The organism is Novosphingobium sp. AAP83, assembly GCF_001295795.1.
Lineage (GTDB): Bacteria > Pseudomonadota > Alphaproteobacteria > Sphingomonadales > Sphingomonadaceae > Novosphingobium.
In genome coordinates, this window is record NZ_LJHY01000023.1 from 1 (window position 1) to 115,343 (window position 115,343).

Here is a 115,343-nt window from a genome sequence, read left to right on the forward strand (position 1 = left end):
TAGCGCATCCTTCCATTCCTGCATGGATAATGCACCATCAATCCCCGGGACCGAACTTCGAAGAATGTTTGAACTACCTCAAACATTCCGGTTATGTTTCAGATTAATGGCACGATGCTTTAAACGAGTTGATCGCGCCACCGGGCAAGGCGGGTGACGGCATCGGCCAGCATTGCTTCGGGTTTGCAATGGCACAGGCGTACGATGCCGCCGGGCATGCCGTGGCCTTCCCACAGAGCCGATAGCGGAATCGAGGCGACGCCTGCTTCGTGGACGGCGCGTTCGCTGAAGGTGCGATCATCCAGCGCGATGCCCGATGCGGCAAGATCAATGCAGGTGAACCATGTGGCGGCGGTTGGCACCATGGCGAAGCCTTCGCGGGCAAGGCCATCGAGCAGGACGGTGCGGGTTTGGGCCCAGCGGGCGGTGCAGGCTTCGGTCACGCCGGGGGTTTCGAACCCTGCGGCCACGGCCCATTGCAGCATCGGCGGCGTGGTGAAGGTGAGGAACTGGTGCGCGCGGCCCAGCACGGCGGCCATCGCGGGCGCAGCGATCAGCCAGCCCACTTTCCACCCCGTTGCGCCGAAAATCTTGCCCGCTGAGCCGATCTTCACCGTGCGTTCGGCCATTCCGGGCATGGCGAGCAGCGATTTATGCGCCTGGCCATCGAAGCGCACGTTTTCCCACACCTCGTCGCAGATCGCGATCAGATCGTGGGCGATGCAGACCTCGGCCAGCATCGCCAGTTCTGCGGCGCTGGCCACGGTGCCGGTGGGGTTGAGCGGATCGTTGACGATGATGGCGCGGGTGCGGTTTGTGATCGCGGCTTCGATGGCTGTGCGATCATAGCGCCAATGCGGCGGGCGCAGCGGCACGAATACCGGCACTCCGCCTGCACGGCGGATCATCGGGGCATAGGCATCATAAGCGGGCGCAAACAGCACCACTTCATCGCCCGGCGCGACAACGGCAAGGATCGCCGCCGCCACCGCCTCGGTCGCGCCCGAGGTGATGATCACGGCTTCGGGGGGGAGATCGAGGCCTTGGCTGCGTGCGTAAAAACCGGCCACCGCGCTGCGCAGTTCGGGCAGGCCTGCCATCGGCGGATAGTGGTGTGACTTTTCCGCGCTCGCCTTTGCCAAAGCCTCCAGCAGCACAGGCGGCGGAGGTTCATCGGGGAAGCCCTGCCCCAGATTGATCGCGCCGGTGGCGCGGGCAAGGCCGGACATATGCTCGAAAATGGTGAGGGGCATGTCCCGGTATACGGGAGAGAGGCGCTGTGCCGGGTCTTTCATCGGCTTTGGACTGTAACGGCACGATGCCCGCCTTTGCAATGGCGGGTGCGGATCGTTTTGGAATGGAAGGGTCTGGCCTGGACTGGTGTGCCGCCCCATCTGCGGCTGGGCGAGCAGTATGCGCCGGACTATCTGGCGTTGAACCTGCAAGGGTCTGTCCCGGCGCTGGAAATGGGCGGCGATGTGTTGACGCAGAGTCTGGCGATTTGCGAGTTTCTTGATGAAACACATGCGCAAGCGCCCTTATTGCCTAAAGATACTTTGGCGCGGGCCAAGGTGCGGGCGGCGGCGCAAGTGATCGCTTGCGACATCCACCCGACATAGAAGCTTAAAGTATTGAAAATGATTAAAAAATGTGGGATGGATCAGGCTGCAACTGATGGTTGGGCGGCGGAGATTATCGAGGCGGGGCTAGAGGCCTTTGCCAGCCTGATTGCCGGCAATGCGGGGCCTTACTGCTTTGGCACGGATGTGACGCTGGCCGACGTGCTGATGGTGCCGCAATTGGGCAATACGCGGCGGTTTGGCGCGCGGTTCGATTTCTGGCGCATTGCCGATGTGGAGGCCGCTTGCATGCCGCTGCCCGCGTTCATCGCCGCCGCACCCGAAAACCAGCCAGACGCCGAATAGTCAGACCACTTCATCAATGATCGGGTTGGTGAGTGTGCCGACTTTTCCGATGCTGATTTCGCACACATCGCCGCCCTTCATATAAAGCGGGGTAGTGCGCTTGTCGCCTACGCCGCCCGGTGTGCCGGTGGCGATCACATCACCCGCAGAGAGCGGCGCGAACGTGGAGCAATAGGCGATGACCGTGGCGATATCGAAGATCAGATCGGAGATCGGTTGATCCTGCACCAGTTCACCGTTGAGGCGGGTTTGCACGCGCTGGTCAGCAAGGTCCGGCAATTCATCGGGCGTGACGAGCGCGGGGCCAAATCCGGCGGTGGCAGGAAAGGTCTTGCCCGGCGTGAACTGGATATTATGGCGCTGCCAATCACGCACCGAACCATCATGGAACACGGCATAGCCCGCAACGTGATCGAGCGCGGTTTCGCGCGGGATGCGGCGGCCGCCTTTGCCAATGATAATCGCCAATTCACCCTCATAATCAAAACGCGTGGTTTCAGGCGGGCGCACCATGGGTTCGCCGTGAGCGACAAGGCTATCGGCCCAGCGCGTGAAGATTGCGGGATAGTCCTTCTGGTCGTGTCCGGTTTCGGCCACGTGGGTGGCATAATTGAGGCCGACGCACATGATCTTGGACGGATTGGGCACGACCGGCAGGAGTTGAACAGCGGCCAAGGCATATGTGGCAGTTGTGGGCAGTGCCGCCAGATCACCGCCGAGCGCGTCTTTCAGCCATGCGGTTGTGCCCTGCGTGCCCAGATCGGCCACGCTATCACCGTCAAGACGGCCAAAGCTGGCGGTGCCATCGGGGCGGCAGAAGCTGATATAACGGGCCATGGCGTTACCTCCTAGAAGCGTTTGGTTCGGCCTGCCCTGTTGCGTTTGTGAGCGCAAGAGGCGTTGAACGGCGACATCCCCGGCCTGGATTGCGGCCATGAGGGTGGTTGCCCAAGTGGTTTGCGTCTGCAATCAGGGCGTTAACGATGGAGAGAGCGATGGCGGGCATGGTGCGGTTCGATTGGGAAGATGCGCTGGGGCTGGACGGGCAGCTTAGCGATGACGAGCGGATGATCCGCGATGCTGCGCGCGCCTTTGCGCAGGACCGTTTGCAGCCGCGCGTGATCGAGGCCTTCGCGACCGAGACGACCGATCCTGAAATCTTCCGCGAAATGGGTGCGCAAGGGTTGCTTGGCCTCACACTGCCTACCGATTATGGCTGCGCTGGCGCGTCGTATGTGGCCTATGGGCTGGTTTCGCGCGAAGTGGAGCGGGTTGATTCAGGCTATCGTTCGATGATGAGCGTGCAATCGAGCCTCGTGATGTTCCCGATCTATGAATATGGATCGCAAGAGCAGCGCCGCAGATATCTGCCCAAGCTGGCGAGCGGTGAATTCATCGGCTGCTTTGGCCTGACCGAGCCTGATGCAGGTTCCGACCCCGGCGGGATGCGCACGCGCGCGGTGAAAGTGGACGGCGGCTATGTGATCAATGGTGCCAAGACATGGATTTCCAACGCGCCGATTGCCGATGTGTTCGTGATCTGGGCCAAAAGCGAGGCGCATGGCGATGCGATCCGGGGCTTTGTGCTGGAAAAGGGCATGAAGGGGCTTTCTGCGCCCAAAATCGAGAACAAGGTTTCCTTGCGCGCTTCGATCACCGGCATGGTTGTGATGGAAGATGTGTTCATCCCCGATGATGCGCTTTTGCCCAATGTCGAGGGTTTGAAAGGCCCGTTCGGCTGCCTTAACCGCGCGCGCTATGGCATATCGTGGGGGGCATTGGGTGCGGCAGAATTCTGCTTTTCCGCCGCGCGCCAATACGGGCTGGACCGGCACCAATTCGGCAGGCCCTTGGCGGCTACGCAGCTTTATCAAAAGAAGCTGGCCGATATGCTGACCGACATCACGCTGGGCTTGCACGCCAGTTTGCGCATCGGGCGGCTGATGGACGAACATGCCTTTGCGCCCGAGATGATTTCCATCGTGAAGCGCAACAATGTGGGCAAGGCATTGGATATTGCCCGCATGGCGCGTGATATGCACGGCGGCAACGGCATTTCGGGTGAATATCAGGTGATCCGGCACATGGTGAACCTTGAAACGGTGAACACTTATGAAGGCACGCATGATGTCCATGCGCTGATTCTGGGCCGTGCGATTACGGGCATCGCTGCGTTCTGATATGACGTTTTGTGTCTGGGCTTTGGTCATCAAGCCCACCCCCAACCCCTCCCGTAAATGGAAGGGGGCAACAAGAAGTGCGCCTTTCGTAAGCGGCTTTGGATATCATCGCCTTTGCCATGCGCTGATGCCGTAATAATCAGAATAATGATTCAGATGTTTCGGGGCTGATTGTCGCAGTGCGGGACCTTTACCCACTGTGACAAAGAGCGCAGCATCGGCATTATTGATCATGCGGTGATCATAGCGGAGCGAGAGCGGCAGCATCCGGCGCGGGGCAAAGGCAGCGCCATCCCATACCGGAATGGTGCGGATGCCGGTTGCGCCAAGGATCGCAACTTCGGGTGCGTTGATGATCGGGGTGAAGAACTGTCCGCCAATTCGGCCCAATGGGTCATCCACCGCAATGCCGATGTGGAGATAATGTTTCAACACCAGCACTTCGCCATCTGCCGAAAGCGAGGTATTGAAGTGCGGATAGGCCTTTGGTGCATCGACCACCGTTGTGATCAGGAAGATCAGCGATGAAACCTTCTGGTCAGTCTGATGGTGCACGATGCCAAGGCTCGTGCAAGGTTGGCGGCAGGCTGATACGGCAAAAGGGGACGGGACCCATGCCCCGTCCCCGCATAATCAACGCGGCGCCATGCGGATCGCGCCGTCAAGGCGCACATCTTCGCCGTTGAAATAGGAATTGCGGCACATTTCCACCGCAAGCGCGGCATATTCTTCAGGCATGCCCAAACGCTTGGGGAACGGCACCGATGCGGCCAGCGCGTCCTTCACGGCCTCGCTGGCTCCGTTCATCAACGGGGTGTTGAAAATGCCCGGCAGGATGGTGTTCACACGGATGCCTTCTGACGACAAATCGCGTGCGATCGGCAAAGTCATGCCCACAACGCCACCCTTCGATGCCGAATAGGCCGCCTGGCCGATCTGGCCATCTTCGGCAGCAACGCTGGCGGTGTTCACAATCGCGCCACGCTCGCCAAAGTCGCCACGCGGCTCCAGCGTCAGCATGCCCGCCGCCGATTTGGCGATGCAGCGGAAGGTGCCGATCAGGTTGATCTGGATGATGCGTTCAAAGTCGGCCAGCGGGAAGTGCTTGGGCTCACCCGTGGCGCGGTCACGGCTGGCGGTCTTGATCGCGTTGCCGGTGCCTGCACAGTTGATCAGAATGCGCTCTTGCCCATGCGCTTCGCGCGCCTTGGCAAAACCTGCATCAACCGATGCCTCGTCTGTCACGTTGACCGGACAGAACACGCCGCCGATTTCGGCTGCGATGGCAGCACCTGCCGCCTCGTTCATATCGAAAATGGCAACTTTGACACCCGCTGCGGCCAAAGCCTTTGCCGTGGCCGCGCCGAGGCCCGAAGCGCCACCTGTAACAACAGCGGCAGTACCATTCAAATCCATCGCATTCTCCTTTGCCTATTTAGCTATTCGATTAAATATGAGCTTTTATCGCATAATCCGGCCCGTATCGACAAGCGCTGATCCGCCGGATGCCGCATGCAAACGGATTATCCGCAAGGCAAATGTCCTGACACCACAAAACCGCCGCTAGGTGCATTGCAGCATCTGCGCCGCGCTGGCATTGGTACAGGCATTGGCGTTGGCATAATGCCTGTTCCTGATGCCGTTGCATTCCCCAAGGAGGTTCCACATTGCCAAACGTCGAGCCCGCCTCATCCATCGCTGCACTCGGCATAGACTTTGGCACCACCAATTCGGTGGTCGCGCGCAGTCTGGGCGAAGCGTCGGCGGAAATGGTGTCGTTCGCCGCGCCTGATGCTGTCACCAGCGTGTTCCGCTCTGCCTTATGTTTCTGGCAGGATGGCGATATGCGCGGCGGATTGGCGCATGAAGCAGGGCCTTGGGCCATCGCGGAATTCCTCGATTTCCCGCAAGGATCACGCTTCATCCAGTCGTTCAAATCGGTCGCGGCCAGCAGCACGTTCGAACACGCCAACCTGTTTGAAAAGCGGTTGCGGTTTGAGGACCTCGGGCAAACCTTCCTGCGCCACCTGATCGATCACGCAGGCCCTGCCCTTGCCAACTTGCCCGAACGCGTGATCGTGGGGCGGCCCGTGCGCTATGTCGGCTCGCGCCCCGATGCGGCGCTGGCGCGCACGCGCTATGATGCGATGTTCGCGCTGCTCGGCCGCCCGGTGCATTACGTCTACGAACCCCTTGGCGCGGCCTACAGCTTTGCCACGCGGTTGACCGAGCCTGCCACGCTGCTGGTGGCCGATTTCGGCGGCGGCACCAGCGATTTTTCGATCGTGCGGATCGAAGCCCCCGGCGCTGCCAAACGCTGCCTGCCCTTGGGGTCTGCCGGTATCGGCATTGCCGGAGACCGCTTCGATTTCCGCATCATGGATCACCTGATCCTGCCGCTGCTGGGCAAAGGCGGCACGTATAAATCGTTCGACAAAGTGCTGGAGATTCCCGCCGGCCACTTCATCGATTTCGGCGATTGGTCGCGCCTTGCCCTGATGCGCAACCGCCGCACGCTCGAAGGCCTTGCCAAGCTGAAGCGCGCCGCCACCGATCCTGCCGCGATTGGGCGGATGATTGCGGTGATCGAACACGAGCTGGGCCATGGCCTTTACGAAGCGGTGGGGAAGCTCAAGCGCACTTTATCTTCGCAAGAACACGCCGAATTCCGGTTTGAGAGCGATGACCTGACCATCGCCGCCGATGTCACCCGTGCCCAGTTCGAAAACTGGATCGCGCCCGATCTGGCGCGCATTGCCGAAACGGTGGACGGCGCGCTGGCGTCTGCCGGCCTCGCGCCAGACCAGATCGACCACGTCTTCCTCACCGGCGGATCATCGCTGATCCCGGCGGTGCGCGATCTGTTCGAACAGCGCTTTGGCACGGGGCGCATTGCTTGCGGCGATGAACTCACCTCCATCGCCCACGGCCTCGCGCTGATTGGCCAGACGCCTGACCTCGGCGATTGGTTGGCCCCGGCAGATGCCCCCCTGTGATGGCGCGTGATTGTTGATGCGTGCTTGCAACGCACCTTGCGCCGTGAAATAGGCGCAGCGGTATTTCTTCGGCATTACGCCGGACATCCAAGGACCCAATATCATGGCAAAGTTCCTGATCGTTGAAGCGCGCTTCTATGACCACCTCAACGATATGCTCGTCGCTGGCGCAAAGGCCGCGATCGAAGCGGCAGGCCACGAAGCCGAAGTGATCACTGTGCCCGGCGCGCTGGAAATTCCGGGTGCCATCGCATTGGCCGATGAATCGGGTGATTTCGATGGCTTCGTTGCCATCGGCGTGGTGATCCGGGGTGAAACCTATCACTTTGAAATCGTAGCAGGTGAAAGCGCGCGCGGGATCATGGCGCTGACGATGGACGGCACCCCCATCGGCAACGGCATCCTCACGGTTGAAAACGAAGAACAGGCGCTCGTCCGCGCCGATCCTGCGCAAAAGGACAAGGGTGGTGAAGCCGCCAAGGCTGCCATCGCGCTGCTCGCCCTGCGTGAACGCTTCGCCTGATCGTTAAGGCCTGATCGGCATTTGCCCGAAATGGCAGGTCTGCGCTTGGCTCCATCACGCCCATAGGGGCGTGATGGAATCATCAGGCCTTACTATCACGTCACGGGTCACCGTCTGGTATGATGGCGCATGCCCGCTTTGCACGCGCGAAATCGCGCTGATGCAGCGGTTGGACAAAGCGGGGCGCCTCGATTTCATCGATGCCGATGATCCGGGCGCAGCTTGCCCCGTAGATCGCAATCTGGCGCTCGCCCGCCTACACGCGAGCGAAAATGGCAGACTGCTGTCGGGCGCGGCGGCCTTTGCCGCGATGTGGCGAGTGATCCCGCAATTGCGCTGGTTGGGGCTGGCCGCGCAAATTCCGCCGGTTGGCTGGGCCCTCGAAGGGTTCTATCGCGTTTTCCTCGTGATCCGCCCCGCGGTCCAAAAACTGTTTAAGGTTCTGGCACGATGAGCGCCAAGAAATGAGCGCCAAAAAATGAGCGACAACCGCTACCGCAAAGTGCCTTCACGGCGCCTCTCGCGCCTCGCCTCGTTCGGCCAGATTGCCACCGGTGTGGCGGGCGGCATGCTGGCCGAGGGCGCGCGGCGTCTGGCGCGCGGAGAAGCGCCGCGCTTGTCCGATCTGCTGCTTACCCCCGCCAATGCCACGCGCGTGGCGGATCAATTGTCGCGGTTGCGCGGTGCGGCGATGAAGCTGGGGCAGATGATTTCGCTCGATGCGGGCGATGTGCTGCCGCGTGAATTGACCGAGATCCTCTCGCGCCTGCGGGAATCGGCGCATTTCATGCCGCCTGCGCAATTGGAACGCGTGCTCACCGCCGAATGGGGCGCAGGCTGGCGCAGCAAGTTCAAGACCTTCGAGCCGCGCCCGATTGCAGCGGCGTCCATCGGCCAAGTCCACCGCGCCACCCTGCCCGATGGCCGCGTGCTGGCGATCAAAGTGCAATACCCCGGCATTGCAAACAGCATTGATGCCGATGTCGATAATGTCGCCACCTTGCTGCGCATGTCGAGCCTGCTGCCCGCCACGCTGAACATCGCGCCGCTGCTGGCCGAGGCCAAGCGCCAATTGCACGAAGAGGCCGATTACGTGCGCGAGGCAGAAATGATGCTTCGCTATGCCGAATTGCTGGCCGATGATCCGGCGTTTCTGGTGCCCCGCCCTTATGAACTGCTGTGCGGGCGCAATGTGCTGGCGATGGATTTCATCGACGCGCGTCCGATTGAAACGCTGTCAGTCGCGTCGCCAGAGGTGCGCAACCGCGTGCTGGGCACGATGATGGGTCTGGTCCTGCGCGAATTGTTTGAATTCGGCTTCATGCAGACCGATCCCAACTTCGCCAATTTCCGCTGGCAGCCTGCCAAAGACGGGGCCGATAACGAACGCGTCGTCCTGCTCGATTTCGGGGCTGCGCGCGCGATTGATCCGGCCACCACCGCATCATACCGCCGCATGATGCTGGCTGGCCTTGCGGCAGACCGTGATGCCTTGCGCGAATCGCTGCTCGATATCGGCTTCATCGCCGCGCCCGTGCTGGCCCGCCACGGCGCGGCGTTTGATCGCATGATCAATGTGCTGCTCGATCACTTGGGCAAGCCCGGCCTGTTCGAATTTGCCGACCGCTCGTTCGTTGAACGCATCCGGGGGGAGGCCGAGACGATTTTCGCCGACCGTTCCGCCTGGCACATCCCGCCTGCCGAAGCGCTGTTTGTGCAGCGCAAAATCAGCGGCTCGGCCTTGCTGGCGGTAAAGCTCAAAGGCAGCCTGCCCTTGCGCGATATGGTGGAACGCGCGGTGAGCGGGACGGCACCGGCCTTGCTTATCGGCGCTATGCGGGACTCGCAATGACGAATGTAGGGGACAAAAAAGGGGGCCGGCTTGCGCTGGCCCCCGTGAAAAGTTTGGGAGAGGATGCCTGAAAGGCAATTTTGGTATCGATTAAAACCAATTTTGCTGCAAGTGCGAAATGTACGTACATGAGTGCAGTTTATGCAATTGATGATCGCTTGGCCGCCAACACCGTATTGCTCAGCAAACAGGCGATGGTCATTGGCCCGACGCCGCCGGGCACGGGCGTTACGGCTTTGGCGTGATCCAGTTCGTGCGTTGCACAATCGCCGATCAGCCGCGTCTTGCCATCGTGGTCGGTCACGCGGTTGATTCCCACATCGATCACCACCGCGCCCGGTTTCACCCAATAGCCGCGCACCAGATGCGGCGCACCTGCTGCAGCCACGATGATATCGGCCTTGCGCGCCACATCGGGCAAGTCGCGCGTTTCGATATGCGTCACGGTCACCGTCGCCTCGCGCTCCAGCAGCAGCATTGAAACCGGCTTGCCCACGATGTTCGATTTGCCGATCACCACCACGTTCAACCCGCGATAATCATCAATCACGCTGTCGAGCAACAGCATCACCCCCAGCGGCGTGCAGGGCACCAGCCCGCCCGTTCCGGTGGACAAACGCCCGACATTCACCGGATGGAACCCGTCCACATCCTTGCCCGGATCAATCCGGTCGAGTACCAGCGCAGCATCAATGTGCTTGGGCAGCGGCAATTGCACCAGAATGCCGTGGACCGCAGGATCGGCATTGAACCGGTCAATCAGTGCCAGCACATCGCTTTGCGGCGTGTCGGCGGGCAGGCGATGCTCCAGCGATATGATCCCCGCCTTGCGGCACTGCGCAATCTTGCGGCCGACATAGACCTCGCTGGCCGGATCATTGCCCACCAAAATCACTGCAAGGCCCGGCGCTGTTCCCCCGCTGGCGACGATCTCCGCCACGTCCTGTGCGGTGCGCTCCAGCACTTGCGCTGCCAGCGCTTTGCCATCGATAACTTGTGCCATTGTGCCTTCAATCCCCCGCGCCGTGCGGCATCAGGGCCGCATTGCTTACATGCTATATTGTATGTGTTGCATACAAATTTATCAACCGGCCTTTTGCAACTCCGGGATCACAACCGTCAACACATGCGCCAGCGCCTTGCTGTTCAAGGCCCGCGCGCGCGCTTCAGTCTCGGCTTCGGAATAGCAGCGCAGTTCGGGCGCATTGCCTGATGGGCGGAAATGCAGGATCGCCCCACTGGCAAAGCTCATGCGGTAGCCGTCGGTCGTATCAATCGCGATTGGCAGTCCCGCGATGTCGCCAAACACGCGTGCGATCCGCGCCAATTGCGCACCCTCATCGCCGGTTGAAAGGAACGCGATCAACGCTGCGCTATCGGCCTGCGGGAAATTTGCCACGCGGTCGCTATAGGTAAAGCGCGGCGGCAATTGCGCCACTGTTTGTGCAACCGGTGTGGTCTTTGCAGCTGAAACAATCGCCAGAATCGGCAGCAGCGCATCGCGCGTTGGCAGTGCAGAAAGATCGCCTACCGCCGTGCCCAGCAGCACCCCGCCATTGGCCTCATAGCCCACAACGCAGGCCGCCGGATCGGCCTTGGTCGCCGCCATCATCGCTGCAATCACATAGGGCGATCCGATGCGGGTGCGCAAAACCCTGGGCACCGCGCCGCTCAGTTCTGCCACCGTATTGCTGCTGACGGGCGTGACGATCACATCGGCCCCCACCGCGCGCGCGCAGAGCAGGCCCACGATATCGCCGCGCAGCCACGTGCCGCTGGCATCTGCCACCAGAGGCCGGTCCGAATCGCCATCGGTGGAAATGATCGCATCGACCTTGTTTTTCGCGGCCCACTGGCTGGCCAGCGCAATATCCTCCTCGCGAATGGCTTCGGTATCCACCGGCACAAACTGTTCAGACCGCCCGAACGGCACCGCCGTCCCGCCCAAAGCCTCAACCGCACGCACCAGCACATCGCGCCCGACGGCAGAATGCTGATAAACGCCCACCGTCAGCCCCGCCAAAGCATCAACCCCGAAATGGCGGACATAGCGCGCAATGTAAGCGGCCTCGACATCGACCACGGCGGGCAACGCTACCGGATCAAGCAACCCGTCATCCGCGCCGTACCGCGCCGGATCAATGCCAATGCTTTGCCCGACGATTCCGGCCTCATCGCTTTTCAGCACTTCGCCGTGCGGGCGGTAAAACTTGATGCCGTTGCGGTCTGCCGGGATGTGGCTGCCGGTGACCATGATCGAGGCCATGCCAATGCCCATCGCATAAAATGCCAGCGCGGGCGTGGGCGTAAAGCCGCAAAACACCACCTCGCCGCCACAATCGCGCACCGCCGTAGCGCAAGCCGCCACGATTCGCGGCGTGCTATCGCGCAAGTCTCCGGCCAGCGCGACACGGTCACCGGCGGCAAATTCGCCAATGTTTTGCAAGTATTGCAAAAAAGCTGTGGCATAAGCGTGGCACAAACGGTCGGTCATCGCATCAGCCAATCCGCGCACGCCGCTGGTGCCAAAAGGCACGCCGCTTGTTGCCATAAGATCCGCGACAGTCACCTTGTGAACTCGGCTCAACTCATTCATTTGAAAAGAAATTCCTATTTTTCCAAACGCACAGATACCCCGTTCAGGGTGGGTATAGCCTTACCTGGTACGAAAACGCAAAAGATGCCGGAACCTACCCAAAGCAATGCGCATTATCTGATACAGTTCCAAAACTACGTGCAGTGCAGCAATAATTGTTTACGATAGATTGCTACAAAAACAACAATACGTGCCCATTTATGCTGCACTTGCGAAAAAATGGAAACCCATACTCCGATGGCCGACACCTCTGCCGACCACCATGTTCCGACATTCCGGGATTTTGCCAAATGGACCGGCAAAGTCCTTGGCCCTGATGCCGGGTTCATCCGGCTGGCGCTGCTTTATGGGGCGGCGATCTCGTTGCTGTCTTTGGCAACGCCGATCTCGGTGCAATTGCTGATCAATTCGGTGGCCAACACCGCGCTGCCCGCACCCTTGCTGACCCTGGCGGCGATCCTGTTCATATTGCTGGTTATTTCCGGCGTTCTTAGCGCGTTCCGGGTGCATTTGCTCGCGATGTTCGAGCGCCGCTTTTTCGCGCGCCTTGTCGCCGAAATCACCTTGCGTGCGGTCCATGCGCAAAACCCGTTTTTCGTCGATTCGCGGCGCGGCGATCTGTTCAATCGCTTTTTCGATATGGGCGTGGTGCAAAAATCGCTGACCAGCCTGCTGATCGGCGGTTTTACCATCGTTCTGCAAAGCCTGGTCGGCTTGATCGTCACCAGTTTTTACCACCCGTTCTTTCTGGCGTTTAACCTGGTGCTGGTGCTGCTGGTCGTCATCATCTGGCGCGTCTGGGCCAGTGCCAGTTTGCGCACCGCGGTTATCAAAAGCCACGCCAAGCATGCCAACGCCCATTGGCTGGAAAGTGTTGGCGGATCGAACGGCATTTACAAATCAAGCCGCCACATGATGTTCGCGATCGGCAGGTCCGAAGAACTGACCGCGCGCTACGTCGAGAGCCATCGCCGTCACTTCCGTCACACCTTCAGCCAGACAGTGGCGCTTTTGCTGCTTTATGCTTTGGCCAGTGCAGGTCTGCTGGCACTGGGTGGCTGGCTGATTTTGCAGGGCGAGCTTTCGATTGGCCAGTTGGTCGCGGCCGAACTGATTCTCTCGGGCGTATTCTATGGCATCGCCCAGCTTGGCACCTATCTGGAAACATTCTACGATATGGCCGCAAGCCTTGAAGAATTGCACTTGTTTTGGGAAGTGCCGCAGGAAGCTGCCCCCGATGGCGATCAGCCATCGCCGCCCGATGGCGCAATCCGCCTGCGCGATGTGCGCCACGGCGGCTTCATCTTTGATTTTGCGCTGGATGGCGGCGCGCAAGTCGGGGTTATGGCTGCCCCCGGCGTCGAGCGCTGCCTGGCAGCACTGCTTAAACGTCTCGAAGTGCCGCATAACGGTTTTGTCAGCGTGGGTGGCGCGGATCTCGGCACCTTCGATATGTACCGCCTGCGCTCCGATGTGATCGTGCTCGATCGTCCTACCATCGTCGAGATGACCGTGCGCGAATACCTTGGCCTCAGCGTTTCGGGACGTCCCGAAGCGATGCTGGAAGCACTCGAACTTGTTGGCCTTGCAAACCGGATCGGCGAATTGCCCGGCGGCCTTGATGCACGGCTATCATCGTCTGGTTGGCCGCTTTCGGTGGGCGAGATGATGGCGCTCAAGCTGGCGGGCGCATTGCTGGCCCGTCCGCGCGTGCTGATGCTCTCGCCGATCTACGATATGCTGCCGCCACACCGTCTGAACGCGGTTCTGGCAGCGCTGCGCCCCTATGGCACAACCGTTCTGCAATTCACCGAACGGCCAGAAGGGCTGCTACGCGATTCCTGGCTGTGGATCGGCAAAAACCAACAGCGCAAGGCGGGCGATCCGGCAGAGATTCTGCCGCTGATCTCTGGCGAGGGGGAGCGCTGAGCCATGGCTACGGTCCCTCGCAATGTTGCTGCGTTCACCACTTTGTCCGGCTTGCGCGTACCCCGCGCCACGCGGGCGCTGGGCTGGATGCTGGGCATCAGCTTCCCGCTGATCATCGTGTTTCTGTTCCTGGTCCAATGGGTGCAAACCGCGCCCGGACGCGGCGAAGTGATCGCGGTGAACCCCGAAGATCGCGTCCAGCAGGTGACCGCGCTGGTCCCCGGCCGCGTCGAAAAATGGTACGTGGTGGATGGCCAGTCGGTGAAAAAAGGCGATCCGATTGCCCGGATCATCGACAATGACCCATCGCTGCTCACCAGCCTCGCTGCCGAACGGGCGCAAGTGCTCGCACAGATCGCCGCCGCCGAACAGGCGATGACCGTGGCCCGGATCGATGTCGGGCGTTCGGGCGAATTGCTGTCCGAAGGCCTTGCTGCACGGCGGGACCTGGAAAACGCCCAGATCAAGGTATCCGATCACGCCGCCAAATTGGCTGAGGCGCGCGCGAAACTGAGCAAAGTGGATATCGCGCTGGGCCGTCAATCGGCGCAGCTTGTTCGCGCGCCTCACGATGGCCGCATCCAGTCCTTGAACACCGCCGCCGGGGCCACATTGGTCAGCGCTGGTGATTGGCTGGCAACGCTTGCGCCCGATAATGCGCAACGCGTGGTCGAACTGCTGGTCGATGGCCGCGATGTTGCGCTGGTGCGGCGCGGACAACCGGTGCGCCTGCACTTTGAAGGCTGGCCCGCGATCCAGTTCAGCGGCTGGCCTTCGGTTGCCCAAGGCATGTTCGATGGCCGCGTGCGATCGGTTGATCCGTCCGCGCAGACCAATGGCCTGTTCCGCGTGCTGGTCGAACCGATGCCCGGTATGCCCAAATGGCCGGAAGACAATTACGTGCTGCTCGGATCAAAGGTACGCGGCTGGATCCAGATGGAAACCGTCACCATCGGTTACGAGCTATGGCGCCAGTTGAACGACTTTCCGCTCGAATTTCCGCAACCGGTCGATACCGGTCCGCGCAAGGGCACGGCGGCCAAAGCGATGTATGACAAGGAATCCACCAAAGCGAAGGCCGATAGCGACGACGGTGAGGACGAGAAATGATCCGCCGATTGGGGATGGCGCTGGCCCTGATGCTGGCCCTGCTGCTTGCGCCTACGGCCCGGGCCGCAGAACTGACGCTGGCGGAAGTCCTGCGGTCATCCTCCACCCACGCGCCGCAAATTCTTGAGGCCATGGCGCGGCAGCGGCAGGCCGATGCACGGGCGCTCACGGCACAGGGCCAGTTCGATCTGGTATTCGATGCCGAAGCGCAGGCCCGCCCGCTGGGTTTTTATGATGGCGTGCTGACCGAGGTGCGCGCCACGCGTCCGCTCGAAACCAATGGTGGCAGTATCTATGGCGGCTATCGTTTATCGTCCGGCAACTTCGCCGGTTATGATGGCAAATCGGTAACCAACCAGTTGGGCGAAGTCCGCGTCGGCGCGGTGTTCTCGCTATTGCGCGACCGGATGATCGATGAACGGCGCGGGCGGCGGGAACTGGCCGAAGCGGATATCGATCTGGCCGCGCTGGACCGTGATCTGATCGCCATCGGCGTACAGCGCCGCGCGATTGAAGCCTACCAGCTTTGGGTCGCAGCAGGCTTGCGCGTCGCCACATTGCGCGAACTGTTCGATCTGGCACAAGAGCGGCAGGCCTCGATTGACCGGCAGATCGAACTGGGCGCACGGCCCGCTATCCTCAGCGTGGAAAACCGCCAGAATATCGTGCGCCGCCAAGCCTTGCTGGTGCGCGCCGAACAGGACCTGACGCTGTTTGCCAACGCGCTGTCGCTGTTCCTGCGCGATGATCTGGGCCAACCCGTCGTGCCCGATGCCAAACGCCTGCCGCAGCACATGCCCGAAGGCGTCAAACCCCGGCTGGTGGACCGGCAGGAAGCCATGTCGGGCCGCCCCGATATTCAGGCCCTGATTGCGCGGATCGATCAGAACACCATTCGCGCAAGGATGGCCGAAAACGAATTGCGCCCGCGCCTCGATTTGCGCGCCGAAGCATCGCAAGACATCGGCAGCGGATCACCCACCCGCTCGCCCGGAGAGGCTCTGTTCGGCCTGCGCTTTTCGCTGCCGCTGGAGCAGCGCGCTGCCAAGGGCCGCATCGCCGAAGTGGCGGCAGAGCAAGACGCGCTATCGATCCGCCTGCGCTTTCTCGAAGAGCAGGTCGGCGTGGAAATCGCCAACTTGCGCACACAAATGGACGGGGCAGAACGGCTGGCCGCCCTTGCCACCGACGAAGCCGCGCTTGCCCGCCGTATGGCTGCAGCCGAGCGCCGCCGCTATACTTTGGGGGCGAGCGATTTCCTGATCGTCAACTTGCGCGAAGAAGCTTTGGCCGATGCTACAATTCGCGAAATTGACGCTATCTACCGCAGCGCTGCGGCCCGTGCCGAACTGGTTGCTGCCATGGCAGATCGCAGCCAATTGGGCATTTAAGCCCATTAAGTGATAAACGCCTTGTCAGATTTACAGCTTGGCAAGTCCGGGTATCTATAGCCAACTCTTCCCTTATCCCGGAGTCTTCATGTTCGCCAGTTTCAAGGCCCTGCGCACTTGCGCGGCCATCAGCGCCAGCGCCATCGCATTTGCGCCGGGCTTGGCCTTGGCCCAAGCGCCTGACGGGGCCGAACAGCCGGCGGGCGAAATCGTCGTCACCGCGCAAAAACGGGCCGAACGCGCAGCCGATGTGCCGCTCTCTCTGTCGGTGCTGGGCGGTGAAGCGCTTGATGCCGCGCGGCTGACGCAGGCCGATGATCTGGCCATGCGCATCCCCAACTTACGCTTCAGCGCCACGGTGGGTGAAAACACGCCGATCTTTGCTTTGCGCGGCGTTTCGATGTCAGACTTCAGCCTCAATCAGGCAGGCCCCGTGGCGGTCTATTATGACGAGGTTTACAAAGGCAATTTCGCCTTCCTCGGCCTTGCGCTCTATGATCTCCAACGCATCGAAGTGCTGCGCGGACCCCAAGGCACGCTCTACGGCAAAAACACCACGGGCGGCGCGATCAATTACCTTGCAGCGCGGCCGGAGTTTGAAAATTCGGGTTATATCAAGGCAGGCATCGGCAATTTTGGCCGGGTTGAAGCCAATGGCGCTGCCAACGTGGTGATCAGCCCCACGTTGGCCGCGCGCGTGGCCTTCACGGCGGCGCGGGCTGACGGCTGGTTCCGCAACCGCCTGCCCGGTAGTCCGAACCTTTCGGGCACGCGCGAATACGGGGTGCGCGGCTCGCTGTTGTGGCAACCGTCCGACAGCGCCGAACTGGTGCTGCGCCTGTCCACCAGCCTGCAAAACCCCACCAATTACGGCAACTATTCCAAACCGCGCGAAGATGGCGTCGGCGCGGGCGTTTACGAAGCGTTTGGCGCGGGGCAAAGCTATTTCCGCCAAGGCCTTGGCATCCGCGAGATTGAATCCAATTACACCCCTCGCCGCCATGCCCGCACATGGTCGGCGGCGCTGACCGGCACGTTCAAACTCGGCGATGCGCTCACCCTCACCACGGTCACCGGCTGGGACAAGGGCAGCCTGTTCGTGCCCGAAGACACCGACGGCAGCCCCAGGCGCACGCTTGAAATCCCCTATACCGATCGCGGTACGCAATTCGGCCAAGAAGTGCGGCTGACTTATGACAATGGCGGAGCGCTATCGCTGATCCTTGGCGGCCATTATCACCGCGAAGACCTGTTCAACGCTACCGACCTCAACTTCTGGACCGACCTTGACGTGGACGGCAATGGCCGCGTCGATGTGGATGATTGCACCGCAAATGACAGCCTGCTCGCCTGCGTCATTTCCAACCGGTTCGATCAGGACAAGCGCAGCTATGCACTGTTCGGCGATGCGCGCTGGAAGCTTTCCGATGCTACCACCTTGCGCGGGGGGTTGCGCTTTACCCGCGATACCGGCGCGCAACTGGGCCTGACGTCATCCATTCGCGGGGTTGATGGCCAGTTCGTCACCACCCTGATCGCGCCAACCGACCGCCGCTTTGCCGCCAGCAACCTGTCGGGCAAGTTGGGCATTGATCACCGTCTGGCAGGGGGCGCATTGCTGTTTGCCAGTTACAGCCGAGGCTATCGCGCCAGCGGATTTAACGCGCAGGCCTTTTTCGACGCATCCGAAGCAGGCGTGGCCAAGCCCGAAACCATCGATTCATTTGAAGCAGGGGCCAAGCTGGGCGGACGCGCCCTGTCGCTGTCGCTGACAGGATTCCACTACCTCTATCGCAACCAGCAGTTCCTCTCGGTCAACGCCGCAGACGCCACACAAACGCTGGTCAATCTCGACAAGTCGCGCATTTACGGGGCCGAAGCCGAAGTGGAGGCGCGGCCCGATGACCGGCTCTCGCTGCAACTGGGCCTGGGCCTGCTCCACGCCCGCGCCACACAGGGCACGATCAGCGGGTTGGATGTGGCGGGCAATACCTTGTCCAACGCGCCATCGCTCACCGCTAATGCCGGGATCAGCTATGCCGTCTGGGCCGATGATACCGGCAGTGTCACCCTGCGTGCGGATGCCGCCTATACCTCGGCGCAGTTCTTCGAAATCGTCAATATCCCCCGCCTGCGCCAGCCCGGTTATGCGCTGCTGGGTGCCGGGATGGATTGGGTGCGCGGCGATTGGACGCTATCGCTCTGGGGCCGCAACCTGACCGACCAGACCTACTTCACCTCGCGCATCGACTTGTCGGGCTTTGGCTTTGATTACAACCACGTCGGCACCCCGCGCACCTTCGGTGCCAGCATCCGGCGGGGATTTTAAGGGACTATGGCGTTGGAATGCCCACCCCGCTGCGACTAAACTCGCCTTTGGCTCGTCAAGTCTCGCTCCCCTCCCGCTCATCCTTAGCTTGTTGAAGGGGGGATGGGCTTAGCCCGACCTTATCTGATCGGAAAAACCAGCGTAAAGGTCGATCCTTCGCCTTCAACACTGCGCACGGCCACTTTTCCGCCGTGCAGGCCCATATAGAATTTCACTGCGTTCAGCCCGATGCCGGTGCCTTTGGTGCCTTTGGTATTGGCCGACCGGAAGAACCGCGTAAACAGGCGGCGCATGTCTGCTGCGGGCACGCCGATGCCGTGATCGGTCACCGAAAGCTCCACCCGCTTGCCCCGCCGGATGCAGCGCACATCCACGCTGGCGCCTTGCGGCGAATACTTCAACGCATTGGAAAGCAGATTGTCGAGCGAGCGTTCGACCAGCCCTGCATCCAGCAGCAGTGATGGCACATCGCCCAGTTCTATCACAAAAGCCCTGTCAGGATGCAGCGTGCGCTGGCTGGCCACGGCCTTTTCCAGCAGCGGACCAATGTCCAGCAGCTCGGGGTGGAAGGCCACTTTGCCCTCGGCAATAGACGACCAGCCCAGCGTGCGGTCGACCGCTTGCGCCATACGTGTGGCGGTGGCGCGGATCGCATCGGCGCGCGCGGCAATCGCGCTATCGCTGCCCGCCATGCGCCCGATCCGCCGCGCTGCGCCATCAATGATCGTCAATGGCGTGCGGAAATCGTGGCTCGTGATCGACAGGAACAGGCGCTGCGTTTCCACCATCGCCTTTTCGCGCACGAGCGCCTTTTTCAAACGTCGCTCAAGCCGTTGGGCGCGGGTCACATCCTGTTGTGAAAGCAGTAGCGAAAGCCTGCCGGTCACCGGATCATTCAGACGTCGCAAGGTGATCTGGTGCAAACGCAAGGTATTCCCGGCCATCTGCTGGATGCCGTGCGCCGAACCTTTCTGGAGGGCCTTGCTGCGCAACGCCGCAGCCTCGGCCGGATGGGCAAACATCGCCAGAAAGTTATCGAAACCGGGCAGATTGATAAGGCTCAAGCGGTTCACCAGCGCTTCGGCAGCCGGGTTGTGCATCAACCACTGGCCCTCGTGGGTGCATAGCGAAATCATCAGCGGGGATTGGCGCACGGCGGCAATGGCTCGCAGTTCATAGGTAAAATCGGGCGGCAGCGCGCTTCTTTCAAAAGTGCCTGTTCCGGCATCAACCAGCATCGCCAACCGCCCGTCTTCCAGACTGACAGCGGAAATGCGGCATTCGCGTGAACAGGGCTCTCCTCCGGGAAAATAGGTCCAGTTTTCATGACGCGTGCCGCCACCTGCACCCAAAGCGACGCGCAAGTTCCCGAGCCGTTCGGCTGTGCCCTGACCCACCGGATTGAAATCGCGGGCGGCCAGTTCGGCAACGCTGTGCGCCTGCCAGAAGGCCAGGCCTTGCGCATTGGCCCATACGATCCGGGTTTTATCGAAATCGTAAATCCACAGCGCCCGGTCAATCAGCCCCAGCAACGCCAATGCCTCGCCATGGCCGGGCGGCAGTGGCGCAACAGGGGTATAACAAGGCTGCTGCGCTCGGTTCATGGTGTTATTCGCTACGCCCCCACAACACTAACTTAGCAATTTCCGGCGATATCCGGATGCAAGTTGAAAGTCGGTGTGCAGGTGCTCGCAATATCCTCTCGTTCCAGCCAGTTGAAGCAGGTGCCCTTGGCGCGCTGGCTGGGCGCGTCTTATCTTCGCACTGCCGTCATTCCGCTTTGCCTAATCGAACTGGGCTTTTTGGCGAGTTACTGGGCAACGGGTAACTTCACGTATGAACGCAACGTGGAAACCGTCAGCCGTCTTTCGGAAAACTACCTTGCCGATATTGCCGCGCGCGAAGCGGCCAATATTGAAGCTACGCTATCCAGCGTCGAGGGCCTCGCCAAAGTGTTTGCCGCTGAAACCGGCGAGGCACTCAAACGGCCTGCCAGCGCATCACCTGCCGAACAGGCCCGCCATCGCATGTCAGCAGATGGGGTGTTTTACACATCGCGTGGCGGCGCAGATGATACCGCCAGCTTCTACAGCGGTGTCTACCCGATTGGTGCGGAGCAGAAAGACAAAGTATGGCGCACCGCCCGGCTTGATCACACGATGCGCCATCTCAAATCGGCATCGCCATTAATCCAGCAAGTCTATTTGAACACGTGGGACAGCTATAATCGGATCTATCCCTATATTGATGTGACCAAACAATATGCGCCGGGCATGAGCATCCCGTCGTACAATTTCTATTACGAGGCCGACGCCAAGCATAACCCGCAGCGTAAAGTGGTGTGGACCGATGCGTACATTGATCCAGCAGGCTCGGGCTGGATGGTATCGGCCATTGCGCCGGTTTATGCAGGCGATAAGCTGGAAGCCGTCATCGGTCTGGACCTGACGGTTGATACGATCATCGACCGTATTCTGGCGTTGAACCTGCCGTGGCAAGGCTATGCGATGCTCGTTGGGCGCGATGGCACTATCTTGGCATTACCCCCGACAGGCGAAAAGGATTTGGGCCTTACCGAGCTTAAAAAGCATAGTTATGAGCAAATCATCGCCTCCGACACGTTCAAGCCCGAACAATTCAACATCGCCCGCCACCCCCGCCTGAAGGGTCTGGCCGATGCCGTGGCCAAGGGCAGGCAGGGAATCAGCCGGGTCAGCTTCAATGGCCGCGAAATGCTGGCTGCCAATGCCAAAGTGACCGGTCCGGGTTGGACACTGGTCGTCGTCGCGCCTGCCTCTGCCATCTTTGCCGATGCCAACATGTTACACGATCAGCTCATCAAGGTGGGTTTCATCATGCTGGTGATCCTGCTGCTGTTCTATGTAGCATTCTTTGCCTTCCTGCTGTGGCGCGCACAGGTGATGGGCGAACGCGTGGCCCGGCCTTTGCTGGCGGTGGAAACCGTGATGAACCGCATCGGCGCAGGCGAATATGATCACGCAGCGCCGCAATGCGGTGTCAACGAAATCGATAGCCTTGCCGACCGGCTCGTGGCGATGGGGCAAAGTCTGGGCGCTGCACACCGCAAGATCGTCGATCAGGAAGACCTGATGCGCAGCGCGCTGGATAGCGAGCGCCGCGTCACCACCGGACAGCGCCGCTTCATCAATATCCTCAGCCACGAATTCCGCACGCCGCTGACGGTGATCGATAGCTCGGGCCAGATCCTCAAACGACGCGCCGCGCGGCTGACCGAGGAAACCGTGATCGAACGCTCCGACATGATCCGCCGCGCGGCGGCCCGGATCGGCGATGTTATGCAAAGCGCGATGCAACTGGTGCGGATGGAAGACGGCGAAACCACCTGCAAACCCGCCTCCGTCGCCTTCGGGCCGCTCGTCCGCCAAGCGGTCGCATCCGCGCAAGGCAACCGCGCAGTCGATATCGCTGTCGACGGGGACGCGGAACGCGCCGCCATCTATGCTGATCGCACGCTGGTGCACACCGCGCTTTCGGCCATTGTCGAAAATGCCTGCCGTTATTCTCCTGAAGGCTCGCCCATCACGGTCAAGGCCACGGTGGAAGGGGACAGGTGCGCGGTCACGATCACCGATCACGGATCGGGCATACCCGCCGATGAATTGCCGATGGTGTGCGAGCGCTTTTACCGGGGGTCAAATAGCACCGCTGTTCCGGGTGCGGGTACAGGGCTCTATCTCGCCACCACCTTGCTCGATGCCAATGGCGGATTGCTCGCCATCAATTCCGTCGCCGGAACCGGAACCGGAACCGGCACCGGCACCACCGTCACCGCCAGCCTGCCTTTGGCCCGCGCCACTGTTACCGAATTGTGGGAAGCTGCATAATGTCTGTCTATTCGCCTCAGCAGTTCAAAGTCCTGTGTATCGAGGACGAACCGGAAATCCTGCGCGATATTGCCGATGAACTGGCCGATCACGGTTTTCGGGTGGATCAGGCTGCCAGCGCCGAACTGGCGCTGCCTTGCATTGATAAAGGCGCACCCGATCTGATCATCTGCGATATGCAGATGCCGGGCATGAACGGGTTACAATTGCTGGAAAAGTTGCGCGCACGCACCGATGCGATGGCCCATGTCCCGTTCGTGTTCCTTACCGCATTTGGTGATCGCGAAACCGCTATTCACGGCCGCAAGGCAGGCGCGGACGATTATCTGGTAAAGCCGGTTGATTTCGATCTGCTGATCGCGTCGGTGGAAAGCCATTTGCGCAATGCCGCCCAGCGCGAAGCCGCTACGCGCAACGCCGCCAGTCTTGAGGCAGCACCACTGGTGCCCGGCTATGACGAAATGATCGCATTTCTGGCCACGCAGCCTGTCGGCACCGCGCTTGCCGTCATCAAACTGGATAACCAGTCCGAATTGGCCCACCGGTTTGATGCCTCCGATGCCAAACGCACCAACCGCTTGATCCTGCGCCTTGCTCGGCAGGGGCACTGCCAAGCCTTTCGCTTGCAACCCCACGTCTGGCTGGCGGTGATGCCGGATGCCGGACAGAATTCCGGCTCCCTGCAAACCAAACTGGAACCGCTTGTCCAAATCCGGTTGCGGGATCGCTTTTCGCCTGCCGCATCGGCCTGCATCACCCATTCCATCGTGCTTGGCCAAACCGGCAGCGACGAGACCCCTGCCGCACTGATAGACCGGATGCGCGAATCCGCACGCCTGCTCCAGCGCGAAGGCGGCGCGCGGCTGCTCTGTCTCGAAGGGCCGGAGCTGAGCGAATTGCGCCTTGCCGGGGCCATCCGTTCCGAACTGGTCGGCGCGATTGATCAGGGCGAGTTGCACGTTCACTTCCAGCCCAAAGTCGATGCCGGAACCGGCCTGCCGCGTTCGGGCGAAGTGCTGGTGCGCTGGGAAAGCCCGCTGCTGGGCCACTTGTCGCCTGCCATGTTCATTCCGGTGCTTGAAAGCGCAGGCTTGTTGCCGCACGTCACCGATTGGGTGCTGAAACAAACCGCGCTGGCCCAGATCGCACTGGTGCGCGATGGCATGCCTGCGCGACTTGCGGTAAACATCGGCGCATCGGAATTCAATGCCAACCTGCCCGAACGGATCGCCTGCATCTTTCGCGAATGCGGTGCGGACGAAAGCCTGCTCGAAGTCGAAGTCACCGAAACCTCGGTGCTGACCGATCCGGTCGCCGCCCAAGCCATCATCCAAGCGCTGCACGCACGCGGCATCACTGTGGCGCTCGATGATTTCGGCACCGGCTATTCCTCGCTCTCGCACCTGCAAAACTGCACGATTGATACGATCAAGATCGATCGCAGCTTCGTTACCCGCGTGGCAGAGGCAGGCCCTGAACAGACCATCGTCTTGGGCATCATCGGCATTGCCCGCACATTGGGCATGGAAACTGTGGCCGAAGGCGTCGAGCTGGAATCGCAGCGCCAATGGCTCGCGCTCAACGCTTGCGATACCCTGCAAGGCTACATCATCTCGCGCCCCGTCCGCTTCGATGAATATCGCGCGTGGCTGCGCGGGAGGTAAACTCTATCCGCAGTGTGGACAGGTAGGGTCAGGGCTTGGCCGGAGCGGGCAGGAACGGTTGCAGCGTTGGCACGGTTACGTTGAAAACCTGCTCACCATTCTCGCGCAGTTCTTCCTGCACCGGCACGTCGGCAAGGCCGGGCCAACCTTTCATCGACGGCACACTGTTTGGCCAAACTTGTAGCGGCGCAAGTTCTGGCTGCGCCTATGCCGGAGGCGCGACTGCCAGGGCAAAGGCTGCGAAAAGTGCGATATGGATCATCAAGTCATCTCCAGCGCAGCATCGTGGCAAGCATGGCGAGCGCAAGCACCACCGACACCCGCAGACTGAACGCCTGCGCGGCTTTGCGCCAAACCATCCCCACCGCTGTCCAGGCCCTATTTGAAAGCGACCAAGGCGCGCGCTAAAGCGGGACGCAACTTTCCGATCCCACAGGAGCACCCCCATGCAAGCCCGCGTTGTCAGCCTTTCCCGCACCGGTGGTCCTGAAGTGATCGAATGGATCGATGTTACCTTGCCCGCCCCTGCTGCCGGTGAAGTCATGGTCGAACAAACCGCTGTCGGCCTTAACATGATTGATACCTATCACCGGCGCGGGATCTATCCGATGGCGCTGCCTTCAGGCCTTGGCGTCGAAGCTGCCGGACGCTTCGTTGCGGTGGGCGAAGGCGTCACCAGCCTTGCCGTGGGTGATCGCGTCGCCAGCTTCGGGCCGGACCTTGGCGCTTATGCCACTGCGCGCATTTATACCGCCGCCAACCTGTTCAAGCTGCCCGATGCGATCAGCGATCAAACTGCCGCCGCTGCCATCCTCAAGGCCTGCACCACCGAATTCCTCGTCGAACGCTGCGCTCATGTGCAAGCAGGTATGCCCGTGCTGGTCCACGCGGCGGCGGGCGGGGTTGGTTTGCTTCTGGTGCAATGGCTCAAGCATGTAGGCGCAACCGTGATCGGCACCGTCTCTACCGAAGCCAAGGCCGACGCCGCCCGCGCCGCCGGGGCCGATCATGTGATCAATTACAGCAGCGATGCCGTTGCGCCTGCCGTGCGCGAGTTAACCCAAGGCGCTGGCGTGCGTGTCACGTTCGATGGCGTCGGGCTTGATACCTGGGAGGCCAGCCTCGATTCCACTGGCAAGCGCGGGTTGATCGTCTGCTATGGTAATGCGTCTGCCCCGGTTACCGGCATCAGCCTCGGCGTGCTCGCGCAGAAGGGCTCGCTCTTCAACACCCGCCCGATGCTCTACCACTATTACGAAGACCCCGCCGAGCGCGCCGCAGGGGCCGCCCGCGTATGGGACCTGATCGCCAATGGCACGCTTGATGTCACCATCGGCCAGACTTACGCGCTGGCCGATGTGGCGCAGGCCCACACCGATCTTGAAGCACGGCGCACCACGGGATCAACCGTGCTGGTGGTCTGACAAACCGCCCATTGGCAAATGTGCGCGCTTGTGCGATAATGTACACAAGCACACACAAAGGCCCCGCCGATGACCACCACCACCATGACGATCCGCGTGCCTCTGGCCGTGCAAGAACAATTGGCCCGCCTATCGCAATCCACCAAGCGCAGCCGGTCATACCTCGCGGGCGAGGCGGTGGCCACCTATGTCGAACGCGAACTCGCGATCATCGAAGGCATCGAACGCGGCCTCGCCGACCTGCAAGCAGGCCGCGTCACCCCGCATGAAGAAGCGATGGACAGGATCGATGCCGCCATTGCAGCCGCGCAGAGTAAACACGCTGCATGAAGCGTGTTCAATGGTCGGATGCCGCACTTGACGATATCGAATCCCAGGTCGTCTATATCGCCAGGGATAATCCTGTAGCCGCGCGCCGGGTATCGCAGCGGTTGCGCGAAACCGGCAATGCCCTCGCCCTGTTCGCCACCGGTCACCCCGGCCGCATCAATGGCACTTACGAAAAATCTGTCACTCGCTTGCCCTACATCATCGTTTACACGCTGGGCGACAACGCCACCACTGTCACGATCCTGCAAGTGATCCACACTTCGCGCGATTGGCCGCAAGTCGGATACCCGGAGTGACCACCACCCCGCCATCGTCCTATGAACGCTCGGCCCGCAAAGGGGTGATATTCTGGGTCGCACTGCTAATCGGCGCGGCGTTTATCTTCGGTGCTTACACCGTTGATCCGCAGAAGAACTGCGATGAATCAGGCCGGGAATGTGCGCCTTGGCTGGTGCCGCTTGCCGGGATCATGGGCTGGGGCGTGACCGCGATGGCGCTGGGCCAATTGTGGGTCAATCCGCGCCGAGGCTATGCGATGGATGCGCGAACGGGCGATCTGGTCTGGTGGAAAAACCGCACATCACGCAGCGAGGGGGATATGGGCAGCATCCATCCCTCGCGCATCACCAGCATTCGGATCATTCAGGATGATGGCATGACTCTCAGCCTGATGGGCGAGGATGGCGAACGGCTGGCCTTCTTTGACGAAGAACTGGTCCCGTGGCCCTGCGATAGCTGGGCCGAACAATTGCAGAGCGCCTATCCGCACATCATCATCGACAAACAGGGCTAACCCGCCTCACCCAATTCCACCAGTTCCCCCGCCGCCCCGTGCGCGGTGCCAGAACGCCGCCCTTCATAAAGCGCGCCCTCGCGCAGCGCAGGCGGCACAATCCATTCCACCGCGCAGGCGTCCAGATCGGGCACAGTGATCGTACAGCACAAGATCGTTCCGCGCTGGATCATCGGCCGAAGACAGGTTTGCGTTTTTCGACAAACGCGGTCGTGCCCTCATGGAAATCCGCGCCTTCAAACGCCAAGGCGAAAATGTGCAAACTCTCCGCATCATCGGCCACCTGCCCGTCGAGCACGTTGCGGACAAAGCCCTTGATCGCTTGTGTAGAGAACGGCGATGCGCTCACCAATTGCGCCACCAGTGCGCCGGGATCATCGGCCAGTTCTTCGACCAAGCCAACCGCCAGCGCCTCATCCGCACCCAGCAACATGCCGGTATAAAGCATCCGCCGCGCCTGCCCCGGCCCCACCAGATCGGTCAGCAGCTTCACATCGTGCAGCGGATAGACCAGCCCCAGCTTGGCAGGCGTGATCCCCATGCGCGCCTTTGGCCCCGCCACGCGTATGTCGCAGGCCAGCGCAATCCCACAGCCGCCGCCCACGCAATCGCCCTCGATCATCGCCACCGTGGGCAAAGGAAAGCGCGTCAATTCATATTGCGCGCGGTTGATCGCCTTCTGGTTTTCCGCGCGCCAATCGGCGGCGTCCTTGTTCGCCAGCAGCTCGGCAATATCTGCGCCTGCACAAAAAGCGCCGCCCGCCGCCGATTTTACGACCAGCACGCGAAGCGCCGGATCAGCCGCCGCCTGCGCCAGCAATTCGGGCAGCAATTGCCACATCGCGATGGTAAAGGCGTTGCGCTTGTCCGCGCGGTCAATCAGCAGGTGCGCAACCGGCCCGTTTGTTTCCAGACGCAGCGTCATGCCGGATCAACCGCGGCCAAGGCTTGCGCAATCTGGTGGCGCGTGGCGATCCACGCGTCATCATGTTGGCGCACATGGGCCAGACACTGCTCCAGCGCCCCGATCCTTCCGGCGCGTCCAATAATCCGCAAATGCAATCCAAGGCTCATCATTTTGGGGTTCCCCTCGCGCCCTTCGCGCAACACCTGATCGAAACTGCGCAACGCATGGGCCAGCCACTGTTCGGGGCCAAATGCCTGATCGGTCCACATTTTCATATCATTGGAATCCACCTGATGCGGCACGATGGCAAGTGGTTTTCCGGGCACGGTATCACAGCCCCAGAACGAAACGTCGCCCGAAAAGGCGTCCATGTGGTAGGCAAAGCCCGCCTCGTCCATACGGAACTGGTGAACCCAGCGATAGCCGAGGCTGACCGGTTCGTGGCCCAGCGCGGTGGTTACATGATTGGGGCACACCGCGTTCACGGTGATGCCGTGGGTGCCCAGTTCAATCGCACTTGCCTGCGTCAGCCCGACCATGCCGTGTTTGAAACCACGGTCTATCTCGTGGGGCAGCACATAGCGTAATTTGCCGTCACCGGCATGCCGCCAAGACTGGCTGGCGATGCTGGCGGCCAGCGATCCTCTTATGGCCTCCGATCCTATTGCAGGTCTTGCGCGCAAGACGGCAGACTAACGCAACTAGGCTAGACGCAAAAGTCCGCTTGGCATAAACTGCTATATCTTGTAACATTTGATAGAGAGATGCAGACTGTCAGGCGGAAAAAGCCATGTTCGAAGTGCTCAGCACGCACCAGTTCCACCCGATGGAACGGCTCGATTACTGGAATGACCTGATCGGGTCGACCTATCGGGGCATGACGGTTGATTCAGATCGTAGCCGCTTTGATGCCAAATTGGCCGTGTGGCAATTGGGTGACCTGCAAATGGTCAAACCCTCGTCGCCGCCTGCAATCGTGCGGCGTCATGCCAATAGCGCAACCTTGCCAACACAGCAGTCGCTGATCGTGCACGTGCTCACGCGTGGCCAGGCCATGCTCGAACAGCGTGGCCGCCGCGTCGAACTGGGCGAAGGCGATATGGTCGTTTGTGCCGCCGAAGACGCCTATTGTTTCGATGCCAATCAAATGCATGAAATGATGGTGGTGGAATTTGACCGTGCCACTCTCGCCACCCGCGTGCCGCAGATCGATGATCTCGTCGCGCGCAAAGTCTCTGGCAAATTGCCCGGAACGCGGCTGGTGCACCGCTACATGTCATCGCTGTGGCAAGAGGCCAGCGCCGATATGCCCGCCGACCATTGGCAAATGCACGCCACGATCCTTGGCGATATGATTGCCGCCTGCCTTGAAAGCAGCGCCACCACCACCGAAACCCACGGGCACCGCATTCTGGCGCAAGTGGAAAGCGTGATCGCCGAACGCATGGGCGATTTCGATCTTAGCCCCTCGCGAATCGCAGCAGCGCTCGGCCTGCCTTTGCGGACGCTGCAAGCAGCCACGGCAAGCGCAGGGCTCACGCTAGGCGGCATGATCCTGCGCCAGCGCCTGCATTATGCCGCACGGCGGCTGCTGGCTGAACCGCAAAGCACCGTCACCGCGATTGCGCTGGAATGCGGCTTTGCCGATTCCGCGCATTTTGCACGGCGTTTTCAGCAAATGTTGGGGTCAACCCCCAGTCGTTACCGAACTTTGAATTAACCTCCCCTCCCATAAAGCACTGCGCTCCACAACGCTCTGCGCGTTTGTTGGCATATCTGCGCGTAGAGACAAGCTTGGCCGCCTCCATGCGCATTATGCTATGGGCCATAACTATGGGAGGTTCTGCATGAAAGTCCGATTTCAATCGGTGAGCACGCTTGCGCTCGCCACATCCATTCTCATCCTGCCAACGCACGCTTTCGCCCAAGCGGACCAGTCTGCGGCAGAGCAAGCTGCTGATGAAGGCGGCATCGAGGAAATCATCGTTACCGCGCAAAAGCGCGACCAGAACGTCCAGGACGTGCCAATCGCGATCACCGCGTTTGCCGGCACCAACTTGCGCGAACGCGCCGTGATCGACATCTCGGCCCTCAGCGCTCTGGCGCCAAACGTCAACCTCGATGGCGGCACGCCGTTCTCGGGTTCGTCGGCTGTGCTTTCGGCCACGATCCGCGGCATTGGTTCGGACGACTTTGCGTTCAACATCGATCCCGGCGTTGGCATCTATGTCGATGGCGTGTTCCTTGCACGCACCGTGGGTGCCAACCAGGACTTGCCAGACGTTGAGCGCATCGAAGTTCTCAAGGGGCCACAGGGCACTCTGTTCGGCCGCAACACCATCGGTGGCGCGATCTCGATCGTCACCCACAACCCCGGCAAGGAATTCAAGGTCACCGGCGATCTGACGACCGGCAGCTTCGACCTGTTCCGCGCGCGTGCCACAGTTGACCTGCCGATTGCCGAAGGCCTTGGCGCTTCGGTCACCGGTGCTGTCACGACCCGCAGCGGCTTCCAGCATCGCGTTGCCTATAACGGCACACCTGCCGAAATGCGCGCGATCTCGAACTCGACCAGCTATCGCTCGTTCAGCCACGCGGATTACTCGAACTCGACCCGCCAGAGCGCGGACAACAACGTCAGCATGCGCGGCAAGCTGCGCTGGGATGATGGCGGCAAGTTCCGCGCCACCCTTTCGGGCGACTTCACCAACCAGGATTCGTCAGGCCAGAACAACTCGCTGCTCAAGACGCCATTGGTACCCAACGGCCCGTTTGCACCAACAAACCCGTTCCCGGGCACCGGCATCAACCCGGTCAACCCACAGAACGGCGTATTGTTTGCTGGCCTCTACAACTTCTGTATCGGTTCTACCCCTGCGCAGATCGCAGCACGCGGCGCAACGGCCATCTGCGGCGCACGCGGCACCAGCGTGAATCCGGGCGGGTTGCTGCCAGCGTTGGCTGGCGTCAACGTCGATGCCGATCCGACCAACGATCGTCTGCCGTGGGATAGCCGCTTCATCACCGGCGATCCTGACCGCAGCTTTGCAACCGGTCCTACGATGAACAAGCTCAAGGCTTGGGGTGTTGCCGGAAACCTTGAATATGATGTGACCGACAACATCATGCTCAAGTCGATCTCGGCTTTCCGCAAGACCAACTGGACCGCTGGTTCGGATCTTGACGGTTCGCCGCTAAGCATTCTGGAACTGACCTTCACGCAAAACCAGGAACAGGTTAGCCAAGAAGTCCAGTTGCTGGGCAACAACTTGCTAGACGGCAAGCTGAACTTCGTGCTCGGTGGTTTCTACTTCAAGGAAACCGGGGACCTTCGCGATCACGTGGTGTTCAACGAAGGCCTGCTGCAAGTCGATGGTCCGAACGACTTTGACACCAACAACTATGCGTTCTTTGGCCAGGTTGATTACCGCGTAAACGATTGGATCAGCTTCACCGTTGGCGGTCGTTACACCAAGGAAAACAAGGCGTTCGAAGGCGGTCAGCAAGATCTCAACGGCGGCAACTACAAGCTGTTCGGCTGCTCCAACGCTGCTGGCACGATTGCACCGTTCGGCAACTTCCCGCTGGCTCCACCCGTTGCCGCCGGTGGCCCGCCATGCTTTGCCGCGCTCTCGTTCCCCGATCCGACCAATCCTGTCCGGATCTACGTTCCCGGTGTAAACCGCCGGTCGTTCTCGAACTTCGCGCCAAAGGTTGGCGTGCAGCTTTATCCGAACGACGACATCATGGTCTACAGCAGCTACTCCGAAGGCTACAAGACCGGCGGCTGGACCACGCGCCTGACCAACCCGCAAGGCAATGTTGCTCCTGATTTCGACGAAGAAATCGCCGAAACTTGGGAACTGGGCTTCAAGTCGACCTTGCTCGACCGTCGCCTGCAACTTAACGTCGCTGCCTTCACCACCAACTACCGCAATGTGCAGCTGAACCAGCAGGTCGGCACTTCGCCAACCATCGACAATGCCGGTACCGCGCGCATCAAGGGCGTCGAAGCCGAAGCCGTTATCGCTCCGGTAAAGGGCTTCACGATCAACGCCGCAATCGGGTATCTGGATGCTGTGTTCACCGACCTGTCGGCCAGCGTCCAACGCCCCGACGTGGCTGGCGCCATCCCCGGCGTCCGTCTCGGTGCTTTGATCGGCAGCCAGCTGCCCAAGACCGCCAACTGGTCGATCAACCTCAGCCCACGCTACGAACTCGAACTGAGCAATGGCGGTTCGATTGTCGCGATGGCTGACTGGACGCACCGTACCGAAGTGTGGAACGATGTGGCCCGGTACTTGTCGCTGCGTCGTCCTGCGACGGACATCGTCAACGCCAGCATCACCTATCGTGAACCTGACAAGCGTTGGGACCTCACCGTCGGCGGTACCAACCTTGTCGACCAGCGCTTCCTGGTATCCGCTGGTGCCAACGATGCAGCCGGCGTCCACTTCGGCAGCTTCAACCGGCCACGTGAATGGTACGTCCGGATGGGCTTCAACTTCTGATCAACTTGAGGCCCGGCAGCAATGCCGGGCCTCAATTCCTTTTCCAAGAGAGACAACCAAGATGGCCACACAAGCCAAAGCTGCTGTGCTGCGCAAAGCGGGTGCAGTTGCCGCTATCGAAGCCGTGACGCTAGAAGACCCCCGCGCCGATGAAGTGCTGATCGAGATGCGCGGTGTCGGCATTTGCCACACCGATATGGTCATGCGCGATGGCTATCTGCCCGTGCCGCTGCCGGTCGTGCTCGGCCATGAAGGATCAGGCATTGTCCGCGCGGTTGGCAGCGCCGTCGCCGATCTGGTCGTCGGCGATCATGTCGTGCTCAGCTTCATGTCTTGCGGCGCGTGTGTTTCGTGCGATGATCACGAACCGGCCTACTGTCACGCATGGGTTCCGCTCAACTTCTTCGGCGCGCGCGGCGATGGTTCTACCTCGCTGACCGATGCCAGCGGTACTGCGGTTCACAGCCATGTCTTTGGCCAATCCTCGTTTGCCACCCACGCCGTGGTAAACCAGCGCAACGCGGTCAAAGTGATCAAGGACCTGCCGCTCGAACTGCTCGGCCCCTTGGGCTGCGGCATTCAAACCGGCGCAGGTGCCGTGCTCAATGCATGCCGCGTGCGCGCAGGCTCCAGCGTTGCGGTGATCGGCGTTGGCGCGGTAGGTCTGTCCGCCATCATGGCAGCCGGTATTGCCGATGCCGCAACCATCGTGGCCATTGATATCAACGATACCCGCATCGCGCTCGCCCAGCAATTGGGCGCGACCCACGGTTTGCGCAGCGATAACGGCGATTTTGCAGAACTCGCCAAGCAGGCAGGCTGCCCAGCCGGGTTCGACTATATCATCGACACCACCGGCATCGTAGGCCTCGTCAACGATGCAATATTGGCTCTGGCGCCACGCGGCGAAATCGCGCTGGTCGGTGCTTATGCCCCCGGCACCCTGGTGCAGGCCGATACGACGCACATCATGGGCGGAGGCCGCGTCATTCGCGGCGTGGTGGAAGGCAGCGCCAATCCGAAAGTCTTCATCCCCGAACTGATCGAACACTACCGCGCTGGCCGCTTCCCGTTTGATCGCCTTGTCGAATACTTCGATTTTGCCGAACTTGGTGCCGCGATTGAAGCGGGGGAGACCGGCAAAGTCGTTAAGCCGATCGTGCGGTTCTGATGGACACAAATACCCCCGTCCCTCCTGCCAGTCGGAAGGGATCGGGGGTGTACAATTGTAAAAAATCATTGCCGCATTGCCCGAAAAACGCGAAAATATATAATATAAACAAATAGATAAATCTGCAACATTAACAATCCGATGTGGCGCAGCAACATATACCCAAAGGTCCGCTTGGCAATACTGCTATGGCTCGCAACAATTGCCCGAAAGAGGTAAACTGACGGGCGATAAAGGCATGTTCAAGGTGCTCAGCACGCGCACGTTCCCGCCAGCGGAACGGCTCGATTATTGGAACGACCTGATCAGCGCGGCGGTTCAGGGCATGACCTTCGATTCAAACACCAACCAGTTCGATGCCAAAATAGTGGTGTGGGAACTTGGTGATCTGAAACTGGTCAAATCCAATTCCCCCCCTGCCACCTTCCGGCGCAAGGCCCGCGATGGGAACGGGCCGATACACCAATCGCTTGTGGCACACTTGCTCACGCGTGGCCGCGCCTTGTTCGAGCAACGGGGCCGCCAAATAGAGCTGTACGAAGGCGATATGGTCGTTTGCGCGGCCGAAGAATTCTATTGCTTCGCCTCCGATCAAGCGCATGAAGTGATGGTCGTGGAATTGGATCGCGCCGCCCTTGTCGCCCATCTTCCGCAAATTGATGAGCATCTGGCACGCCCGATATCCGGCAAGCTCGTCGGGACGCGCCTGGTGCAGCGCTACATGTCGTCACTATGGCAAGAGGCTGGCGCAGAAATGCCGCCTGCCCATGCGCAAATGCACGCAACGATCCTGACCCACATGATTGCCGCTTGCCTTGAGGGCAGCAGCGAAATCACGCAATCTCATGGCAACCGCCTTTTGGCCCAAGCCGAAATTCTGATCGCCGAACGCATTGGCGACTGTGATCTCGACCCATCGTGGATCGCAGCCGAAATGGGTGTGCCATTGCGCACTTTGCAAGCCACAGCCAGCAGCGTCGGCGAGACTTTGGGTGGTATGATCATGCGGCGCCGGCTGCATACCTCCGCGCAGCGCCTTTTGGCCGAACCGCACAAAAAGATCACCGCCATCGCAATGGAATGCGGTTTTGCCGACTCGGCGCATTTCACCCGGCGCTTCCAGAAAATGTTCGGCTCGACGCCATCACGCTATCGCAGCTTGAACTGATTTTTGTTTTAGACTCGTTGGCTTTCTGCGCGGACAGACAAGCAGGACCGGCTCAACCCCCTTACAGTTATGGGACATAACTATGGGAGGTTCTGCATGAAAGTCCGGTTTCAATCGGTGAGCGCACTTGCGCTTGCTGCATCCACACTTGCCCTGCCAACATCAGCCTTTGCGCAAAGCGAGCAAGCGGCTGAACAAGCCAGCAATGACGGCGGCATCGAGGCCATCATCGTCACCGCGCAAAAGCGTGACCAGAACGTGCAAGACGTGCCAATTGCGATCACGGCGTTTTCTGGCAATAACCTGCGTGAACGCGCCGTAGTCGACATAGCCGCACTCAGTGCCTTGGCACCAAACGTCAACCTTGATGGCGGGACGCCATTTTCAGGTTCATCTGCTATCCTCTCTGCCACGATACGCGGTATCGGTTCGGATGACTTCGCCTTCAACATCGATCCCGGCGTTGGCATCTATCTTGATGGCGTATTCCTTGCCCGCACAGTCGGCGCCAATCAGGACTTGCCGGATGTTGAGCGCATCGAAGTTCTCAAAGGCCCGCAAGGCACGCTGTTTGGCCGCAACACCATCGGTGGTGCCATCTCGATCGTCACGCATAACCCCGGCAAGGAATTCAAGGTTACCGGCGATCTGACGACCGGCAGCTTCGATCTGTTCCGCGCACGCGCTACAATTGACCTGCCGCTGGCCGAAGGCCTTGGCGCTTCGGTTACCGGCGCTGTCACCAGCCGCAGCGGCTTCCAGCGCCGCATAGAATACAATGGCACCCCTGCCGAAATGCGCGCGATTTCGAATTCGGACAACTTCCGTTCTTTCCGCCATGTCGATTTCTCGAATTCGAGCCGCCAAAGCGACGATAACAACGTCAGCATGCGTGGTAAGCTGCGCTGGGATAATGGTGGCAAATTCCGCGCCACATTGGCGGGCGACTATAGCAATCAAAATACCTCAGCCCAGAATAACTCGATTCTGGCGACGCCCTTGGTGCCCAATGGCCCGTTTGCGCCAACTAACCCGTTCCCGGGCACCGGGATCAATCCGCGCAATCCACAGAACGGCATGCTGTTTGCCGGTCTCTACAACTTCTGTATCGGATCAACCCCCGAACAAATCGCGGCACGCGGCGCAGGCAACATCTGCGGCGCGCGCGGAACCAACCTTGATTCCGGCCGCCTCCTGTCGTCGCTTGCCAGCGTCAACGTCGACGCCGATCCCACCAACAACCGTTTGCCATGGGACGGCCGTTTCATCACCGGCAATCCGGATACGAGTTACGCCACCGGTCCTTCAGCCAACCGCCTCCAAGCGTGGGGTGTAGCCGGAACGCTCGATTATGACGTGACGGACAACATCATGCTGAAATCGATCTCGGCGTTCCGCAAAACCAGTTGGACCGGCGGAACCGATGTTGACGGCTCTCCCCTCAGCATTCTTGAACTGACCTTCTCGCAAAACCAGGAACAGGTCAGCCAGGAAGTCCAATTGCTGGGCAACAACCTGCTCGACGGCAAACTGAACTTCGTTCTGGGCGGTTTCTACTTCGAGGAATCGGGCGACCTGCAAAGCAACGTCGTGTTCAACGAAGGGCTGCTGCAGGCTGCGGGCGTAAATACTTTTGACACCAACAACTATGCCTTCTTCGGGCAAGTCGATTACAAATTGACGGATTGGATCAGCTTCACCGTCGGCGGGCGCTACACCAGAGAAAACAAAGAGTTCGAAGGCGGTCAGCGCGATTTGAACGGCGGCAGTTACAAGTTCTTCAATTGCGCCACACCCGATGGCACGATTAATCCCTTCGGTAACCACCCGCTGCAGCCGCCCGTTTCGGCAGGTGGCGCGAACTGCTTGACAGCGCTTGGGTTCCCGGATCCCAGCAACCCGGTCCGCCTGTACCCCGCTGGCGTAAACCGCAGGACGTTCTCGAACTTCGCGCCTCGGGTGGGTGTCCAGTTGTACCCGAACGACGATGTCATGGTCTACGGCAACTATTCTGAAGGCTACAAGACAGGGGGATGGACGACCCGCCTGTCCAACCCGCAAGGCAACGTCGCGCCAACCTTTGACGAGGAAATCGCCGAAACATGGGAAGTGGGCTTCAAATCAACCCTGTTTGACCGCCGCCTCCAACTCAACGTTGCGGCGTTCTCGACCAATTACCAGAATATCCAGCTTAACCAGCAGGATGGCCCCTCCCCGGTGATTGACAATGCGGGTACGGCGCGGATCAAGGGCTTTGAAGTCGAAGCGGTTATTGCCCCGGTACGCGGCCTCACCATCAACACCGCAATCGGCTATCTTGATGCCCAGTTCACCGAACTTTTGCCAAGCGTACAGCGCACGTCCGGGCCAATCCCCGGCTTCCGGGCAGGTGCTTCAGTCGGTAGCCAATTGCCAAAGACGGCAAATTGGTCGGTCAACGTCAGCCCTCGTTACGAAACGGCGCTGGGCAATGGCGGGTCTTTGGTGATCATGGGGGATTGGACGCATCGTACTGAAGTCTGGAATGATGTGGCCCGCTACCTCTCGTTGCGCCGTCCCGCAACGGACATCGTCAACGCCAATATTACCTATCGTGAACCAGGCAAACGCTGGGATCTGACTGTTGGCGGCACCAACCTCGTCAACCAGCGATTCCTGATTAACGGTGCTGCCAATGACGCCGCAGGTGCCCACTACGGCAGCTTCAATCGCCCGCGCGAATGGTACGTGCGGATGGGCTTTACATTCTGACCATCAAGGGGCCGACAGCAATGTCGGCCCCGCATTTTAAGGGAAGGCCGCACGCACCCAAGCGCGGCTTCCTGCACCGGATCTGGCCTAGTGGCAGCAGCAGGATTATGCCGGTGCGCGCGCGCGAACGGGCGATCCAGTCTATACTCTCAGTCATGCCGCTAACTCCTTTTTCCGCGCGGCATAGGCATTCCGCACCGCCGCGCGGCCGAGATCTTCAGCCTCACCCTCGGGCAATGGCGGGAAGATCGTGGTCTGCACCCAATCAAAGTGATTGTCGGGATAGGGTGACAAGTCCTCGCCATTGGCCTGAACGAACGTGATGGTCTTGACGCCCAGCCCCGCCGCGCGCGCCGCGCCATAGCGCAAGGTCGGCCCCGCCGTATCAATCGCGATCACTTCGGCGTCCGGATAGGCCTGCGCAATCGGCACCGCATTGTGCCCTACGGTGCAACCGATATCCAGGACGCGCTTGGGCTGCCAACCGTGGCGAACAGGCCCACGTCATAGTTTGCACCCACCTTCACATCGCCGGGTCGTTCCTCGCTGTGATAGCCGCCGGGCTTATCGCCGCCTCATCATGGCTGGTGCGCGGCGTCATCGGCTGACGGGTGAGCGCCGGATAGGGCGATGGCCAGCCTTAGTTCGTCGTTTATAAGCCTTCAAAACTCGGAGAACAACCGGCCCAAACCTTCGATCCGGTCTGTAATCCCCAGCGTGCGCAAGGCGTGCCAATAGGTCGCGGTGTTGATCGCGATCACCGGCTTATCCAGCTTCATCTCGTATTCCGCTGCAAGGCTGACCATCGACAGGTTGGTGCCAACCTGCACAATCGCGTCAACGTCCGGCCCGTTCAGATGATCGATCACCCCGCGCAAGTGCTGCGGGGTTACCTTGGCGATATCGGTCCAGCATTTGCACTCCAGCGGCACGTCGCGCACCACCGAAAAACCGGATTCCTCAAGGAACCTGCGCACTTCGGCATTGGCCACCGGATAATAGGGCGAAACGAAGCTGACGTTTTTGACATTGCCATAGGCATGAAGCGCTGCCGCAATCGATTCCGATCCGGTCGAAGCGCCAACGCCCGCAATGGCCTCAACTTCGGCCTTGAACTTCCGGCCGCCCGCAACTCCGCCGTAAAACGTGATCGCCGACATGCCGAGCACGAGATATTCAGGGCGCAGCGTCATGGCAGAGCGCACCGCGTCCATCGTGTTGGCCGCAATCGCGGTGGTGCCCGCCAGAAAATCCTCGTTCGATAACGCTACCGGATCTTCCACGTAAATCCGCGCAAAGTGGTTGGTCACACCTGCCGGACGCATGCGCTCCATATCGGGCTGAACGATCGTATTGGTGGAAGGGGCGATCACGCCAAGACAGGCACGGTAGCCTTGCACATCGACCATGAGGTTTTTCTCCAAAGGGGCGGTGCGGCAGTCCCACCACTGCCGCGCCGCCCCGGTTTGATGGGTTCAGTTTATCTCGGCCGCCTGGCCGAGGCTGTCGAACATCGCTTGGCGCAGCAGATAATTGCGGCGCGTTACGTCATTTTGCTTGATCGCGAGCATTTTCTGCCGGCGCGCTTCGTGCGCTTCGTCCTGCCCACCCTTGATCAGCGCCATGTTTTCCTTGGTCTGCATCTGGGTGAAGCTGTGCGTCACTTCGCGGCGCTGCCGGTCATAAAGCGCAAGGTTGGTGTTCAGATCGGCCTTGCCGCGCAGCACCGGTTCCAGCTTTTCGAACAGGTTGAACGCATCGTGCACGCCCGAATTCATGCCAAAGCCGCCCAGCGGATTGTTAAGGTGCGCCGCATCGCCCATCAGCATCACGCGGCCTTTGCGGAACGATTTGGCCACGCGCTGATGCACGCGGTACAGCGTGCGATGTTCGGTTTTCACGCTTGCGCCATCGCCCAGCAGCCGGTCAAAGATGCCGTTCTTGATGGAATCAGAGCGCAATTCGTCATCGCTCAGCGAACCATCGGTTGGCACCAGCACGCGCCACAGCGATGGTACGCGCAGCAACACCAGCCATTCTAGCGGATCGGAAACGTAATTCACCAACGCCAGATTGGGCAGATGATCGGCCAGTTCCACATGCGTTGAAAGGCACAAGAACCGTTCGGGATACGTGAACCCGTCAAACTCGATGCCCAGCCATTTGCGCACAATCGAATTGGCACCATCGGCACCCACCAGAAAATCGGCGCGCAACCGGTTCACGCCAAACGCGGTTTCGGTCCACAGATCAACGCCGCTGTCGTCTTCCTTGAACGTCAGCAGGCGTTGGCTAAAGCGCATTTGCGCGTTGGCGTACTTCTCAAGGCCGCCTGCCAGCGCGCGCGAAAGATGATACTGCTCGCACTGGATGCGGAAGGGATAGCGCGTCACATCGCTGATTTCGCTCAGGTCAAAATCGATCACTTCCCCCGAAGTGCGATCTCGCCAGTGATAAACCGGTGCCTTCAGTCCCTTTTCCAGCAGCATCGGGGTGATCCCGATGGTATCAAGCATTTCCAACGTCGGCGGGTGGAAGGTTGATGCCCGCAAATCCTGCGCACAATCTTCGCCGGCTTCCAGCACGACAACATCCACCCCCGCTTGGGCCAGCAGCGTTGCCAGAACCGTGCCTACCGGGCCTGCTCCGACAATCGCCACCTGGCACCGTTCAACCCCTGTCATATCCAGCGGACTCCAATTTCATTTCCGGCTTTGGGTATGAACGCTCGGCTTTGAGAGGACGCCTCATCCTGTAGAACTATCCGCCTTGCGGTGATTGCGCGGGGTAGGCTTCTTAAAGTCGCGCAAATCCGGACACTTGCTGCTATCACCCGATGGCGATGCCGGGCCTGTTTCGGCACTGTTTGGGCGTGGGGAATGTGTGGAGACATAAGACATGATCGCCAGACGGATCGGCCATTCCATCACGGTTTTGGCAGCAATTGCAGCAGTATTAAGCGTTCCTGCAACAGCCCAAACCGCCAGCGACAACGCCGAGGCGATCTATCGACAGCGATTGGCGGTGTTCCTCAAAGACCCCGGCAACCTGCTTTACGAACCGACCGAACCTTTGCGCGGCACGCCCCGTTGGAAGCCGCTGGCCATGGCACCCGTGGCCAAGCGCGGTATCCTGGCCGAAGCGCTGGAAAAGGCGCGCAGCTATGCCGCTATGATGAACAGCAGCGCATTCATTGTGTGGCGCGATGGCAAATTGATCACACAATGGTACGCGCCCGGCGTTACCGCAAACACGCCGATTACGTCCAAATCGTTGTCCAAGCCGCTCACCGCCATCGCCGTGGGCCGTGCGATTTCACTCGGCAAGATCCGCTCGATAGATCAATCCATCGCCGATTTCGTCCCATCGGCCAAAGGCACGCCTAAGGAAAAGATCACCATCCGCTTCCTGCTCGATATGCGCTCGGGCATGCTCGATCAGGGCTTTAACACAGATCCCGAACACCCCTACAACCGCGCGCTGCTGCACCCCGATTTCGGCCAGCAGATCCTCGAAACATATCCGATGCCGCATGAAGTGGGTAAGCATTACTCTTATGCCAATGCTCCCAGCGATCTGATCGCGATGGTGATCGAAGGCGCCACCGGCATCCGCTACGGCGAATTCGTCACACGCGAGGTACTGATGCCACTGGGGGCGCAGGGCGGCACGATGTGGGTGGGCAAACCCGGCGGTCTTGCCCATGCCGGCTGTTGCGCCACCATGCCCGCCGACACTTACCTTCGCTTTGCTGTGCTGTTGCTTGATGATGGCGTGTGGCAGGGCAAACGGCTCCTGCCCAAGGGCTATGTGATGCAAATGCGCAAGGGCACGCCTGAAAATCCGCACTTCGGCTTGGGTATCTGGATTGGTGAGCCCTACAAGCAGCGCCGCCCGTTCGGCGCACCGGGGATGCTCGGGCCGCATGTGCTGCATTCCGAACCGTTCCTCGATCCGGACTTGTTCATGTTCGATGGCAATTCGAACCAGTTGGTCGCGATCAGCCCCAAACACCGCCTGATCGTGCTGCGTGTGGGCGCCACCCCGCCTGCGCCCAAGGATGGCTCGCCCGAATGGGACAACGCCTTCCTGCCCAATACCCTGATCCGGGGGCTTACCGCTTCGAAGAAGTGATTTCTGCCAGCCGCTTTGCGAAATCAAAAGTAGACATGTCAGGATCCACAATCATTGGGAATGCCCCTGCCAAGCTTGGCGCGCTTTAGCAGGCTGCTGATCCAGATTAGCCGACCGGCGCTCTATTGCACATATTGTTCGCGCCGAATTGCAAACTGTCCGCCACACGGACAGGACGCCAGAGATACCATTTGCAGGCTCACATTGCGATAGCATCGCAATGCACGCCTGATCCCAAAGCCCAGTCTTGCCGCGTTCCGCTATCAGGCATTTGAACGCAATGGTCGGACCATTGGGCTTAGGCTTCGGTCAAGCCTTGGAGAAAAGTGCAGTCTATTCCGCCGTTCCTCTTGCACGAAGAAGCATGATGCAGACCAATCAACAAAAACTCCCACTCTCAATCTGTCTCGGCTTCGGCGTTGGCACAGTGGGGGTTTCGATCATGCTTAACGCGGTGACCGTATATTTTCCAGCATTCATGTCTACTGTACTTGGGCAATCACCTGAAATTGCTGGCTATCTGCTAATGGCATCCAAACTTGCAGATGCAGCAATCGATGTGACGGTGGGTTCACTCAGCGATCGTACCCAATCGCGCTGGGGGCGTCGCAAACCGTTCTTGATGGCCGGGGCCCTCCTGTCCGCCATTTCGTTTCTGATGTTGTTTGCACCTCCGGTCACCGGCCAAGGTCCGCTGATCGCCTGGATGATCGCCGCGCTTTTGATCTATTCCACGGCGTATTCCCTGTTCAATGTGCCCTATATGGCAATGCCTGCAGAACTAACCAACGGCTTTCACGACCGCACCCGGCTGTTATCGTTTCGTACCGTGTTCGTTTCGATCGGCCAACTTTTGGCGATGGCAGGCACGGCGGCGTTGATAAAGCACGGAGGCAGTGGCGCAGACGGCTTCTTTACGATGGGTCTTGTGATGGCGCTAATCATAGGCGGCGCAATGACCGCTACCGCGTTAGCCGTTCCCGTTCAGCATGGTTCCATCCAGCAAAACCAAGGCGCAGTTTCCATCAACCGCCATTTGCCCGGTGTAGCAGATATGCGCAGCATCGCGCGTAACCGTCCGTTTATGCTGTTGCTCGGCGCCAAAGTGTTTCAGTTTCTCGCGTTCGCCTCTATCGCGTCAACGGGGCTGCTGTTCATGCTCAATGTGCTTGGCATCGGCTATGACGGCCAGATAATCTTGGCGGTTACACAGAACATTGTCGTTGCGTTTAGCATGCCGCTTTGGGTTCGCTGCGGCAGGCGTTTTGGCAAACGTGCAACATATCTTGCGGGTGTTGTGCTTTTCTGCGGCACCGCGCTCAGTTGGTTGCTGGCGGACCGCTCTATCAGCACGATTGCCCTTGTCGCGCGCGGTATCATGAGTGGCGCAGGATCGGGTGCGATCCTACTCATGTCGGTATCGATGCTTGGTGACGCACTTGCCTATGACCGGCTTCTGAGTGGCAAAGCGCGTGAGGCATTGCTCTCCAGCACGATTGCGGTGATCGAAAAGGTCAGTTTCGCGCTGGGCGTTGCGGTTCTTGGCGCGTTCCTTAGCTTGTATCACTACGTACCCACCACCGGCGGGGCATTGACCGCTCAACCCGAAAGCGCGCTTACTGCACTTAAGATGGGTTTCGCCGTAATCCCCATGGTGCTGTTCGCCATAAACGGCCTTTTCTTGTCGAGCTATGATTTGGACGAAAAAAAGCTGGCAGGAGCGTGAAGGCTGGGATCATCCGGCGGGCAGCTTGTATTTCCGGAAGACCAACAAGGCGATGCCTTGCATCGCCGCAGGTATCACGCTGTAAAGCAGTACTATTCCACCAATCGCTGTGGCAGTTTGGGGCACTTCCACACCGGTGGAAGAGACGAAGCCGAACAGGCTGAGCACGACGCCTGCAATGACCGGACCGACCGCGAAAGCCAGCTTTTCGAACGCCGAAAATAGTCCGGCGAATACACCTTCGCTAGCTACTCCCATATTGCGGCGTTGGTAATCGACCGTATCTGTCATCATCGACAGCGCTAGCATGATGAAGCCGCCATTGACGGCGCCGATCGCCAAGGCGCGTACAATGACCAATACATGATCAAGCAGCATCGGCTGCCCAAACGGCATTTGCACCATCGTAGCCGATAGGGGCGAGACCCACAGCCATGTGATCGTCACCAGGGCCCACAGGGTTGATGCCAACACGTAAGAACGCGGCTTTCCAATACGTCGTGGTAGCCACAACCACAGCGGCTGCGACAGGATCGCGGCTGAAGACATGGCCAAGATGAAGAACGGGATAAGCCAGACCGCCTTGACTACGTAAATGAATACAAAACCGAGTGCGGTATAGCTCGAGGCTTGCCCAACATTTGAAATGAAGCTGGTGACCAGGAGAATGACGAACGGGCGGTTTTTGCGCACTTGGGCGATCTGTCCGCGCAGACTGCCGGGCGGTTGGTCCGATGGAATAAGCGGTGTCTTGCGCAAGCTTTGCGCGGTGATGAGCATAGTGACCAGACAAACCGCGCCAAGCACCCAGCTCATCGCCCGCCAACCATGCGGGCCACCGCCAAAGTATTGCACCAGAGGTTGCGCCGCGCCCACGCCCAGTAACACGCCAATCGTGGCAAAGACCATGCGTAACACCATGATCCGGTTGCGTTCATTGGTATCATGCGACAGCTCTGCAGCAATTGCCAGATAAGGCACCGAGTAGACGCTGAACGCTGTCGCCGCCAGAAAGAACAGGACGCAAGTGACAAAAGCCGCCATCGCGGGCGAAGAATAGGCGCTAACCGCAAACAGCGAAACAAAGCCAAGCGCAGTGCCAAATGCACCGCCGATCAGAAACGGCGTCCTCCCGATTTTAGCCTTCATCCGGTCAGACAGTCCGCCCACCAGCGGATCGCACACAATTAACCATAGTTTTGGGATCAAAACCACCAAACCTGCGACCCATGCCTCTACGCCCAACATTGTCGTAAGGAACAGGGGGAGCAATACCGCGGGCGTATCGCGGAACACCTGTGCGCCCACTTGGCCTAGGCCATAACGCAAAACGACCGAAGTGGGGATGCGATCAGCAGCAGCAATGGTCATCGGCAAGGGTGTTCCACAATAGGCGGGCAGACGCGCTCTATCCCACCATCCCCTATTGCCGCGTCTGCGGGAACCGGCAATGCCCTATCCTATCCGCCTAGCGGACGACCCTTTCGCAGGTCGGTGTAATTGATCCAAACAAACGCCGAACCAGCTTGAGCAAAACACCGCACGATAATGCTGTTCTTGAAGGTTGAGATCTACATTCTGTTATCGAATAAACGAACCGGTCTCTTGTCCGATAGTGGTGGCTGGGATCGCGTCAGGTGATCCGGCTGGACAATGTGTTGTAGCACAGTACCAAAAAAATGGTGCGGGAGCATCGGTCTTACGGGGTTGGCCAACAGCTTCGTCGCAGCCGTTGGCTGTAGCTGTCGAAGGCAGGTCGTGCAGTCCCGTTAGTTGTCGGCCTCTAAATCAACCCTCATCACTGTGCACGGCGACTAGAGTTGGCAATCTGGAAATGTTGCATTGCAGCATGTCGTTTTAAAGACGGACTAGCCCAATCCGTTGCCTGACGAGCAAACCCCGCGCCATGCGCCCTAAAGCCAAAGTCCGGCGCTATGTTATTGGAAATATGTCAAATATCCTACAGGCACTGTCTGCACTTAAGCGTAACTGGCGAAATGGTGCATCCGACAGACGAATACGACACAGATTTGGCGTGATGAAGACGCAAACTGCGACACACTTTCGCAAGAGGTTTGATCGACCTCGTCTTATGAATCAACCGGGAACGAAAAATTTGCCACAGCTACTGCCATTGACCGACTAGCGGACAGACTAGGCAAGCAGCTTATAGATCACGAAATAAGTGAGGATAAATAATAGAAATGGGATTTTGACCACCAGGTAAATCCCTAGATTTTTCTGAAGTATGCACAGGAATTTCACTTCGGCTAAAAGCCGATAAATACTCATGAGGGGTAACATGAACAGTTTGAAACGCACCGCACGTCTATCGTCCACGCTCTCTGCACTTGCCCTTGTGGGCGGAATGATGGGAGCAACTCCGGCGCTGGCTCAGGCCGCAGACGACGCCGAAATTGGAAGTGATGGCGGTGCCGGCATCGTCGTTACCGCCCGTAAGCGCGCAGAAGATATCTTGAAGGTGCCAGTTACAGTCGTCGCCTTTTCAGGTGAATCGCTTGAGCAGCGCGGCGTTTTTTCGGTGGTCGACATGGCTACCGCAACTCCGGGCATCAACATCAACAACAGTTCATCGGGCAACGTTTCGCGTTCGTTCCAGACGATCATCATGCGCGGCTTCACGCCGTCCAACGCGAATGCAAGCACGACTTCAATGTTCATTGATGGCGTGCCGGTCCAGTCGCCTTCGCAGCTCACCTCGATCGCTGGTCCTGAGCGCATTGAAATCCTGAAAGGTCCGCAGGCCGCCTACTTTGGCCGTGCGACGTTTGCCGGTGCCATCAATGTCGTGAACAAGGTTCCGACGGGTGAATGGGGCGGGCAGATGACCGCAATGTATGGCACGCAGGACAGCTATCGCCTGCAAGGCGCGGTTGAAGGCCCGATCTTTGGAGAAGCGGTAACCTTTCGCGTCACGGGCGAAAAATGGAAGCGCGGCGGTACGTGGACCAATGCGTTTGACGGATCGCGTCTCGGTACCCAATCGTCGAGCGTAGCCACGGCGCTGCTTGCATTTAAACCTACGGAAACGATCACCTGGAAAGTGTTCGGCATGCTGGGCGAAGACAAGGATGGCGCGCCTGCGGCGACCCGTGTTAACTTCCGCACGGTTACCAATCCAGCCGGCCAGGTCATCCAGACCAACCAGAGCAATTGTAACCTGACTGGCAACACGGTGGGTGTCCCGGGCTTTGGTGTAGCGACTACCAACCCATTCTATTGCGGAACGCTGCCCAATTTTGCCGATCCGATTTCGGCCAACACGGCAGACACTGACGCCTTGCGAGCGTATCTTTCGGGTACCGGCCGCCGCATTCTATCACCCGATGAAAGCGTAGAAGGCTATGGTCTTTTGCGCCAATCACGCCACGCACACACCACGCTCGATTTCGAACTGTCCGACTCGCTGACTGCAAGTGTTCTTGCTGGCTACAACCGCGAGGTGTTCTCCACATTGCTTGACCTTGACGGTTACGATACGTCATCGATCCCGTTTGCAGCCAATCCCAAAGGCTATTGGGACTTCCCATTCCTGGTAGAGCGCAAGAACCAGGACTGGTCGGCTGAAGGGCGCCTGGCTTACGATTCCGGCCCACTGAAGGCCCTTGTCGGTGTTAGCTTCCTGAAGGCATCTTCGATTGCAGGTGGCGGCGGCAGCTTTTCGGCGCTTCCTACAAATGGCTCAAACTTTCTTCCCGGAGACAAGGGGCAGAACGAGACCTTTGGTATTTTCGGCGGCTTGACTTACGAAGTGGCTGACGGCCTCACGATCAGCGCGGAAGGCCGCTACCAGAGCGACAAGGTTTCGATTATCACAGGAGACATCGGTCGCACGATTACTGCAGGCGTTTTCGTTCCTGTCGGTACTTATGCCGCCGGAGACCTTCTGGCGCAGCGCACTTACAACAACTTCGCGCCACGATTTATCGTGAATTACGATGTTAATCCTGACCTGATGGTCTATGCCTCGTATTCCAAAGGCGTAAATGCCGCGCTGAACAATGCGAACATTCTGGGTGCGTCCGCTTTTGTTCAACAGGCGGCGGCTGATGCTGATGGCCGTCTCCTCATAAATCCGGATACGGTGACCAACTACGAAGTTGGCGCTAAGGGTACCTTGTTCAACGGTGCCCTGCGTTATTCCAGCGCGATCTATTTCGCCAAGTGGAAGGATCAGGTCAACGCACTCACCATCGCCATTCCTGATCCCACAGCCACGACAGGTTTCAGCTTCGTCAATGTGTCGAATAACACCGGCAATGTTGACATGTACGGCATTGAAGCTGATCTCGCATGGAAAGTGAACGATCTTATCTCGATCGACGCGGCCGGTGCGATCAACGACAGCAGCATTCAATCGTTCCGCAGCACTATCGTCAGCCGCCTTACGGGGGTCTTCGATTTCAGAGGCAACGAGAACAAGCAAACCTCAAAGTATTCTGCCAATGTCGGCGTTACTTTCGGTGGCGATCTTGGCGGAATGGATGATGCGAGTTGGTTCTTCCGCACAGACTGGAATTACAAGTCTGGAATGTGGACCAACGAAGCGAATACAACCAAGACCCGTGGCCGCAACGTATTCAATGCACGCGCCAGCATTACCAAGGGTCAGGTGCAGTTGGATGTTTTCGTGAACAATATTTTCAACGACACCAACCCTGCTACGGTTGCCGATGCTTCGCTGTTCACGACGACCTTTGCCTTCACATCTGTCCCGAACTCGGTACAACTCGGCCTGCCTGAACGGCGTGTTGGCGGTATCCAGGCAAAGATCTCGTTCCGATAATGGTTTGATTTGAGCGTGGTCTTCGGATCCCGTAAAAAAAGGGGCGGCGGAACCACACACGGTCCGCCGCCCCTTTTGTGTTGTTTACGCATCTAGAATCAGACCACGTTCGGCAGGGCTAAAACCCTGATACAGCGGGTAAAACAAGCAATTTTGAGCAATATGATGCAGCAGATGGTTCTGACGAATTGGATGGGAGGACTTCAATATGACTATCTTTAAAGAGTCCGGCACTTTGCTTTTGGGTATATCCTTCCTGGCTGCTGCAATCAGCGCAAGCGCACAGACGCCGCTTGCGCCGACGTTCCCATCCGATGCGCAAATGCGAGCGCAATATGCATTGCCACAGTCACAGTTCGCCATGATTGAAGGTGAGAACGTGCACTATGTCGATGAGGGCACCGGTCCTGCTATCCTCTTGCTGCATGGTTCCTATGCGAGTTTGCGCCAATGGGACGATTGGGCGCGTGAATTGGTGAAACACTATCGTGTCATTAGATTTGATCAGTCGCCGGCCGGACTTTCCGGGCCTAACCCTGTTCAGGATTATTCACTCGACCATCGCCTTGCCGTGATCGACGGGTTGATGAACAAGCTCAAGGTTGACCGCTTCATTATTGTCGGGACATCAAGCGCGGGCGTGCCGACCACGGCCTATGCCGCCACGCGTCCAACCCGGATTACCGGCATGGTGCTGAACAACATCGCAATTGCCCAGTTCCCTATGGATTTGGCGAAAATGCCTAAGGGCCTTCAGGCTGCCGTCGCCGAAGACCGCACACACCCCGGCTTCCACCGGCCCGATTTCTGGCGCCAGATCCTGCTCGCGAACATCGAGGATAAGGCCCGCATCACCCCTTCGCTAGTTCAACAATGGACCGAACTGAATCACCGCGCCTTGCGGGACCCGAAAGTGGGCAAGGCAGTCTATGCACAAATGACGCCATTCTCACGATCTGGCGAAGATTTACCCAAAATCAACGCACCCACCTTGATACTGTGGGGCCAGAGCGATCATGAAACCCCTGTCAACACGCACGGAATCCCTGCCTTTGTAGCATCGGGTGCGGTGGACAAGACGCTCGAGCTCATCCCCAACTGCGGTCACATGGTCCCGCTTGATTGCCCGGCGCGCGCGATGGAACGCATGATGCCCTTCTTGAAGCGAATAACAGGCTGATAACCAAGCCCTGTACACGCAGGCGCGCACGGTAATTCCCGCGCGCGCCTGCGTGTGTTGGCAGTTTTGCCAAGAATGCTGCCAGACAGGAGCTTCTGTTGCTTACGCAGCGCAATCGCCAGCAATAAGGCGGCGTCGGCAAAGGCTCAAGAAACTGGTTTTTTCAGATAGGCTATGACGGCCTTGCGATCCGCCGCATTGGGAACGCCTGCAAATACCATCGATGTTCCCGGTACCATACTGGCCGGCCTGGTTAACCATTTGTCCAGTGTTACCTCGTTCCAGGTTATATTGGATTTCGCGAGCGCTGTGGAATAACGGAAACCGGTAGCCTTGGCTGCTTTGAGACCAACCACTCCGTACAGGTTCGGTCCAACCTTGTTTGGCGCACCAGCTTTGACGTTGTGGCAAGCCATGCAGCGCATGAATACGCGTTTGCCCGCGACGGCATCACCTCCCGCTGGCGCGGCCAAAACAATCGAAGGGCTGATAGACATGGCACCCGCCAAAGCCAAAGCCCATGAAATTGCACGCTTATTCATAGAATCTTCCATCCGTCATGATAAGTCAGAAACATAGATTGGCGCGATCATGCAACCCTATTTTCGGCGGTGGGCGAGGACCCATGCTTTTGCCCGCAGTGCCGCGTTTGCGCGCACATCGGCGAAGAACAATCCCACGTCATGGAAATGCATTGACCCACCGGGTCCGGGAGCAAGGTCTAGCCCGGGAGCAAGATAGACTATTGCCAGACCGCGCTCGCATTTGACTGCCACCGCGCCTGCACGAAGCGGCTTCATCGGCCCAAGTCCCGGGACACCCGGAGCTGCGCCTAGGGCCTGCGAGGAAAGCGACGCCGGCTTACCAAGATCGAATGTCACGGGATTTACACAGACCGGCTCCCATCCGTCTTCGGTGCCATATCGCGTCGCATAAAATCGCCGATAAGCGTCAAGCATCGGCGTCGGATCAGACCCTGCCATGACGGCGTTCCATTGCACGGCGCATCCTGTCTGCGCAGGTTTGGCGCAGATCGGTACCGATTTGAACCGGCGGGGTCCAAACTCGCCTCCGGCCAAATTGATTCCGATGATGTAGGCCGCCACCATGCGCGTCTGAAGCGCAGTGCCATCAATGCGCTTCTCTAGCAGATCCGATATGTGTTTTCCGCCTTGGCTGTGGCCAGCCAAGATAAACGGCCTGCCCTTGCTCACATTTGCCAGAAACCAGTCAAATGCGCGCTCAACATCACCATAAGCCAGCGCGAAAGCCTCGTCGCGGTGCGCTTCGGATTGCAGTGCGTTAAAGCTTGCCGCGCGATAGCGCGGGGCCCACACCCTGCAACAACCCTCAAAAGCGCCGCCCTGCCGAACGATTACGCTTTCGTCGGTCCATTGATCGGCTACCGCATCCCCCGGCCTCTGATTCCATTCACCCTTTGCAGAACGGAACGTGGTGGGATGCACATAAAACACATCCACCGGCCCAGATTTTGCAGCCGCTGGTCCCGCCGCCCAGTTCGCTGGCGATGTATAGTCTGGCGCGGCCGCAGCCTGCGCGGCAATGTCTTCACGCGGCGTAGCTGCGAAGGTGAGTTCGCCGCCTACCAGCGTTGCCACAAATGTAACAAGGCCTCGTAGCAAGTTCACGCTCGGCCTACGATCTCGATGGCCACCCGCTCACCGCTTTCCATCGCCGCTTCCATACCGAAGTCCAGCCTCCGCGTGTGTTCACCGGCAAAGTGCATCACTTGCCATGGGTCGGTCATCTTGCGCGCAAAACTGTTTACTTGCCCTGGCGCAAGGCTGAAACCGCACCCTAGCTGGTGGGGATCGCGTGCCCAATCCTTATAGGTGTTTACGCGTACGCGACCAACAGATGCCGGGCGGATCCGTGCCAGTTCTTCTAGCACAAACGCTTGGGCTTCTTCACATGGTCGCGAAGCAATCGCCTTCCCTGCTTCGCCAACCATGACCACCATCGCACGGTGCGCGCCTTCTCCGGTGTGATTGTCGATAGCCCAGAACATGCCGATCGGGCCGTCGGTAGAAAACGACGCTGGCAGGCCATCATCCTTCCAGAACGGGCGGTCGACCGTCACATACATGCGCGCCGTGTTGGCATAAGGCATCTGCGTAATCGCAGCGCGATGAAGCGCGCTGTCAGCCGATGCTACAATATCGACCTTGCGCAGCACTGGGAACGGAACGGCCGAAATCACGAAGCGCGCCGAAACGCTTGAACCATCAGCACAAGCTATTGTTGCGCCCTTGGCGGTCATGGCAATCTGCACGACCCTGCGTCCGAGGCGCACTGCATCACCAAGTTCTGCCGCCATGGCCAGCGGTAGCCGCTCGGTTCCACCTTTAATGTTGCTGACCGATGCCAGCCCGTCGATCAGGTTATGATCATTGGCCTCGCCAAATGGATGGTCGCGTTGTCCTGGGGCCTGACTCTGCTGCAACCGTTTGTCGATTCCGCCGCGCGTTTCTTCCTGCCACATTCGGAGCATGGAAGTGCCGTCGATGCTCAGTCCAGGTACCGAAAAGCGCGCCAGTTCAATTGCTGCGGGGCTGTATCCCTCACGCTGCATCAACTGGCGAAGCGAAATGTCCTGATTTGAAAAGCGTGGGTCAAGCCAGTCATCGACTTCCTTCAAGGGATTGAACTTTGCGGCAACCGATTGCCCCATCAGGATCGGATTGATGCGTCGTTCATCCCCCACTGTTTTGTTAAGCGGATTGGCTTCCCATGTCTTGGGATCGACCCATGTGCCGCCAAGGTTTGCTCCAAAGCCCAGCAGATCGCGATCTTCGGGTATCAACTGCAAGCCAAGCCTGTTGCATGTATCGATCACACGAGCATAGCTTCGGCCGATCTGACTCGCTCCCACGTCGATCGGGCCCTCGCCGGTGGCAACGGTGCGTACCCGTCCGCCAACCCGATCCGCAGTTTCCAGTACGATCACTTTCATGCCGGTATCGCGAAGGATCTGTGCCGCATGCAAGCCAGAAAGCCCGGCGCCAATGATTGCTACATCGGTTATTTCATTGGCGAAGGCCATTTTGGGCAGCCCCATCACAGCAGCCCCCGCGGCCCCCGAGACAATCAGCTGACGACGTGAAAAGCGCATTTGGAGACTCCCGAATTCGGTATTTCCTATAGTGTTCCAGAACTTTGGCCCGAAACGCTGTTCAGCATCATAAATGGTCACACCGCGGATAATGGTGCCCCAGCCTATAAATGCAGATCATGCGAAAAGATCAACAGGCTGACAATTTCTGTCGCCACAGCAAGCAGGTCAAATAACAAAAAAGGCATTATCGGATTGCTTGCAGAGGTTGTCCCTCCGTTTAGGATCCGAACATCAAACCATCTCAAACCGGATGACAACTTTGCCAAAGGCCCCTTGCGCGGCTCGGGCATAAGCATCGTTTACCCGATCCAGCCCGAATTCGCTGTCGATTACCGGACGGATGCGTTTCTCCACCATGAATGCTGCAAGCGCGGTATGGTCTGCCTGTGATCCCACCATAACCGCACTCGCTTTCAGTGCGGAAAAGATCATTGGCAGCGCCGGTATCTGACCGCCGAAGCCCGCCAGCGCCCCGATCACCGCAAGGTGACCATTAAGCCCAAGGCTGTTCACCGATTGCTCTAGGGTGCCGTCGCCGCCAAGTTCGACAACATGGTTGACCCCGGCTCCGGAAGTATAGTCCCGCACGGCGCTGGCCCAGTCCGGCACCTCGCAGTAGTTGATACCATGAACCGCGCCTAGCCTTTTAGCGGCAGCAATCTTTTCTTCACTGGAAGACAGGATGATTGGCCGCGCGCCAGCGGCAGCGGCAATTTGCACCGCAAACAGGGCAACGCCACCCGTCCCCAAGACCAGTACGGTGTCGTCTTCCTGCAAACCACCGAGCGTCATCAATGCGTTCCAAGCCGTGACCCCGGCGCAGGGCAAACAAGCTCCCTCGGCAAAGCTCCAGCCATCGGGCAGCGCGATCAACCCTGCCTCGGCAAGCACCACATGATCGGCCAACACACCTGCTGCGCCCGCACCCAGCGCCGAGAACGCACCCGGTAGCGTCAGGCGGCCGCCAGCCCAGGCCTGGAAGAAGGCTGACATCACGCGATCGCCCGCGCGCCAGCGGGTTACGCCTTCACCCACCGCGACGACCTCGCCCGCGGCATCCGACAACGGTACAAACCTGTCGCCAGTTGCGGGGTAGGAGAAGTCGCGGATGGAAAGGTCGCGGCGGTTGAGCGATGCGGCATGGACACGAACAAGAACTTCGCCTGGTCCCGGCTCGGGCACTGGTGCAGTGACCATCTCAAGGTCGAAACCGGCATCGGTGCGCACGAGTTCAAAACGGCGGTCAGTCATCATTACAGGCTCCGGACGAGGTGCTTCGCCGGCAACATCCGGCAGGAAATCGAGAATAGCGCGGACGAACTGGCCCGGTTGATGCTCGGGCGCAGCAAGGAAGCCCGGACCCATCGCGCGGACGGGCACATGCGGGAAATCCGCGCGGAAACGATCGAGATGACCGGTCAGACCCAGCGGATCGTCTCCTGCCTGCACCACTTGCACCGGACAACGCACTTGTTGCAGCACTGAAGCCAAATCCTGCGCGAATATGGCATCAAATGCTTGGTCCCTGCCTGGCGCAGAGCCCAGCGCGCCCAACGTTTCGGCGTGGACGAGTTCTGGCGAATAGACCGGAAACAAGCTTTTCATCAGCTTCCACGTTTCCGCGACATGAGCGCCGTCGCGCGCAATCTCCGGCGCATTGCCAATGCCCGCCCGGTCCTTCGCGCGCTGCTCGGCAGAAGCATAAAGCACGCCCGACAAAGTCAGGCTGACAACCCGTTCTGGGGCAAGGACTGCCATTTCCGCAGCGAAATGCGTGCCCGTGTGGTGTCCTGCCAGATGGAACCGGTCAACTCCTAGCTGAGCTATCGCTTCGAGAAACCACTGCCCGTAATTGTGCGCAGCGGGACGGCCTACAGGCCGGAAGGATTGCCCGAATCCCGGCGTATCCAACGCAATCGCGGCTCTGCGTCCAGCAAGGAAACGCAGCATACGTTCAAAGCTGGCCGAACAGACGGGCGTGCGGTGCAGCAAGACCAGCGGGACGCCCGGTCCTTCCACGCGCCGAAAGTGCACCTGGCCATCGCGGACCGGAGCATAACCCTTTGTGACAGGATCGGGGACTTGCTCAGACATGCAGACTTTCCAAGAAAAGCGAGTGGCTGCCTTAACCGATCGCCTTCATGCCGAGCCTGCCGCTTGGAGACTATCCACCATGCGGTAATCCGCGTCTTCGCTTCTGGCAGCACCCGCCCCAGAGCCGGTCGTTTCTCCCATCAGCTACATAAGTGCGTCAGTTAGCCCAACCTTCGAACGAGACGACGTCTCCGGAAAGTGCTCCAGTCAAGCCGCCGTCAACCTTCAGGTCCGCGCCATTAATCCAGCTGGCTTTGCTGGTGGCAAGGAATGCGATGACTTCCCCGATTTCATCGCAAGTTCCATCGCGACCGACTGTCTCACGCGAGAAGTGCATTGCATCTTTTCCCATCGATGCAATGAAATCAGGGATGAGGGGCGTATCGATGCTGCCGGGACTGACCGAGTTGAGGCGTACGCCACGCGGCCAATGCGCAAGGCAATCATGGGCTACCAAGGCACACAGAAGTTCCTTGGAGCAGTTATAGGCCTCTGAGGCCGATCCACACTGCGCCGCCGCCATCGCAAGGGACCGGGCATCGTTGGGTTCGCGCACCACGCAGAGCAACGCCTCCTTTCTATCCATCCAGCGCCAGCCTGCACCCGACGAGACGATCGTTACGGATCCGCCGTCGCGAACAAGAGGAGAAAGCGTGCGCACAATATGGCGGGCCGACACAAAGTTGATCTGCAAGATCCTTTGCGGATCGCCAACTCCGGCAACGCCGGCGCTGATCACCAAGGTGTCAAATCTGCCGGCCACGTTAGTGTCGGCCAGCAGGGCGCAGGTGGCGCTAACTACCGATGGTTCGGCAAGATCACAATGGATCCAGCCCGCATGTGCGAAGTCCGATGGCGGATCAAGACGGTCCAGCCCAACCACTTGCCAGCCTTCCCGTAGGAAGAGACGTGCCGTTGCAAGGCCAATGCCGCTGGCTGCACCGGTGATAAGCGCCTTCATGTACGGCTAAACTCCAAACATCTTTGGCAAGGTGATCACCAGGGAACTTTCTGGCCCAGCAGATCGACGAAGGCCCCGTTATCCGCCTTTGAAAGCCCGGCTATGACCTTGCGCTGGTTTGCCACGCTTGCTTCCACCGGCCATTGCGCCGAAGCACCGCCAAGGTCGGTCTGTGTCCAGCCTGGGGCCATACTGATCACAGTGAAACCCTGTTCCCCCAACTCAACTGAAAGCCCTTTGGTCACCATGTTTAGCGCGGCCTTACTAGAGCGGTAGGCATAGGATTGGCCTTGTGTATTGTTCGAGATCGAGCCAAGGTCTGACGACATGTTAATGATCAGCTTGCGCTGGCCCGCGCTCAGGTTGGCGCGAAGAACTTGGATGATCTGGAACGGTGCCAGAACATTGACCCGCATAATCTGCTCCCACAGATCATAGTCCATACCGTTATGACTTTGGCGGTGCGAGGCATTGTCCCAGCTTCCGCCATAAAGCCCCGCATTGTTGAGCAGGACGTCAATGGCCGCGCCTTCCAGCCGCTCACCCAGCGCGATCACAGAGGCGCGGTCCTCAAGGTCCAGCGCTTCGATCCTGATTTGCGGGTGCCGCTGTACAAGGCTCGCAAGCGCTGAAGCATTTTCAGGCTCGCGGGCAGTCGCGATAACAGTCTCGCCAGCTTCGGCCAATTGCCGTGTATATTCCAGTCCGATGCCCCGGTTCGCGCCGGTAACCAACCAAGTACCCATGCCATGCTCTTCCCAATGAATGATCAATCAAATGTAATGGCAACCTTGCCGAATCAGCACCTCGCTCGCGCCTGGTTCCGGTAAGTCGCAGTCGGTGCCGGTCATGTCATGACCGGGCGCGGACTGGGCCAGGTGATAGCGGCGATTCTCCATGGAACTTGGACCTTTAATCTTATTGAGGATTGAACGGACGAAAGCGCCGCCCTGCCGCTACGGAGCGGCGAGAAAGGCTGGACCGACCACCTCTACCGGGACAACCGGGAACCGCTGGCGAAGTGGGTTAAGTATGCCCTTAAGCGTTAGTGGATCATCACTGGCCTGCACGAACCTGACCGCTGTGCGGACACTTTCGATCACTATGCCCAGCAAGCCTACGAAATCCGTTGCGAATATTGCATCCAAAGCCAGATCGCTCCCACGTCATGCGGCAAGAGCTCCCATGGTTTCGGCATGAACCAGATCCGACAGCAGATCGAGGAACAAGGATCGCATCAGCCGGAAGACATTGACAAGATAAAGGCCGTCCAGACCGCATCGAGATGCTGCGTCTTCGCGGTCTGATTTGCCACGACAATTCGCGCCCAAAATCATCTCAAGAAGCCGATCGCACTACAGAATCGAGGAGCTTATCTATCCGCCCTGCGGATGGTGGATCGAGCACGCTGTGAAACCTGTCTGCAAAGATGTTCCATCCGAATTCATACAGACGGGGGTGTGCGTGCAGGCAGTTTCCAATGAAGTAGGGCTTGCCGAAAGCAACGAATTCCGTCGCGGCTGGCGGATACTGCTAGCGTCGATGCTGGGTATAGGCTGCGGACTTGCGGCCATGCCATTCTATACCGCCGGCGTTTTTGCGCCGCATCTTGCTCGTGAATTTGGCTGGTCGATGGGCGAGATAATGGCCGGCCTGACCATCACCACGGTGATGGTCGTTATTGCCGCACCTGTCACTGGGATGCTGTGTGAGAAGTATGGTACTCGGAAAATCGCTCTAGCTTCTCTGATAAGCTTTGGCCTTTCCTACTTCTTGCTCGCAGTATCAAGCGGCTCCCTAATCCAGTTTTACCTGACCTGGGCCGTTGCAGCAACGCTTGGCGCAGGCACCCTGCCAATCACCTTCACGCGCACAGTTAATCGCTGGTTCGACAAGCATCGCGGACTTGCGTTGGGTCTTGCGATGACGGGAACCGGCCTGTTCGGCATATTGTGCAAACCATTGCTTGCTTGGGTCATTGCGGACTTTGGTTGGCGTGGCGGTTATTTCGCACTCGGCCTGCTGCCACTATGCCTCGCTTTGCCAGTAGCATTTGCGCTATTAAAAGATCCTGCCACCACCTCGGCGCCAGGCATGGCCGAACCGGCAGATGAAAGTACAATATCCGGAATGACGCGTGGTGAGGCGGTCCGTCATTGGCGGTTCTGGCTAATCGGCGCAATTCTGGTGCCAATATCGTTCGCTCTCGCAGGCGCGATCCCTAACCTTGAACCTATCCTGCTTGATCGCGGCATTGACCAGGCGACAATACTCACCCTGACACCTCTGGTTGGCCTCGCCTCGATAAGCGGGCGATTGATCGGAGGCTGGTTGCTCGACAGATTCTGGGCGCCGGGAGTAGCGTTTATCTTGCTTGGAATGCCTGCAATTTCATGCGCACTCCTGACGAGCACGAACCTCGACCCCAATCTGGCAGGCCTCGCCATTGTGCTGATCGGATTTGCACTTGGTATCGAATACGATGTGGTGGCTTACCTCACGTCACGCTATTTCGGCATGCGGTCTTATGCTGCAATCTACGGCATATTTTATGTGTGCTTCTCAACCGGAGCAGGTTTCGGACCGCTCGTTTTTGGTCTGATTCGTGATTTCACGCAGGATTTCGGGCCGGCGTTGAAAACGTCTGCTGTAATCCTCCCCCTTTGTTCTGCAGGCTTCCTGTTTTTGGGAAAATACCGTTATAAATCAACATTTTAGTATAGTACAATAATAAATTGACATATTGATATAACATTATAGCAATAAATAGGCCGACAGGCCTAACTCATGAGGGGTATAACATGACCTACAGCCGCCTGCCTTTAACCTCGATGTTTGCTCCGCTCGCACTTTCTGCGATGCCAGCCATCGCACAAGAAACCGCTGCCGACGCATTTCCAGAATCCCAAGGGCTTGAAGAAATAGTCGTCACTTCACAGCGCCGTGCCGAAAAGCTCCAGTCAGTGCCGGTTACGGTTTCGGCATTCAATGAAAAGGCGCTTGAACGCCTGGCAGTGGGTGACGCGATTGGTATTTCGAAATTCGTGCCCGGCATGATTTCGCAGCACAACGCTGGTCTTGCCTCGGCCAATGCCTACTTCTTGCGCGGTCTTGGTAATTCCCAGTCCACGGCAACTTTTGATGCGCCGGTCACGACGTATGTCGATGATATCTACATCGCCCGGCAGAACGCCAACAACTATGCCTTCTTCGATACCGAACGCGTCGAAGTTCTGCGCGGGCCTCAGGGCACGCTGTTCGGGCGCAATACTACAGGCGGTGCATTGGCAGTCATCATGCGCAAGCCATCGGATACGGCGGGCATGAAGCTGGAAATGACGGGCGGTTCGTTCGAGCGCTATACTGTCAAGGCCAGTGCCGATTTGCCAGTGAGTGACAAAGTCCGCACCAAGCTTTCAGGGTTCATGGTGCAGGATCGTGGATATCTGAAGAACATCACGACCGGTGACTGGCTGAACGGCGAGCAGAGCTATGGTATCAGGGGCGATGTCCGCTTCCTTCTAACCGATGCCCTGACGATCGATCTGTCTGCAGAATTCACCAGCAATTCGAGCACTTATACCGGCCTTCGCAATGTCCCGGGCACCAACCCCTATATCAGGACGGCAACCACCCGGCCCGTGTTCTATGAAAGCGCGGCGGGCCTGCCGCAGACTGGCTGCACCGACGACAATGTTACCACGCTGCTGACGACGGGTGCGGGCAACTGCAACCTTTCCGAAAACTTTGCCTTTGGCGGCAACGTCAACTACGAACTCGATAACGGAGCGATCACCTATATCTTCGGCTATCGCCATCTCGATCAGGGATACATCAACGAATACAATGCTTCTGCGGTTAACAAGTTTGCCGGCTTTATCCTGACGGACAATGCCATCCACGAGCAGAACAGCCATGAACTCAAGCTCAACTATGCGTTTGGGGATACCATTGATCTGGTCACAGGGCTGTTCTACCTCAAGGAAACGTCGGATGACCGCCAGACCAGCTTCTCGGGCGGAACCACAGCATTCCGGCCAATCCAGGATGCGCTTTACAAGCACAAAGTCGAAACGGCTGCTTACTATGCGCAAGCCGATTTCCATGCGACCGAAAAGCTGACGCTGACGCTGGGTGGCCGCTACACCTGGGAAAAGAAAAACCTCAACTTTATCCGGTCCACGCAATTCCCAACGCTTTCCTACGGGGACGTGGCAGTTACTGCGTTCGGCATTCCTCTGACGCAGACGGTCAATCGTTTTACCCCTCGCTTTGCGGTAGACTACAAGTTCACTCCTGAGGTCATGGCTTTTGCATCGGTCACCAACGGGTTTAAATCGGGTGGCTGGAACGGCACGGCATCGGCCCCGCAAAACGCGGTGACGTTCAATCCGGAAAAGACATGGTCGTACGAAGCCGGTATCAAGTCTGAACTGTTTGACCGCAAGCTGCGCTTCAACCTGACCGGTTATTACGCCAAGACCAAGGATCTTCAGGTTACAGCAGGTGTGCCCAACTCACTGGGCGTGATCGCCAGCCTGCCGTTCAACGCCGGCACATTGGACGTTTACGGCGTGGAAATGGAAACGACGGCCAAGTTCGGCAATCTCAGCCTGTTTGCCAACCCATCGTTCATGAAGGGCAGGTACGTCTTCATCTCGCCGCTGGCGACAACCTTGACCACGGCGCTGACCCCGACCCGCGTCCCGACGTTCCAGTTCAGTGGCGGGGCTTCGTATGACATTCCTGTTGCTTCGCTGGGTGGTTATTTCACGGGAAGCGGCACATGGCGTCACAACTCGCCCTATTGGGTGGCCGTGCTGAACACGACAACAACCACGACTGAAAACTTCGTTGATGCCGCCATCAGCTTTACCGCCAATGACGAAAGCTACCGGATCTCGTTCGAAGTTTCGAACCTAACAGACCAGGAGACCGTAACGGCTAACTTCCTGGCATTGTTCCCGGGTGATCCGCGTCGCTTTACTGGCCGTATCAAGTTCAAGATCTGATAACGAACATCAAGCTGCAGCGCAGACAGATCACGTCTGTGCTGCAGCCTTGCTTTTCGGGCATGTTTGGGAAAGGTGTTTTGGAAGATGGACATAGTCGGGACAAAGATGGTTTGCGATGGCAAATCAGCCCGTCAGATCTTTGATGAGGTCATGGCCAATCCTGCTCGCACAAAGTTCGGCTTTGGCGAAAAGTTGGCAATCGTGAATGTCGATTTCCAGAACGCCTATACCCGGATCGATGAATTCAAGACTGCTTATGAAACCGATCCGCGCCAGATCGAATATACCAACACCATTTCGCGCCTGGCCCGCGCCAAGGGCATGCCGGTGATCTGGACGCATGTGGCCTATGCCGATGATGCAAGCGATGCAGGGGTTTGGGGCACACGCACCAATACGCCTGATTCCTTGCAGAACATCAAGTACGAGAGCCGCCGCCACGCCTTTGATGACCGGTGCGAGATCGACCCGGCCGACACGATCTATACCAAACGTATGCCATCGGCTTTTTTCGAAACACCGCTGCAAAGCCTGCTGGTGTGGCACAAGGTCGATACTGTGGTCATCACCGGCGGATCGACTTCGGGTTGCATCCGCGCCACGGCGGTGGACAGCCTGAGCCGGGGCTACCGCACGATCGTGCCGATCGAGACGTGCGCGGACAAGCATGAATCCTATCACTTCGCCAATCTGACCGACTTGCAGTTGAAGTATGCCGATGTCGAACCGGTGCAGACCGTGATCAATTGGCTGGAGGCGCATTGATGGATGAGGGCGCCGCCGATCCCGGCCTTTATGCATTCAACCCCTATCGTGGGCGCAAACCGTTTGCATGGCCCGGCGACAAGAAAGTGGCGGTCTGGGTATCGCCCAATCTTGAGTATTACGAGATCGATCCGCCTGCCAACCCGCACCGCAAATCATGGGCCAAGCCGCATCCCGATGTCGTAGGCTATTCCCACCGCGATCACGCAAACCGCGTTGGCCACTGGCGGATGGCCGAAGTAATGAGCAAGCACGGCTTTCCAGGCTCTGTCAGCCTGTCGGTCGCGCTGTGCCAGCATCATCCCGAAGTGGTCGCTGATGCCAATGCACGGGGCTGGGAATTTTTCAGCCACGGCATTTACAACACTCGCTATTCCTATGGCATGGACGAGGCGCAGGAACGCGCGATCATCGAGGATTCGATCCGCACAGTGCGCGACGCCACCGGCCAGACGATCCGGGGCTGGCTGGCGCCAGCGCTAACTCACACCCCGCGCACGCTGGATCTGATTGCTGAATATGGGCTGGATTACACCTGCGACCTCTATCATGATGATCAGCCACAGCGCGTGAACACCACCAGCGGTGATCTGATTTCCATGCCCTACAGTCTCGAAGTCAACGATCACTACGGCTTCTTCATCTACAACATGTCCCCGCGCGAATATGCCAAGACGCTGATCCGGCAGTTCAAACGCTTGGCAGACGAGCCATCCGGCACAGTCATGTGCATTCCGCTGCACTCCTACCTGATCGGCCAGCCCCACCGTATCGGCGCATTCGAAGAAGTATTGCGCCAGATCGCCGCCGATAGCCGCGCATGGATCACCCGCGCTGGCGACATTGCCGATGCATGGCGGTCAGCGCAAATGGGAGAAGCTGCATGAGCCTTGATCCCGCATATCTCGAATATCCCCACCGCCGCGCCGGATATGACCACGATATGTATCCGTACAGCGCGCTGCCCACGCGCAAACCAGTGGCATGGCCGGATGGCAAGGGCGTGGCCACGTGGATCGTGGTCAGCCTCGAATGGTTCCCGATAACACCATCGGACACGCCCTTCCGTGCGCCAGGGCACATGCAAACGGCCTACCCAGATTACCGCCACTACACCGCACGCGAATATGGCACGCGCATCGGGTTTTACCGTCTGCTTGATGCCTTTGCCAAAGCAGGCGTCAAAGTGTCGGTCGCAGCCAATGGCGCAATTGCGCAGCGCTATCCTTCGGTGATCCGTGACATCGTGGACGCTGGCCACGAAATCATTGCCCATTCCACCGACATGAACGGAACTATCGCCTCTACCTTATCGGTAGAGGCTGAACGGGCGCTGATCCGCGAAAGCATCGCTGCACTTTCCGACGTGGCGGGCCATCCGCCCCGCGGATGGTGTTCCATCGCCCGTTCGCAAAGCTTTGCTACGACAGACCTGCTGATCGAAGCTGGCATCGAATACTGCTGCGACTGGGCCAATGACGAATTGCCATGGGCATTCAATAATGGCCTTATCAACCTGCCCCTGAACCACGAACTGTCAGACCGGCAGATCCTCAACGTCCAGCAGCAGTCGGTCGACAGCTACGCAGAGCAAATCATCGACGCGCATGACTGGTTGGCAGACGAGGCCAGATCAAACGGCGGACGCCTCCTGCCCCTGCACCTTTCACCGTACATCATCGGGTTGCCTTACCGCATGGATACATTCGAGCGCCTGCTGGAAACCCTTGCCGCAAAGCCGGACACTTGGTTCGCGCGCGGTTGCGATATTCTCGATTCCTTTAGGAGCAGCACGTGAAAGCATATGAACTCGGTTCACAGACCGGCCTTGAATCCCTCAACCTGACGACCCGCCCCGATCCCGTGCCAGGGCCGGGCGAAGCAATTCTGAAGGTCCGCTATGTTTGTCTAAACAACCGCGATATACAGATTTTAGAGGGCCGGTATGGTGCCAAAAAGGCCGAAGACCGCATTCCTTTTTCCGAAGGCATTGGTGAAGTAATATCAGTCGGCGAGGGCGTTTCTGGCATTGCCATAGGCGACCGTGCGACGCTGGCGCACTTCGTCTCGTGGATCGATGGCCCTTTCGAAATGCGCTATTTCGGCGCTGACCTTGGAACCAGCCTTGATGGCTGGATGGCCGAATACGTGAAGGTTCCCGCTGCCGCACTGGTCAAGATCCCCGACGTTATCACCAATGAAAAGGCTGCTCCGCTGGCTGCCGCAACGCTGACAGCATGGCACGCAGTTGTTGAAGTCGGCCAGGTGCGCGCAGGCGATCTCGTCGTTGCACTTGGAACAGGCGGCGTAGCAATGGCCGCACTTCAAATTGCCAAGGCCAATGGCGCATTTGTGGCCATCACGTCTTCAAGCGATGAGAAACTGGAACAAGTGCGCAAGCTGGGTGGGGATTACACCGTAAACTATACCACGCGCCCAGATTGGGCCGCAGAACTCCAGCGCCAGACCGGTGGGCGCGGAGCCGATATCGTAGTGGAGACCGGTGGCCAGCACACTCTTCCACAATCGATCAACGCTTGCGCCGTAAATGCACGTATCGTGATCATCGGTGTTGGAGCTGCTGATGGTCCGTTGCCCAATTACGGCAGCATCATCGGCAAAAACATCACGCTGAAGGGAATTGCCGAGGGCAGCCGCGCCATGCTCGCGCGGATGGTCCGCGCGATGGAAGCTACCGGCTTTGCACCCGTTGTGGACCGCGTGTTCGAATTCGATGAAGCGGTTGACGCCTGCCGCTACCTAAAGTCAGGCTCGCATCTGGGCAAGGTGCTGATCAAGGTCAGTTGATCGGACGGTTGACCCGGCTTCCCTTTTTTGTGGAAGCCGGGGCCGCCGAAAGCCGGTCAGGGATGGGTTGGTGGCGTCGTAATCTTCAGGCGATTACTCACGCATTGCTCCGCGCTCATGCCATCAGGACAAGAGCCAAGCTTGGGAACAAAGCTATTCTTTGCTGGCAATCGGACCGTCATGATGCGCAATGGTTCGGACCCGATCAAACGCGATGTGTGACCACGCCCGGTCACATCATTGGCCAGCACAATATCACCCTTGGATAGTACATGCTTCGAACCATCACCCAAGCCCACTTCCAGTTGACCCGCTAGAACGATCAGCAGGCGCGGCGTGGAAACGCCATGGAAATCAATGAAATCCCCTGGCAAAGTGTCGCCAATCTCAACATCGGTGGCGTAGAGCCGCGTTTGCACGCTGCGCCCCGGCGTACCGCCCGTGCGTGGCAATTCCTTGATCTCCAAGTGAGATTCACCATCTTCGCCGCCAAACAGATGGAGGACCTTAAACGCCTCCGCATCTGGTGAGATGGGTGATACCGGCAACGGCGCTGATTGTTTGCACGGCTCGTGCGAAGATGCAGAACTGGACAGGATCACTGCTACAAATGAAAGTGGCCAAAAAGCACGCATCTGTGGGGCCTCCTTCGCCTCAGGCGGATTGTAGAACGCGGTCATGCTGCGCAGCCATGCTCCGCAGCATAGGGATTAACTCCCTGCCATGCAGGGCAATATCGCCATAAAGATCAAAACCGCGGATGAGGAAGCCGGTGATACCCATACGATAATAATCCATCATTGCATCGGCCACCTGCTCCGCCGTGCCGACAAGTGCGGGTGGCAGCATCGGCGTGGAGAATTCGATCGAGGCGCGTGTAATGCCATTCCATAGACGTTTGTCGGAAGTATCTGCGCCAGCAGCGATGTCCTCCAGTTCCGCGCGTCCCGATCCGCCTTTGGTAGTGGCAAATTTGGGGTCAAGGCGCATTGCGGTGCCAATTGCTGCATCGCTGTCTTTGCCCGCAATCTTTCGCTGCTGTTCGAGACCCGTCTCGCGCAGCGCCTCGACCACATCACGCGCCGCCGCCCAAGCCTGCTCCTCTGTATCGCCAAGGATAACACGGACCGACGTTTGCAGCCGCACCGGCCTGCCCGTTCGTACCCAAGCTTGCTGGATCTGCGTCACTGTACCTTGCATCTGCGCCAGTGGTTTCAGCCCGCCAATCGCATAAACGTCCGCAACTTCCGCGCCCATCTCCAGCGCAAGTTGCGATGAACCGCCCCAGTAGACAGGTATTGCACCATTGACCGGACGCACTTCGGATAGAGCACTGTTGAAGCGATACCACTGACCCGCATGGTCAACCGGCTTTGCTGCGCTCCACAGTGAGCGCATGATCTGTACATATTCAGCGCTGCGAAGATAACGTTCCTCCTTCGTATGGAAGTCGCCATCACATTGCAGTTCCTGATCATTTGCGCCGGTTATGATATGCACTCCGGCCCGGCCAGAGCTAAGCTGATCTAACGTTGCGAACATGCGCGCGGCCATCGTTGGTGCAATAAAGCCAGGGCGATGCGCAACCATAAAGGCAAGCTTTTGCGTGATAGCCGAAACATGCGCGGCAATGGCAAACGGATCGGGTGCGAAAGAATTCTGCAGGATCAACACGCGATCAAAATCGTTTTCATCAAACGCGAGGGCCATCTTTGCGATCATATCGATATCGAAGGCTGGGCCACCATCGGCCGGTGTAATCTCGGACGCATTGCGGTGCAGCAGCACACCGAGAATTTCCAGTGCCATAGCCGGGGCTCCTTGGACAAATTGGCATAAACCGGCACCTGCCGACGCGCAAAACCTGCCACCCCGCAATCCGACAGGTAACCAAAGAAATCTGCGCCAGTGCATAAACAACTTGATCGCTGATGATATACCTGCAGCTCCGATGGATATGGCGGCTGTGCGGGATCGCCACATGAACATCACCAAACTGGAACGCTTGATTGCGGTTTACGAGGCCGGCAGCTTTCGCAAGGCTGCCAAAGTGTTCGGCATTTCTCAACCGGCCTTGACGTGGAGCATCCGGCAACTGGAAGAGAGCCTGAACCTGCCGCTCTTCGTGCGCGGACCACGAGGAATAACACCTACCGAACCATGCGAACGCCTGATCATGCGCGCACGGCTGATTGTGAGCGAACAAGCACGTCTGCTGGCCGAAGTCGAACGCAGCAACCGCATCCAAACGATTGAACTGGGCGTGCATCCGATTTTGGCCAATCGCGATTTTGTGCAAGCACTGGCGCAGTTCCGGCAGGCTCACGATGAAGTAATCATACAGATCGTGGACGGATACAGCGCGCAATTGCAGGAGCGGCTACGGCAGGGCTCATTGGACCTCGCAATCTGCGCCCCCGCCGCCCGGACTTCGCATGAGGCCGAGTTCGATTTCGAACCGCTGCAAGCCCAGTCCTATTCGGTTTATGCGGCAAAAGACCATCCGGTATTTGCAGAATTGGCCGCAGGATTACCTGTCAGCACGCACGATTGGGCGCAAGTGGCGGTTCACAATGTGCAAATGGAACAGACTGACAGCGAAGATATTCTGAAGATGCTGGGCGGCGTCGGGATGACGCCCGCCAAGGCGATAATCCGCGCATCGTCGATGCAACTGATCTGCAGCCTGGTGAAAGATGGCGGGTTGCTTGGCATGCTGCCGGACGATCTTTTGCAACACGATGTCGCTGGGGTAGGCCTGCAACGGGTGCCCGGCACACAGATCGATGCTCCACCCTTGGGGTTGATGACCGTGGCCGGCAGCTACCAAAGCCGTTCGCTGCGCAAGCTGATGTCGATCCTGCGCCAGACCTTTCGCAAAGGACTTCAACGCCAGGGTGGCTCGATGTGATCTCGAACGTTTGCGGTGATCGCCCCTGTGATTCGAGCGATCAACAAGTTTTATCGCCGGTCAGAATTAGTGCGCTATTCAAGGTGCTCGGCGAAAGTCACCTTGCTGCGACACAAAAGGGTGGCCGTTGCAGCGCAATAGCCTGCGACCGCTCACCGGCAGTAAGACGAAAACCGGCACATGCCCCCAAAGCTTGCGTCTGGTACGTCTCTACTTGCGCGGTCAAAGCGGCACACCGGTTTGCCATTTATAATTGCCCAAGGAAGAGCGCTCGATGAACAAACGCCCGCTGCATCCCATTACCCAAGATCATATCGACGATTACGCGCGCGATGGCGTCGTGTGCCTGCGCCAGATGTTCGATGCAGAATGGATCGCACGATTGCAGGAAGCGGCCAAGGCAGTGCAAGCCGATCCTGCCGCCTATGGCTCGGCAGGGCCATCACACGGTGCGATGATTTCGATTTCACACTTGTTTCGCAGCCCCGGTGCCTTTCGTGATTTCGCGCTCCATTCTCCGGCGGGCGAGATTGTGGGCCGCGTGATCGGGGCCGATCGGGTGCAAATGTTTCACGATCACCTGTTCCTCAAACCACCGCTTTCACCCTCTGTCATGCAATGGCATGCGGACCACTTGTGGCCCTTTACTGGCACGATGATCCCCAACCTGTGGGTGGCGCTTTCGCCCGTCACGCAGGAGAACGGACGGATCGAATTCGTGGCTGGCTATCATAAGTTCTGCGCTGAGACTGGATCACGGTTTGGCCCGGCAGGCGATGGTACATTCAGCTTTCCCGATTTCGAGAGCGAACGTGGCAAACCTGATTTTCCCTTCACCTTCAAAACATGGAATCTGGAACCGGGCGACGCCGTGCTGTTCCATGTAGACATTCCACACTATTCCAAAGGCAACGATTCCCAAGATTTGGCACGCACTGGCCTTGCCATGAGGATGATCGGGGATGACGCTTACTGGTGCCCGCGCGAAGGGTTGATGCCGGTGCAGGGCCTTGATCTGCTAAGCCAGACCGAAGGTGAGCATCCGGCCCCCTGCCCCGAATTGCCGGTGATCTGGACCCGCCCCGAAACCGAACCCCGCGCCTTTACCAGGCGCGAAGCTCAGACGGCCTGACCCGCCATGACAGACCATAACAAGCGCAACTTCCTGATCGGCGGCGGACTAATGGCGGCGCTGGCCGCCACGTCGGGTGCAAAAGCCCACGAAGTGCGCGCTATCGAAGGTCCGGTGTTCCCTCTGGAATTCCAGCCTACCAGCGATTCAATGCCTTGGATCAAACGGGTGTTCCACCTGTATAGCGGACCAGACGGGCTTACCCGGGCAGAACAACTTACCGTAGTGGAACCCAAGGGTCGCAAAATCGCCACGCTGCTGCGCCGTAATGCCGAACGGGCGACGGTGGGTGCGATGCAGGCGGGCGGGGGCTTTGGCTTTCATGTAGCAAACAACCCCACCTTCCTGATCCCCATTTTCGGTACGATGATCATAGGCCTTCATGACGGCACAGAGTACGAACTGCGCCACGGCGACCTTGCCTTTGCCGAAGACTGCACCGGCAAGGGCCACATTTCGCGGGCTGGCCCCGAAGGTTCGATGATGGTCTCAATCCAGTTGCCGAAGGACGGTTGCCCCAAAGTTGGCAGTTCCGACTTGTCCAAGGTGTGGAGCGAATAGCGCCCGCCAACCCCTTTTCCAGTCCAGTTATTTAAAGAAGGCCTGTGCATGAAGAAGAGCGCGTATCTTGGCTGGACAATAGGGTCTTTCACATCGTCTGCGCTGGTTAGCGCGGTAGGCCTGCTGCACTTGCGATTCATGACAGATTCCCTCGGCATCGCGATAGCCGTTGCGGGGGCACTGACAGTGTTTGCCAAAGTCTATGATGCCTTTGCCGACTTGTTGATGGGTTACATTAGCGACCGCACCCGCACGCGGTTGGGCCAGTTCCGGCCCTATTTGCTGGCAGGGGGCCTGCTGGCCGCGTTGTCGATTGTACTGCTATTCAACGTTCCCGGCAGCCTCGATGGAACTGCGCTTTGGATTTACGTCGGTTTGACACTGCTGATCTATTCTACCGCCTATACGATGTTTCGTATCCCCTACCTTGCCATTGGGCGGACGCTCACTGACGATTTTCACAAACGCTCCCGGTTGATGACCTTCAGCGTTTACGGATCATCATTGGGTAGCTTCGCAGCGACGTCGGCTGCTCCATTTTTGCTCGGGCAGATCGGCAGTGACCGCGCAGGCCATGGTCTTGTAGCGATAATCCTGGGCTGTGCCATCGCGCTGGGCGGGATCGCGGCATTCACATTGTTAAAGGAACGCCCGAAGATCGAACGGGAAGAGCGTAAGCCCCACGCGTCATTCGGAGCCACGTTTGCAGTTGTTCGAAGCAACCGACCATTCCTTTGCCTGATGGGCTTCAAGCTTGTGCTTTTTATCGGCTTTGCCGTCCACATTTCCGCCATTCCATATTATACACGGCACGTTCTGGGTGTTTCAGACAGCGTTCTGGGCACGATCTTTGCAGTTCAAACTGCGCTGATGGTCCTTTCACAAGTGGTTTGGGTACGTTTGGCAGCACGGTTCGGGCGGCGCAACGCGCTGGTAACCGCAGGCTTGGCCTGCACGCTGGCTTACACAACTTGGGCGCTGATTCCACCGGCTACGGCCGTTCCGATGGTGTTCATTGCTGCTGCCATGTCTGGAGTGGGAACCGGTGGCGTATTCCTGGGCCTTTACACGGTGCTGACTGATACGATGGACTATTCCCGGCGGGCACAGGGTGAGAACCACGCTGGCATGTTGGCGGGCGTATTCGTGATGGTAGAAAAGGGAACTTCGGCAGTAGGCACTTTTGCCTTCAGCATGATCATGGCCTGGGTCGGCTTTCAGTCCGCAATCGGCAGCGGAATGCAAACCCAACCAAACGGAGTCAGGACGGGAATCCTTGCCAGTGTAGCCATCGTGCCCGCGCTTGGCGCGTTGCTCGCCACCCTGATCATGACGCGTTATCGCCTGCCTGACGATGCAGAGTTTGAGGCACCGCTGGCTACGGCCTGATGCGGTCAGCCCAACAGGGCCGCCAACCGCCCACGGATGTCGCGCTCGACATCTTCGCCAAACCCCATGCCAAGCACCATCGTATCTCCCTGATCGCGTGGCCATGAGCGGTGGCCCTGCCCGGTGGTGTCCAGCATGACCAGCACATCACCCGGAGCCAGCGCGCGACGCGTACCATCGCTCGCCTCGATCTCCCAATGCCCGCGCAATGTGATGGAAAGCCCAGCCTGACCGCTGGTGTGCCATTCGTAGTTGTTGGAATAGCTCGCGCTTCCGGCCAACCCCCATTGGCTTGCCGCAGCAACGCCGTCCCAACGGACTGTACCGTCTGCAGCGGTAACTTTATGCGTGACCGGCAACGTGAGATCAGCCAAACGCGAGCCTCCATCGGGCAACGCATAAATGCACAGAACGGGCCAAGTGGGCGCGGCTACCATCAGAATACCTCGGGCTGGATGCGCGTTTCGGGATGCGCTTCATAATAGTTTTCCGGAACTGCCAGCCCGAGGTTTTCGCGTAGGGTGGCACCTTCATAGGCCGTGCGGAAATGGCCGCTCTTTTGCAGGATCGGTATGACCTGATCGACGAAGTCTTCAAGGCCGGCCGGCAGAAACGGCGGTGAGATAACAAAACCGTCCGCAGCCCCCTGTGTTTCCCAGTCAATCAAGGTCTGGGCCACATCCTCGGCTGTACCCACGACAGTGTGGCTCGTCCGCCCAGCCGCAACCTGTCGCGCCAACGCTCGAATCGAGAGGTTTTGGCGCACCGACAATTCCAGAACCCGATCGCGCGTGGAATTCTGACCCGCCAGCGCGGCTTCGGGCAGTGGCGGAAGAGGGCCATCAGGGTCATGCCCGGACAAGTCTATATTGCCAAGCAACGCCTCAAGCTTCGACACTGCGATATGCATGGGAATCAAGCCGTCAAGTTCGCGCTGCAAATCCTGTGCAGCTTGCTTGGTGTCACCGATGATCGGCGTAATCGCTGGCATGACCTTGAGGCTTGCAGGGGCGCGGCCAACCTCTGCCAGTTGCGCATGCATGGCCAGCCGGAACATTTTGGCCGTTTCGATGGTTGGGTGCGAGGTAAAAATCACTTCGGCATTCACAGCTGCAAAGCGCTGACCTGTGGCCGACGCGCCTGCCTGCACAAGTACGGGATGCCCCTGTGGTGGGCGCGGCACAGTCAAAGGCCCGGCAATGCGGAAATGTTCGCCCGCGTGATTTACAGCAGTTATTCGCGCAGGATCGGTGTAGCGCCCGCTGGCCTTGTCCGCCAGCACCGCGCCTTCCTGCCAACTGTCCCACAATCGCCTTGCCACATTTACAAATTCGTCTGCCCGCGCGTAGCGTTCAGCATGCTCAAGATGCGCTGGGCGGCCATAATTGTGCGCCTCGTTCTCCATCGTCGAGGTTACGATATTCCACCCAGCGCGACCCTCACTAAGATGATCGAGCGAGGCGAACCGGCGGGCAAGATCATAAGGATGCGAATAGCTGGTAGAAGCCGTACCGATCAGACCCAGATTGCTGGTCACAGCCGCAATAGTCGATAACACAACCAGTGGATCAAGCTTGGGCGTTTCAAGCCCTGCAAAAATCTCTGCGCCTTTCACAGGATGATAGCCAACGTAGTCGGCGAGGAACACGCCATCGAACAGCCCGCGCTCTGCCGTTTGGCCAAGCCTGCGGAAATAATCGATATCACATAACGCGTTGTTTGCAGCCCGCGGATGCCGCCAGCCCGCGATATGGCCACCGGTCTGCATCATGAAGGCAAGCAATTTCATCGTACTATCCAAGCTCTGAGGAGCAATTTCCCTTGTCCAAGCACACCTTGTTTCCTTGCGCCAATCAGGAATCCATGAAGGCGATAAGCCAAATTGATTATGGTGCAGATGGCAGTCTTGATACCCAACATGGTGACCCAAGCCTCTATGGAGGGCCAATTGCGCATGCCGGCCCAAGCCACATACCCACCGATACGCAAAAATCTGTGGCCGATGCTGCTGCTGTTCCTTGCAGCCAATTTCTACAGCATAGACAAAGCCATCGTTGGTGTGTTGGCAGAACCTATCAAGGCAGACCTTGGCATCGACGACATTCAGATGGGCCTGCTGATGGGGCTTGCCTATTCGGTTCTAAGCGGCATTTGCGGGCTTTGGCTGGGCTCGTTGATTGATCGCCACGTACGCAAGAAAATTCTTGGTTGGGCGATCATCGTCTGGAGCCTTTCTACGGCGCTTGGCGGACTTGCCCCTGATTTCGCGACATTTTTTGTACTGCGTGCCATCGTTGGCGTGGGGGAGGCAGCCGTTGCTCCTGCCGCGCTATCCCTAATTGCGGATATGTTCCCACCATCGCGCAGAGGCCGCGCGATCAGCGCATACCTCATCGGCGCGTCCATCGGCACGGCTCTGTCTTCGATCATTCCAGGCAAGATCATCGCGGCCGACCTGCATCTCGTCCTGCCCGGTTTGGGGGATATCGCATCCTGGCGCATCGCATTCCTACTGTGTGGCCTGGCGGGTCCGGTGGTGGGGCTGTTGTTCTTCACAGTGCAAGAACCGGCAAGACGCGGGCGGGTGGATGGGGCACCGGTGTCAAGGCCCCTGAGTGCGAAGCTTGCTTACCTGCGACGGCAACGTGCTATCGTGTTCCCGCTTTTTGGCGGCTTCTGCCTGTACTACATCGCTTTTGTCGGGGTCACCGCCTGGACCGCACCGCTGCTGATGCGAACCTTCGCACTCACACTGCCCCAGATCGCCAATGCACTGGGCCTTGGAATGCTGATCGCAGGCGTAAGCGGGTATTTTCTTGGTGGTATTGTGGCCGATTCAGCGTTTGGCACACGGCGCGGCGGGCGGTTGCTGGTGATGGCGGGACTACCGCTGCTTGCCCTGCCTGCCGGATTGGCCGGTCTCGCACCGGGACTGATGGCAGCAATAACCTGCCTTGCTACCATCAGCCTGACCGCACCGATGCTGAACGTGGCCATGAATGCCACAGTGCAAGATATTGCGCCGGGCGACATGCGCGGGTTCACTTATGCCTTGCTCAGCGTAGTTGCAGCGCTGCCCGCCGGTGCCGGTGGACCGCTGCTTATCGCGTATGTTTCACAACACGTTCTGGGCGATGAAGCGCTTATTGCATGGTCGTTCGTTGGTGTGGTGCTGCCCTGTTTGGCGCTCGCATCCTTGTGTTTCATCACCGCCTTCCGGGCCTTCCGCGCCGCCGATCCCGATGGTGAACTGGCGCACGTGGTCCAATCCAGCCAATCATAGAATCCGGAGCAGAATTCATGCCTTCAAACGGCGCCAAAATGATACTTGCCACCTTCATTCACAACAGCGGCGCGCATCCCGGCGGATGGCGATGGCCAGGCGCGCCGGTGGCTGATCTGCACGACTTTGCACATTACGCCCATCTCGCCCAAGTTGCCGAACGCGGTAAAATGCACTGCTATTTCTCCGGCGACTCTGTCGGCTTTCCCAGCATTTCGGGCAGCGATGCCTTTGCGGCCACCGATTATGCCGGGAAACTTGAGCCAACCACGCTCCTGGCGGCTCTGGCAATGGTAACAAGCAACATAGGCCTGATCGCCACGGCATCGACGACTTATAACGAACCCTACAATATCGCGCGTCGCTATGCCTCGCTTGACCATTTGTCCAAGGGGCGCGCAGGGTGGAATGTCGTCACATCAGCTAGCGATGGCGAAGCCCGCAATTTCGGCCGCGACATAAACATGGACCATGCCGAACGTTATGACCGGGCCGAAGAATTCGTCGATGTGGTGAAGGCGTTGTGGGACAGTTGGGAAGATGGCGCAATTCTGCGGGACCGTGAAGCCGCGCGCTATTTCGATCCCGCAAAAGTCCATGAGCTGGACCATCAGGGAAAGCACTTCAAGGTTGCTGGGCCGCTTAACGTAGCGCGCCCGCCGCAAGGACACCCGATCATCGTGCAGGCAGGTGGGTCCGAAGCAGGCCGGCGGCTCGCCGCGCGCACGGCAGACCTCATTTTCACTGCCGCACGATCGCTTGAGGTGGGGCAGGAATTCTATGCAGACATGAAAGCACGCGCCGCCGCGTTTGGACGCAATCCCGATCACGTCAAAGTGATCCCGTCGATGCAGCTTATGGTGCGCGGCACAGAAGAAGAAGCGCGCAAGGCCGAGGCCGAATTGCTGGAACTGGTGCCCGAAGCGCTCGCACTGCGCACGCTTTCTCTGCAATTGGGCGTCGATCTTTCGCACCTCTCGCCCGATGACAAGTTGCCGGACCTTCCCGCGACCAACGGCGGAAAGTGGGTGCAGCAGCAGATCATCCAGTTGGCACGCGAAAAAGACTTGGCTATCGGCGCGCTGGCCCGGCACGTGGTCGTTTCACGCGCAAGCTTTTCGTTTGCCGGCACGCCCGAACAGGTCGCCGATCTGTGCGAAAACTGGTTTCGCACACGCGGAGCCGACGGCTTTTCGCTTTCCCCCAATTACCAACCAGGCGGACTTGAAGATTTTGTCGATCAAGTCATTCCGATCCTGCAGAAGCGCGGACTGTTCCAGACCGACTACGAAGGCAGCAGTCTGCGTGAAAGCCTTGGGCTGCCGACACCTGAAAATGCATTTGTCGCCAACCCGGCACTAGGCCGCGAGCCAAGGATGTGGGCATGAAACCGAAGTACGACAATGCCATGATCAATCGGCGAACCTTGGGCAAAGGCCTGTTGACCGCAAGCGCCGTGGTTGCCGGAGCGATCAGCACCTCGGCCTGCGCCAGCAGCCCCGCGTTGCCCGTCGGCACTCCTCTCCGCGGAGCCTGGACTGCCACCGGCAGCTTGCGCCGCGCGGGCGGCGTGCTGCACTATGCCACAATCGGCGAACCCAACCCATCAGTGCCCCCTGTCGTCCTGTTGCACAAGCTGGGTGGTTGGCTTTCCGATTGGCGCCACGTCGCCCCGCTGCTGGCAAAAGGGCGGCAGATCATCGCGTTCGATCTTCCCGGTCATGGCGGATCGCGCTGGGATGGCCCCGCCCCCTATATCCTCACGCTGGGCGAAATTGCTTCGCTGCTGGTGGGCGCGCTCGATGAAATGGGCATCGACAAGGTGCACCTGTTCGGGACCTCGCTGGGCGGATGCGTGGCGGTTTCACTTGCCGCGTTCTGGCCCGAACGCATCCAATCGCTGGCGATCATCTCGTCGGCGCTGGGCGGGCGGCGCACACTTGATCAGATCAAAATCATCGTCGATGACAAGCAGACGGACTTGTTCGACAAGAACGGCGATCCCCTGCCGACAACGCCCGAGCAATTGCGCCAGATCTTTGGCATCGTAAATCCGCAGAAGATAAGCGTTGAAGGCAACCAGAGCCGCCTTGCTGCAGGGCGGTGGATTCAACCATGCGAACGGGGCGTGGCCATCACTGACATTGCCGGCATGATTCCGCGCATTCAGTCTCCGACGCTTCTGGTTTATGGGGAATTTGACAAGGCTTATCACAAGTTCCGGTCTGTCGTTGAACCAACTCTGCGCAACGGACGAACCGCTGTGGTGAAGAATTCCGGCGCGTTTGTGATGCAAGATAACCCGGATGAAACAGCGCGTATCCTGAATGAACTGCTGGCCGGCGCTTGACCCGTTCAGGCGGTCCCAGCGCTTTGCGCATTGGCACGGATCACCGATTTCAACTGGCGCATGATGCGTGTTTCATAACGCCCCTGCAGCGTGACGAAACCAAAGGTTGGTGCGGCAATTTCCGAGCCTTCCAGACGCATGAGTGTCCCCTTGATAAGTTCGGCGGCCACAGATTCACACGCTATCATGCCGATCAGCCCGCCATCGACGATCAGCGACTTGTGCAGCGTAGCCGACGATACGCGGATGATCTTGTTATCTTGGCCATAGCCGAACCGTCCGATCATTTCGGTGAATTCCCGTGTCTCCATCGGATCGATCTTGTTATAGGCGCTCAATTGCACCCATGTGTGACCACTGGTTCCTGCACCTGCAAAAATCGCGTGATCAGCCCGCGCTACGATCGCATAGTTGCGCCGAAACAACGGTTCGAATTCAAATGCTTCATCACTGAAATCGGCCGGAAAACCGCAGAACGCAAAATCAAGATCGCCTGCCGAGAGCATGTCCATAAGCTGGGTGGTATAGCCATCGCGGACCCACAAATCGATGCGTGGACTGGCGTCGACAAAGCGGCGCAGAGTGTGCGTCAACCATTCGGAAACAAGAACGGGATGAACGCCCAGAGCGAGACGCGGTTGCCGGTTTGCTTCGGTCAGTTCGTGCACAATCCGGCGCTCTTCGGCCAGCATCAGCCGCGCCCGCGCCACCAGCCTTTCGCACATGGCTGTGGGCCGCACACCCGATGGGCCGCGCTCAAAAAGGCTGGCGTTGAATTCCTCTTCCAATTGCTTGATGCTGAGGGTCAGCGCCGGTTGGGTTATGCCGATGGTTGCGGCCGCCTTACGCAGGCTGCCACACTCATAAATAGCGATCATCCGTTTGAGTTGGACAAGATTCACGTGAACTCGCCCTCCATATCAAGAAGGCTGAAGGAACATTTCCACTGCATCAACCACCCGGTCTTGCTCTAGCTTCAGGACGCCATGCTTCACGCCTGCCATATCCATCCGCTTGCCGTTGCGGAAAAGGTGTGACGTTGCGCGGGTCACTTCCCACAGATCATCCTGCGCATTCATAACCAGCACATCATGCGCCACTTGGGCCATGGCGGCAAGGAAGTCATAACGATAGACCGAGCAATAACCCCATGGCATGCGCGCACCCAGCCGCAAGCATTCGGCCATGCTGATGTGCCGCTCTTCAAAGGATATGCGCGGGTCCGACAAACTACCGATGATCGCCCATAGCTTTTCAACGTGAGCAAGGCTGGCATCCGGTACAGGAAATGCCTGCAACAGATTTTCAAGCTTGGCCTTACGCACATCGGCCGGGTAGGCAGCCAAGCCAAACAGTACCAAGCGCTGGACTCGTTGTGGAAACGCCCGCGCCAGCTCGGTGGCAATCAGCGATCCGGTGTGAAAACCCATGATATGATAGCCGCCGCACGGGATCAAACCCTGTTGCGCCATGTCATGCATGAACCGGTCGGCAATCTGCGCGAAGTCTTCGATGCTGGCAGGCTCTGGCGGAGCATCGCTCATCCCATAGCCCGGCGTGTCGAGTGCAATGACAGTGCGTCCCTGCGCCAAAGGTGCCATCACCGGCAACCAATCTGCACTGCTGCTGGGGGTCTGGTGCAGACACAGGATCGGTGTGCCCTCCCCGCCTTGCGCAATCCGATAATGAACTTGACCGAAACGACTGTCGGCATAGCCGCGCTTGACTTGCGTCATAATGTCACCGTCTTGAGGGATTGCACACGCGCTGCTGCGTAAAAGGCCAGCAGCGCAGACAGGGTAAAGGCGGTCACGCCCACTATTGCCATCGACCATCCTACCGCCAGCGGATCGGAAAAGACCGACTCGGTCAGCCACGCCACAGCCACTGGGCCGAGCGTGCCACCGATCATGGTCATCACAAAGGCATATAGCGCCACGGCAAAGCCCCGTAGCGATGGCGGGGCAATCTCGGACAGGACAGACAGCATCGTAGAGCCGTAGATCGCCATCACGAACATCAATTCCCCGAGCATCGCGATGGCCAGTGTGTCGTTGCCTGCAAACTGCGGCAGAGCCGATGGTAACGCGAACAGGGTAAGTGCAGCTGCCAGCCGCATCCGACCGGCCACGCCAAATCGGTTGCGGACTTTGTCAACCACGAAGCCGGCTACCCCCGCACCCAGTATCGCCCAGAGTACTTGGGCAAGGCCAAGCGACTTTCCTGCCGCACCGATTGCATAGCCAAAAGTGCGGGTCAGAAACACTGCACCCCAACCAGTCGCCACTACTCCCCCTACTGCAAACAACGCTAACGCCATGTAGTATGGCAGAAACACATGGCATTCGCGGCCCATCGTGCGCAGGCCCTGTCCGAAAGACAGCTTTGTGCCATCGGGGCGTGCGGTGGGCGTGGTTCGCGCAGGTTCCCGCAATGTTGCTAGCAATGCCAACAAAACTACACCGCTTGTACCGACCAGCACGAAAGCGATCCGCCATGGCGCAAGCTGGCCGATAAACGGCAGTCCGGCAAACGCGCCCTGCGGTGCAAGATCAAGGATCAGCCCGCAGATCAGCGAGCCCAGGCCGTAGGCAATCATGCTGCCAAAAACGTATAGCGCCATTGGACGCCCGCGACGTTCTGGCGGGAACAAGTCGCTTATCATGGTAACGGCGCATGGCCCCAGAACCGCTTCGCCCACGCCGATGAAAAGGCGCGATGCGAACATGGACCCGAACCCTTCGGCAAAGCCTCCAGCCACGGTCGCCGTGCTCCAGACGGCGATGCCTGCCAGAAGCAGCTTTCGGCGGTTGACAGCATCGGCCACCGCACCAAGCGGCAGACCGACAGTTACGTAAAAAATCGAAAACGCAAAACCTTGCAGCAGAGCAATCTGCATTTCACTGATGCCAAGATCTGTCCGCACGGGATCGATAACAAGCGCCAGCATTCCCCTGTCGATCGTAGAGACAATCTGCGCCAGAAATAGCGTAATGACCGTAAGCCATGCGCGGCCAGCATGGTCATGGGTTTTGGAATCCATGGTATTCTCCCCGTGCGGGATGCACCCTGACATGACGCCCGTCCGCAATCCCGCCTTTTGATTACGTGTCCACCTGCCGGATTGTGACAAAACCACTCGCCCTGATCCCGCTTTCAGAAAAGTCGGAAGCCCTTATCGCCTCTAAGAATTACTGATTGGCGCGGGCAAGCCGCAGATGCTTCCTACAGGTCTGCAACTTTTCTGCTTTAGTGGAAGCCTACGCCCATGACCAAGCTTCAGCCGCTGATAAACCGGACCGTGGCGGAGCGGGTGTTAAGCGCAATGGGCGTTTCTGCACTGGTATTGACCGACAAGACCAGCATTTATCAGGCAACGGGATATTGGCCGCAGTCGGTCGCCATGGGGCAGGATGGCGCGGCTTTTGCCATCGTGCCCGCCAATAAAAATTCATCCGTTACTCTCATCACCAGCCAGTTCTTGCACTACCTGCACGATCTTGAAGCGCCCGCTCCCGGTGGCCCGCTCGATATTCTGCTGTATACGGCCCCGCACGGGTTGGAAGGAGGAGCGACACCGCCAATCTTCTTGCCGCACGCGCAAGGGGGCACCCCCGATCCGATGGACCATCTGACACGAGATACCACGCTCGAAGTGCTGGATCGCAATGGCACTTTTCCCAATGCTGCGGCTGCACTGAATCACGCCGTCGCCGCAATCACAGGCACATTGGCCACCGAATCTACGCTGGTTGCAGGAATCCTCAATGGCCGATCGGTTTTTTGCCCGGCAGAACCTTTGCTGCGGCGTATCCGCATGATCAAATCACCGTTCGAAATCGCACTTATGCGCCATGCGGCACACAACAATGCTGAGGCCGCGCGCACGGCAATCATGTCTATGAAGGCTGGAGATACCTATCAGGACATGGCCCGCGCATTCTTTGCCGAAACTGGGCGCCGCGGTGGTGTGCCGATGTTCCTCTCAACCGACAGCACAACGATGCGCAACCGCGACGGTGTGATACATGACGGCCGCAGCTTCCAGATCGACGCTGTCAGCCACTATGCAGGCTACCATGGCGATTTCGGACGTACGGTGTTCGTTGGTGAGCCCGATCCGATCATCCGGCGCATGGTCGATGCGGCCCGTTGCGCCAATGATGCAATCGGGGTTGCGCTGCGTCCGGGCCTGAAATACTCCGATGTGCGCAGGATCGGACAAGAGGCTGTTGCCAGCGCCGGCTATGACATGGTCATTCCCTGCGCCGCACACAGCGTCGGCCTTTTCCACACTGACGAAGCTTACGACGGCGATAGCCTGCACTTCAAAAAGGCCGACCATACAATCGAAAAGGATATGGTATTGAGCATCGATTGCCCGGTGCTGCATCTTGACGCCGCCGGAAACGTCCATTTGGAGGACTTGTGGCTGATCACTGATTCAGGCTGCGAACCATTGAACGACCGCGCGGATCCTTTCCTGAGGATCTAGTCCGGTACGCTAAACCCGGGGATTGTGCAGGTCCATCCTGATATTGAACCGGTCGGATCGATAGTGCGCATAGGTCCGGAGAAAAGGAACATTGTTCTTGTCATGAACTGTGCGGGTGATGCGCAATATCGCAGACATAGGTTCGACATTCAACGCTTGAACCAAAGAGGGGTCGGCCAGCATTGCACCGATCGTCTGTTCAGCGCGCGTGGCATGGAAACCGGCATCATCCAGCAACTTTAGCAACGGAGCAGAAGACAGCGTGGCTTCGGAGATGACCGTGTGCAGTTCACCCCGAACGTAACTGACAATGTAACCGATGGGAATGCCTTCCAGGCACCGCACCCTGACTGCCCGGATGACTTCGGCACCTTCTTCGATACCCAGCGCATTTGCGATGATATCGGTTGCAGCGCGCTTTTCCACCGAGATAACGTTGACGGTGGTTCCCTCGCCCAACGCCATTAACGAATCCAATGCCTGATCAAGATTCGCCTCGAGCGGGGCCGCGGGAGATTTGAAAATCACCCGTGTGCCAATACGGCGTCGACGTTCAACGTAATGTTCGTTGGCCAGATCGTTCAGGACACGCCGCGCTGTAATTCGCGAGACATCAAAAATGGCGGACAATTCCTGCTCGGTCGGCAAGGCGCTGCCATAGGGGCGTTGCCCGCACAGGATTTCATCGCGCAAACTCAGGTAAATCTGGTGATAAAGCGGAACGGCTCCTTGGCGATCTAGCACGATCTCTCCCCGGCTGGCCGAAACCGTCATGAAGCCGACGGCATCTCGATCAGACAATACGCCGCTATTCAGGTCTTGATCGGGTTTAGTCAAGCCGGTGCCAGTAGCACTTCGGCTGAAAACATAACCAAAACCGGCTGCTTCCCCGAGGCAGCTCACGACTCTTCCCCATCCCAAGAGGGGTATCGGCCCATCGCCAGCAGCGAAACTCCGCCAACGAGAAGGCAGCCGACACCAGTGGCCAAAGCCATGTCGTAACGTCCGGTGGCATCGAACACCCTGCCATAAACCACCGGCCCCATGCCGCCGCCGAACGCTATTACCGTGTAGAAGCTGCCGTAGATCGTGCCATAAGCGCGGCGACCGAAATAGCGGGCAATCAAATAGGCAAGCAGATCAAACTCGAACCCCGCGCCGAGACCCAGCGTTATCACTGCGATTACTGCCTGCGAGGTGCCGATTTCAGGACGCGAAAGCAGGAAGCTGCCGATGGCAGGCAAAAGCAAAATCGCCATTGCACAGCCAGGTGCCCAATACCTGTCCAGCAGCCAGCCCCCGGCAACCCGGCCCGCAATCACCGATAGCCCGAAACCGGCCGTGATCGCGCCAATTTCTGGCAGGGTAAAGCGCTGCGTGCGCAGAATGTTTTCAAGATTGGGCGTCGGTGCGGTCAGTGCAAAGGCAATGAGCAAAAAGGCGAAAGTCATGATCCAGAATCGGCGATCCCTCAACGCCTCACGCAGGGTCATTCCCGCTTCTATCACAGGCTGCGCCAACATCGCGGAAACTCTTGCGGCTGGCCCTGCAAGCCGTTCACGAAACAGCATGGCGATCACCGGCACACCGATCAAAATGGGCAAGGCGCCAATCACGAAAAACGCGGTGCGCCAACCATAAGTGCCGATCAGCCACGCAGCGAGGGGCTTTACAAGAAAGCCGGTAATTCCGGTGCCCGTGCTGGCGATCCCTATGGCAAGCCCGCGGTGCTTTTCGAACCAGCCGTTGACAGTGTGCATCCACGTGGCCGTCAGTGTGCCCGCGCCAACTACCGACATTAACACCCACTGGCAGTAGTAGACCCAGATGTTGCCATTGCTCAGACCAAGACTCATGAAGGTCAGCCCAAACAGAACAAGCGAAATCAACGCGACTGGCTTTGCGCCAAAGCGGTCCACCGCAAATCCGGCGATCGGCCCTGTGCCCATGACTACAACGGATTGCACGGTGATCGACCCCATCAAGGAGGCGAAGCTCCAGCCGAACGCTTGCTGCAATTCGGGCGCAAACATGCCGATAGTGTAGAATGGTATGGGGCTCAACCCCATGGCCAAACCCACCATCGATGCCACTACAACCACCCACCCGGCGCGACTGTCACGCGCAGGAAGCCCACTAGTTTCAGATGGTGCGAGTGTTCCGGTCTGTGTCGCCATCATAGCTCCTGTTCAAACGGTCTGCGCGCGATGTGTGCGATTTTAGGGACTGGACAAGCGATATTGGATGCCACAGTAATAGTCATATTACTATACCAAATAGACTAGGAGCTTCCGGACTCTATGGACCCTTGCACTATCAAGACGGTAAAATGCGGCTATGTCGAGGCTGCGGGCCGTCTTGTGCACTATCGGTTCTGTGGGGCCGGTCCGGCAGTGGTGCTGCTCCATGATTCTCCCCGCTCTTCGCGGCTGCACCTGCCACTCATGCAAGTTCTCGCCACGCGGTATTGCGTGTTCGCCCTTGATACCGCTGGATACGGTAATTCCGATCCGCTGGACATGGAAGAACCGGCGCTACCTGATTTCGCGCACGCGCTGGGCAAGGCGCTGACTGCATTGGGGCTGGAACAAGCCCCAATCTATGCCACCCACACCAGCGCGAAAATCGCACTCGCCTTGGCCGTGCGCGAAGGGCAGATGTCGAAGCTCATCCTTGATGGGCTGTCTATTCCCGATCAGCTTGCCTCTGAGGCTTTCTTGCAAAAATATATGCGACCCTTCGCACCCGAAGCCACCGGCGCATGGTTGGGCGCAGAATGGAGCCGCACACGCGATATGCTGCGCTGGTTCCCGTGGTTCGCCACAAACCCGCAGAACCGTATCGCGATGGAACCTCCAACGCCCGAGTGGTTGGAAGACTACGGGATCGACCTCTTCAGCGCCGGACCGCACTATGCAGGGGCCTACACTGCCGCAATGCGCTGGAACCCGCTGGACGATTTACGGGCCGTGAAGATTCCAACAGTGGTTGGCGCGCGGACGGAGGATGTGCTTTATCCACATCTGGACAAGGTGCCCTGCACCGAAAACGCTGCGCTTTCGGTGCAGCGCCTTGGCCCCGATCGCGACAAGTGGGCGCAGTGGATTTGCGACGCACTGTCATCGCCCGCCCCAAGAAAACCAGCGCTCGCAAGCTTGCCATTATCGCAAAACCGGCGGGGCTATCTCTCGCTGGATCAAGGCAATGTCCATTGGGAGTGCTATCCGGCCAAAGTCAAAACAGATTTGCCGGCCATCCTGGTTCTGTCCGCACCTTCCACGCTCGAGGCGCATTGTTGGGCCAAAGCCTTATCAGAACACCGCAAAGTATTGGTACCCGACCTTCCCGGCTTCGGTGATTCTGATGCCCTTTCCGAGCCGGATGCAGATCAAATAGCCTTTGCGCTTGCAGCACTGGTCGGCCGGCTTGAAGAGGATGCCTGCGATGTCCTTGCCATCGGCTTGGCTGCCCCCATCGGCGCGCGCATGGTAGCCAGACACAAGGGTCTGGTCCGTGCGCTTGCAATATGGGGGGCGCCTTCATTCGATCCACCTTCGTTGGAAACGCTGTGCCCGCCTGTCGCTTTCGATGCGCTGGCCGGATCGCACCTCCATAGCTTCTGGCACATGCTCCGTGACAGCGCAGTGCAATGGCCTTGGTTCGATGCCCGACCCTCGTCAGCTCGCCCTGCACCAGACGTGCCAGAGGCTTCGGAATTGCATCGCGCGCTGACCGGAATGCTCAAGCAGCGGACAAACTATGCCCAACCGGTTGCAGCAGCCCTCGCTGCGCATGATCCCTCGACATGGCAGGCCGTAAATGTGCCAACACTGGTAGCCGTCGGACATGATCCCGCAATGGCTGGCGCAGCATCGCTTCTCGATCTCTTGCCAAACGGGACGGCATTTATTGCGCAGCAGAGACTAGACAACGCAGCACAGGCACTAGCACTTGCTCTGCAAAAAGTAGGTTCAAGCGCGTTTGGAGAGATCATCGGATAGTGAGCATTGCAGCCCCCACAACATGGCCCCGGCAATCCTATGCCTGGTATGTCCTATCTCTGCTAACGCTCGCCTATGCGCTGGCAATCCTTGACCGTGTTTCCATCGCGCTTCTGATCGAACCGCTGCAACAGTCTCTGAAAATAGACGACACCCAGTTCGGCCTTTTGCAAGGCATGGCATTCAGCATTGTCTACAGCATGCTGGGCCTGCCGCTTGGGATGCTTTCTGACCGGCGTCGCCGCGTGACGCTGCTATTCGGCGGGCTGGCCTTGTGGAGTGCCGCAACAATCGGTTGCTCCTTTGCCACCAACTTCCAGGAACTGTTTATTGCGCGGATGCTGGTGGGTGTGGGCGAAGCGGCGCTGGTGCCTGTCGCAACTTCGCTTATCGCTGACTATTTCACCCCCAATATCCGGCCAAAGGCCTATGGCATATTCGTTACCGGCAGTTCGCTGGGAACGGCAGCGGCCATGGCGATGGGAGGCCTTTTTCTCGACTGGTCGGAGAAGCTGATTGCTGGGATGCCAGGCCTTTTCGGCTCAATGCAACCTTGGCAGATGGTGTTCGTGCTGTGCGGCGCACCAGGGCTACTTCTTGCGCTGGTGCTAATTCTGACCGCGCGCGAACCTGCACGGCAGGGTGGCGCAATTGCGACCGAACCCATCAGTTTGAGGCCGGTAATGCGCTTGTTTATCAAGCGGCCTGGCGCGTTCGGCCTCTTCATGTTGGGCGCAGTGCTGAACCTTGTTTGCGTTTACGCCATTATTGGATGGTTCCCAGCGCTGTTCATCCGCGCGCACGGTTGGAGCGCGGCAGAAACTGGCAAGACTCTGGGGCTGGTTGGCCTGCCCATTTCGATCTTCGCGGCAGTGAACAGCGGCTGGGTGATGGCTTGGCTCAATAAGCGCGGATATACCGACGCACCGATCCTGTGCGCGATGGGCTGCGCGCTGTCGATGGTCGTGTTCGGTACGGCTGCCTGCCTTGCGCCCACCGGCAATCTTGCGCTGGTGGGATATGGCCTCAACGCACTGTTCCTCAACTGGAACACGTCGGCGGTTTATACCGGCTTTGCCCAGATCACCCCCAACGCGCTGCGGGCGCAAGTCATGGCATTGCAGACCATCGCATCGGGTCTGGTCGCACTGACGGCGGGCAACTTCATTGTGGGCTATTTGTCCGATACCGTGTTCACCAGCCCCACCGGCATCGCACAGGCGCTTGGTACGGTGTTCTTTTGCTGCGGCCTCGCTGCGTTTCTGATCCTGATGGCCAGCCGCCGCAGCTTCCGTGAAGCGTCAGCCGAACTGGCCGCGACGCAGGCTTGATGAGCGAAACTCTAACCCAAGGCTTATTGGGCGATCTGCACGCCATTCTTGGCCAAAATGGCCTGTTGACCGACTGCGACAGTCTATCACTGCACGGATCGGACCTGCTGGACGAAGGCGCGCCATGCATTGCCGTAGTGCGCCCGACCAGCGTCGAAGACTTGACACAGGCCGTTGCGCTTCTTGGTGCAGAAGGCATTGCGATGGCACCGCGTGGCGGCGGTTTGACGTATGTGGGCGGTTATACGATCGCAAACAAAAGCTTTGTGGCCATCGATCTGGCAAAGTTGAACCGGATCATATCCATCAGTGAAGAAGACATGATCGTCACCGTGGAAGCGGGAACGACATGGCGGCAGATACATGAAGCGCTCAAACCGCTTGGGCTGCGTTTGCCATTCTTCGGCACATTTTCTGGCGCACGGGCTACCGTTGGTGGCGGACTTTCGAATGGTGCCCTGTTTCTTGGCACCGCGCGCCACGTCTCTGCTGCCGAAGCTGTCATTGGCATGGAAGTGGTGCTGGCCGATGGCACTTTGCTGCACACCGGACAGCAGAGTGTGCGGCGCGCGCCCAAACCGTTCATGCGTACTTTTGGGCCCGACCTTACCGGCCTGTTCGTGCACGACGCAGGGGCGTTGGGTATAAAAGCGCGCGTAAGCCTGCGCCTGATCCGCGCTCCCAAGGCCAGTGGCTATCTGTCTTTTGGCTTTGCCGATCAGGCAAGCGGCATTGCGGCCCTGTGCGAAGTGTCGCGCAGTGATCTGGCCGAAGATGCCTATTTGATGGACCCGGACAAGACGCGCATCGCACTTGCTGGCCCAACAGACCTTGTACGCGATGCGAAAGTTTTGGCTAAAGTGATAGGGCAGGAAGGCGATCTGCTGAAAGGTCTGCGTGCCGGAGCCAGGCTGGCCGTGGCCGGGCGTTCGTTCATTGCCGATGGCTGCCATTCGCTTCATCTGGTGCTGGCCGGCCGCAGCGACGCTGCCGTAGCGGCAGACATGGCCACCGCACGCGAAATCGCCGCCCGTTTTGGCGGGGCTGAACTGCCCGATTCCATCCCGCGCGCAGGCCGCGCCGATCTGTTCAACCCGGTGTCCACGATGGTGGTGGGGCCGGAAGCGGACCGCTGGATCGCGCTCAATGCCAAAGTTCCGCATAGCGAAGCGCTGCGACTGACAGAGGCAATCGAGGCGTTGCTGGCCCGCCACAAACCCGCGCTCGATGCTGCCGGGGTCATCGTCTCACGCCTGTTGACGGTGATGGGGACGCATGCTTTCAGTTACGAGCCGGTCATTAACTGGCGCGATAGCTGGCTGCCGCTGCACCGTGATATTCTGAACGGCCAGAAAAAGCTGACCGAACCGCCCTCTGCACCCGCTGCACGCGCGCTGGTCATGCAGGTGCGGGCCGAATTGATCACCCTTTTTGCAGAACACGGCGCGGCATCAAACCAGATCGGGCGGACTTACCCTTACGCATCCGTCATGCGCCCTGCACCTCTCGCACTGCTGCAAGCGGTAAAGCGCGCGCTCGATCCCAAGGGGGTTATGAACCCCGGCGCACTTGAACTCTCCTGACCTCTTCAAAGAACAAACATGGCCCGACCCCACATCGAATTCATTCATACCCAATGCGTGAGTTGGACCCGTCGCGCCGATGGTGCCGAAGAAAAGGTGCTGAACGCCGATCCGTTAACCGATGAAGCAACGCTGATCGTACGCTATCCCCCCGGCTACCGCGCGCCTGCCAATCCAAAGGGAAACGGCGCGGAAGAATTCTTTGTGTTGGATGGTGCCATAACGATCGACGGTGAGGCTCGGCGTGCCCACGCCTATGGCTTCTTGCCACAAGGTTCAGCCCTTGGTTTCCGCCAAACAGAACATGGAGCGGTCCTACTGGTCTTCCGCCACGCCGTTGGCAATCCCGATGCAATGACCGGAACCGCAGACGCCATCGCCATCCTCACCCCCGCCATGCCATGGGATGTATCAACCTATGACCCCAAGCTGATCCATCTGCGGCTTGCTCGTAAGGTGCTGCGGCTTGGCCCCAACAACAGCGGGCGCACTTTCCTGCTTACCGGAATGGCCCATGGCGTTCCGCCAGAGGGCACCACCCTGCCCGCCGAGATGCACGATCACGCCGAAGAAATGTTCATGTTGCAAGGGGCGATGTGGGCTCCAGAGGGGCGCATGGGGGCAGGAGCATATTTCTATCGTCCGCCCGGCATCCTGCATGGACCCCATGTTTCGGAGCATGGCTTCCTGCAAATCATGCGCTCACCAGGCGCAAACACCATCGTCACGCATTGGAGCGATACGCAAAAGGCCCTGCCAGTTGGCGCACCCTATCGTCCCATTTTGCCTGAAGGCACTCCAGTTGATTGGGCATGCACAATGCCGCCGGAAACCCTCTGGTAGAATGCAAAACGGCCCCCGGAACTGGTCCGGGAGCCGTCCACATTCTATCTGATTGCGAATGCCAATCAGCGCTTCAATTCAACCAGTTCATACCAGGTCTGCATGTAACCGCCAACGCCACCCTGCACGAAGATTGAATCGTCGTCGGCCGTCACCCACACCTGATACGCCGGGTGTGCGTGGCCGCTGATCGAAATCATGCTGGCATCTTCATCCGAAAATTCATACTTGTAACAATCGAACGTGCCCGCCGGAACCGTGACAGTTTCCTCGCCAACATAGGCCAGGTTGATTTCGGATTTGGCAATCAACGGCGGGGTTGCACCGCGATGATCGGGAGATGGCAGGAAGCACGGAAACTTGCGCTTGTGCGGTCCCTTGCTGCGGTCCATCTTGCGGGTGATGTAAGCGTCTGCGACGATGGGATGCGTGCCGAAACCGTCGAACGGGCCATCAATCACCATGGTTTGCGAAACACGGCCGATCGACGGGCCATAGCTTTCACATTCGATGGTGTCCTTGTTTACGATGAACAGGCCCGATCCCATGAATTCGTCACCGATCACCAGACGCACAAAGCAGTCCATCGGGCGGTCGTTTTCATCAAGGCTGTACACGATGTCGCGATGCACGGTCGGTGCCGGCTCGTCGATTTCACAACGCGCGCGCAGGGTGCGCTTGCCATCGGTGTGGTGCGTCCAGGTGAACTCTTCGCGCCCACGCTCTTCGCCTTCGCGGCCTTCCTTGCGCGAGGTGTATAGTACCTTGCCAGTGATGGTCCGATGCTTTTGCAATGCAAATCTCCCTTACGTTATAGGTCAAACGGGCGTTGCGATGCCCAGGAAACAGGCGATGAGCACAACCACCCACAGCACCATCACGGTGGGCTGTGTGATGGCGATGACCCCGGCGATGGCGCGGTCACCCTCGGGTGTCGGGCCGTTTTCACGCAAGGCGATGATCGCCGGGAAAAGTGGCACCAGCTGTCGGCGCACCAGCAGGCCGATGGAGATGCAGGTTGCCAGCGCCAGCAGCTTGAGCGAAATGAACAACGGCAGCGCGATTGCGCCCATCAGCCCAGCCACACCGCTGCCAATTAGCCCGGCCAGCACCACATAGCGCACAGCAATGTCCACGCGCTTGTACCCCGCACCCGCAGGTCCGTGCTTCAAATGCACCGTCCACGCCAGCGCCAGCCACGCCAGACCAAGCGCCCATACCAGCATCGCGGCAGACACAGGCAGATTGATCCACCCTTTCGCCACCGCAAGGCCGAACCCGGTGGGGAACGCCATAATCAGCATAGTGCGCGGAGCCATGTCGATATTGTTGAGAATTTTCAGCGCCATCATGCGTTCAGGCACTGAGCGCGCCGGATCAATCATGAAGCGCGATCCGTAGAATGCGCCCAGATCGCCGCCCAACCAATAAATCGGAATAAGCAGGTGCAGCAGCGTCAACAAGGAAAGACCGAAGTCCATGCTTAAGCCTTTCCAACAAAGAAGGCGACCATCGCATCATGGCGCGCAGCGCGGAATTCGGCCGCATCAAGGCGGGGAAGCGCCACAAAGCTACCTTCGGCCAACAGCTTTTCCAGTGCTACGCTTGAGTCGTAAAGCGGGTCGTTGACCGCCGCCGTCACCAGCGTTGGACAGGAAATCAGTTCCATACGCTTGTCAGCAGGCCATTTGAATGCGGCGCGATAGTTCAGGTGATAGGTCGTACTGGCCTTCATCACCTCGACAATCCATGCATGGAGATCAGCGGCGCTGCCAAGCCCGCCATCGCGGCGGCCCGCACGGGTGCGGCGATACCATGGGAAAAACACATATTGATCGCGGCAGAACTGGAAAAGCCGGGCAAGATAGGCCCCGTCCAGATCCGGTTCGAACGGGAAGGCGTAAGTGGCCAGAATTTCGTCCAACTCCTCACCCACCATCAGGCTAACGCCGTCCAGCACCAATGCTGATATGCGCTCCGGCGCAAGGATCGCCAGTTCAGCGGCAATCGCCGCACCGGTGTGCGAGCCGTAAACGCGCACCTTTTGCAGACCCACAGCATCCATGAACGCCAGCGCTGCCGCCGCCAGTTCGGGGATGGTCGGCTCCTGATCGGAAAGCGCGTCGCTATCGCCGTTGCCCGGCGTATCGGGCGCATAGACCCGTGCTTCGGCGGCGAAATCCTCGATCAGCTTCACCTGCTGGCGCGAACTTCCCGGTGAAGCATGCAGCACCAGCAAAGGCTCACCGTTTTGGCCTGCATAGCGGTAGTGCATCTGGCCATGCGGTACGTCCACAAAGCCGCGCTTGACTGCCGTGCCGCCCATCAGATTTCTCCGCCTTCTACAACTTCGAGCAGCGCGCCTTCAGGCGTCAACAACACACCAGTGCGCTTGCCCCCATAGATCGCGCCTTCGCGAACCACCGGGGCACTCGCCCAGTGGCCTTCAAGCCGTGCGAAATCAGGATAGAGCATCGTCGTGATTGCAACGCCCGGCGGCAGCGCGCCCTCGTGGCGCGGGCGCTTGGTCGCGGCATCGGGATACTGGTCCAGTTCAAGGAACACCTGACCAGCGCCGCGCGCCGTGGTCAGCTCGGTCTTGGCCGTTTCGGGCAGACCGAATGCTTTTTCAATCATGGAATAGCGGATTGCGACCGGATCGATCATTGGCAGGCCCAGCACGTCCTTCACCCACTGCGCCGATTTGCGCAGATCTGGGCACGCAAGCACCATGATGAACGGACGGTCGACCAGCGATTGCGGCTGCGGCAGGCCGGAATCCGGTCCCGGTTGCAGGATCTCGGTCAGGTACACCGTTTCCAGATCGGCCCCGCGTACTTGCATCGGCTTGACCGTAGCAAATCCGTCAAGTGGCTTGGGCGGGCCGATCACCTCGAACGGGCTTTGCAGCATCCGTTCGTTTACCGCTTCAACATTGGTCACACACAGCTCGATGGCTGCCCAACCATAAGTACGGATCGGTACATAGTCTGGCACCGGATCGCCTTCGACAAAGCGCAGGAACACCTCTGCCCTTGATGCCGGTTGCAGCACAGCGAAACGGCGTCCGCCGCTGGCGGGAGCGTTCCATGCTGCAGCAAGGTCGTGCGACACTTCGCCCTGTTCGACCGTGCGGTAATCCATCCAGCTTTCGTACCGCGTGATGGCGTCGTCTAGATCGCTGACAACGTGGGTGGCGCACTTCAATAAAGTCATATCGATTCCCTGCCGTGTCCAGCATATTTGATATAGATATAATACAAATGCAAGCGTCTATCCCATCATTCCACTTGCAACCAACGCCGCTATGGCATCTTTGCAAGCGGGCAGCGCCGCTATGGCGGTGGCCAGCGGCCCATGAGCGGTCCCAAGGTTTGCAAATTCAAGGCATCCCAGTGCCTTGGCCATATGCTGTGCCTCACTGAGCGGCCATTGCGGAGATCCGAACTGCGCGTTTACATCCTGCGTCAGCACGCGCCCATCTGCCATATGCGCAATAGCGCGCGCAGGGACGAAAGCGGCCAAATCGGGGTTGTCATCGGCAATCACAGAAATTTTCGCAGCCAACTCCAGAACCGCCGGATCATCCAGCGCTTCGCGGGTGAAATCGCCCAGCGTCACCGTTCCGCGCAGCAGGGTAACAGCAGCCAGATATTGCATGCACAATCGCGCATAACCCGGCTCCATCCCCGTTTGGGCAGGACGACCAACCAGCCGATGGATCAGCGGCGGCGCGTGGTATTCAAGCCGCTCCAGATCGGCCGCGCTCAAACCCTGCGTGCTGCACAATTGCTGCACCGCCATGATCCCACCGTGACCCGCGCGCCCGGTGGGGAACGGCTTCCAGCTCACCTCGGTGATCCGTTGACCCTGCCCCAGCCGCGCCAGCGCAGGGGCAAGTTCTTCGCGAACTTCCAGCAGCGCAAAGTAGCCGAATGGTCCGTCGATCGGATGCGCGACGCCCGGCATTCCGCCCCGCGCCAAATCTATGGCAACAAGACTCCCACGTGCAGCATTCGCCACCTGTACAGGCAGCGCGGGCTTGCCTTCGACATGTGCCTGCATGGTGCCCGAAACCAACGCCAGCGCATGGCCGAACGCATCAAGCGCCACTTTGCGAGGCATGGCGCGCAAGGCTGCAATCGCCGCCACACTGCCAAAGATTCCCGCGGTCGCCGGACGGAAGAATTTCAGGGCATCTGGCGCAGCAATTCCCAACGTCACCGCCACGTCCACGCCCGCAACAATCGCCGTCAAAAACTGCTCACCCGTTACCGGATCGCCCCGCTCCGCTTCGGCAAGAAGGGCTGCCAGGACGGTCGCCATCGGGTGCAACACAGCCGATTCATGCACGCAGTCATATTCCTGCCCGTGAATCTGGAACGCATTGATAAACGCAGCCGACGGTGCCGGCAGCCGCACCCCCGGCCTGCCCAGCACAGATGCAGCATCGCCCAAGCCCCAGCCCTGGACCATCTCCAGCACCGCGTCGGCGTGCGCAGCATTGCGTCCCGCCATACCCACGGCCAGTGAGTCGTGCAGAAAAGTCAGCGTCCGCGCGCGCACCTCATCGGGCAAGTCCGCCCATCGCAGCGACAGTGCATGGTCGATCAGCAGATGTGCCGGATTTGCCCCCCCCGTCATATCAGTGCGGCTCCTCGCCACCCGAAACATTCATGCTCTCGCCGGTAATGTACGATGCCTCGGCCGAGCACAGGAAAGCCACCGCATTGGCCGTGTCTTCCGGCAACCCCGGGCGGCCCAAAGGAATGCGCGCGGCCATGTTCTTGAGATACTGTTCGACACTTATACCCTGAACCGCAGCAAAGTGTTCGTTCTGCCATTTGCCAAGGCCCGTGGTAACGTGGTTCGGGCATACGTTGTTGACGGTAATGCCATGCCCGCCCAGTTCAATCGAGGCGGAGCGCACCAGCCCGACCAGCCCGTGTTTCGATGCGGTATAGGCCTGTGCATGCATGAAACCCGATTTCGCCGCCTGACTAGCGATGTTCACGATACGCCCGCCTTTACCCTGCGCGATCATCACTTCAGCAGCAGCCTGAAGCCCGAACCACGCTCCGGTCAGGTTCACGTCGATCACCGCGCGCCAGTCATCCGCCGAAACCTCGCCCAGTGGCTTCATGATATAGCCGATCCCGGCGTTGTTCACCCAGATATCCAGCGAGCCGTGCGTAGCAACAGCATGGGCGGCAAGCGCGCGCACCTGATCCGGGTCGCGCACGTCACAGGCAAAGGTCGAGGCAGTGCCGGGCATCGATTCGGCCACTTCGCGCATTTCCGTCTCGGCCCCGATCATCGCATCGGGAGTGGCCGAATCGCGCGATCCGCCGATATCGGCAATGACAACGCTCGCGCCTTCTTCGCTCAGGCGGCGAGCAATCGCTTCACCCAAGCCCTGCTTGCGGCCCGATCCGGTAATAACCGCAACTTTGCCCGCAAACTTCACGCTACCACCTCTTCGGTGGTGAGAAACGTCACCTCAACCATGCCACCGAATGCTGCAGCCACTTCGCCCATTGCTGCGGTGGAAACATCCTGCTCGAACTGCGCCATGTCATTGATATCAAGCACTTCGATATAGCCGAACGGCGGTTTGGCATCGCTGCCCATCACACCAGTCGTGCGGAACACGCGGAAGCTTGCGATGGAAGGCAGTGCATTCACGGTAGGAATATCGGTGCTGCGCGCCCAGTTAAGGTAATCCTCTTCCGAAACGCCGGGTTTCAGGTTGAAAACTGCGAAAATGTGCATGGGGTCCGTCCTTACTTTGCCGCCTGCCGGTCAATGCCTTCCATGAACCTTGCTTCTGGCGGAACGTCAATATAGTATATCAATATAACAAATGAGGAAGACCGTGAACGCTTCGCGAAATCCCAAGCCCCTCGGCGCAAACGATCCTAGTGCTGCATACGATGGTCCCCCGGACTATCGCGTAATTGGTCGCCACGCGGTTTTCCCGGAAACTAGCCATGACGAGATCGAGCGGATCAACTTCCTCGCGCAGATGAACCGGCACCTTGCCGCGCGCGTTGTGCCGGGGGTGAAGGCTGCATACGATTCGCGCGTCGTGCCTGAATTTGAGGCCAAACATGGTCGGGCTATGGCAGACCGCCACGAAGCACGCCGCGCCATGCTCGAAGATCCAGCTTTCCAGACATGGTCAGCCCTGCGCCGTATGACCATGGAGCAACGCCAGCAGGCTGGCCGGTGGAGCGCCCTGCGCCAGCGCGAAAAGCTCAATGCCATTGCCGCAGACCTGACCGAAGACGATCCGCGCCTGACACTCGATCCTTCGCTGCCGATCCCGCGCTATGTTTCTGCGGTGGATCACCATTGCATGCCCGGCAGCTATCACACCGAATACTTCCCTGACGATGTGGTCAACGGGGCGAACTACGATCACGCAGGCTTCGTCACTACTGGCGGCCTGCTGGGCAAATACTCAGATGGCGGCGGCCATGCCGTCGTCAAATGGGTCAAGCGCAACCTGCCCGATTTCGATCCGCAGACGATCCTCGAAATCGGCGGCACGGTAGGGCATTCGTCACTCCCGCTGGCGCAGGCTTTTCCGCAAGCGGACATGACCATCGTCGATCTTGGCGCACCCGTTCTGCGCTATGGTCTTGCCCGCGCGAAGTCCTTGGGCGTCAATAACGTGCGCTTCGTACAGGCCTGTGGCGAAGACCTGTCGATGTACCCGGATGCCAGCTTCGACTGGATCCAGACCACGATGTTCTTGCACGAACTGTCCACCAAGGCTCTGCGTGCTATCTTTGCCGAAACGCGCCGCTTGTTGAAACCGGGCGGCATCGTGCTGCATGTTGAACAACCGCAATATGCATCGGGCATGCCGCTTTTCGAACAGGCGATGCGCGATTGGGATGCGTTCTATAACAATGAACCGTTCTGGAGCCGCATGCACGAAATGGACCTGGACGCGGAAATGGTCGCTGCCGGATTCGACAAGGACAAGTTGATCCACGGTGGTGTAACCGGCGTGGTTGATCGCGAGCTCTTCCCCGATGCGGAAGAGGATGACACCGAAGACTATGGCCGCAAGGCGGCATGGCACGTGATCGGAGCTGTGGTATGAGCTTTGCCGATGCATTGGCGGGGGCGGGGGCAAAGCCCGCAGGCAAGCGTCCCTATTTCCTTGAACCACAAGTAGAGCGGGTTCTGGCCATCACGATGGCCATGGCGCAAGAACTGGCCGTCGCCCGACAGCGCGCAGATACCCTCGAACGTCTGCTTCTGGCCAAGGGTGTGCTGACGCCGGGCGAGATTGACGCCTTCGTTCCTGACCGCGCCGCATCGGCAGAACGCCAAATGTGGAATCAAGAATTCATCGCCCGCATCCTGCGCATCGTGCAGCAGGAAAATGAAGCGGCGATCGGCGGCGGCAGCGATGTCGCTTCGGGCGAGGTCGGCGAAGAATTGGCACAAGAGGGATGATCCCTGATTTCGAATATGTGATCCCGGTGCTGGTCATCGGCGGCGGAGCTTGTGGCTGCATCGCTGCGCTTTCGGCCCACGAAACAGGCGCGCAAGTGCTGCTGGTGGAGCAAGACGAGCGCCCGATGGGCAGCACAGGTATGTCGCAAGGCCTGATCTGTGCCGCCGGCACCAAGGCGCAGGCTGCAAAGGGCATCGAAGACAGCGCGGATCGCTATTTCGAAGACATCATGGCCAAGACCAAAGGCCTGACCGACCCGGTGCTGGCCCGCGCCATTGCCGACCACTCCGGTCCGACTGTCGACTGGATGGTCGAGTCCCAAGATCTGCCATGGCAGCTAGATACCGGGTTCCGCCCGGTCTATGGCAATTCCACTTTCCGCGTGCATGGCTGGCGCGGGCACGGCGGGCAGGACATGGTCGATCTGCTCCACGCGCGCATTGCAGATGCAGGAATCGACATTCTACTCGGTGCAAAGCTGGTCGAAGTCCACGCGGATGAGACAGGCCTTATCCACGGCGTCACGCTCGAACGCCGTGACGGCGCACGAGAACTCGTCGGCTGCAAAACGCTTATCCTTGCCTGCGGAGGCTTTGCTGCCAACCGTGCAATGGTCGCGCAGCACATGCCCGAGGTCATCCACGCCCGTAACAACGGTCATGAAGGCAGCCAGGGAACCGGCATTGTCATTGCGAGGCAACTTGGTGCCGCACTTGGCGATATGGGCGCCTATCAAGGCTATGCGATGCTCACAGATCCGCAGGGCATTTCCGTGCCGCCTGGGGTTCCGGTCGAAGGCGGCGTTTTGGTCAACGTCGATGGGAACCGTTTCACCAACGAGGTGGAAGACATCGCTGGAATGGTCCACCCAGTATTGGCGCAACCCGGCGACCACGTGTGGGTGGTGTATGATGCGCGTATTGAAGCCGCCGTTGAATATATCCCCGAAATGCAGCAATTGATCGCGTTAAATGCGCCTCGCAAGGCCGATACATTAGCAGACCTTGCTCGCCAGATTAACGTGCCTGCCGCTGCCTTGACCGCCACTCTGGCCGAGGCGCGCACAGCGCAAAGCGAAGATCGTGCGGACAGGCTCGGCAGAGCATGGGGCACCGACCTGCCCCCGATTGCTCCTTATCGCGCGCTTAAAGTTATCGGAGCGATCTATCACACGCAAGGCGGCCTCCAGATTGACGGCACGGCTCGCGTGTTGCGCGAGGATGGCACCCCGCTGCCCAATCTGTTTGCTGGTGGCGGCGCAGCCCGATCAGTCTCCGGGCCTGCCCATTGGGGCTATCTGCCTGCCATGGGACTTGCCACCGCAGTAACTTTTGGACGCCTCGCCGGACTAAAAGCTGCGACGTTGGCGCACGAAACCGCAGATCCGTAAGCGTGCTTGCGCAACGGAATTTATTTAATATATATCTATAACAATTAAGAAGCGTTGGCCCGAAACAGCCTCTTAGCAGCAAAGCGGAAGATCAAAATGTCCGACAGCATGACCCTAGCCAAGATCGCCACTGCCCCCAACGACTTGCGCCAGCGCTTTGCTGCCATCGTCGGTGCAGAACACGTAACCGATGATGAAACCACGCTGCGATTGTTGAGCGAGGACATCTGGGCGCGCGGCGATCATGTCGCCATGCTCTCGATCGCGCCTGCCAACACGGTGGAACTTGCCGCTCTGGTCGCGGCCGCAAATGAAGCTGGCGTCGATCTGGCCCCGCGTGGCGCTGGCATGAGCTATACCAGCAGCTACACCCCGGCCACCGCCAGCACGGTCATGCTGGACATGCGCCGCATGGATCGTGTGCTGCGCGTAAGCCCTGAAGACATGACCGTCACGGTCGAAGCCGGTTGCACCTGGCTGGCCCTCAACGAGGCGTTGAAACCCCACGGCCTGCGCACGCCGTTCTGGGGCCCGATGTCAGGCATTTATTCCACGATCGGCGGCGGGCTTTCCCAACTGAACGCCATGTTCGGTGCAGGGCATTATGGCACGTCAAGCGAGAGCGTGGTGGCCATCACCATGATTCTTGCTGATGGCCGCACCTTGCGCACCGGTGCGCGCGGCCCTGATGGCGATACCCCACATTACCGCCACTATGGCCCTGATCTTGCAGGCCTGTTCATGGGGGATTCGGGCACGCTGGGCATCAAGGCAGAGATCACCTTGCGCCTTATCCGCGCTCCTGCGTTTGAAGATTCGGTCTCGTTCTCGTTCAAGACGGGCGAGATCATGCTGGAAGCGCTGGCAGAAATGACACGCGCCGGTATTGCATCCGAGACTTGCGGATTCGATCCCGGACTTACCAAAGTACGCATGAAGCGCATGTCGATGGCTAGCGATGTAAAAACGCTGGGCAAAGTAATCGCCAAGGAAAAATCCATCGGCAAGGGGCTGTTGGCCGCTGCAAAGATCGCCATGGGCGGGCGCAACTTCATCCCTGACGAAGAATACCCGCTGCACATCACCGCCGAAGGCCGCTGCAAGGAAGCCGTCGCATCAGACATCGCCACTGCGCGCGAAATCGCCACGCGGTTCGAAGGTGCGGAGATTGAAAATACCATAGCCAAAGTTATCCGGGCTATGCCCTTCCCCGCACCAAACTCGATCCTCGGCCCCGAGGGTGAAAGCTGGGTACCGGTCCACGGCCAAGCCTCTCTTTCCACTGCCGCTGCGATGTTCACCGAAATCCGCACGTATTTCGATTCAATGCAGGAAACGTTCGATAAGCACGGCATCTTCAACGGCTTCCTGTTCTCTTCTCTATCCACCACGGCGTTGGTCATCGAACCGGTGTTTTTCTGGCCTGAAGGCTATCGCCCGGTGCATGAATCGATGATTGAACCGTCCCACCTCAAGAACCTCAAGCAATTGGGACCCAATGCCGCAGCCACTGCCGTTGTTACCGAAGCGCGCGAACACGTGAAGGTGATCTGCAAAAAATATGGTGCCGCACACTTCCAGATTGGTCGCGCCTACACCGCCTACCGCGAAAGCCGCGACGAGGCATTCAAGGACGTGCTCGATGCTGTGAAGGCAGTGGTCGACCCCAAAGGAATGTTCAATCCCGGCTGCCTCGGCTTCCCGATCACCAAGGCTGGAAACTGAAGTCATGGGAGGGCAGACCTATCGCGCGATCCGGCTTGAACGAATCGCGCCGTCGTTCCGCGAAGGGGCAAACATCGTCGAACTGCCTTTGGCGCAGCCCGGCCCCGGCGAAATCACCGTGCGCAACTTGCACTGCGGCGTCAACGCCATCTTCGACACGCAGGTCGCACGCAACGCGGTGGATTACGTAAAGATCGCGCTACCAACCTTCACCGGCGTCGAGGCTATCGGCACGGTCGAGGCAGTGGGCGAAGGCGTAACCGATTTTGCCGTCGGCGATGCTGCCGTAACCGTACGCTTCACCGGCGGCTATCGCGAGGCGAACACCGGCCCGACAGCGCAGTTCGCTCACGCACGCACAGCCTCGCGTCAATACCTCGCGCTCGCGTCCACAGGCGTATCGGCCCTCATTGCGCTCGAACAGATCGGCGAAGTCAAAGCAGGCGAAACGATCGCCATTTCCGCCGCTGCAGGTGGCCTTGGCCACTTCCTCGTCCAGCTTGCCGTGCTCAAGGGCTGCCGCGTCATCGGCGTTGCGGGTGGCGCAGAAAAGTGCGCTTTTGTTGCCTCCCTCGGCGCAGAACGCGTAATCGACTACCGTTCTGAAGATGTAGGCGCGGTGCTGGCTGCAGAATATCCCGGCGGGATTGATGTGGCTGTCGATACAGTCAGCGGCACCATCTTCGATGCCTTCCTTGCCAATATTGCCAACCACGGTCGGCTTGTTGTTGGCGGCGCGGCGGCAGACCTTGAAGGCAAACCCGAAATCGTCACTGGCCCGCGCATTGCCCACGCCATCTATTACAAAGGCGCATCCGTGCGCGGCTTCATGAACGGTCTGCTTGTACCCCACTGGGACGATGCGCGCACCCGATTGTTCAAGCTCTACGAAGAAGGCAAATTGCACGTCCAGTTCGACAGCCAACGCAATATCGGACTGGAAGGCATCTACGACGGTATCGAACGGCTGCTGTCGGGAAAGTCGATGGGCAAGGTCATCGTCGATATCGTGGACGGCGAGCAGGGAGAGTAACGCCGTTGCAGGTGCGTGAAGCCCCTCATCTGGCGACATGGCCAATGATCATTTCACCCAAAACCCTTTTTGAAAAGATCTGGGATACCCACCACGTGTCTCAGACCGCAGGCGGCGCGCATCTGATCGCGATCGACCGCGTGTTCCTGCACGAACGCACAGGCGCCGCAGCGCTGAAATCGCTTGCTGCCAGTGGTCGCCCGGTATGCGATCCCACGCGTGTCTTTGCAGTCATGGATCATATCGTCGATACCCGCCCGGGGCGCGGTGATGGTACACTGATGGAAGGCGGCAGCGCCTTCATTACCGAAACCCGCGCAGCCGCTAACGCTGCGGGCATTACGCTGTTCGATGTGAATGATCGCGATCAGGGCATCACCCACGTGATTTCCCCTGAACTTGGCATCGTTCTTCCCGGCGTCACGCTGGTCGCCCCCGACAGCCACACCTGCACGCAAGGCGCACTGGGCGCATTCGCATGGGGCATCGGGTCCAGCGAAGCCGAACATGCCATGGCCACGGGTGTCTTGCGGCTTGACCGTCCAAAGACCATGCGCGTCACGTTCACCGGCACGCTCGGGTTTGGCGTCACTCCCAAGGATATGGCACTGCATCTTCTTGCAACACATGGTGCCGGTGGTGGGGCTGGGCATGTGGTCGAGTTTGCCGGATCTGCCGTATCAGGGCTCGACATCGAAGGCCGCATGACCTTGTGCAATATGGCCACCGAATTTTCGGCCATGACCGCCATCATTGCACCCGATGAACAAACTTTTTCCTATCTGGCAGGTCGCCGCTATGCACCTGCCAAATTTGATGATCCCTATTGGGCCTTGCTGAAAACCGATGAAGGCGCAACATTCGACCGCGAAATCGTTATTGACGCCAGCACGATTGCCCCGATGGTCAGCTGGGGCACCAGCCCCGAACACAGCATGGCGATCAGCGCCACTATACCGCAAGGGCCGGATAGCGCCCACGCCTACATTGGCCTTCATCCAGGCACCTCCCTGCTTGGCACATCCATCGACGCGGCGTTCATTGGTTCATGCACCAACGCCCGCCTGTCGGACTTGCGCCGCGCCGCCGATTTGCTGCGTGGCCGCCACATCGCGCCGTCCATCCGCAAGGCACTTGTCGTGCCCGGCAGCTCTGCCGTAAAACGTGCGGCAGAGGCCGAAGGGCTGGACAAAGTGTTCATTGCCGCTGGTTTCGAATGGCGCGCCAGCGGTTGTTCGCTATGCTTCTTTGCTGGTGGTGAAAGCTTTCCTGAAGGCAGCCGCACAATCAGCAGCACCAACCGCAATTTCGAGGGTCGCCAAGGCCCGGGTATCCGAACGCACATCGCCAGCCCTGAAACGGTTGCCGCCAGTGCGATTGCCGGCGTGATTGCCGATCCGCGCGAAGTCGTATGATGACCCCGTTCACCACCCTTTGCTCTACAGCCGTGCCCTTGCTGCGCGATAATGTGGATACCGACACGATCATACCCAGCCGGGAAATGAAAAGCACTGGCCGTAACGGGCTTGCCGACGGGCTGTTTGCGCCATGGCGCTACACCGATGTTGCCGCACGCGTTCCGGACCCGGACTTCCCGCTCAACCAGCCAAAAGCACAGACCGGACAAATTCTCCTTGGCGGGGCAAACTTCGGTTGCGGGTCAAGCCGTGAACACGCCGTCTGGGCTCTGGCCGAATATGGCATCCGCTGCATAATCGCAGAAAGCTTCGCCCCGATTTTCCGTGCCAATTGCATCCGCAACGGCCTGCTCCCCATCACGCTTGACCGCAGTGTGGTGAATAGCTTTGGCTGGCAGACACTTGACGTCAGCCTCTTTGCACAAACCGTCACTGCGGCCGGAATAGTGCACGAATTTGCAATCGAGGACGAGCCACAGCTCATGTTGCTCGAAGGGCTCGACGCTATTGCCCTTACCCTCAAATCCCTCCCCGAAATCAGCGTCTGGACAACGAACGATCGCGCCCGCCGTCCATGGGTTTACACCGGATCACCTGCATGACTGAAATTCTAGTTTCCGAAGTGGGCCCGCGCGACGGGCTGCAATCGATCAAGGCCATCATGCCGCTTGCTGCCAAGAAGGCATGGATCGTTGCCGAAGCCGCAGCCGGGGTGCGCGAAATCGAAGTTGGCAGCTTCGTGCCGCCCAGCCTGTTGCCGCAGATGGCCGACACTGCAGAACTGGTCCGGTTCGCGCGCGACATCCCCGGCCTCAATGTCGTCGCTCTGGTCCCGAATGCCAAAGGCGCAGGTCGTGCGGTCGAAGCGGGCGTCCACGGCCTGTCCATACCCTTTTCGATGAGCGAGACCCATTCGATCCGAAACGTCCGCAAGGATCATCCCGCCATGCTCGCCGAAATCGCCGAGGCCGCGCGCATTGCCCGCGAAGCCGGTGCACACTTCGCGGTTGGCCTCGCCACTGCATTCGGCTGCACCATCGAAGGCTCCGTGCCCGAAGATCAGGTCGTCCGCCTGGCCACAGCCGCCGCCGAAGCAGGTGCGCTTGAATTCAGCCTGTCTGACACCACAGGCTATGCCGATCCGGCGCAAGTCCGCCGTCTTGTGCGCAAGGTCAAAGCTGCCGTCGGCGCGGAAATGCTTACCACTTTGCACCTCCACAACACGCGCGGCCTTGGACTTGCCAATGCGCTGGCTGGCCTGGAGGAAGGCATAACAACGCTTGATGCCTCGCTCGGCGGCCTTGGCGGTTGCCCGTTTGCACCCGGTGCTTCGGGCAATCTGGTCACCGAAGACCTCGTACTGATGCTCAATTCGATGGGGTTCAGCACCGGCATCGACCTCGAAAAGTTGCTCGAAGTGCGATCAATCCTGATCGAAGCCCTACCCGGTGAACCGCTCTACGGTTTCACTCCCGATGCAGGCCCGATGCTGGATTACAACGAAAGGATCGCGCGATGACCGCCACAAAAACGGATAGTCCCGCGCCCCTTGCAGGTATCCGCGTAGTGGAATTCACTCACATGGTGATGGGGCCGACTGTGGGTCACATCCTTGCCGGTCTTGGTGCCGAAGTGGTGCGTGTCGAACCCATCGGCGGCGATGCCACGCGCCGCCTGCTGGGGTCCGGGTCGGGCTATTTCCCGATGTACAATCGCGGCAAGCAATCGATCTGCCTTGATCTCAAATCCGCTGATGGCGTCGCCGTTGCGCGCGATCTGGCGGCTCGTGCCGATGTTCTGGTCGAAAACTTCCGCCCAGGCGCGCTCGACCGCCTCGGCCTGTCCTACGAAACCCTGTCAGCAACCAATCCCGGCCTAATCTATTGTTCAGAAAAAGGCTTTCTCCCAGGACCTTATGAAGAACGCACGGCGCTTGATGAAGTGGCACAAATGATGGGTGGGCTAGCCTATATGACCGGCCCTCCCGGCCGCCCGTTGCGCGCAGGCTCCAGCGTTGTTGATGTAACCGGTGGCATGTTCGGCGTTATCGGCATCCTTGCCGCCCTTGAAGAACGCCACCGTACTGCGCGTGGACAAAAGGTCATCGCCAGCCTGTTTGAAACCACTATCTATCTCGTCGGCCAGCATATGGCGCAATTTGCCGTTACCGGCAAAGCCGCCGCCCCGATGCCCGCACGCATCTCTGCTTGGGCGATCTATGATGTCTTCGAAACTGCGGACGAGCCCGTGTTCATCGGCGTGGTCAGCGATCCCTTATGGGCCAAATTCTGTGTGGCGTTCGCGCTGAATGATCTTTGGGCCGATGAAACCCTGCGCGCCAACAATGCGCGCGTCCTCGCCCGTGATCGCATCATGCCGCAAGTCCGCGCACTGATGGCCACGATGACGCGCGATCAGATCGTGGCCAAACTCGAAGGCACCGGCATGCCGTTCGCGCCTATTGGCCGCCCCGAAGACATGTTCGACGATCCCCAGCTTGCCGATGGCGGCCTTGAGGATGTGACACTGGAAGACGGCAAGGAAACCCGCCTGCCGACCATTCCCTTGCAAATGGATGGCAAACGCCCCGGTGCGCCGGTCACTCTGCCCAAGCCGGGTGCCGACAGCCGCACGGTGCTCGAAGCGCTCGGCTATGATTCCGCGCGCATCGAAGCGCTCGTTGGCGCTGGCGCTGTAGGAACCACCTGAACAAAGGAAACAGGGATGCACGAGGACAACGGGTTACAAGACGAATTCGCCGGAATTAGCCGCCGGACCGCCATGCTTGGCGCATTGGCAGCAGGCGCGGTTGCTACTTCCATCAACCCATCCTTTGCCGCTGAAGCCGCCATCGGCGATCCCGGTGCGCAAGGCATTCCTGCCGATCCCGCTGCCCGCGCCGCCATCGTGCGGCGTATGCGCTATCGCACCGATGCGGGCACCTTTATGTGGTGGTTTCGTGGCCGCACATATGCACAGCAGGGCGCAACGCTGATCCCGGTATGCGGGTTGCTGTTCGGCTCGATGATCAAGCTCAGCCCGCGGGCCGATGGCGGCTTTGATATGGTCCAGTACGAACTTGGCTTCCGTACCGATCTTGAAACTGGCAAGCGTCTGGACAAGCTGCGCAACCCTATCACTGGCGAAATGCTGGAAATCAAAGCCTTTCCAGTCGGCCCGACAAAGCTTGCCTATGCAGCAGACAATGTTCCTGTGGTTCCTGCCACGATTGGCGGATCGATGTTCACCTATGAACATAAACCGGAACTGTTCTGGACTGCGGGCGACATGCTGTTCATGCAGTATCAAGCCAGATCCAAGGTTGAGACGGCGGGTAAGCCCGATCGCATCATCAACGATGTTGGCATGATCTACGGCAAGCTGGCAGATGCGCTTAATCCGCGCGTCAAAAGCGCGCCCGCCTGGATTCAGGGGACAGACGTGACCGACTATGCTCGCTGGCTCAAAATGCCAGAAGGTAGCGGCACCCAAACCCTGCGTTCAATTGGCGCCAAGGTCCACCGTTATGCAGACATGCCCGCTGACTGGCGCGCTGCCGTGGCCGAGATCGACCCGAAAATGGCCGCAGATCCGATGGGAGTATTCAACCGCAATGAGGAAACCTACCGCGGCTGAGAGCCCAATACTGTTCCCATTCGCCGTTCTTGCCAAACAAATTCAATATTCAAACGCGGCGACGGGGATATTCAAGTTGCCAACAAAAAAGGGGCAGGTCGCAAGACCCGCCCCTTTTTCATGTCATTGCACCTGCAAGATCAGAACGGCTTGACCGTTCCCAGGAAGCAGATGCCCGAAATCGTGATCCAGTAAACATAGGCCATCAGACGGCCATAGAGGAATTCACGTTCAAGCGCGGCTTCTTCTGCCGGGTTCGGACCTTCTGCCAGACGGCGGAAACGCACCGTCCAAAGACGCATGATCCAGCGCAGTCCAAGGCCGATGCACAGCGTGAAGCCGTAAAGCGTGAGCTTGGTCGCATACCAGCGCGAACCCTCACTCGCTTCCAGCGGCCCGTGGCCCAGCAACGAAGAAATCCCGACCACGAAAATTGTCGGGATCAGCACCCAACGGATCTTTTCATCGAGCTTGGTCAGCATGATGCCGGTATCGGTTTCACGTTTGATGAACGCACCCCAGCATAGTGCCAACCAGCCGGCTACGAACACCCACATTGCTGTCAGAAAGTTGCCACCGTAAGGCTGCAAGCCATAGATATGGCCCATGTGCAGCCCCAGCGGCAACAACGTGATTATACCGGTGCGCGCGAGGATGTCGATGCGATAGGCGGTTTCCATGTGCCGCCTGCGCTCTTCCATCGAAAGCTTGCGATTGATGATGTTAAAGCTTGTCTGGAACACACCCCATTCACCGCCCAGCCAATAGACCATTGCGATAATGTGGACCCAGCGCAGTACCAGTACTTCTTCGATCAACGACTTTCCCCTTGCATGTGGAAGCCGCCACTAAGCCACTGCGCGTTAGCCTCTTGAAAGCCGCTCGACCCAGTCAGTGACTGGCGGATCGCGGTTTTCCACGGCCTCGACTTCCTGCTGGAAGCCGCGCATGACACGGGCAGTATACGCCCTCATGGCGATGCCTCGTTCCTCGCCGGCCATATTATCCGGCTTGAAGTTTTCGATGGCATCCCGGTTGATCGAACCTTGCGATTCCAGCAACCGTTCAACAGTATCAAGACGTTCTCGCGTAGCAGCCGGTTCGACCGTCAGCGATAACGCCAGCGAATAAAGCCGGTCGACTGCCATCTCGTCAAAGAAAGCTGGCCGTCCGCCTTTGGCGCGAGCGCCCGAACGCGCAATCCAGTCGATTTCCTGCGTCAAGCCGAAACCTCCTCTTTTGCAGCACTGGCAACTTGGGGTTTCCATGCCCCGTAAGCGTTCCAGATCGCCGCGCGTCCGTAATCCTCTTCTTCGCCATCGGATGACGCCGGGAACAGCGATTTGTCGGGAACTGCTCGCACACCGGTTACAAAATGCTGATCGATCGGAAAGCCGGCCTCTTCCATCGCTTGCTTGAGGTCTACCCCATGCATAGCCGGGCCATATTGCGGCTGTTCCACATGCAGCAGCAATCCACCTGCTTTCAACACACGACGGCATTCGGACTGACACAACGCAGAAAGATGCGGCTTGATTTGTATCGACTATAGAACAATTTTAAGATCAAACGTCGAGGAAAGTCCGAATGGCTGCTGCCGTTGGTACAGGATCGTCCTGCACCGGGAAGCCGCCCGATTGCTCAAGCACAATCGTCCGATGATTGCGCAAGGCGCCCTTGGCAATCGGACGAAAAGGCGGAAAGAACGTGTCGCGTCCGCCATAGATCAGCAGAACAGGTGCCGAAATCCGACCGAGAAGTACGCTAAAATCCGTTAATCCCACGCCGCGCTCCTGTGGTCTGATCCAGCGCCCGGCGGCCTTCCTGCTCGCATTCTGCTCGGCCGCGATGCGTACCGCATCACGCAATCCAAAGACCTTGCGCAGCACATCCGGCCCACTTGGCAAAGGATCGCCCGCTGCGCTGAACATGCCCGCGCGCACCTGATCGGCTTCCTTGGCAATGATCTCGGGCCAGGTGCGACCCTTGCCCAGAGCGCATGACGGCAGCACCAGCTTGCGCACGCGTTCCGGCATCGCCGCCGCCAGTGCCACAGCCACGCAACCACCCAGAGACATTCCGCCAAAGTCGGCTTGCCCGATCCCCAGTTCCTGCAATGCGCCGGCAAGCAGACCCGCAGTTTCCTGAACGCTCTGGACCTGCGGCGGCGCGCCATCCCATCGCGAAAGCCCATGCCCCGGCAAGTCAAATGCGATCACGCGCCGGTCGCTGCCAAGGATTCGCGCCACATCGCGCCAATCGTCGCTCCACCCGCCCAGCATATGCAGCAATACCAACGGCGGCAGCGCACCTTGTTTGCCAATGGAGCGCCAATGCAACACCCCGCCAGCACGGCGCACATCGCCCGACGCATCCCACATTCCCGCAGCGACAATACTGGCCGCGCGCAATGGTTCGGCCGACAGGACACCTGCCGCCAGCATTGCTCCGCCTATCTGACGCCTGTTCATCATGTGAAGCATCCTGGCACACCACCCTTGCAGCCTACAGGGGATACTTTCACTATCCACCAGACGGCAAAAAGCCGGTAGAGCGCACTGTGTGGCCATTCACGGGCTAGCCTTGTCGCTCACGTTTTCAGAGGCTTGTTTGCCATGCGCAAGATGATCACCGCGCTCGTCGCCTGCTGTTCGCTGCTCGCCCTTGACCCGCCGAGCGCCCGCAGCGCATCCAACCATACCGACAAGCTGATGTTTCATGTCAGCCCAACCCGTGAAGGCTGGAACGCCGCTGAATATGTGCTGTCACCTGATGCGGTAGCAAGCGCAGCCTTCGGCCAGATATGGCAATCGCCAGTGTTCGATTCCGCAGGTTCCGCTCCTCCGCGCCTTTTTGCCTCGCCGCTTTATCTCGGCGCACTCGACTTCCGGTCCGGCCCGCTGGCACGCCAGACCGCTCCAGTCGTCTATGCCGTCGCTTCCACAGGTTATGCCTATGCCGTGCTTGCGTCTGGGCGCGGCGATCTGTCCGCTGGGTCCGTTCTCTGGCGACGCAAGCTTACGCCCAGGCCTTGCCAAAACGGAGAAATGGGCAACCTTTCCACCCCCGTGATCGACCGCAAGGCGGGCCGAATCTATGTTACGTCCTGTCACGATAACTGGGCTTGGAATGTTCACGCGCTTGATCTGCGTACCGGTGACGAACTGCCGGGCTGGCCTTTGGAAATCAGCCACCGCACCGTACCTGCCAACGTCAACCGCAATGGTGCCACCCGGTTCGAACCGGGGCAGGTCTATCTCCAACGCGGCGCGCTGAATCTATCGGCGGACGGGGGGCGTCTTTATGTTGCGTTCGGACCAGACATGCAGGGCTTTCTCGTGTCGGTCGATACCAGGAAAGCCCGTCTTTCCAGCGCCTTTTCCTCCATGCCGCGCAGCGATATGCAACAAGGCGGGATGTGGGGCTCCAGCGGCCCGGCCATCGACGCGCAGGGCCGGATCTACATCACCACGGGGGCCAGCTTCGCCTCGGCCCTGGAAAAGCGCGGAATCCCCGGGGTATTCCCTGAATCAGACCATGCGTGGGGCCAGTCGATCCTGCAGTTTGCCGATGATCGCAAAAAGGGTCTGCGCCTGACGGGCACATATTCTCCATTCAACTATTGCCAGACCGCCGCGGCAGATATCGATATTGCCTCGGGCGGCGCGGTCGTGATCGACATTGACTCCCATGCGACCGGCACTCCGCAACTGCTGGCACAAGGCGCGGGGAAACAAGGTGTAGCGTACCTTCTGAACCGCAACCGATTGCCGGGCGGCACCACGCGCCGACATGCCTGCAGCACCGATTCCGAAACCGATGGTTCGCTGCTCGCTCCCATGCAGCAACCGGAACTGGGCAAGCGCGGCCCGGTGGTGGTTTTTGGTCCCTATTCCGACAGTATAGGCATGGTCAATTCTGCCAAAAGCCGTAGTACGGCAGCCCATTTTGGCGCTGCTGATGGTGGGCACTATCTATATTTTTCAGGAAGTTCCAAGACTGGCCCGGATTTTTCCGCCAATATACCGCCGAGCCTCGTCCGATTAAAAATCGTTACGCGTCCAGGCCAGCCCGCCTATCTCGTCCGCGATGCCGAGGAGATGACGGTGACGTTGCAGAACCCCGGATCGCCGGTAATCTCTAGCAGTGGCAGGAATGGCGGCATAGTCTGGGTACTGGACAGCAATGTGCCGCGCAGTGCCAATGTCTATCTGCCGGAAACACGCGGCGCAAAACTCTATGCTTTTGATGCAATTACATTAAAACTCATCTGGCACAGTGCAGAAGCGCTCCATCCGTCGGGAAAGTACAATGAACCGGCGGTGGTCGACGGGATGGTCCTGGTGGGGACCGACCGGTTGCAGGCGTTTGGCATGCGTCAGTCAGGAACGCCGCAATTTGCCGCCGTAACTACAACGAAATCTGCTGTGTCCGCAGGCTTTGCGCTATTTCAGGCACGTTGCGCCAGTTGTCACGCTCAGACCGGAACCGGCGCTCCCGACCGGCAGACATTGAAACAGATGGAGCAGGCGCGGGTGATCGAAGCAATGACCAGCGGCAAGATGCAGGCGCTGGCGGAGGGCCTTGCACCAGCGGAAATCAATGAAATAGCGCGGTATTTGCACACCTCATGAACGACGCCCGGTTGCAATCAGGCGACATTTGGGCAGCCTGATGCCACAAACCAGGAACGGAATACGCCTTCACTCTCGGGGCCAAAGCGGAACGGCCCGCCGCGCGCGGCAGCGCTGGTTGCCTGATAACCGATCTGCACATCGTTGAACCCTGAGGCTTCAAACAGAGCGCGATAGTCCGCCGTCAAGGCACCGCGCCAGTTAGGCTCGTTGTTGAACTGCGCTTCCAATTCGCCCGAAAGCTCTACCCACGGGTCCGAATTGTCATGCAACAACGGCACTTCAAGGTGAACCGCCAATCCGCCGGGACGCAGCAGGCGACGGCTTTCGGCAATAATCGCCATGGTAGCCGCCTGCGAAGTCTCATGGAACATCACACAACTGAATACGAGATCGAAGCTGGCGTCTTCGAAGTCGGTCGATTCCGCGCTCTGCTGCGAAAAATGCACTGCTGCGCCGAGATGTTCGGCCCGCGCATGGGCATAACGCAGCATTGATGCGCCAACATCAATGCCATAAACTTCGGCCTGCGGAAAACATGTCGCAGCAGGCACGGTGCTGGTGCCGATGCCGCAACCCATATCCAGTATGCGCGCAGGCCTGAAATCGGGGAAGCGGGTCAGGACGTGGGCCATTGCGGTCTGCCCCCGCAGATCGTTAAGCATGCCGCCGTTTCTGCCCAGCATATAGACCGCGCCGCCGCGATCCATAACTGCCCCCTGAAGGATCGAACCATCGTCGTGCGCATTGCCACCAGGCATCAGGTGGATATCGCCCCGCACGATATATGCCGGTGCCACAAAATCGGGGTTGATGCGGACTGAACCTTTTGGTTCGGGAATATCGGCAAGTGTTTCAAGTGCTTCTGCCTGCCGCTCCACGCTGCGCGCTACGCCATGCCAAAGCTGTCGCTGCGATTCGCGTTTCAGTGCCAGCCACGAGCCAAAGCTTTCGTGCGTGGCCATGCGCTTGCGTAAGACGGAAGTGCTGTTGGTTTCCACCTTTTCCATCAATTTGACTTCCTGCTGGGCAATCTGGCCCTGCACAGGTTCTATCTGCTGCATCACATAGAGCTTCAAATCGCGCACGAAGAGTTGTTCGGCCAGTTCATCATGACTGGGCACGGCGATCAGCGGATGCGCAAGACTGGCGCGATTGTCAGACGATTGCGAGCTCATGCAGCTTCTCCGCTGGGGGTAATGGATGCAAGTTCGGCCAAAGCTGCTTCGCGCAAAGGGCGAAACACCTTGTCAACCGTAGCACGGCGTTGCCGCTCGCGCGCCGCTTCGGCTTCGGCATCGGGTTCAAACCCGTCGACTGCACCTGGGGCCAAAACACCCGAGGCTTCAAGCAAACGTTCGGCCGCATCAAGCCGCGCACGCAAAATCGTTACTTCGGAGGTTAGACCAACGACCATGGCGAGCAATTGTTCATCCATCGCTCGCGCGCCATCTATCGGGTCGAGACGATGGGGCGTGCGGGGAAGTGGTAAGCGCGACATGGTTGAATTCCTGATCTCAAGTGCGCACCGAAGCAGCGGCTTGACGCACAGCGGCGACAATACGCGGATATGTGCCGCAACGGCAGATATTGGTGATCTGTTCGCGGATTGTCTCTTCGGTGGGATCGGGATCACGCGCCAACAACGCGGCCACCGCCATGATCATCCCCGGCTGGCAATAGCCGCACTGCGGCACCTGCGCCGCGATCCACGCCTGCTGGACCGGGTGCAAAGCTTTGGCCTGTGCAGGGCTGAGCGCCTCAATGGTAACAACCTTGCCGGTGCCGAGGTCCGACAGCGCGACCTGACAACTGCGCACAGCTTCTCCATCCAGATGTACCGTGCAAGCTCCGCAAGCTCCCACGCCACAGCCAAATTTTGTACCGGTAAGACCCAGCTCTTCGCGTAATGCCCATAACAGCGGCGTATCTGGATCGGCCGAAACATCGCGCTGCTGGCCGTTGACGGTGATTGTTGCCATAGCGTTGTCCTTCAAACTTCCAGCGTGCGCGCGATGGGCAGGGCCCGGATACGCGATGCGCCGGCATCAGCAATCGCATTGCAAAGGGCAGGGGCAATAACGGGCGTGGACGCCTCGCCCACAGGGCCTGGATGCTGGCCGCCCGGGATCAGCGCCACATCAATAGGCGGGACATCGGCAAGTAGCGGCATACGGTAGTCGCCAAAGTTCTTTGCCAAGGGACGACCATCGGCAAAATGAACCTCACCCCACAGCGCAGCTTGCAGGCCAAATACAATGCCGCCCGAAATCTGCCCCTCGGTGCTGACTGGATCAATCACCAGCCCGCAATCAAGGGCACTCGCAATCCGATCAATCTTAAGCGTCTTGCCCGTGACGGTGACTTCGACCGCGATGGCACAGAAGCTGTTGTCGGCATAACTAAAGGCGATTCCGCGCCCTTTCCCCTTACCGGTGCCAGGCTTGCGTGGCTGCCAACCGATCATCGCAGCGGCCTTTTCGAGTACAGCACGGATTCTCGGCTGATTTTCGAGCATCGCCAGACGAAAGGCGAGTTGGTCCTGTCCGGCGGCAAAGGCCATTTCATCGATAAAGGATTCCGCAAAGAATGCGTTTTGCGACATTGTGACCGAGCGCCAGAAACCCACCGGAACCGCCAGATCGGTCTTGTGGTATTCAATCAGCTTTTGCGGAACGGCATAAGCTCCATAAATGAGCTGCGCCGCCGCATTGGCATCAGCCAAGCCTTCAAAACCGGGGAAAGGCGCCTTCTTGTGATAGGCCGCAATTGATTCGCCCGAAATCCGGCTATGGATAGCAGTCGGACGGCCAGCAGTATCTAGCGTAGCGACCGAACGCACCGCAAACGCAGGTCTGAACTGGTCCATCGCAAAGTCCTGTTCGCGGGTCCAAATCGTCTTGACCATGCGGCCAGGTGCTGCCTGCGCTGCCTGAATGGCAATGACAACAAAGTCAGTGCCCCATTTGCGACCGAAGCCGCCTCCAAGGAAGGTAACTTCGACGCGCACCTTTTCCAGCGGCAGACCAGTGAGCTTTGCCCCCACTTCGCGGCTAAGCGCAGGGTCTTGCAAGGGGCCACGAATCAGCAGGCCGTCGCCATCCAACCGGGCAGCGCAGCAGATCGGCTCCATCGTGGCATGGGCAAGGTGTGGAACTTCATAAGCCGCCTCAACCCGGTGCGGTGTGGCAGCCAGGGCTGCAATGACTTTTGCCTTGTCGGCCCGTTCCAGCTTGGGTGGGAAAGTGGTGAATTCGATATTGGGGAACGGCGCTGGTACCACCGCATCGAAGGCCGCCTGCATTCCGGCACGCAAGTTTTCATCCGAAAGACCGGCAAGCGGGCTGGCGGTTACGGCGAGCGAGACAATTTGCGCCGCCTTTTGTGCACGCCAGAAGCGGTCAGCAAGAATGGCAACGCCGCCTTTAACCGGTACGGTGGCGACTACGCCGGGGAGCTTTGCCGCATCTTCCAACCCTTTGACCGTGAAAGCGGCTTCGGGATGCGGGGCGAGTACCAGCGCGGCGATGATCATATCGGGTTCGGCAACGTCAATCCCGAACGTCGCTGTGCCGGTGACCTTGGCGTAGAGATCCTTGCGCGGACTTTTAGCGCCAATCAGCGCAAATTGCGCCGCATCTTTTAACGCGGGATTGGCCGGGACAGGCAGCTTTGCTGCATCCGCCGCAATGTCCGCAAAGGATAGCGGCCTTGGTCCGCCAAAGATCTGGCCTGAACGTACAGACAGTCCTTCCACCGCAACCCCTAGCCGGGTTGCGGCGGCCTGTATCAACATTGCGCGTGCACCTGCGCCCAGTTTGCGCAGGGACATGAAATAGCCGCTCACGGTCATCGAATTGGCAGTAATCTGGCGGCGGGCGGCGGGGTTGGAAAATGCCGGATCGGCCCATGGCAAGAGCACGGCAATCCTAGCGAAATCGCAATCGAGTTCTTCTGCCACGATTCGGGCAAGCGCTTCCTGTGTCCCCTGCCCCATTTCTGACGATGGCACGACGAGCGTGACCATACCCTCGGGTCCGATAGACAACATCGGGCCAAAGCTGGCGGGGCTATCGTTGGTGGCAGCAAGAAGTGCGGAGGATCGGCCCAGCAGCAACCCGCCCGCACCGATTCCAAGCGCCACAAGCACGCCGCGGCGGCTCAGGTTTACAAGATTTTCGGATTCGCTCATTTGCGGCGGGTACCCGAAAGATCACGCGCCACCCGGAAACCGAATATCCATGTGACCAGATTTTCCGGATCACGGCCGCGCCAGGATACGCGGTTGCGGAAGGGCGCGCTCATCCAGCTACCCCCACGCACGGCACGACGGGGACATTCGCCTGCAACTTCATAAGCCGTGCCATCGGTTGGTGCAGCCGCAGGGTAGGGTGCAAAATAGCAATCCTGCGTCCATTCCCAGACATTACCGGTCATGTCGAACAGGCCAAAGGCATTAGCGGCATAGCTACCGACCGGTGCGGCGCCGGCATGGCCATCGCTGCATTGGGCAAAGGGCACTTCCGGGGCGCCGTTGACCGCTGAAAAGACAGGAATAGCGCCACCATTTGCGCCGTCCTTGTCATAGACATTTGCATGGGCGCAGCCTGTGTCGATCGACTGCCCCCAGTAGTATTCACCAGGCTTTCCGGCCCGGCCGGCGTATTCCCATTCGGCTTCGGTTGGCAGGCGATAGAACTGGCCGGTCTTTTTCGAAAGCCACGCAGTATAAGCGGTAGCATCCCGCCATGACACACAAACCACTGGCTTTGTGGCCGAACCTTCGCCCGCCCCGGCACCGGGGTGGAGGTAATCTGCGGAGGGTACAACGTCTACCTTGCCGCCCACCAGCGAACGGCAACCCTTTGACGGGACATGGCCGGTATCGGCGATGAACCGCGAGTACTGGGCGTTCGTCACTTCAAAGACCCCAAGAGCGAATGGTCGCTTGATCGCGACCTTGCGTATCGGGCCTTCGGGGCGGCCGTCTTCACCGGCCTCGGCACCCATTGCAAATGTGCCTGCTGGAATCACGATCATGTCGGGGCAATCGGCACCGCAATCGTTGAAACGCGTTCCCGGAGCAATGACCTTGGCAGGCCTTGCCAAAGCCGCGCTTGTCGAAAGCACAAGCATGAATGCAATAGCGGACAATCCCTTGGTGGTCATTTTGCAGGTGTTCCCGTCAGTTTTCCTTCGCCAGCCATCCATGCGTGGAACTGTTCAATCCACAGCTCGGCAGTGTTGCCCTGCGGCTTCATGCCAAAGCCGTGGCCCCCGGTGGCATAGATATGCAATTCGGGCCGGTAATCCGCTTCATACATTGTCTGATAAAAGCGGCGAAACCCTTCGCCAGCAGCAATATCGTTTTGCGCCATAGCCATGAACAATGGGGGCAGACGACCCGGTGCAGGCGTTGGCGCAGGGCGCAGCCATGGTTCAGCAGGCGTACCTGCGGGCCAGGGCAGGTTGGCTTGCGGTATCGGCGGCAATTCGTTGACGAATGGCATTCCGTAAATCAGCCCGGCAAAATCGGGGCGATCTTTGGCATCGGCCTCAAGTACCATCATGCCGGCAACATGGCCGCCAGCAGAAAAGCCGAGGACGCCCACGCGGTGCGGATCAATGCCGTATCCGGTGGCACGGGCGCGGATGTTCTTCAGCGTCTGTGTGCCATCGGCAGCGGCAGGCTCACCCTTGACTCCATCATTGAAGCGGGGGTCGGCATTGATACGGCTGCGCATGGCTTCGACGCCCTCGCCCGGAAGGCGCGCGACGGTGCGATACCGCAAAACGAAGGCGGCAATGCCACGATTGGCCAGCCATCGTGCTACAGCACGACCTTCCTTTTCAATCGAAAGGAAGCGGAAACCCCCACCGGGCGCAATGATGACCGCCGCGCCGTTACCTTTGCCCGGGGCGGGGAGATACGGTTGATAAGTGGGCACGGAGACGTTCCAGAGCTGTTCGCCCCACGGATCGCCAGGTGTGATAGCAGTATGTTCCTCCACGGGTTCGCGAGGGGTGCCAGGCCATGCGGGATCAAGCGGCGGGGTGCCGGGCCAGACGTTGACGGGGGCAAGTTCACGTGTCGCAGACGCGATCGCGGGCG

103 protein-coding genes (1 of these 103 running past the window's edge) are annotated in these 115,343 nt (G+C 59.1%); 55 read left to right on the forward strand and 48 right to left on the reverse strand.

What is annotated here, in order from left to right; all coding sequences use genetic code 11:
- Nucleotides 1-119 precede the first annotated feature (119 nt).
- Entirely contained in the window at nt 120-1,295 is a 1,176-nt protein-coding gene (locus IP81_RS13705; RefSeq protein WP_054108577.1) for an aminotransferase, read from the reverse strand.
- Here IP81_RS13705 and IP81_RS21300 point away from each other — a divergent pair.
- Nucleotides 1,230-1,619: a glutathione S-transferase N-terminal domain-containing protein gene (locus IP81_RS21300; RefSeq protein ID WP_255352429.1), complete on the forward strand. Its 390-nt coding sequence runs from the start codon at nt 1,230-1,232 to the stop codon at nt 1,617-1,619. The genes IP81_RS13705 and IP81_RS21300 overlap by 66 nt on opposite strands.
- Before the next feature lie 18 nt (nt 1,620-1,637).
- Complete coding sequence (locus IP81_RS21305) at nt 1,638-1,925, forward strand: hypothetical protein (protein ID WP_231626793.1); 288 nt, start codon at nt 1,638-1,640, stop codon at nt 1,923-1,925.
- Here the strand turns inward: IP81_RS21305 and IP81_RS13715 are convergent, their stop codons facing one another.
- Nucleotides 1,926-2,762 carry a fumarylacetoacetate hydrolase family protein gene (locus IP81_RS13715; RefSeq protein ID WP_054108719.1) on the reverse strand — a complete coding sequence of 279 codons (837 nt, stop codon included), beginning with the start codon at nt 2,760-2,762 and terminating at the stop codon, nt 1,926-1,928.
- A gap of 158 nt (nt 2,763-2,920) precedes the next feature.
- Between IP81_RS13715 and IP81_RS13720 the strand changes: the two genes are divergently transcribed.
- Nucleotides 2,921-4,105, forward strand: coding sequence for an acyl-CoA dehydrogenase (locus tag IP81_RS13720; protein ID WP_054108578.1), 1,185 nt, complete (start codon nt 2,921-2,923; stop codon nt 4,103-4,105).
- Between the two features lie 105 nt (nt 4,106-4,210).
- Here IP81_RS13720 and IP81_RS13725 read toward each other — a convergent pair whose 3' ends face one another.
- On the reverse strand, nt 4,211-4,660 hold the full coding sequence (locus IP81_RS13725; protein WP_054108579.1) for a 2-oxo acid dehydrogenase subunit E2: 450 nt from the start codon (nt 4,658-4,660) through the stop codon (nt 4,211-4,213).
- Nucleotides 4,661-4,738: 78 nt separating this feature from the next.
- Nucleotides 4,739-5,521 (reverse strand): SDR family NAD(P)-dependent oxidoreductase, encoded by a 783-nt coding sequence (locus IP81_RS13730; protein WP_054108580.1) that lies wholly within the window; start codon nt 5,519-5,521, stop codon nt 4,739-4,741.
- A 251-nt stretch (nt 5,522-5,772) separates the two neighbouring features.
- Between IP81_RS13730 and IP81_RS13735 the strand changes: the two genes are divergently transcribed.
- The 4 genes from IP81_RS13735 (at nt 5,773) to IP81_RS13750 (ending at nt 9,476) form a co-directional block, all read left to right on the forward strand.
- On the forward strand, nt 5,773-7,101 hold the full coding sequence (locus tag IP81_RS13735) for an Hsp70 family protein (protein ID WP_231626794.1): 1,329 nt from the start codon (nt 5,773-5,775) through the stop codon (nt 7,099-7,101).
- A 103-nt stretch (nt 7,102-7,204) separates the two neighbouring features.
- Complete coding sequence (ribH, locus tag IP81_RS13740; protein ID WP_054108581.1) at nt 7,205-7,624, forward strand: 6,7-dimethyl-8-ribityllumazine synthase; 420 nt, start codon at nt 7,205-7,207, stop codon at nt 7,622-7,624.
- 73 nt (nt 7,625-7,697) lie between these two features.
- Nucleotides 7,698-8,078, forward strand: coding sequence for a thiol-disulfide oxidoreductase DCC family protein (locus tag IP81_RS13745; protein ID WP_082356171.1), 381 nt, complete (start codon nt 7,698-7,700; stop codon nt 8,076-8,078).
- 24 nt (nt 8,079-8,102) lie between these two features.
- Nucleotides 8,103-9,476, forward strand: a complete 1,374-nt coding sequence (locus tag IP81_RS13750; protein ID WP_054108582.1) for an AarF/ABC1/UbiB kinase family protein — start codon at nt 8,103-8,105, stop codon at nt 9,474-9,476.
- A 139-nt stretch (nt 9,477-9,615) separates the two neighbouring features.
- On the opposite strand, the gene folD is transcribed toward IP81_RS13750, so the two are convergent.
- A complete protein-coding gene (gene folD / locus IP81_RS13755) occupies nt 9,616-10,479 on the reverse strand; it encodes a bifunctional methylenetetrahydrofolate dehydrogenase/methenyltetrahydrofolate cyclohydrolase FolD (RefSeq protein ID WP_054108583.1) in 864 nt (287 codons plus the stop codon).
- A gap of 81 nt (nt 10,480-10,560) precedes the next feature.
- Nucleotides 10,561-12,072, reverse strand: a complete 1,512-nt coding sequence (locus IP81_RS13760; RefSeq protein WP_054108584.1) for a phosphomannomutase — start codon at nt 12,070-12,072, stop codon at nt 10,561-10,563.
- 237 nt (nt 12,073-12,309) lie between these two features.
- Between IP81_RS13760 and IP81_RS13765 the strand changes: the two genes are divergently transcribed.
- From IP81_RS13765 to IP81_RS13780, 4 genes are all read left to right on the forward strand, one after another.
- Entirely contained in the window at nt 12,310-14,001 is a 1,692-nt protein-coding gene (locus tag IP81_RS13765) for an ABC transporter transmembrane domain-containing protein (protein ID WP_054108585.1), read from the forward strand.
- A 3-nt stretch (nt 14,002-14,004) separates the two neighbouring features.
- Complete coding sequence (locus IP81_RS13770) at nt 14,005-15,111, forward strand: efflux RND transporter periplasmic adaptor subunit (protein ID WP_054108586.1); 1,107 nt, start codon at nt 14,005-14,007, stop codon at nt 15,109-15,111.
- Complete coding sequence (locus IP81_RS13775; protein WP_054108587.1) at nt 15,108-16,502, forward strand: TolC family protein; 1,395 nt, start codon at nt 15,108-15,110, stop codon at nt 16,500-16,502. Before IP81_RS13770 ends, IP81_RS13775 begins: the two co-directional genes overlap by 4 nt.
- An 88-nt stretch (nt 16,503-16,590) precedes the next feature.
- The gene (locus tag IP81_RS13780; protein WP_054108588.1) at nt 16,591-18,831 is read left to right on the forward strand and encodes a TonB-dependent receptor; all 2,241 of its coding nucleotides are present in this window, start codon (nt 16,591-16,593) and stop codon (nt 18,829-18,831) included.
- A gap of 119 nt (nt 18,832-18,950) precedes the next feature.
- On the opposite strand, the gene IP81_RS13785 is transcribed toward IP81_RS13780, so the two are convergent.
- Nucleotides 18,951-20,435 carry a HAMP domain-containing sensor histidine kinase gene (locus IP81_RS13785; protein ID WP_054108589.1) on the reverse strand — a complete coding sequence of 495 codons (1,485 nt, stop codon included), beginning with the start codon at nt 20,433-20,435 and terminating at the stop codon, nt 18,951-18,953.
- A gap of 120 nt (nt 20,436-20,555) precedes the next feature.
- Between IP81_RS13785 and IP81_RS13790 the strand changes: the two genes are divergently transcribed.
- Together IP81_RS13790 and IP81_RS13795 are read left to right on the forward strand one after the other, a co-directional pair.
- A complete protein-coding gene (locus tag IP81_RS13790; RefSeq protein ID WP_082356182.1) occupies nt 20,556-22,697 on the forward strand; it encodes an ATP-binding protein in 2,142 nt (713 codons plus the stop codon).
- Nucleotides 22,697-24,361 (forward strand): EAL domain-containing protein, encoded by a 1,665-nt coding sequence (locus IP81_RS13795; RefSeq protein ID WP_054108591.1) that lies wholly within the window; start codon nt 22,697-22,699, stop codon nt 24,359-24,361. Before IP81_RS13790 ends, IP81_RS13795 begins: the two co-directional genes overlap by 1 nt.
- A gap of 28 nt (nt 24,362-24,389) precedes the next feature.
- Here IP81_RS13795 and IP81_RS21535 read toward each other — a convergent pair whose 3' ends face one another.
- Complete coding sequence (locus IP81_RS21535) at nt 24,390-24,515, reverse strand: hypothetical protein (RefSeq protein ID WP_255352430.1); 126 nt, start codon at nt 24,513-24,515, stop codon at nt 24,390-24,392.
- A gap of 292 nt (nt 24,516-24,807) precedes the next feature.
- Here IP81_RS21535 and IP81_RS13800 point away from each other — a divergent pair, with 292 nt between their 5' ends.
- The 4 genes from IP81_RS13800 to IP81_RS13815 all read left to right on the forward strand — a co-directional run bounded on the left by IP81_RS13800 (nt 24,808) and on the right by IP81_RS13815 (nt 26,908).
- Nucleotides 24,808-25,785, forward strand: coding sequence for a quinone oxidoreductase (locus tag IP81_RS13800; protein ID WP_054108592.1), 978 nt, complete (start codon nt 24,808-24,810; stop codon nt 25,783-25,785).
- Nucleotides 25,786-25,854: 69 nt separating this feature from the next.
- A complete protein-coding gene (locus IP81_RS13805) occupies nt 25,855-26,115 on the forward strand; it encodes a CopG family ribbon-helix-helix protein (protein ID WP_054108593.1) in 261 nt (86 codons plus the stop codon).
- Complete coding sequence (locus IP81_RS13810) at nt 26,112-26,411, forward strand: type II toxin-antitoxin system RelE/ParE family toxin (RefSeq protein ID WP_054108594.1); 300 nt, start codon at nt 26,112-26,114, stop codon at nt 26,409-26,411. The genes IP81_RS13805 and IP81_RS13810 overlap by 4 nt, the downstream gene beginning before the upstream one ends.
- Nucleotides 26,408-26,908, forward strand: a complete 501-nt coding sequence (locus tag IP81_RS13815) for a hypothetical protein (protein ID WP_054108595.1) — start codon at nt 26,408-26,410, stop codon at nt 26,906-26,908. The genes IP81_RS13810 and IP81_RS13815 overlap by 4 nt, the downstream gene beginning before the upstream one ends.
- Here the strand turns inward: IP81_RS13815 and IP81_RS20470 are convergent.
- The 3 genes from IP81_RS20470 to IP81_RS21310 are packed head-to-tail and all read right to left on the reverse strand — an operon-like array spanning nt 26,905 to nt 28,498.
- Nucleotides 26,905-27,081, reverse strand: a complete 177-nt coding sequence (locus IP81_RS20470) for a hypothetical protein (RefSeq protein WP_157573216.1) — start codon at nt 27,079-27,081, stop codon at nt 26,905-26,907. The two genes, IP81_RS13815 and IP81_RS20470, sit on opposite strands and share 4 nt — an antisense overlap.
- Nucleotides 27,078-27,833: an enoyl-CoA hydratase/isomerase family protein gene (locus IP81_RS13820; protein ID WP_054108596.1), complete on the reverse strand. Its 756-nt coding sequence runs from the start codon at nt 27,831-27,833 to the stop codon at nt 27,078-27,080. Before IP81_RS13820 ends, IP81_RS20470 begins: the two co-directional genes overlap by 4 nt.
- A complete protein-coding gene (locus IP81_RS21310; protein WP_157573218.1) occupies nt 27,830-28,498 on the reverse strand; it encodes an SDR family oxidoreductase in 669 nt (222 codons plus the stop codon). Before IP81_RS21310 ends, IP81_RS13820 begins: the two co-directional genes overlap by 4 nt.
- A 107-nt stretch (nt 28,499-28,605) precedes the next feature.
- On the opposite strand from IP81_RS21310, the gene IP81_RS13830 reads away from it, so the two are divergent.
- The 5 genes from IP81_RS13830 (at nt 28,606) to IP81_RS13850 (ending at nt 37,416) form a co-directional block, all read left to right on the forward strand.
- Nucleotides 28,606-29,535 (forward strand): AraC family transcriptional regulator, encoded by a 930-nt coding sequence (locus IP81_RS13830; protein WP_054108598.1) that lies wholly within the window; start codon nt 28,606-28,608, stop codon nt 29,533-29,535.
- A 127-nt stretch (nt 29,536-29,662) separates the two neighbouring features.
- Nucleotides 29,663-32,326: a TonB-dependent receptor gene (locus IP81_RS13835; protein WP_054108599.1), complete on the forward strand. Its 2,664-nt coding sequence runs from the start codon at nt 29,663-29,665 to the stop codon at nt 32,324-32,326.
- Between the two features lie 61 nt (nt 32,327-32,387).
- On the forward strand, nt 32,388-33,497 hold the full coding sequence (locus tag IP81_RS13840; protein WP_054108600.1) for an NAD(P)-dependent alcohol dehydrogenase: 1,110 nt from the start codon (nt 32,388-32,390) through the stop codon (nt 33,495-33,497).
- 238 nt (nt 33,498-33,735) lie between these two features.
- Complete coding sequence (locus tag IP81_RS13845) at nt 33,736-34,665, forward strand: helix-turn-helix domain-containing protein (RefSeq protein ID WP_054108601.1); 930 nt, start codon at nt 33,736-33,738, stop codon at nt 34,663-34,665.
- A 96-nt stretch (nt 34,666-34,761) separates the two neighbouring features.
- Nucleotides 34,762-37,416 (forward strand): TonB-dependent receptor, encoded by a 2,655-nt coding sequence (locus IP81_RS13850; RefSeq protein ID WP_054108602.1) that lies wholly within the window; start codon nt 34,762-34,764, stop codon nt 37,414-37,416.
- Here IP81_RS13850 and IP81_RS20475 read toward each other — a convergent pair.
- The 4 genes from IP81_RS20475 to IP81_RS13865 all read right to left on the reverse strand — a co-directional run bounded on the left by IP81_RS20475 (nt 37,406) and on the right by IP81_RS13865 (nt 40,100).
- Nucleotides 37,406-37,573 (reverse strand): hypothetical protein, encoded by a 168-nt coding sequence (locus IP81_RS20475; RefSeq protein ID WP_157573220.1) that lies wholly within the window; start codon nt 37,571-37,573, stop codon nt 37,406-37,408. The two genes, IP81_RS13850 and IP81_RS20475, sit on opposite strands and share 11 nt — an antisense overlap.
- Nucleotides 37,570-37,848, reverse strand: a complete 279-nt coding sequence (locus IP81_RS21315) for a class I SAM-dependent methyltransferase (RefSeq protein ID WP_054108603.1) — start codon at nt 37,846-37,848, stop codon at nt 37,570-37,572. Before IP81_RS21315 ends, IP81_RS20475 begins: the two co-directional genes overlap by 4 nt.
- A 230-nt stretch (nt 37,849-38,078) precedes the next feature.
- A complete protein-coding gene (locus IP81_RS13860; RefSeq protein ID WP_054108604.1) occupies nt 38,079-38,825 on the reverse strand; it encodes an arylmalonate decarboxylase in 747 nt (248 codons plus the stop codon).
- A gap of 66 nt (nt 38,826-38,891) precedes the next feature.
- The gene (locus tag IP81_RS13865; RefSeq protein ID WP_054108605.1) at nt 38,892-40,100 is read right to left on the reverse strand and encodes an NAD(P)/FAD-dependent oxidoreductase; all 1,209 of its coding nucleotides are present in this window, start codon (nt 40,098-40,100) and stop codon (nt 38,892-38,894) included.
- A gap of 214 nt (nt 40,101-40,314) precedes the next feature.
- Between IP81_RS13865 and IP81_RS13870 the strand changes: the two genes are divergently transcribed.
- Together IP81_RS13870 and IP81_RS13875 are read left to right on the forward strand one after the other, a co-directional pair.
- Nucleotides 40,315-41,550 (forward strand): serine hydrolase, encoded by a 1,236-nt coding sequence (locus IP81_RS13870; protein WP_054108606.1) that lies wholly within the window; start codon nt 40,315-40,317, stop codon nt 41,548-41,550.
- Between the two features lie 280 nt (nt 41,551-41,830).
- Nucleotides 41,831-43,276 (forward strand): MFS transporter, encoded by a 1,446-nt coding sequence (locus IP81_RS13875; RefSeq protein ID WP_231626796.1) that lies wholly within the window; start codon nt 41,831-41,833, stop codon nt 43,274-43,276.
- A gap of 9 nt (nt 43,277-43,285) precedes the next feature.
- On the opposite strand, the gene IP81_RS13880 is transcribed toward IP81_RS13875, so the two are convergent.
- Nucleotides 43,286-44,647: an MFS transporter gene (locus IP81_RS13880; protein WP_054108607.1), complete on the reverse strand. Its 1,362-nt coding sequence runs from the start codon at nt 44,645-44,647 to the stop codon at nt 43,286-43,288.
- 931 nt (nt 44,648-45,578) lie between these two features.
- Here IP81_RS13880 and IP81_RS13885 point away from each other — a divergent pair.
- Complete coding sequence (locus IP81_RS13885; RefSeq protein WP_054108608.1) at nt 45,579-48,083, forward strand: TonB-dependent receptor; 2,505 nt, start codon at nt 45,579-45,581, stop codon at nt 48,081-48,083.
- Between the two features lie 208 nt (nt 48,084-48,291).
- Nucleotides 48,292-49,263 carry an alpha/beta fold hydrolase gene (locus tag IP81_RS13890; RefSeq protein WP_054108609.1) on the forward strand — a complete coding sequence of 324 codons (972 nt, stop codon included), beginning with the start codon at nt 48,292-48,294 and terminating at the stop codon, nt 49,261-49,263.
- A 146-nt stretch (nt 49,264-49,409) separates the two neighbouring features.
- Here the strand turns inward: IP81_RS13890 and IP81_RS13895 are convergent, their stop codons facing one another.
- From IP81_RS13895 to IP81_RS13920, 6 genes are all read right to left on the reverse strand, one after another.
- Nucleotides 49,410-49,805: a cytochrome c family protein gene (locus tag IP81_RS13895; RefSeq protein ID WP_054108723.1), complete on the reverse strand. Its 396-nt coding sequence runs from the start codon at nt 49,803-49,805 to the stop codon at nt 49,410-49,412.
- A 57-nt stretch (nt 49,806-49,862) separates the two neighbouring features.
- Entirely contained in the window at nt 49,863-50,912 is a 1,050-nt protein-coding gene (locus IP81_RS13900; protein ID WP_082356172.1) for a DUF3089 domain-containing protein, read from the reverse strand.
- Nucleotides 50,909-52,396 carry an NAD(P)/FAD-dependent oxidoreductase gene (locus IP81_RS13905; protein ID WP_054108611.1) on the reverse strand — a complete coding sequence of 496 codons (1,488 nt, stop codon included), beginning with the start codon at nt 52,394-52,396 and terminating at the stop codon, nt 50,909-50,911. The genes IP81_RS13900 and IP81_RS13905 overlap by 4 nt, the downstream gene beginning before the upstream one ends.
- A gap of 234 nt (nt 52,397-52,630) precedes the next feature.
- Nucleotides 52,631-54,493 carry an alpha/beta fold hydrolase gene (locus IP81_RS13910; protein ID WP_054108612.1) on the reverse strand — a complete coding sequence of 621 codons (1,863 nt, stop codon included), beginning with the start codon at nt 54,491-54,493 and terminating at the stop codon, nt 52,631-52,633.
- 157 nt (nt 54,494-54,650) lie between these two features.
- On the reverse strand, nt 54,651-55,454 hold the full coding sequence (locus tag IP81_RS13915; RefSeq protein ID WP_054108613.1) for an SDR family oxidoreductase: 804 nt from the start codon (nt 55,452-55,454) through the stop codon (nt 54,651-54,653).
- 35 nt (nt 55,455-55,489) lie between these two features.
- Nucleotides 55,490-56,200, reverse strand: coding sequence for an SDR family oxidoreductase (locus IP81_RS13920; protein WP_054108614.1), 711 nt, complete (start codon nt 56,198-56,200; stop codon nt 55,490-55,492).
- 562 nt (nt 56,201-56,762) lie between these two features.
- Here IP81_RS13920 and IP81_RS13930 point away from each other — a divergent pair.
- The 6 genes from IP81_RS13930 to IP81_RS13955 all read left to right on the forward strand — a co-directional run bounded on the left by IP81_RS13930 (nt 56,763) and on the right by IP81_RS13955 (nt 64,042).
- A complete protein-coding gene (locus IP81_RS13930) occupies nt 56,763-58,172 on the forward strand; it encodes an MFS transporter (protein ID WP_157573222.1) in 1,410 nt (469 codons plus the stop codon).
- A gap of 83 nt (nt 58,173-58,255) precedes the next feature.
- Complete coding sequence (locus IP81_RS13935; protein WP_054108617.1) at nt 58,256-60,466, forward strand: TonB-dependent receptor; 2,211 nt, start codon at nt 58,256-58,258, stop codon at nt 60,464-60,466.
- An 87-nt stretch (nt 60,467-60,553) separates the two neighbouring features.
- The gene (locus IP81_RS13940) at nt 60,554-61,234 is read left to right on the forward strand and encodes an isochorismatase family protein (protein WP_157573223.1); all 681 of its coding nucleotides are present in this window, start codon (nt 60,554-60,556) and stop codon (nt 61,232-61,234) included.
- On the forward strand, nt 61,234-62,121 hold the full coding sequence (locus IP81_RS13945; RefSeq protein ID WP_054108618.1) for a polysaccharide deacetylase family protein: 888 nt from the start codon (nt 61,234-61,236) through the stop codon (nt 62,119-62,121). Before IP81_RS13940 ends, IP81_RS13945 begins: the two co-directional genes overlap by 1 nt.
- Complete coding sequence (locus IP81_RS13950) at nt 62,118-63,032, forward strand: polysaccharide deacetylase family protein (RefSeq protein ID WP_054108619.1); 915 nt, start codon at nt 62,118-62,120, stop codon at nt 63,030-63,032. Before IP81_RS13945 ends, IP81_RS13950 begins: the two co-directional genes overlap by 4 nt.
- On the forward strand, nt 63,029-64,042 hold the full coding sequence (locus IP81_RS13955; RefSeq protein ID WP_054108620.1) for an NAD(P)-dependent alcohol dehydrogenase: 1,014 nt from the start codon (nt 63,029-63,031) through the stop codon (nt 64,040-64,042). Before IP81_RS13950 ends, IP81_RS13955 begins: the two co-directional genes overlap by 4 nt.
- A 56-nt stretch (nt 64,043-64,098) precedes the next feature.
- Here IP81_RS13955 and IP81_RS13960 read toward each other — a convergent pair whose 3' ends face one another.
- Both IP81_RS13960 and IP81_RS13965 read right to left on the reverse strand, forming a co-directional pair.
- Nucleotides 64,099-64,722 carry a cupin domain-containing protein gene (locus IP81_RS13960; RefSeq protein ID WP_054108621.1) on the reverse strand — a complete coding sequence of 208 codons (624 nt, stop codon included), beginning with the start codon at nt 64,720-64,722 and terminating at the stop codon, nt 64,099-64,101.
- Complete coding sequence (locus IP81_RS13965; RefSeq protein ID WP_054108622.1) at nt 64,697-65,851, reverse strand: LLM class flavin-dependent oxidoreductase; 1,155 nt, start codon at nt 65,849-65,851, stop codon at nt 64,697-64,699. Before IP81_RS13965 ends, IP81_RS13960 begins: the two co-directional genes overlap by 26 nt.
- Before the next feature lie 172 nt (nt 65,852-66,023).
- Here IP81_RS13965 and IP81_RS13970 point away from each other — a divergent pair, with 172 nt between their 5' ends.
- From IP81_RS13970 to IP81_RS13985, 4 genes are all read left to right on the forward strand, one after another.
- Nucleotides 66,024-66,953: a LysR family transcriptional regulator gene (locus IP81_RS13970; protein WP_197274639.1), complete on the forward strand. Its 930-nt coding sequence runs from the start codon at nt 66,024-66,026 to the stop codon at nt 66,951-66,953.
- A 274-nt stretch (nt 66,954-67,227) separates the two neighbouring features.
- Nucleotides 67,228-68,085 (forward strand): phytanoyl-CoA dioxygenase family protein, encoded by an 858-nt coding sequence (locus IP81_RS13975; protein ID WP_054108624.1) that lies wholly within the window; start codon nt 67,228-67,230, stop codon nt 68,083-68,085.
- Between the two features lie 6 nt (nt 68,086-68,091).
- Nucleotides 68,092-68,646: a hypothetical protein gene (locus tag IP81_RS13980; RefSeq protein WP_054108625.1), complete on the forward strand. Its 555-nt coding sequence runs from the start codon at nt 68,092-68,094 to the stop codon at nt 68,644-68,646.
- 48 nt (nt 68,647-68,694) lie between these two features.
- Complete coding sequence (locus tag IP81_RS13985; RefSeq protein ID WP_082356173.1) at nt 68,695-70,035, forward strand: MFS transporter; 1,341 nt, start codon at nt 68,695-68,697, stop codon at nt 70,033-70,035.
- A 5-nt stretch (nt 70,036-70,040) separates the two neighbouring features.
- Here IP81_RS13985 and IP81_RS13990 read toward each other — a convergent pair whose 3' ends face one another.
- The gene (locus IP81_RS13990; protein ID WP_157573225.1) at nt 70,041-70,409 is read right to left on the reverse strand and encodes a hypothetical protein; all 369 of its coding nucleotides are present in this window, start codon (nt 70,407-70,409) and stop codon (nt 70,041-70,043) included.
- 62 nt (nt 70,410-70,471) lie between these two features.
- Nucleotides 70,472-71,824 (reverse strand): LLM class flavin-dependent oxidoreductase, encoded by a 1,353-nt coding sequence (locus tag IP81_RS13995; RefSeq protein ID WP_054108628.1) that lies wholly within the window; start codon nt 71,822-71,824, stop codon nt 70,472-70,474.
- Nucleotides 71,825-71,932: 108 nt separating this feature from the next.
- Between IP81_RS13995 and IP81_RS14000 the strand changes: the two genes are divergently transcribed.
- From IP81_RS14000 to IP81_RS14010, 3 genes are read left to right on the forward strand one after another with little or no spacing between them, the layout of a single operon-like run.
- Nucleotides 71,933-73,318: an MFS transporter gene (locus IP81_RS14000; protein ID WP_197274640.1), complete on the forward strand. Its 1,386-nt coding sequence runs from the start codon at nt 71,933-71,935 to the stop codon at nt 73,316-73,318.
- A 38-nt stretch (nt 73,319-73,356) separates the two neighbouring features.
- Nucleotides 73,357-74,706, forward strand: a complete 1,350-nt coding sequence (locus IP81_RS14005) for an LLM class flavin-dependent oxidoreductase (protein ID WP_197274641.1) — start codon at nt 73,357-73,359, stop codon at nt 74,704-74,706.
- Entirely contained in the window at nt 74,703-75,668 is a 966-nt protein-coding gene (locus IP81_RS14010; RefSeq protein ID WP_157573229.1) for an alpha/beta fold hydrolase, read from the forward strand. Before IP81_RS14005 ends, IP81_RS14010 begins: the two co-directional genes overlap by 4 nt.
- 5 nt (nt 75,669-75,673) lie before the next feature.
- Here the strand turns inward: IP81_RS14010 and IP81_RS14015 are convergent, their stop codons facing one another.
- From IP81_RS14015 to IP81_RS14025, 3 genes are read right to left on the reverse strand one after another with little or no spacing between them, the layout of a single operon-like run.
- The gene (locus IP81_RS14015; protein WP_157573231.1) at nt 75,674-76,570 is read right to left on the reverse strand and encodes a LysR family transcriptional regulator; all 897 of its coding nucleotides are present in this window, start codon (nt 76,568-76,570) and stop codon (nt 75,674-75,676) included.
- Between the two features lie 18 nt (nt 76,571-76,588).
- Nucleotides 76,589-77,404, reverse strand: coding sequence for an alpha/beta fold hydrolase (locus IP81_RS14020; protein WP_054108633.1), 816 nt, complete (start codon nt 77,402-77,404; stop codon nt 76,589-76,591).
- Nucleotides 77,401-78,711 (reverse strand): MFS transporter, encoded by a 1,311-nt coding sequence (locus IP81_RS14025; protein ID WP_054108634.1) that lies wholly within the window; start codon nt 78,709-78,711, stop codon nt 77,401-77,403. Before IP81_RS14025 ends, IP81_RS14020 begins: the two co-directional genes overlap by 4 nt.
- A 225-nt stretch (nt 78,712-78,936) precedes the next feature.
- Between IP81_RS14025 and IP81_RS14030 the strand changes: the two genes are divergently transcribed.
- Nucleotides 78,937-80,163, forward strand: coding sequence for a Xaa-Pro peptidase family protein (locus IP81_RS14030; protein ID WP_054108635.1), 1,227 nt, complete (start codon nt 78,937-78,939; stop codon nt 80,161-80,163).
- A gap of 9 nt (nt 80,164-80,172) precedes the next feature.
- On the opposite strand, the gene IP81_RS14035 is transcribed toward IP81_RS14030, so the two are convergent.
- On the reverse strand, nt 80,173-81,066 hold the full coding sequence (locus IP81_RS14035; RefSeq protein ID WP_231626807.1) for a GntR family transcriptional regulator: 894 nt from the start codon (nt 81,064-81,066) through the stop codon (nt 80,173-80,175).
- The gene (locus tag IP81_RS14040; RefSeq protein ID WP_157573244.1) at nt 81,063-82,340 is read right to left on the reverse strand and encodes an MFS transporter; all 1,278 of its coding nucleotides are present in this window, start codon (nt 82,338-82,340) and stop codon (nt 81,063-81,065) included. Before IP81_RS14040 ends, IP81_RS14035 begins: the two co-directional genes overlap by 4 nt.
- A gap of 123 nt (nt 82,341-82,463) precedes the next feature.
- Between IP81_RS14040 and IP81_RS14045 the strand changes: the two genes are divergently transcribed.
- Genes IP81_RS14045 through IP81_RS14060 form a run of 4 tightly spaced genes read left to right on the forward strand, consistent with a single transcriptional unit; the run spans nt 82,464 to nt 87,921 of the window.
- Nucleotides 82,464-84,164 carry an alpha/beta fold hydrolase gene (locus IP81_RS14045; RefSeq protein ID WP_054108637.1) on the forward strand — a complete coding sequence of 567 codons (1,701 nt, stop codon included), beginning with the start codon at nt 82,464-82,466 and terminating at the stop codon, nt 84,162-84,164.
- Nucleotides 84,164-85,495 (forward strand): MFS transporter, encoded by a 1,332-nt coding sequence (locus IP81_RS14050; RefSeq protein ID WP_231626809.1) that lies wholly within the window; start codon nt 84,164-84,166, stop codon nt 85,493-85,495. Before IP81_RS14045 ends, IP81_RS14050 begins: the two co-directional genes overlap by 1 nt.
- Nucleotides 85,495-87,078: an FAD-binding oxidoreductase gene (locus tag IP81_RS14055; RefSeq protein WP_054108639.1), complete on the forward strand. Its 1,584-nt coding sequence runs from the start codon at nt 85,495-85,497 to the stop codon at nt 87,076-87,078. The genes IP81_RS14050 and IP81_RS14055 overlap by 1 nt, the downstream gene beginning before the upstream one ends.
- A gap of 18 nt (nt 87,079-87,096) precedes the next feature.
- Nucleotides 87,097-87,921, forward strand: a complete 825-nt coding sequence (locus tag IP81_RS14060; RefSeq protein ID WP_054108640.1) for a cupin domain-containing protein — start codon at nt 87,097-87,099, stop codon at nt 87,919-87,921.
- Nucleotides 87,922-87,986: 65 nt separating this feature from the next.
- On the opposite strand, the gene IP81_RS14065 is transcribed toward IP81_RS14060, so the two are convergent.
- The 7 genes from IP81_RS14065 to IP81_RS14095 are packed head-to-tail and all read right to left on the reverse strand — an operon-like array spanning nt 87,987 to nt 93,693.
- Nucleotides 87,987-88,715: a hypothetical protein gene (locus tag IP81_RS14065; protein WP_054108641.1), complete on the reverse strand. Its 729-nt coding sequence runs from the start codon at nt 88,713-88,715 to the stop codon at nt 87,987-87,989.
- 24 nt (nt 88,716-88,739) lie between these two features.
- The gene (locus tag IP81_RS14070) at nt 88,740-89,402 is read right to left on the reverse strand and encodes a hypothetical protein (protein ID WP_054108642.1); all 663 of its coding nucleotides are present in this window, start codon (nt 89,400-89,402) and stop codon (nt 88,740-88,742) included.
- 2 nt (nt 89,403-89,404) lie between these two features.
- Nucleotides 89,405-90,247: an alpha/beta fold hydrolase gene (locus IP81_RS14075; protein WP_054108643.1), complete on the reverse strand. Its 843-nt coding sequence runs from the start codon at nt 90,245-90,247 to the stop codon at nt 89,405-89,407.
- Nucleotides 90,247-91,137 (reverse strand): hypothetical protein, encoded by an 891-nt coding sequence (locus tag IP81_RS14080; RefSeq protein ID WP_054108644.1) that lies wholly within the window; start codon nt 91,135-91,137, stop codon nt 90,247-90,249. Before IP81_RS14080 ends, IP81_RS14075 begins: the two co-directional genes overlap by 1 nt.
- A gap of 57 nt (nt 91,138-91,194) precedes the next feature.
- Entirely contained in the window at nt 91,195-92,565 is a 1,371-nt protein-coding gene (locus tag IP81_RS14085; RefSeq protein WP_054108645.1) for an MmgE/PrpD family protein, read from the reverse strand.
- A 1-nt stretch (nt 92,566) separates the two neighbouring features.
- Entirely contained in the window at nt 92,567-93,388 is an 822-nt protein-coding gene (locus tag IP81_RS14090) for an SDR family NAD(P)-dependent oxidoreductase (RefSeq protein ID WP_054108646.1), read from the reverse strand.
- Nucleotides 93,385-93,693: an REDY-like protein HapK gene (locus tag IP81_RS14095; protein ID WP_054108647.1), complete on the reverse strand. Its 309-nt coding sequence runs from the start codon at nt 93,691-93,693 to the stop codon at nt 93,385-93,387. The genes IP81_RS14090 and IP81_RS14095 overlap by 4 nt, the downstream gene beginning before the upstream one ends.
- A gap of 103 nt (nt 93,694-93,796) precedes the next feature.
- Here IP81_RS14095 and IP81_RS14100 point away from each other — a divergent pair, with 103 nt between their 5' ends.
- The 10 genes from IP81_RS14100 (at nt 93,797) to IP81_RS14145 (ending at nt 104,597) form a co-directional block, all read left to right on the forward strand.
- Entirely contained in the window at nt 93,797-95,035 is a 1,239-nt protein-coding gene (locus IP81_RS14100) for a class I SAM-dependent methyltransferase (RefSeq protein WP_231626811.1), read from the forward strand.
- Nucleotides 95,032-95,394 carry a hypothetical protein gene (locus IP81_RS14105; protein WP_054108649.1) on the forward strand — a complete coding sequence of 121 codons (363 nt, stop codon included), beginning with the start codon at nt 95,032-95,034 and terminating at the stop codon, nt 95,392-95,394. Before IP81_RS14100 ends, IP81_RS14105 begins: the two co-directional genes overlap by 4 nt.
- Complete coding sequence (locus IP81_RS14110) at nt 95,391-96,785, forward strand: FAD-dependent oxidoreductase (RefSeq protein ID WP_054108650.1); 1,395 nt, start codon at nt 95,391-95,393, stop codon at nt 96,783-96,785. The genes IP81_RS14105 and IP81_RS14110 overlap by 4 nt, the downstream gene beginning before the upstream one ends.
- Nucleotides 96,786-96,881: 96 nt before the next feature.
- Nucleotides 96,882-98,510, forward strand: coding sequence for an FAD-binding oxidoreductase (locus IP81_RS14115; RefSeq protein WP_054108651.1), 1,629 nt, complete (start codon nt 96,882-96,884; stop codon nt 98,508-98,510).
- 4 nt (nt 98,511-98,514) lie between these two features.
- Entirely contained in the window at nt 98,515-99,543 is a 1,029-nt protein-coding gene (locus IP81_RS14120) for a zinc-binding dehydrogenase (protein WP_054108652.1), read from the forward strand.
- Between the two features lie 44 nt (nt 99,544-99,587).
- Nucleotides 99,588-100,958: a 3-isopropylmalate dehydratase large subunit gene (locus tag IP81_RS14125; RefSeq protein WP_054108653.1), complete on the forward strand. Its 1,371-nt coding sequence runs from the start codon at nt 99,588-99,590 to the stop codon at nt 100,956-100,958.
- On the forward strand, nt 100,955-101,563 hold the full coding sequence (gene leuD, locus IP81_RS14130; RefSeq protein ID WP_231626813.1) for a 3-isopropylmalate dehydratase small subunit: 609 nt from the start codon (nt 100,955-100,957) through the stop codon (nt 101,561-101,563). Before IP81_RS14125 ends, leuD begins: the two co-directional genes overlap by 4 nt.
- A complete protein-coding gene (locus IP81_RS14135; protein WP_054108655.1) occupies nt 101,560-102,480 on the forward strand; it encodes a hydroxymethylglutaryl-CoA lyase in 921 nt (306 codons plus the stop codon). Before leuD ends, IP81_RS14135 begins: the two co-directional genes overlap by 4 nt.
- Nucleotides 102,477-103,670 carry a CaiB/BaiF CoA-transferase family protein gene (locus IP81_RS14140; protein WP_054108656.1) on the forward strand — a complete coding sequence of 398 codons (1,194 nt, stop codon included), beginning with the start codon at nt 102,477-102,479 and terminating at the stop codon, nt 103,668-103,670. Before IP81_RS14135 ends, IP81_RS14140 begins: the two co-directional genes overlap by 4 nt.
- Before the next feature lie 15 nt (nt 103,671-103,685).
- A complete protein-coding gene (locus IP81_RS14145) occupies nt 103,686-104,597 on the forward strand; it encodes a DUF1838 family protein (RefSeq protein ID WP_082356175.1) in 912 nt (303 codons plus the stop codon).
- A 140-nt stretch (nt 104,598-104,737) separates the two neighbouring features.
- Here the strand turns inward: IP81_RS14145 and IP81_RS14150 are convergent, their stop codons facing one another.
- From IP81_RS14150 to IP81_RS14165, 4 genes are all read right to left on the reverse strand, one after another.
- Complete coding sequence (locus IP81_RS14150; RefSeq protein ID WP_197274642.1) at nt 104,738-105,415, reverse strand: hypothetical protein; 678 nt, start codon at nt 105,413-105,415, stop codon at nt 104,738-104,740.
- Nucleotides 105,416-105,460: 45 nt separating this feature from the next.
- On the reverse strand, nt 105,461-105,820 hold the full coding sequence (locus IP81_RS14155; protein WP_054108658.1) for a hypothetical protein: 360 nt from the start codon (nt 105,818-105,820) through the stop codon (nt 105,461-105,463).
- A complete protein-coding gene (locus tag IP81_RS14160) occupies nt 105,817-106,089 on the reverse strand; it encodes a hypothetical protein (RefSeq protein ID WP_197274643.1) in 273 nt (90 codons plus the stop codon). The genes IP81_RS14155 and IP81_RS14160 overlap by 4 nt, the downstream gene beginning before the upstream one ends.
- A 73-nt stretch (nt 106,090-106,162) precedes the next feature.
- A complete protein-coding gene (locus IP81_RS14165) occupies nt 106,163-107,071 on the reverse strand; it encodes an alpha/beta fold hydrolase (protein ID WP_197274644.1) in 909 nt (302 codons plus the stop codon).
- 141 nt (nt 107,072-107,212) lie between these two features.
- On the opposite strand from IP81_RS14165, the gene IP81_RS14170 reads away from it, so the two are divergent.
- Nucleotides 107,213-109,231 (forward strand): c-type cytochrome, encoded by a 2,019-nt coding sequence (locus IP81_RS14170; protein WP_054108661.1) that lies wholly within the window; start codon nt 107,213-107,215, stop codon nt 109,229-109,231.
- 17 nt (nt 109,232-109,248) lie between these two features.
- Here the strand turns inward: IP81_RS14170 and IP81_RS14175 are convergent, their stop codons facing one another.
- The 6 genes in view from IP81_RS14175 to IP81_RS14200 are tightly spaced (at most 16 nt apart) and all read right to left on the reverse strand, a layout consistent with a single transcriptional unit that may run on beyond the window.
- Nucleotides 109,249-110,409: a class I SAM-dependent methyltransferase gene (locus IP81_RS14175; RefSeq protein ID WP_054108662.1), complete on the reverse strand. Its 1,161-nt coding sequence runs from the start codon at nt 110,407-110,409 to the stop codon at nt 109,249-109,251.
- Nucleotides 110,406-110,732, reverse strand: coding sequence for a hypothetical protein (locus IP81_RS14180; protein WP_157573235.1), 327 nt, complete (start codon nt 110,730-110,732; stop codon nt 110,406-110,408). The genes IP81_RS14175 and IP81_RS14180 overlap by 4 nt, the downstream gene beginning before the upstream one ends.
- Before the next feature lie 16 nt (nt 110,733-110,748).
- Nucleotides 110,749-111,213: a (2Fe-2S)-binding protein gene (locus IP81_RS14185; protein ID WP_054108664.1), complete on the reverse strand. Its 465-nt coding sequence runs from the start codon at nt 111,211-111,213 to the stop codon at nt 110,749-110,751.
- 11 nt (nt 111,214-111,224) lie between these two features.
- Nucleotides 111,225-113,423: a xanthine dehydrogenase family protein molybdopterin-binding subunit gene (locus IP81_RS14190; RefSeq protein WP_054108665.1), complete on the reverse strand. Its 2,199-nt coding sequence runs from the start codon at nt 113,421-113,423 to the stop codon at nt 111,225-111,227.
- Nucleotides 113,420-114,400: a formylglycine-generating enzyme family protein gene (locus IP81_RS14195; protein WP_054108666.1), complete on the reverse strand. Its 981-nt coding sequence runs from the start codon at nt 114,398-114,400 to the stop codon at nt 113,420-113,422. The genes IP81_RS14190 and IP81_RS14195 overlap by 4 nt, the downstream gene beginning before the upstream one ends.
- Nucleotides 114,397-115,343, reverse strand: the 3' portion of a protein-coding gene (locus IP81_RS14200) for an alpha/beta hydrolase (protein WP_054108667.1). It continues 64 nt past the right edge of the window; 947 of the gene's 1,011 nt are visible here — the last part of the coding sequence; the start codon falls outside the window, past its right edge; its stop codon occupies nt 114,397-114,399. The genes IP81_RS14195 and IP81_RS14200 overlap by 4 nt, the downstream gene beginning before the upstream one ends.

Coding starts and splice junctions, on each gene's coding strand:
- IP81_RS21300 (WP_255352429.1), top strand. CDS start 1,230: ATGCTCGAAAATGGTGAGGGGCATGTCCCGGTATACGGGAGAGAGGCG.
- IP81_RS13705 (WP_054108577.1), bottom strand. CDS start 1,295: ATGAAAGACCCGGCACAGCGCCTCTCTCCCGTATACCGGGACATGCCC.
- IP81_RS13940 (WP_157573223.1), top strand. CDS start 60,554: ATGGACATAGTCGGGACAAAGATGGTTTGCGATGGCAAATCAGCCCGT.
- IP81_RS13920 (WP_054108614.1), bottom strand. CDS start 56,200: ATGGGTACTTGGTTGGTTACCGGCGCGAACCGGGGCATCGGACTGGAA.
- IP81_RS13800 (WP_054108592.1), top strand. CDS start 24,808: ATGCAAGCCCGCGTTGTCAGCCTTTCCCGCACCGGTGGTCCTGAAGTG.
- IP81_RS13890 (WP_054108609.1), top strand. CDS start 48,292: ATGACTATCTTTAAAGAGTCCGGCACTTTGCTTTTGGGTATATCCTTC.
- IP81_RS13720 (WP_054108578.1), top strand. CDS start 2,921: ATGGCGGGCATGGTGCGGTTCGATTGGGAAGATGCGCTGGGGCTGGAC.
- IP81_RS13765 (WP_054108585.1), top strand. CDS start 12,310: ATGGCCGACACCTCTGCCGACCACCATGTTCCGACATTCCGGGATTTT.
- IP81_RS13975 (WP_054108624.1), top strand. CDS start 67,228: ATGAACAAACGCCCGCTGCATCCCATTACCCAAGATCATATCGACGAT.
- IP81_RS14060 (WP_054108640.1), top strand. CDS start 87,097: ATGGCCCGACCCCACATCGAATTCATTCATACCCAATGCGTGAGTTGG.
- IP81_RS14030 (WP_054108635.1), top strand. CDS start 78,937: ATGACCAAGCTTCAGCCGCTGATAAACCGGACCGTGGCGGAGCGGGTG.
- IP81_RS14140 (WP_054108656.1), top strand. CDS start 102,477: ATGACCGCCACAAAAACGGATAGTCCCGCGCCCCTTGCAGGTATCCGC.
- IP81_RS13745 (WP_082356171.1), top strand. CDS start 7,698: ATGGAATCATCAGGCCTTACTATCACGTCACGGGTCACCGTCTGGTAT.
- IP81_RS13860 (WP_054108604.1), bottom strand. CDS start 38,825: ATGGTCGATGTGCAAGGCTACCGTGCCTGTCTTGGCGTGATCGCCCCT.
- IP81_RS14105 (WP_054108649.1), top strand. CDS start 95,032: ATGAGCTTTGCCGATGCATTGGCGGGGGCGGGGGCAAAGCCCGCAGGC.
- IP81_RS14180 (WP_157573235.1), bottom strand. CDS start 110,732: ATGTCGCGCTTACCACTTCCCCGCACGCCCCATCGTCTCGACCCGATA.
- IP81_RS13805 (WP_054108593.1), top strand. CDS start 25,855: ATGACCACCACCACCATGACGATCCGCGTGCCTCTGGCCGTGCAAGAA.
- IP81_RS13850 (WP_054108602.1), top strand. CDS start 34,762: ATGAAAGTCCGGTTTCAATCGGTGAGCGCACTTGCGCTTGCTGCATCC.
- ribH (WP_054108581.1), top strand. CDS start 7,205: ATGGCAAAGTTCCTGATCGTTGAAGCGCGCTTCTATGACCACCTCAAC.
- IP81_RS13780 (WP_054108588.1), top strand. CDS start 16,591: ATGTTCGCCAGTTTCAAGGCCCTGCGCACTTGCGCGGCCATCAGCGCC.
- IP81_RS13995 (WP_054108628.1), bottom strand. CDS start 71,824: ATGAAATTGCTTGCCTTCATGATGCAGACCGGTGGCCATATCGCGGGC.
- IP81_RS20470 (WP_157573216.1), bottom strand. CDS start 27,081: ATGATCCAGCGCGGAACGATCTTGTGCTGTACGATCACTGTGCCCGAT.
- IP81_RS14095 (WP_054108647.1), bottom strand. CDS start 93,693: ATGCACATTTTCGCAGTTTTCAACCTGAAACCCGGCGTTTCGGAAGAG.
- leuD (WP_231626813.1), top strand. CDS start 100,955: ATGATGACCCCGTTCACCACCCTTTGCTCTACAGCCGTGCCCTTGCTG.
- IP81_RS13965 (WP_054108622.1), bottom strand. CDS start 65,851: ATGGCACTGGAAATTCTCGGTGTGCTGCTGCACCGCAATGCGTCCGAG.
- IP81_RS14005 (WP_197274641.1), top strand. CDS start 73,357: ATGATACTTGCCACCTTCATTCACAACAGCGGCGCGCATCCCGGCGGA.
- IP81_RS13870 (WP_054108606.1), top strand. CDS start 40,315: ATGATCGCCAGACGGATCGGCCATTCCATCACGGTTTTGGCAGCAATT.
- IP81_RS13810 (WP_054108594.1), top strand. CDS start 26,112: ATGAAGCGTGTTCAATGGTCGGATGCCGCACTTGACGATATCGAATCC.
- IP81_RS13985 (WP_082356173.1), top strand. CDS start 68,695: ATGAAGAAGAGCGCGTATCTTGGCTGGACAATAGGGTCTTTCACATCG.
- IP81_RS14045 (WP_054108637.1), top strand. CDS start 82,464: ATGGACCCTTGCACTATCAAGACGGTAAAATGCGGCTATGTCGAGGCT.
- IP81_RS13835 (WP_054108599.1), top strand. CDS start 29,663: ATGAAAGTCCGATTTCAATCGGTGAGCACGCTTGCGCTCGCCACATCC.
- IP81_RS13910 (WP_054108612.1), bottom strand. CDS start 54,493: ATGTCTGAGCAAGTCCCCGATCCTGTCACAAAGGGTTATGCTCCGGTC.
- IP81_RS13845 (WP_054108601.1), top strand. CDS start 33,736: ATGTTCAAGGTGCTCAGCACGCGCACGTTCCCGCCAGCGGAACGGCTC.
- IP81_RS14110 (WP_054108650.1), top strand. CDS start 95,391: ATGATCCCTGATTTCGAATATGTGATCCCGGTGCTGGTCATCGGCGGC.
- IP81_RS13760 (WP_054108584.1), bottom strand. CDS start 12,072: ATGAATGAGTTGAGCCGAGTTCACAAGGTGACTGTCGCGGATCTTATG.
- IP81_RS13865 (WP_054108605.1), bottom strand. CDS start 40,100: ATGACAGGGGTTGAACGGTGCCAGGTGGCGATTGTCGGAGCAGGCCCG.
- IP81_RS14185 (WP_054108664.1), bottom strand. CDS start 111,213: ATGGCAACAATCACCGTCAACGGCCAGCAGCGCGATGTTTCGGCCGAT.
- IP81_RS14115 (WP_054108651.1), top strand. CDS start 96,882: ATGTCCGACAGCATGACCCTAGCCAAGATCGCCACTGCCCCCAACGAC.
- IP81_RS13730 (WP_054108580.1), bottom strand. CDS start 5,521: ATGGATTTGAATGGTACTGCCGCTGTTGTTACAGGTGGCGCTTCGGGC.
- IP81_RS13935 (WP_054108617.1), top strand. CDS start 58,256: ATGACCTACAGCCGCCTGCCTTTAACCTCGATGTTTGCTCCGCTCGCA.
- IP81_RS14085 (WP_054108645.1), bottom strand. CDS start 92,565: ATGACGGGGGGGGCAAATCCGGCACATCTGCTGATCGACCATGCACTG.
- IP81_RS14190 (WP_054108665.1), bottom strand. CDS start 113,423: ATGAGCGAATCCGAAAATCTTGTAAACCTGAGCCGCCGCGGCGTGCTT.
- IP81_RS13875 (WP_231626796.1), top strand. CDS start 41,831: ATGGTCGGACCATTGGGCTTAGGCTTCGGTCAAGCCTTGGAGAAAAGT.
- IP81_RS13885 (WP_054108608.1), top strand. CDS start 45,579: ATGAACAGTTTGAAACGCACCGCACGTCTATCGTCCACGCTCTCTGCA.
- IP81_RS13980 (WP_054108625.1), top strand. CDS start 68,092: ATGACAGACCATAACAAGCGCAACTTCCTGATCGGCGGCGGACTAATG.
- IP81_RS13945 (WP_054108618.1), top strand. CDS start 61,234: ATGGATGAGGGCGCCGCCGATCCCGGCCTTTATGCATTCAACCCCTAT.
- IP81_RS14165 (WP_197274644.1), bottom strand. CDS start 107,071: ATGATGAACAGGCGTCAGATAGGCGGAGCAATGCTGGCGGCAGGTGTC.
- IP81_RS13830 (WP_054108598.1), top strand. CDS start 28,606: ATGTTCGAAGTGCTCAGCACGCACCAGTTCCACCCGATGGAACGGCTC.
- IP81_RS13770 (WP_054108586.1), top strand. CDS start 14,005: ATGGCTACGGTCCCTCGCAATGTTGCTGCGTTCACCACTTTGTCCGGC.
- IP81_RS14055 (WP_054108639.1), top strand. CDS start 85,495: ATGAGCGAAACTCTAACCCAAGGCTTATTGGGCGATCTGCACGCCATT.
- IP81_RS13895 (WP_054108723.1), bottom strand. CDS start 49,805: ATGAATAAGCGTGCAATTTCATGGGCTTTGGCTTTGGCGGGTGCCATG.
- IP81_RS13905 (WP_054108611.1), bottom strand. CDS start 52,396: ATGCGCTTTTCACGTCGTCAGCTGATTGTCTCGGGGGCCGCGGGGGCT.
- folD (WP_054108583.1), bottom strand. CDS start 10,479: ATGGCACAAGTTATCGATGGCAAAGCGCTGGCAGCGCAAGTGCTGGAG.
- IP81_RS14175 (WP_054108662.1), bottom strand. CDS start 110,409: ATGAGCTCGCAATCGTCTGACAATCGCGCCAGTCTTGCGCATCCGCTG.
- IP81_RS13795 (WP_054108591.1), top strand. CDS start 22,697: ATGTCTGTCTATTCGCCTCAGCAGTTCAAAGTCCTGTGTATCGAGGAC.
- IP81_RS14145 (WP_082356175.1), top strand. CDS start 103,686: ATGCACGAGGACAACGGGTTACAAGACGAATTCGCCGGAATTAGCCGC.
- IP81_RS14075 (WP_054108643.1), bottom strand. CDS start 90,247: ATGGGCGGCACGGCAGTCAAGCGCGGCTTTGTGGACGTACCGCATGGC.
- IP81_RS14070 (WP_054108642.1), bottom strand. CDS start 89,402: ATGGACTTCGGTCTTTCCTTGTTGACGCTGCTGCACCTGCTTATTCCG.
- IP81_RS20475 (WP_157573220.1), bottom strand. CDS start 37,573: ATGACTGAGAGTATAGACTGGATCGCCCGTTCGCGCGCGCGCACCGGC.
- IP81_RS14170 (WP_054108661.1), top strand. CDS start 107,213: ATGCGCAAGATGATCACCGCGCTCGTCGCCTGCTGTTCGCTGCTCGCC.
- IP81_RS14040 (WP_157573244.1), bottom strand. CDS start 82,340: ATGGCGACACAGACCGGAACACTCGCACCATCTGAAACTAGTGGGCTT.
- IP81_RS21305 (WP_231626793.1), top strand. CDS start 1,638: ATGATTAAAAAATGTGGGATGGATCAGGCTGCAACTGATGGTTGGGCG.
- IP81_RS21535 (WP_255352430.1), bottom strand. CDS start 24,515: ATGAAAGGTTGGCCCGGCCTTGCCGACGTGCCGGTGCAGGAAGAACTG.
- IP81_RS13715 (WP_054108719.1), bottom strand. CDS start 2,762: ATGGCCCGTTATATCAGCTTCTGCCGCCCCGATGGCACCGCCAGCTTT.
- IP81_RS13820 (WP_054108596.1), bottom strand. CDS start 27,833: ATGACGCTGCGTCTGGAAACAAACGGGCCGGTTGCGCACCTGCTGATT.
- IP81_RS13880 (WP_054108607.1), bottom strand. CDS start 44,647: ATGACCATTGCTGCTGCTGATCGCATCCCCACTTCGGTCGTTTTGCGT.
- IP81_RS13960 (WP_054108621.1), bottom strand. CDS start 64,722: ATGACCGCGTTCTACAATCCGCCTGAGGCGAAGGAGGCCCCACAGATG.
- IP81_RS14120 (WP_054108652.1), top strand. CDS start 98,515: ATGGGAGGGCAGACCTATCGCGCGATCCGGCTTGAACGAATCGCGCCG.
- IP81_RS14000 (WP_197274640.1), top strand. CDS start 71,933: ATGGCAGTCTTGATACCCAACATGGTGACCCAAGCCTCTATGGAGGGC.
- IP81_RS14195 (WP_054108666.1), bottom strand. CDS start 114,400: ATGACCACCAAGGGATTGTCCGCTATTGCATTCATGCTTGTGCTTTCG.
- IP81_RS14025 (WP_054108634.1), bottom strand. CDS start 78,711: ATGGATTCCAAAACCCATGACCATGCTGGCCGCGCATGGCTTACGGTC.
- IP81_RS13970 (WP_197274639.1), top strand. CDS start 66,024: ATGAACATCACCAAACTGGAACGCTTGATTGCGGTTTACGAGGCCGGC.
- IP81_RS14020 (WP_054108633.1), bottom strand. CDS start 77,404: ATGACGCAAGTCAAGCGCGGCTATGCCGACAGTCGTTTCGGTCAAGTT.
- IP81_RS13750 (WP_054108582.1), top strand. CDS start 8,103: ATGAGCGACAACCGCTACCGCAAAGTGCCTTCACGGCGCCTCTCGCGC.
- IP81_RS13915 (WP_054108613.1), bottom strand. CDS start 55,454: ATGAAGGCGCTTATCACCGGTGCAGCCAGCGGCATTGGCCTTGCAACG.
- IP81_RS13785 (WP_054108589.1), bottom strand. CDS start 20,435: ATGAACCGAGCGCAGCAGCCTTGTTATACCCCTGTTGCGCCACTGCCG.
- IP81_RS13775 (WP_054108587.1), top strand. CDS start 15,108: ATGATCCGCCGATTGGGGATGGCGCTGGCCCTGATGCTGGCCCTGCTG.
- IP81_RS14135 (WP_054108655.1), top strand. CDS start 101,560: ATGACTGAAATTCTAGTTTCCGAAGTGGGCCCGCGCGACGGGCTGCAA.
- IP81_RS14125 (WP_054108653.1), top strand. CDS start 99,588: ATGATCATTTCACCCAAAACCCTTTTTGAAAAGATCTGGGATACCCAC.
- IP81_RS13950 (WP_054108619.1), top strand. CDS start 62,118: ATGAGCCTTGATCCCGCATATCTCGAATATCCCCACCGCCGCGCCGGA.
- IP81_RS13840 (WP_054108600.1), top strand. CDS start 32,388: ATGGCCACACAAGCCAAAGCTGCTGTGCTGCGCAAAGCGGGTGCAGTT.
- IP81_RS14010 (WP_157573229.1), top strand. CDS start 74,703: ATGAAACCGAAGTACGACAATGCCATGATCAATCGGCGAACCTTGGGC.
- IP81_RS14080 (WP_054108644.1), bottom strand. CDS start 91,137: ATGACTTTATTGAAGTGCGCCACCCACGTTGTCAGCGATCTAGACGAC.